This is a genomic window from Laceyella sacchari (assembly GCF_004343255.1).
Lineage (GTDB): Bacteria > Bacillota > Bacilli > Thermoactinomycetales > Thermoactinomycetaceae > Laceyella > Laceyella sacchari.
Window position 1 is genome coordinate 570,577 of sequence record NZ_SMDD01000001.1, and the last position, 115,343, is coordinate 685,919.

The following is a 115,343-nucleotide window of genomic DNA, read 5'->3' on the forward strand; positions in this document are numbered from 1 at the left end:
ACCCGCTTGGCTATCTACTTCCTCAGCGAAAATGGCGGAAGGCAGGGCGGCGCTTGCCATCAAAACGAAGGAAGCGATGAGGGAAACGCGTTTCTTCACGAAAAAATCCTCCTTTTGATTTGTGGATTTGATTGGTTGGGTAAGTGGTTCTGATGCAAAAGAACATGATTTGCGTCAGCACAATGCACCTGTTGTCATGAGTCAAGCGATGCCTGTCAGTGATCCGTCCCCCGGCGAGGAGACTCGACGCGCTAGTAGGTAGAAATTAGCAGAATATACGGAAATATATGATTCATCAGTCATTTTCAGAGGTGAGTACATGGCATGAGTCAAAACGCGGGGCGGACATAACACTTCGACGGGATGTGGTGGGAATACAAATTTCTAACACGCCTCCCTGCCGTTGGGTAGATGTTGTACTGTGGAAGGACAATTGTCATGTAAGGCAAAGATCATTATAAACCAAGGGTTGGATGAGGTGGCTGCTCGTGTAGAAATGGCACAGGCGGGAGTGCTTTTTTTTCCAGCCTCCTTTCAGTTTGTTATATTATCTTTTCGTGAACAAATTAAGTTTTCCTTCTTTAATCGATAAAAAAATAAATAAATTTATTACCGATAATAAATGGAATTATATATATTCAACTTAGAAGATGTGGAATGATATGGGAAATATTTGCATTGGCATATGCTGAAGCAATGTAAATCGGGAAAGCGGATACGTATGATAAGAATTTAAAAAGCATAACAAAATCTCTTGTGCGCGACTGGTCATTCTTGGTTATAAATGGCGCGTTCGGCGCAAAGAAAAAAGGCCTTATCAGGCCCCGCTACGATTGGTCGATGTGAAATTTCCCCATCTCTTTGCGCAATTGGGTTAAATAATCCGCCGTTTCCTGTTTTTTTGCTGGATGGTAGCGGTGGGGATGTTCGGAGATTTCACGCAAGAGTTGCTCAGCTCTGCGGTAGCTGGCTTGCAACAGCCGATAATAAGAGATTTTAGCCGGTGTGGTTGTTGTGTTCATGTTGACCACTCCTTGCGAAATGATCCGGACAATTCAAATAATATCAAATCATTGGCGATGATGGAATATGACGGTGTCCGTTTCTAAAGGCTGTTCATGAAACAGATGAAAAAAGGAGGGACTTGGATTACAGAAATTATTCTGTTGTATTATAATGGTTACATAACTGGGATTGTCTGATCAATCAAGTTGGCTTATATGAAGGCGGTGAAAAACGCTTTTTTTTAATGAGCGCCAACAAATGAGAAATCGGTGTGAGTGACACCGGGTATGTTTATCAGACATTCCTTAAAAGAAAAAGTGAGGCAATATGAAGATCGGTTATCGTACGGTGAAGACGGCTATTGGGACGGGTTTATCTTTAGCCATCGCCCAATGGCTTGGTTTGCAATTTTATAGTTCGGCTGCTGTAATTACTATCTTATGCATTAAAACGACGAAGAAAAAATCTTACCAAACCGCATGGGAGAGAGTACTCGCATGTGTGTTGGGATTGGTCTTGGCCATACTGGTCTTTGAACTGCTCGGATACCATGCTTGGGGGTTAACCATCCTGATGCTATTGTTGATCCCCCTCTGCGTCAAGCTGAAAGCAACGGACGGCATTACGACGGCGACCGTGGTCATTTTGCATCTGTATATCCTGAAAGAGGTGTCCCTCCCCATTGTTATTAACGAGGGGCTACTGATCGTTATCGGGATCGGAATGGCGGTGTTGGCCAATATGCATATGCCGAGCAGTGAAAAAAAGTTGAAAGAGATTCAACAGCAGATCGAAGCCAACTTCAAGGCCATTTTGCGCGAACTGGCCGCTTATTTGCGTGATAAGGATCAACAGTGGGACGGCAAAGAGATCACGGAAACGGCCCGGTTGTTGAAAGAAGCTAAGGCGTTGGCTCTGCGTGATATAGAAAATGTGGCTCCTTACGACTGCGCGTATTATTACCGTTACTTTGAAATGCGTGAGCGGCAGTTTGAAATTCTGGAACGGATCGCGCCCAGTGTTTCCTCATTGGATCATTGTTGCCAGGAGAGCCTTATCGTCGGCGAATTCTTGGATCGCTTGGCCGGCGCGGTTCATCCGGGCAATACCGCATCGCATTATTTGGAGGAATTGGAGCAGATCAGTCGTCGTTTTAAAGAGTCGGCTTTGCCGCAAACGCTTGAGGAATTTGAGACGCGCGCAGCGGTGTATCACTTTATCGGTGAAATGAAGCGCTATTTGAAAATTAAAAGGGACTTATGGATTAAGCAGAAGCAGAAGGAAGAGACCAAAAAGAACAAATTCAATTGGAAAAAAGAGGGATGTTTGTAATCCGTGCCGGGAGGGAAATGGGGATTCGACCGCCAAAGTGAGCCCCTATTCTTCCCGGTGTTTTATGTTTTTAAGAATAAATCATATAATACCGCACGAAATGTTTTTGGAAGATATGAAATTTACTATATAATGGGATGGGGGAGATGGGATTTCTTTAGCGTAGTAAAAGGCGCTTGGCGGGCATTTGTGCCGCGTTTTGCGGTGCGATGTTACTGGGGTGTGTCTGGCAAATCAACTTCCTTTGCCACCGCTAGGATGAAAACTTTGTAGGAAGCGGGATGATGAAATGATTATTAAACAGTTGGGAGCACAACATATTAGTAAAGCAAGCATTTTACTTACCCATTCTTTTATTAAAAATGAACCGATGGCTGCTTTCTTGCAGATTCCCGAGGATGCATTTTACCGTTATTGTTATTTAACATTGGTTAAAGCTGTGGAACAACAAATGTCTTTTGTGGCGATGGAAGGAGAGCATTTGGCTGCCGTCGTTCTTGGTCGAAAAGCGACGGTGCCTTTTCTTAATAAAGAGGAAACCAAGAAAGTGTGTCCGGAACTGGATCCGATCATTACCTTATTTGAAGAAATAGAGAAAAAAGCTGCTTCTTGTCTCGGTCCTGATACTCTTGTGTTGGAAATGGGGGCCAGTCATAGCGATTTTACTGGGCAAGGATTGGTACAACAATTGGAGAAACGCGTTGTTGAACAAGGCCAATCACAAGGGTATAACAAAGTGGCGATGATATGCACCAATGAAGCTTCCAAGCATATTTTTCGAAAGTTATTTCCGGCCACGGTGGCTGGCGGGATCAGTTATAAAGAATTTGTTTATCAAGGACAAGCTGTTTTTTCGGGAATAGAGCAAGACACAACGTGTGAATTGCTGTTTGCAAAAATTTGATGATGTTCAAAAGTGATGGGGCGAAATGAAAAGCCATCTTCCCTATACAAACCGTTTTCCCTTAGGGGGAAGCGGTTTTTGTGTGGAGTAAGCAGTGAAATGCTGAGAGAGTCAAGGGATTGCTCACTCTTCTCCCCTGGGTTCGCGCCGAGCGTGGAAATGGATCTGGATGGCTTTTTTTTCGGTTTCACTCGGGGGAATTGTGGAGATGGAGAGGGTTGTGGAATCCAGCTGTTCTTCTTCCATATCTTCTCGTTCAAAAAAATGGTTCATGAAAATCCATTCCGGCTGAATCATGCCCATTGCCACTTGCGTATAGGGAAGAAATCTTGGATGGGTTGGGATTTTTTCTTCTTTTGTCAAAGAAAACACCTCCGTATGCCTATAATCAAGTATATGCTTGTGCGAGCTTGCCCCATGTGAAAGAAAGCGTTTTTTTGCCGCATTTTTCTTATTGAGTTTGTTTCGGATTGCGAAATATAATAACTAACGTGTGCAGGTCAGAGTCGTGACGGATAAAGTGTCCAAAGGCTTCGCATCTGGTAAAGGTCATTTTTACGTTATTTGCTAGATACACTCCAATGGAATTGGCTGCAAACGTTTTTCTCATACGTCCAGTTCCTGTGGCAAGCATGGGAAAAACGTTTGCAGCCAGTTGGCGTGCGCGAAACACACGCAAGTAAATACGGACAGATGGGGGATATGGGAGGAACGATACGGATGAGATTGTGGACAAAAGATTTTATCTTGATTTGTCTGGCAAACTTTTTCTTGTTTGGCGGATTTTTTGTGTTGTTGTCAACCTTGCCGGTATATGCCGTAGATGAATTGCACGCACAGGAACAGCAAGTGGGTTTGGTAATTGGCATATTCACGATGGCTTCTGTTCTGATGCGGCCTTACGGTGGATTGCTGGTCGATCAGTTGGATAGAAAAACTATTCTGGTGTGGACGATCGGATTGTATTTGGCCTCGACGATCGGGTATTTTGCGGCCATGAGCTTTCTCTTGCTGTTGGTGATCCGCTTGTTGCACGGCGGGGCGTTTGGCATGGCTACCACTGCTTTGGGTGCGGCGGTGAATGATATCATTCCGCCAGCCAAGCGCGGAGAAGGGCTGGGTTACTTTGGAACATCCAACATGCTGGCGATGGTTGTCGGGCCGGCGTTTGGACTCTGGGTGGTTCAATCCCTGTCATATACCTGGCTCTTTCTGCTTTGCGGCTTATTTGTATTGATCAGCCTGTTGTTAATCATGCAGGTGAAGTTTCCTAAAAAAGCCAATCCCGCTCCGTCTATGCGCATCCGTCTTACGGATTGGGGAAAGATGATTGAGCGCAAAGCGTTTTCCTACTCAATGCCGATTATTGGTTTTGCCATGGTGTTTGGGGGCATTGTGTCGTTTATTTCGCTGTATGCAGCTGAATTGGGAGACAAAGATATGGCTGGCGGCTTTTATTTTTTCTATGCGCTGGCCTTGGTCATCGCCCGATTGTTGTCGGGGCGCCTGTTTGACCGTAAAGGGCCGGATTCTGTCGTGTATCCCAGCATCGCTTGTTATGTTATCGGGTTGATCTGCATGGCGATGGCGGAAGATCAGGCACTTTTTTACACAGCGGGGGCGTTTATCGGCGCTGGCTATGGAAGCATTCAGCCCTGCTTGCAGGCCATGGTTATCTCAAAGGTGACAGCGGCAAGACGCGGTGCGGCCACGGCAACGTTTTTCATCGCCGCTGACGTCGGAATTGGCGTAGGCTCTTTCTTGTTGGGGATGATCGCCGCTTGGTTAGGTTACCGAGGGATGTTTTTGTTCGCGCTGTTCTTTGTCGCCGCTTCTGCACTGTTGTATTGGAAGGCGCGGCGGGCGGAAACGGGCACTGGTCACCCGGATGTGACGCGTTTAAGCGCGTAATCGAAAAGTGAAGGAAGATGATTAAGGGATGGTTTTTGGTGCGATATGCGGCCAGGAATCATCCTTTTTTGATAATTGGCATGTGTGATTTCCCCGGAAATACCTGAGGGAAACGGCAGATGCATAAGAGTGCCTAAGTGGTTCTGTCACAAAGTCACCTGTTTCCTCGTCATATTAGTAAAACAGGGAATAAGGTGATAACATGAAAAAATATGATGTAGCCATCATAGGTGGCGGGCTCTCCGGTTTGGCGGCGTCCATTTATTTGGCCAAAGCTGGGAAAGCGGTTGCTGTATTGGAAAAATCCGATCGCCTAGGTGGGCGCGCAGGCACGGTACACAAGAACGGAGCTCTGTTTAATCTAGGTGGGCATGCGCTGTATCGCGGGGGTGAAGCTTTTTCTATTTTGCGGGAATTGGGTGTCGAGGTTCAAGGCGGGATTCCTAACGCAAAGGGTTACGCCATGTGGAAGAATGACATGTATCCCTTGCCGGACAGCGTGGGGTCGCTTCTAACTTCCAAGCTGTTAACTTTTTACGGGAAAAAAGAGTTTGTTAGCCTCATGGTTCGACTAAGCCGGATCGAGCCCCATGCCGTCGGCCGAATCAGTTTGCGAGAGTGGGCGGAGAAAACCATACAGGATCCGATGGCACGCCATATCTTTTATGCATTATGCCGAACCACAACCTTTGCGAACGATCCCGATCATCAGCTGGCTGGGGCGACCATAGAACAGTTGCAGAGAGGTTTGAAAGAGAGTGTTCTCTATGTGGACGGAGGCTGGGAGTCTATTGTCAATAGCCTGCGGGATCAAGCCGTCGTTGCCGGGGTTACATTGCTGAACCGGCAGACGGCAACACAAATCGAGCGAAGTGGCAAGATTTATCGCATTCATTTTGCGGATGGCGCCATGCTTGAAGTGCCTTATGTGATCGTCACCGTCGGTCCCGCGCAGACTTGCCGGCTCATTAAAGATGCAGAGCGCACTTCGCTCCGAAAATGGAGAGAGCAAGCCCGCCCGATTATCGCCGCCTGCCTTGATCTGGGACTTAAGCGGTTGCCCAATCCCAAGCATCATTTTGTTATCGGCATTGACCAGCCTGTCTTTTTCACGAATCATTCCGCAGCTTCCAGGTTGAGCGAAGATGGCATTACAGTGGTGCATCTTGTCAAGTATCTCGGTGCGGAGCCCGGCAACCCCAGCGAGGATGAAAGACAATTAGAGCAGGTCATGGATCTTCTTCATCCCCGGTGGAGAAAGGAAGTTGTCGCTCGGCAATTCTTGCCAAACATGACCGTTGTACATGATTCGGTTACGGTGGATAAAACATCATTTTCCGGACCGGAAGTTCCTGAAATGCGTGGCTTGTACATCGCGGGCGATGGGTGCGGACATGGAGAAATGCTGGCGGATGCGGCACTGGCCAGCGGGAAAAGGGCGGCTCTTCGCATCATTCAGGAATTTGTTATGAACCATGACGAAAGTGGGGTCAGCCTATACTGATGGACACAGAAAAACTGTACACAGAAACGAAGCCTTTGCTGATTTCGTTGGCATACCGCATGTTGGGTAGCATGATGGATGCGGAAGACATTGTACAGGAAGCGTTTATTTCCTTGAATGAAATCCCGTCAGCCCATGTGCGCAATCCAAAGTCTTATTTATGCAAAATAGTGACCCATCGTTGTATCGACTTGCTCAAATCAGCCCGCAAACAGCGTGAGGTATATGTCGGCCCATGGTTGCCGGAGCCGATCATTACAGATAGAAATTCAGATGAGCTTTCGGAACAGTATGTGCAGAAAGAGACGATTTCCACAGCCTATCTATTGCTGTTGCAGCAGCTATCGTGGACGGAGCGTGTTGTGTTTTTGTTGCGGGAGGTTTTGCAATTTGATTACGATGAAATAGCGGAGATTGTAAACAAAAGCAGTGTGAATTGCCGGCAAATCTTCAGCCGGGCCAAACGAAGCATCCATGGCGTCCCTGCAAATGGTGGGGAAATGCATGAGAAGGCGGGGGCAGTGGTTGAACAGTTTATCCAGGCGTTATCAATCGGAAATGTGAATCAATTGCTGGATTTGCTGTCGACAGATGCAACCCTGATCACCGATGGCGGGGGTAAAGTCAGAGCGGCGATCCGTCCGATCATGGGCATGGACCGCATTATTCGTTTCTTTGCTGGAACCTTGCCCAAGGTGCCAGCGGGTGCGTCACTCCAAATGCGAAACGTCAACGGGCAGCCAGGCATCGTTGCACTAGATGGTAATCAGGTTTTTTGTGTCATTTCGTTTCACATGCAAGAGGAGCGCATCAAGGCGATCTACATGGTTGTCAATCCGGATAAATTGATGGCTGTGCAAAAGGAGATACAGGGGCTGACCTGAGGTACGCTTAATCAATACCACGGGGACAAGTTCTAATCGCAGGAGCATTTGATGCGACAAGGCATTTGCGTTTTGGTTGCAACCGGACGCAAATGCCTTGTCGTTTCTCTTGCTCATGATATTAATATTTATCCCAGCGTAACCATTTGGGGTAATGGTTTTTTAAGAGACCGCCCGACACTTTTCCCCAGCCGAGTGCAAAACCGTCAACGCTGACCAAGGTCCAGCCTTTTTTCAGTGAAACTGGCAAAGCCTCCCCCTGTAGATACAGCAACAGGTTAGGATCGTCTGCGTTGAAATCGATTGTTTGCGTCACCTGATCTGGCCAAAGGGATAAGGCCAAGGCGTGGGAGGGAGCCAAATGACTCTTCTTGACTTGCCCCAAATAACGTCCTGGCCGCTCCACTTTTAATCCTTTCAAGGAAGGCAGTTCATCGGGAACAAGATACAGATGTTCGCCGTACAGGGTGAATTGACCTTGTATGTGATCGGGTTCGCGAAATGTCTCTGCGGCAAATTGTTGCCAAAGTTTTTTAGCTTGCGCATGGACGGGCGGAAATTTGCCGGGTCGTTGCTTGCTTTCCTCCGTCTCGGGGTTTTTTTCCAAGACGGCCACAAAATGTCCTTCCCCTCGCAAGTGATGCGGCCAGAGCCGAGCCGCTTTGCTCAATTCGGGGTCGGCGGTGGTGGTCCAATCGGGTCGTCCCGGCTGGTAATGCTCCGCTTGCGGCACCGGCACCAAACGGAACTCAGGATGCTTTGTCAGGAAGCGAACCAGCAACTGCTCGTTTTCTTGCGGATTGAAGGTGCAGGTAGAATAGACCAACCTTCCGCCAGGTTTTAGCATGGGGGCGGCGGCGGACACGATTTCTAACTGGAGATCGGCGCATTTCTTTGTGGCCCGCACACTCCAGCGTTCACGGGCATCTTTGTCTTTGCGAAACATCCCTTCTCCCGAACAGGGCGCATCGATTAAGATGCGGTCAAAAAAGCCGGCGAAACGATCGGTCAAACGCAACGGGTTTTCATTTAGCACAACCGCGTTAGTCACCCCGCATCGTTCGAGGTTCTCCACCAACGCCTTGATCCGTTTGCCATCGATCTCATTAGCAACGAGGAGACCTTGGCCCTGCATCTTCGCCGCGATTTGCGTTGTTTTTCCGCCGGGGGCGGCACACAGATCCAATACCGTCTCACCGGGCTGTGGCGCAAGCGCCTCTGCCGGCGACATCGCACTGGCGTCTTGAATGTAGTAGAGGCCGGCGGCATGGTAGACATGCTTGCCCGGTCGATCCTGCTCATGATCATAATAAAAGGCTTCTTTGCACCAGGGAATCGGTTTCAGATGAAAAGCGACACGTTCAGCCAATTGCGCGGGGGATAGTTTAAGCGTGTTGACGCGCAGGCTGCGTGTGGGCGCTTCTTCATATGTATGGATAAACGTTTCGTACTCCACCTGAAGCAACTCACGCATCTGCTTCAAGTAGTCTTCTGGCAGTGAAACCATGCTTGTCCTCCTCAAAACCTAGATACACGAAATTATAACATAAAATGGCGTGATTCCCTTCATGCGCGACAAGAGGGTTTGAACGAAAGGGGAGAGGGGAAAAGGGGGAGATGAATTGGGCAGACGGCGATGAGGAGGCGATGAGATGAGCATTCCGAAATTCCCCAGTGTTCCCCCGCTCAGTGCGGCTCACATCCGGGCGTTGACAGAGCTAGTCTTTCGTCCTGACCTGACCGAGCGCACCGTGCCGTGTTATGATTTGTTGTTTGTTTTTGGGGGGGCTCATCCCGAAATCTGGATAACGGCGGCACACGCCTATCAGCAAGGGATCGTCAAGCAGATTTTGATCACCGGGGGGTATAAGGAAAATGCCACGCGACACCCTACTTGGACCTATGGAAGGACGCCGGAAGCACATGTGATTCGTGACAAGTTGGTGGAGTTGGGGATTCCTGGGGAGAAGATGGTCTGGGAAGATCAATCGGTCAATTCATTGGAAAATGTTCGGTTTGGACTGCAACTGGTCGACATGAGTCGCCTTTCGACGATTTTATTTGTCAGCAAAGCGTATGCTGTGGGCAGGCAACATCGTACCTTGACGAAGCATCTGCCGGAGGGGATCACCCTTGCGGCTTACCCAGCACTCACGACCATCGGCAAGATTCCCGTAACATCTTGGGGATGGTCGCGAGTGTCGGCGCACCGAGCGGTGGTGTACGGTGAGTATTTGCGCATGGTGGCGTATGGAAAACGCGGTCATCTGACGCCGCTTGAAAAAGAGATTACGGGTTTGTGAGTCAGGCTTGAGCTACTTCCTGTTCGCGCAACCGAAGTTCTGATTGCAACTCTACGAGAAGCGAAATGTACTTCTCATTGTTGCCGATGTTTTTCCAACACTCAGATAAGTTGAGTAAGATTCGTTCTTTCAGGCGTTGGAAGGAATATTGGTTGGTGATAGTTAATGCTTCGTCATATGGTTGAATGGCTTCTTGGTGTTTCCCAGTCTCAAGATAGTAATCACCAAGAGCGACCAATGATTCGCAGAAGCGATGAGCGTCGTTGTATTTGCGGCCTTTGGCTACCGCTGTGGTCAGCTGTTCATATGATTGATCATATTTTTTCATTTTGCTGTACAGTTTCCCGAGTTGCGTATGGGTGGAGACTAACACATATTTTTTGTCCTTGAGTTTTCCTTCAAGGCGGAGGGCCAGATTGTAGCAATTTTCGGCGGTCATATAGTCATCCGCGTTTTGCAGGATATTCCCCCAAACAGTGAGCAGCTCAACTCCTTTTTCATGGGTTCCGTTTTCACGGGCGATAAATAATCCTTCTTTGGCATATTGCAACGCTTTTTCGTATTTTTTCTTTTGATTGAGCAGCGTCGCTTTCAACTCATACATATTGAGCTTTACTTCCAAGCTGTTGATATCTTGGATGGAGTCCCACAGTTCATCCAGAGTTTGCAAAGCTTCATCAATGCGATATTGTTTTTCTAGGAAAGAAACTTTGTCGATCATCAAGAAATATTTGATTTCTTGGCGGTCGGCATTTTCATTATATGCGGCCAAACCTTTGTTGGTATATTCAAGGGCTTGTTGGAGCGAGTTGTCCCGTTGATAATAAATGCGACCCAATTCCTTGTAACAGGCGGCTTTAATATTGCTGTTGGATAAGAACTGTTTAGAGTTAATATGTTGGATGGATTGTTTGAAAAACTTCTCAGCTGTTTTTAAGTTGTTTTTCTTAACGTAACACAAGCCCTTCAGATACAGAATGATATCCATATACCCGCCTTGGGTATGCTTTTGCAGAAAGCGAAGCCGCTCCAATGCGCCATCGCAATCAAGGTTGATACATGTTTCTATAAGGAAGAGCAAGTTTTCCAATTGCTTGTGTTCCCTTTGTTCGCGATGGATCAATTGAGGAATGTCTTCGATGTTAAAGCCAAGTTTTTTACAATAGTATTCGCGGTTTTGAGGTTTAACCGTCGGAATGCCTCGCTCTATACTGCTGATGGTGGCAAAAGAGATATGCTCATCCTCCAAGTCTTTTAAGCGCAGGCCTTTTTCTTTGCGTATCTTGCGCAAGGCTTCACCCAATGTTTTTAAGTCATTCACGTTCACTGTGATCACCTCTTTGCTTTAATCTTATTTTTTTGATAATGATTTGTCTAGCGTTTTTTCGTATTAAATCGCAAAGTTTATACAATTTGAAATAAATAATTAAAAAAATGCACATCTGAGTCTATTTTTGTTCTATTTTGCGGTTTTTTAAAAATTGTTTAAAAAAATGATTCGTTATTCACTCGCCGGATTTACAAAAAAACATCCGCCGTTGGGGGCGGATGCCTGGCGGGGAATCTCAGACCTGATTGTGTTCTTTTACAATCGAATCTCCTTTTTGTTCAAAGTGATCTTTGTATTCCACAAGCTCGATCTCACAACCAGGGCCGATTAAGACGTTGTTGCCGCGTACGACTTTGGCTTTTGTTTTCTCCAGGTAAATATCATCGCCTTCGATAGTGTCCGCCACCAGTTCATTGGTGTAGTGGAGGATGGACTTAAGCCATTTGACAAGGGAGAAATCCAAACTGTCTTTCTCGACACGGATCGTTTCCCCGCCGATTTCCCTCGCTTGGCATTTGCCATATAGCCGCACGTGGATTTGCCCCGCGTTAAGCAGGCCTTCGATGGTAAACCCTCCGCTAGCTTGGAACGATTCCGCAGAGCAATCCCCATTGACGGTGGCACCGCCTTTGATTTCAATTTCTTCACCGGTCAGATTGCCGTTGACAGTGGCAGACCCGATCACTTTCAGCTCTTGGCAATGCGCTTGCCCGTGAATGTGCGCTTGCCCTTTCACTTTCATTTCATTGGTGTGTACCTCGCCCTTGACTGTGGTTTCCCCCACGATGTCAAACCGTTCGGCTTTGATGTTGCCTTTAAATGTGGTTACGCCGTAAGCTTTGATGCTGTTGCAGTCCAAATCGCCGTGGATGCGTCCCTCGCCATTAATGCTTAAACGGTCGTATACGCCGCCATTGGCGCTCCCGGTGCCAGAGATGGTCAAATCACGGCGGTTTTCTTTATCCATGCGACTCGCCTCCATGCCATTTCAATTTGCATTCTTCAATGCAGGTCAACAAATTCATGGTGAATACCACGCGAACGCCTTCTTCAAAATAGATGTCTCCTGATTGAGCCAGAATAAATGAAGTGATGCCCATTTTGCGAATGCAGATCAATTGCCCGCCGGCATGCTCCACTTTCCCAAAGTGATCGTGCAACAGTTGGAGGAGTGTCTTTCCTTCCTCCAGGTTGATGTCACCTTTGGAGAGCAATTTGTCGAGAATATAGATGTGGAGAACTTCTTTAAATGTAAAGTGTTGTTGCTCAGCAAACTGTTGCGTGTACAATTTCAGAGCAATATCTGAAACAATGTTACGTTCGATTAATTCATGTCTCTCCAGTGCGGTGGTTATCGGAACGGTGGAGAACATGCCGGCAATCTCATCCAGAGAGAGATCATCTTTCAGGTTTTTGATTTTCTCTACCCGATCGAGGATTTGCTCTTTGGGAAAGAAAGTTTCTTGCCCCGTGTAAGTCGATTTGCGAATAAACCATTCTTCGGGAATGAGGTTTTTGCGCTTCCATCGGTAAAGCTGTCCATAAGAGATTCCGGTCAGCTCCAGTAGGTCCTTTTTGGAAATAAGTTCCTGCTCCGTTGCGGCACCCTCCTTTGTTGTTAGTGTAACATAACATTGTTACGTTGTGAAGTGGGTTTTGTGGAATGGGGCTTGCTTCACATTATATTCCCATACGTGGCGGGAAAATATGGGTTCAGGGCATAAAAAAAGACCCGATCGGTGGCAAATGTACACTTGCCACCAATCAGGTGCGCTAGCACATGGGAAGGCAATCATCTGTAATAGACGCCATTGTAATATACGTAGCCGACAGGATCATGTGTGAAATGGATCACGGCGTAACAGCAGTTTTCCGGTGTTTTGTAAGCCTCATCTTCAGGGATGAATTCCCCTTTGATTTGGATGGAAGAACCAACACGCAAGGGAAGGACTCCATCCGTTCCCCGCTCATCGATCCGGATGGACGCGAAGATCGTGCTAGGTACCGATACAGACCCACTGACGCGGCGGACGTTGCTGATCAGCGCGTATTGATGTTCCCCGTCGGAGTCATACCCGGGCAAAGATTGAATTGTACCGGTGATGGTCACAACTGGCCATGATTCGACGCTGACAGTTTGCTGTTCAGGCACCCCGGCTTCTGCTTGGACGGGCAGCATGACGGAAAAGACCAGTAAGAAGGCGAGAATAAGTTGACGTAAGATATTAAACATTGCCATCCCTCCTGTAGAATAAAACGGGGGCTTAACCGCGCCCCCGTTTTATTCTAGCATGTTGGATGAATAAATGTTTGAAGTGAATGATTAATTTAAATTAATTAATCATTAAATAAAAAATGAGAGATATTCATTTTAAATGTAAAAAATGTGTATTTCGCGCTGCCGTCATTTTTGTTTATTCGCTTTGCCGGCTTTGATTTGCCACCATGCGATAGCCACAAAAGGAATAGAAATAAAGATGATTAACAAGGTCCAATTTAATATGCTCATGCTAACACGGCTACCCCTTTCCGATCAGGACGACAATGATCGACCATAGTATGTTCTCTGAGAGAGAATCTATGCATCGCTTGACCCGGCGTTTTTATTGACGCCGGGTTTGTCAACTAACAAGGGTGCCGATTTCGTTTGTAAAGTGGGATAACAAGATCAATTTTTTACCACCTGCTCGGCCGCGCTTTTGCCTGCCACATAGCCGGTGCAAGATGCCGCTGTAATATTGTAACCGCCGGTGTATCCATGGATGTCCAAAATCTCGCCGCAAAAATACAAGCCGGCCATCCGTTTCGACTGCATCGTTTTGGGATCGATTTCTTTCACATGTACACCACCGCCGGTAACAAATGCTTTTTCCAAAGGCAGTGTGCCGTTTACTTCAATAATGAATTGTTTGGCCACTTGGCACAATCGATGCAATTGTTCCCGGGAAAGATTGGCGGCATTTATATCTTCGACGATCTGCGCCCGATTCATCAACACAGGAACCATGCGTTCGGGGATCAGGTGCTTCAAGACGTTTCGCACGGCTTTCTTTGGATTGGCTTTCAGTTCCGCCCACAGCTTTTCTTCCCACGGTCCCGCTTTTTGGTCGGGGAATAAGTCAATGGCCACAGGAATTGTACGTGCACCCGTTTTTTTCAACTGTTTGACGACAAACTGACTGCATCTCAGCGCGATCGGACCGGACAGGCCGAAATGGGTGAACAGCATGTCTCCACGGTGTTCGATGATTTTCTTACCTTTGGGATTGAGTACGCTAAGTGACACATTCCGCAGGGACAAGCCTTGCAGGATCCGTTGCCTAATTAGTTCTTCAGATGATGTGAGGGGAACTTCGGTGGGAAACAGTTCAGTAATCGTATGTCCGGCCGCTTCTGCCCAAGCGTAGCCATCTCCGCTGGAACCGGTGTGGGAAGCTGCCTTTCCCCCTGTTGCCACAATGACCGAGGGTGCATAAATTCTTTCCTTGTCTTGTGTTTCGACGCCAACGACCCGGCCGTTTTCATAAAGTACCCGTTTGACGGGCGTATTTACGCGGATCGTCGTTCCGACCATTTTCACTTTTTTCACCAGAGCTTGTACTACGGTTTTGGCGCTGTCCGTCACGGGAAACATCCGCCCATTGTCTTCTTCTTTCAAGGCCACGCCAAGGTCTTCAAAAAAATGCATGAGATCGCGATTGTTGAAGACGGAAAAAACGCTGTATAAAAACCGTCCGTTGCCGGGAATGTTCTGGATTAATTCGTCAATCTCTTTGATATTGGTGACATTGCACCGGCCGCCTCCCGAGATGGCCAGTTTTTTACCCAGTTTTTCGCCTTTGTCCAAGAGCAGGACGCGGGCGCCGTGCATACCGGCCGCGGCGCTGGCCATCAAGCCTGCCGGTCCACCGCCGATCACGATGACATCGTAATTCATATGCCAACTCCTTTGCATCGCCTCTAGGGGTATCTTTGCCCAACCTTATTCATTTTAGGCGAAAGCGTGGCCATTGAAAAGGGAAGCAGGCATCATCACTTAGTTCATCTCGATACGACAAGGGCAGAGCCGGTGAAAGAAAAAAGGGTGGATTTCCCGCGATATTGTTTCTATAATCGAAAGAGTTGTGAGATAACAGTGATAGCCAGGTTAGAAGGGTATGGTAATGCCATGAGACAGACAAGTTGGTTTTCCTTCGGTTTCACCACGGCGCAATGGTTTATTTTTTTGCTCGCCAATGCGTTGTCCTTGCCGATTGTTATCGGGCAAATTTATCATTTGCCGCCGGAGGAAGTCGCCGGGTTGATGCAACGTACTTTTTTTGTGATAGGACTGACATCATTTTTACAAGGCTGGTTGGGTCATCGTTTTCCTCTATCAGACGGGCCAGCCGGAATTTGGCTCGGTATTTTTGTCATCATGGGAGAGTTGGCGGCCAACACGGGTCAGCAGCCCGAAGAGGTGTTGCGTGTCATGGTTGGCGGCATGATCATCGCTGGGCTATTGATCTTGCTCTTGGCCGGGTTACGCTTAATCCCAAAGATGTTAGGGATATTTACGCCATTGGTGACGGGTTCTTTCCTTATGTTATTGGCCATTCAATTGAGCGGCGTTTTTTTACGTGGAATGATGGATATCCGAACGGCGAGCGGAACTGTTCGCTGGGATCTCGTCGGCGTGTCCTTAGTGGTGTTTGTGTTGGTCTTATCATTCACTACGTGGGGCAAAGGCTGGATGCGTAGCTATGCCGTGTTGATCGGGATTATGGTTGGCTGGGCCGGATTTACGGCCTTGGGCTATCAAAGCAATTCGGTCACCCATAGCGGTTTTTTCACCCTGCCTGAATTTATGGCTTGGGGAGGGCCTATTTTTGAACCGGGTATGGCGGTATCCGCTATCGTGGTCGCCTTGATCTTGCTGTCCAATCTGATTGCTAGCACGAACGCGATGCAGCAGGTATTGACAGGGGAAGCGAAGGTCACGCCAAGTGTGCTGACTCGGGCAGGAATCTGGTCGGGGGTGGCCACTATCTTGTCGGCGTTGTTCTCCACGGTGGGAATGGTTCCCTTGACGGTGGCGGCGGGCTTTGTAGAAATGACGGGCCAAAAGCGCAGAGGGCCTTTTTTGACCGCTTGTTTGGCATTGGCCGGGGTGGCATTAATTCCGGTGGTCATCGGATTTTTGTCCAAGTTGCCAGGGCCGATTGCTTATGCCGCTTTATTGGCATCGTTTGGCCAGATGTTCGGATTGGGATTGCACGGTGTGTTAAAAGAGCCACTTGATCCAAGGCGGACACGTATATTGGGTTTGACGTTGTCACTGGGTGCCGGGATGATGTTTTTGCCAGCTTCACTATTCCTATCCATGCCTTCCGTGTTGCAGTCATTTTTCAGCAATGGATTGTTGGTGGGAACCGTTATCTGCATTTTGTTTGAACAGCTGTGGCCGTCGAACGGGAGCAAGCGGGCCAAGAATTGACCTTGCAATCCATAGGGTGCGGGTGGACATTCTCCATTGAGGGGATGGGCACCCGCGCCTTTTTTTGTTTGCCTGCCATCAATTGTGACCATAATGGAATCTATCAGCATGGAAGGCAGGTGGTGCCGATGACCGATCAACAGCAAAAGCCTTGGTGGCAAACAGCCAAATTGACCGCTGATTTGGAAACCAATGTGCGCTGGTTGAATGAAATATTGGGGGTCAATGAGAGTTTTGATATGATTTGCCGCCGGACGGAATATGGGGGCAAAGCGTGCGCATTTTATTTTGTGGACGGGTTTGCCAAGGACGATATCCTCAATCGCATCATGGAGCAATTGGCCCGTTTGAGTCCCAGGGAATTGCGCGCCGATGCGATTGAGAAGTTGGTAAACACGGAAATCGCCTATATCGAAGTAGAGACGACGAATGAGCTGGAAAAAGCAGTGAACGCGGTGTTGTCAGGCCCTACGGTGTTGTTGGTGGAAGGGGAAGCAACCGCGATCATCATCGATGCCCGCACCTATCCGGCCCGCGGTCCAGAAGAGCCGGACATCGAGCGGGTGGTCAGGGGGGCGCGTGACGGGTTTGTAGAGACGATCATCTTCAATACGGCGTTAACACGCCGTCATCTGCGCGATCCCAGCTTGCGGATGGAATATATGCAAGTAGGGACGCGGTCACGGACCGATGTGTGCATCGCTTATGTGAAAGATATTGTCGATCCGGGGGTTGTGGAAGAAGTGCGGCGGGCCATCGGTAAAGTGAAAACAGACAGTCTGCCGATGGCGGAGAAAAGCTTGGAAGAATACCTGTTCAAGCGGTATTGGAATCCATATCCGATGGTTCGTTACACGGAACGGCCAGACGTGGCGGCGGTACACTTGTTGGAAGGGCATGTGCTGATCTATGTGGACACTTCCCCCAGTGTCATGATTACCCCTGTTACTCTGTTTCATCATGTACAACATGCGGAAGAATACCGCCAACAGCCTGTGGTCGGGGCGTTTTTGCGATGGACAAGGTTGTTGGCCTTGCTGGCCTCGCTGTTTCTTCTGCCTTTGTGGTATCTGATCGCCACCCAGCCCGACCTGTTCCCCGCCGAACTCGCGGTGATCGGGCCGTACAAAAAAGCAGCGATTCCTTTGTTTTTACAGATATTGATTGCCGATATCGGTGTAGAAGTGTTAAGGATGGCTTCGATTCACACCCCGTCACCGTTGGCTACGGCCATGGGCTTGGTTGCCGGGATTTTGTTGGGAGAGACCGCGGTGCAAGTGGGGCTATTCACTTCGGAAGTTATCTTGTATGTGGCCATTTCAGCGATTGGTACATTTGCTTCCCCCAGTTATGAATTGGGGTTAGCCAATAAGCTGTCGCGACTTTTCTTCTTGGCGATGACGGCATTATTCGGATGGGTCGGCTTTGTTGGTAGTGTGTTGTTCTGGTTTGTATGGCTGATGCGCATCGAAGTGTTGCAAACGCCTTACCTGTGGCCGTTGATTCCTTTTAATGGCAAAGCACTCTGGGATGTGCTCGTTCGGACGCCGATGCCCAACAAGACGAAGCGACCGCGCGTGCTGTCACCTCAGGATCCTGACCGTAAATGAAATAATCCTTGTGAAAAGTCACAGGGATTTTTTTATATGTATTTAAAAATGGTCAAAAATTAGATAAAATAATCTATAGTGATCATAGTGTTAATTCTTAATAATCGCACCGCAAAATTGAATGACTGTTCAGTCGAAAAGAGGAGGAGTTCTGATGGCCGATACGGAAAAAGTGTGGCTTAAACATTACCCGCCACAAGTGCCCCATCATCTGAATTACCCGGATGTTCCATTGACGCAGTTTTTGGTGGACGCCGCTCGCGACTATCCGGAGCGTGACGCGATTTTCTTTCTGGGAAAGCGGATGACATATCGCCAGGTGTTGGAAGATTCCTACCGCCTTGCACATGCGTTGAAGTCGCTGGGGATATCAAGGGGAGAGCGGATCGGCATCATGTTGCCCAACTCACCACAGGCCGTTATCGCTTATTACGCCGTACTGTTTGCAGGCGGTATCGTGGTGCAATTTAATCCGCTTTACATGAAGCGGGAGCTCGAGCACCAATTGAATGATGCAGAAGTGGAGACTCTCATTTGTTTGGATATGGTGTATCCTCGAGTCAGTGAAGTGAAAGCGCAAACAAAACTGAAACATATAATAGTTACGAGTATTTCTGACTATTTGCCGTTTCCGAAGAACTGGTTGTTCCAGCTGAAGAACCGTTTTGACAACACGCATGTGGAGATTCCGGAAGCACCTGGCGTGTTTAAATTGAAAAAGATCATGTCTCAAGCCCCGTCTAGTCCGGTGGAGGCTCCATATGACTCCGGAGACGACGTGGCGTTGTTGCAGTATACCGGAGGGACGACCGGACTTGCCAAAGGCGCGATGTTGACCCATCGCAACTTGGTAGTGAATTGCTGCCAAGCGGAGGCGTGGATGTACCAAGCGCAACGGGGGGCAGACACGATTTTGGGAGCGCTTCCCTTTTTTCATGTGTATGGGATGACCGTGGTGATGAACTTTGCGGTGCGCTTGGCGGCAACGATGATCCTTGTGCCGAAGTTTGACCGCGATTTGATCCTCAAGCTGATTACGGAACACCGCCCATCGTATTTTCCAGGGGCGCCCACGATGTATGTGGGATTGATCAACCACCCCGATATCAAAAAGTATGACTTATCTTCCATCAACGCTTGTCTGAGTGGATCGGCTCCGTTGCCAATCGAAGTGCAAGAGCAGTTTGAAGCGTTAACGGGCGGCTTGTTGATCGAGGGGTATGGCATGACCGAATCTTCTCCCGTAACCCATGCCAACTTGATTTGGGAACGAACCAAAAGCGGGACGATCGGGTTGCCGTGGCCGGACACGGAGGCGCGCATTGTGGACTTGGAAACGGGAGAAGTGCTGCCGCCGGGCCAAGCAGGGGAGTTGCAAGTGAAAGGACCCCAAGTGATGAAAGGGTATTGGAAGCGTCCGGAAGAGACGGCCAAAGTGCTGGTTGACGGGTGGTTGTGTACAGGAGATATTGCCAAGATGGATGAAGACGGATATTTTTATATCATTGACCGCAAGAAAGATATGATCATCGCCGGTGGATTTAACATCTATCCGCGCGAGGTGGAAGAAGTGCTGTTTGAGCATCCCGCGATTCAGGAAGCAGCAGTGGTCGGTGTGCCCGATCCTTACCGGGGAGAGACGGTCAAAGCGTATATTGTGTTAAAAGAAGGCATGCAATTGTCTGAAAAAGAGTTGGAAAAGTTTTGTCGGGAGCGCTTGGCCAGCTATAAAATTCCGCGACTAGTCGAATTTCGAAAAGAATTACCAAAATCGACAATCGGAAAAGTATTAAGAAGGGTATTATTAGATGAAGAAATGCAAAAAAACGAGAACGAAGGAGCGTAATAAAGAGTTGATTGGTAAAGTCGACATCAAAAGTATAAAAATACATTGACAATTGAATAATGTCATACTACACTTGAAATTGAATGAATAGTCATTCAGTGATAAGGCAGAGGGGAACATGACCATGGCTAAACGGACAGGAGAAAAGTATGAAGCGATTATTGATGCGGCTACTCGCGTGATCGCCGAATACGGCTATCATAACGCCCAGGTGTCCAAAATTGCCCGTGAAGCCAAGGTGGCGGATGGTACCATTTATCTCTACTTTGAAAATAAAGATGACGTGCTCATCTCCTTGTTCAGTGAGAAGATGGGAGCTTTTATCAGTCGGGCAGAAGAGGAACTGGCTCAAGTCGATTCAGCTGTCGACCAGTTGTACAAACTGATCTGCTTGCATTTTGAGCATCTGGAAAAAGATCACCAACTGGCGATTGTCACGCAGATTGAGCTGAGGCAATCCAATCCCGAAGTGCGCAAAGGGATTGGGGAAATTCTCAAACGGTATTTGGATGTAATCGACGGCATTGTCGAAAAAGGGATGCGAGAAGGTGTGTTTCGCCAGGATCTCGATGTGCGGATCACGCGCAGGATGATTTTCGGCACGTTGGATGAGACCGTCACATCTTGGATCATGAAGGATCACAAGTATCGGTTGATGGATCAAGTGGATGAATTGCATCGCTTATTTGTCAATGGGATGGGAAGCCAACGAAATGATGCAAACGCTTAGGAGGGAAGCCGCATGAATATCCTCGTATGTTTGAAACAAACGTTTGACACCGAAGAGCGGATCACCATTGAAAATGGCCGCATCAGCGAAGAGGGTGTGGAATTCGTCATCAACCCTTACGATGAGTATGCAGTAGAAGAAGCGATTCGCCTGAAAGAAAAACACGGTGGCGAAGTGACGGTGTTGACCATCGGGCCAGATCGCGCCGAGCAGGCGTTGCGCACGGCGATGGCGATGGGAGCTGACAAAGGCGTGATTGTCGACATCGAAGATTTGGATGACGCTGTTGATGAACACACCATCGCTAAAATTCTGCATGCGACGATCGAAGAGGAAGACTTGGAATACGATCTGATCTTGTGCGGGTCGATGGCGGTGGATGACGGCTCTTCCCAAGTGGGGCCCCGATTGGCAGAGCTATTGGAGATCCCCCATGTTTCAACGATTGTGAAGCTGGAAGTGGATGGCGACAAGGTAACAGTGGAGAAAGACGTGGAAGGGGACTTGGAAATCATTGAAACCAAGTTGCCATTGCTTGTGACGGCACAGCAAGGGTTGAACGACCCTCGTTATCCATCCCTGCCGGGCATCATGAAAGCTAAAAAGAAACCGCTTACGCGCTTGGAGTTGGATGATCTCGACTTGGATGAAGAAGACATCAAAGCAAAAACGGAGATCACCGAGATCTTCTTGCCGCCTAAGAAAGAAGCGGGCAAAGTGTTGCAAGGCGACATTCCTGATCAAGTGAAAGAACTGGTGCAATTACTACATTCGGAAGCCAAAGTGATCTAACGGCGAGGAGGAGCGAAACATGGGCAAACACGTATTGGTACTGGCTGATGTTCGTGAGGGCAAACTCCGCAATGTTAGCTTGGAAGCGCTGGCAGCGGCACGCACAGTTTCGGCGGGAGGAACAGTGACGGCAGCGGTGTTGGGGTCAGGAGCTAAAGAATTGGCCGGCACCCTTGCCGAACACGGTGCGGATAAAGTGGTTGTCGTGTTGAACAAAGAGTTGGATCAATATACGACGGATGCATACTTCCAAGCGTACAAAAAAGTGATCGAAGAAGTGAAGCCGGATGTGATCTTTACTGGTCACACGGCCGTGGGTAAAGATGTTAGCCCTCGTCTGGCTGCGCGTCTTGGATTGGGGCTCGTTTCCGACTGCACGCAGGTGGAGTTGGATGGGGACAAAATCGTTCTCACCCGTCCGATTTATGCCGGCAAAGCGTTTGTCAAAAAGGTATTTACTGAGGGGACCGTTTTTGCTACCTTGCGTCCCAACAACATTCCTGCGGGAGAACCCGACGCTTCTCGTCAAGCGGACATCGAAGAGGTGACCGTAACGTTTGCAGCAGATTCCCTGCGCACACTGATTAAAGACATGGTGAAAAAATCGACTGACGGGGTAGATCTGTCCGAAGCGCGCGTCATCGTTTCCGGCGGACGCGGTGTGAAAAGCGCAGACGGATTCAAACCGCTGCAAGAGCTGGCCAACCTCTTGGGCGGCGCAGTGGGTGCTTCACGCGGAGCTTGTGACTCAGGATACTGCGACTACGCTTTGCAAATCGGGCAAACAGGTAAGGTGGTCACCCCTGACCTGTATATCGCTTGCGGTATCTCCGGAGCGATTCAGCACTTGGCAGGCATGTCCAACTCCAAAGTGATCGTCGCCATCAACAAAGACCCTGAAGCGCCGATCTTCCAAGTAGCCGATTACGGCATTGTCGGCGATCTGTTTGAAGTTGTACCGCTGTTGACCGAAGAGCTGAAGAAGTTGCTTGCTGATCAAGCGTAAATAGAAAAGAGTTTTTGGGTGAATACGAGAAGGGCACACCGTTGTGCTCTTCTTTTCATTTCGTGAGACGAAACGCTTGGAACTTTTTTTGATGAAGTGGTATACTAGCAAAGAACCTGTTACATAGGCACATAGAAGGAGGGTTTGACCGTGGCGATTGTGGAAATTACGGATCAAACATTCGATAAAGAAGTCCAGAGTCCGGACGCTGGTGTTGTCTTGGTCGATTTTTGGGCTCCGTGGTGCGGCCCATGCCGCCAACTGGCCCCCGTTTTGGAAGAAGTTGATGCGGAGATCGGCGATCAAGTGAAAATTGTGAAAGTAAACGTGGACAACAGCCCGGAATCTGCCGGTCAATTTGGCATCATGTCGATTCCGACCCTGATGATTTTCAAAAACGGGAAAGCGGTGGACAAAGCGTTGGGTGTCCAACCGAAAGAGCAATTGGTTGCTTGGGTGAAGGAACACCTGTAGACGCAAGAGAAAAGGCCTGGCATAATGCCAAGGCCTTTTTTACATGTCTGGAGATTGGTTGGACTGTTCGTCGGCGTCTGCTGGTTTTTCCTCACCGGATTGTGCTTCCGCTGGTGCCTCTTGTTTTTGCGCTGGGAATAGAACAGGACGCAGACGTTTTTTATAGCGACCGATCAAGATCAGATAGTAGCTGACCGATGCCAGAGGAAGGATGAAGATAAAGAAGAAAATCCAGAAAATCACCAAAAAGATCATTGACATGGAGCCCAATCCGTTCAAGCCGTTATCGAAAGAGACGCCCGTGAGAAGTGCGAAGCACACCACGAGCAATAAGTACCCCACGATGATGAGCGAGCTGGTGAAAAAAGCGGCCAGCACGGTGACGAAGGATTTGCCGAAGGAGCGACTCCACAGCTTTGCTGATAGCTTGATCGACTCCCATACCGGTCTTTTTTCATGAATGATCATGATGGGGGCAAAGATGGTGATGGCGATGATGAACAAACTATAGATCACGAACGCCAAGATAGAGAGCGACAGAGTGATGCCGCTGACGTCGGATGGGTTTGCGACTGCGATAGCGGAGATTACCACGATGGCGATGATAATTGGAACCAGCAGGAGAAATGTCGTTAGCGACAACAGAGTCAAGCGTTTGATGTGGCGAAACATGTGTTGGAAATACAAGCTTAAAGATACGCGATTGTTAAACACTGCTTCAATGCTAATCCCATAAATGGCCCCTGTCGACATGGCGCCGATGATCAATTCGATTGCCAGCAGGCCCAAATAAAGAACAATGCTGAGGATGATGAGGCCGGTCCCCATTTGTGCTGCGGATTCTAACGTATCCAATTGTGTTGTCGATTCAAATGGATTGGTATTGGCCATTATGTTGGACAAACCGAGGGCTAGTGAGATCAGATAGTTTACAAGCATGGCCCCCAAGTACATAGCAAAGAGGACGATCATGCCAAGAAGTTGGATCCAGGCTAATTTAAAACCATACTTTTTAATGTATTCCATTGGTTCCTCCTGAACAGTTTGTATATTTCTAGACTAAATAATATTAAACATAAATTATATATTTGTCTATAATAAGAAGGAAAGATTCACCAAATGTTCCAGAGTGTCGGCCCAAGGCAAGATTCACCATGCCGTAAGCTCTGCAAATTGATATAATATATTAGGCCTTCTTTACCGATGGACTAAGATAGCCTGAAGGCTTAAAACGGCGACAGGGGCGGTCCTTTGCCGCTGTGGGTATGCATGGGACAAAGCACTGCCGCGCGGAAAGGAGGAGAGGGGAATGCTGAAAGAGAAATTGGCCCTGCTTCCTGATCAACCTGGGTGTTACCTGATGAAAAATCGTGATCAGGAAATCATTTATGTGGGCAAGGCCAAAAGTTTAAAAAACCGGGTTCGTTCTTATTTTACAGGAAGCCATGACGGTAAGACGCAACGATTGGTCATGGATATTTGCGATTTCGAGTATATTGTGACCGGTTCGCCGGTGGAAGCCTTGATTTTAGAGTGCAACTTGATAAAAAAGCATCGGCCGCGTTACAACGTGATGTTAAAGGATGACAAATCTTATCCATACATCCGGTTAACCAAAGAGCGGCATCCCCGCTTGGAAGTGACGCGCAAGGTGAAAAAAGACGGCTCGAAGTATTTCGGTCCGTATCCCCATGCCGGAGCCGCCCAGCAAGCTAAGAAGTTGTTGGATCGCTTATTCCCGTTGCGCAAGTGCCAGACGATCCCTAAACGGGTATGTCTGTATTACCATATGGGCCAATGCTTGGCGCCATGTGAATATGAGGTAAAAGCGGAAGCTTACGAAGATATTATACGCAAAGTGACCCGTTTTCTTAACGGGGGGTACCCTGAATTAAAGCAAGATCTGCGCAAAAAAATGGAAGAGGCAGCTGAGAATCTGGAGTTTGAACGAGCCAAAGAGATTCGCGACCTGCTGGCGGACATTGATGCGGTGATGCAAAAGCAGAATATCGTTCTCAATGACCATGTGGATCGCGATGTGTTTGGATACGCCGCGGAGAAAGGCTGGATGTGCGTACAGGTTTTTTATGTGCGGCAAGGAAAGCTGATTGAGCGTGATGTTTCCGTGTTTCCTCACTATCATGAACCGGAGGAAGATTTTTTGTCTTACGTCGCGCAATTTTACCATGAAGCGCCTACCCTCCCTAAAGAAGTAGACTTGCCGCAAGAAACGGACTGGGAAACAATTGCAAAATTGCTTTCCGGGGTGCGGGTAGCCATTCCGCAACGAGGCATGAAAAAGAACTTGGTGCAAATGGCGATGGAAAATGCCAAAATTGCTTTGCATGAACGGTTTCAGATGATGGAAAGAGATGAAGAGAAGACGTTTCAAGCGCTTAACCAATTGGGGGATGCGCTTGGCATCGGTTTGCCACGTCGGATTGAGGCGTTTGACAACTCCAATATTCAAGGGGTTGATCCCGTATCAGCGATGGTGTGCTTTATCGATGGGAAAGCAGAGAAGAAAGAATACCGCAAGTACAAAATCCGTTCTGTGCAATCGCCCAATGATGTGGAGACGATGCGGGAAGTGATTCGCCGCCGATACACGCGCGTGTTGAAGGAAGGTTTGCCGTTGCCCGACTTAATTTTGGTCGACGGAGGTAAAACGCAGATGAACGCGGCCTTGGATGTGTTGGAAAACGAACTGGGCCTCTATGTTCCGGTCGGGGGAATGGTCAAGGATGAAAAGCACCGTACCGCAAGGTTGCTTTTTGGAGACCCGCCGCAAGAAACAGGTATCAAACAAGGGAGCCAAGCGTTTTATCTGATTCAACGCATCCAGGAAGAAGTGCATCGGTTTGCAATTACGTTTCACCGGCAAACGCGTGGCAAACAATTGATCAAGTCCGAGCTGGACGATATTCCAGGCGTGGGGCCGAAACGCAAACAACAATTGTTCCGCCATTTCGGATCGATTGACAAGATGCGCGAAGCCGGCCTGGAAGAATTCCGCAAAGCCGGCATCAGTGACAAATTAGCCCAAACAATTATGGAAGCCCTGAAGCGAAAAACGCCTGTGAAGACATGAGCCCGCCCGGTCAGAGTGTCGGGCAGGGCTTTATTTATGTTCATATCTTTCAAATTTATAATCGTTCTTTTGCAATTTTTGATATAATGAGGGTACATATTTGATGCGGGAGGGTATTTATGACAGCACTTGACAAACAAATTCTTAAAATGGAGAATACCGAACCGGTAGAATTTTTGCGCCAATATACGGGAGGCCAACCTTTGTCCAAACAGTTGGTCCAGCTGGTATATGAATTGAAGAAGAAACACGCTTTTTCTAATGGCGTCATCAACGCGTTGTTCGAGTATTGCCTCATCGAAAATAATTATAAAATCGTTCGTACATATGTATTGCAATTGGCTGAGGAGCTGGATGAAGTGGGTGTGCGAAACGCGCATGAGGTATTCCGTTATTTGCGGGAGAGACCGTATCAAAAGAGGCAACCTGAGTCCAGCCCGCATGTGTCGGACGATGCTGATTACAACATGGAATATGTGGAAACCAACATTGCCCTCATCGCAAAACAATTGCATGAACTTCGCAAAGAAGTAAATATGAAGTTTAGCTTGATGAACCAACAACTGGATCAAATCGAGCGGCGTCTGTCTCAAGTTGCAGACTGGTTGAAATAAAATGGGTTTTTTTGGGATATTAATTTGGAATATTTAAACGATTGCTCGTCAGCCGGTCGCGTTTCGCCTCCTTGAAGGGGCGTTTTTTCATTGTTTTGTTGGAAAAAACAGGGTGGAAACAAGGGGAGAAACCGTGTAGAATCGGCTTAAAAGAAGTTGATTGTATTTTTGATCGTGATTGGTATGATGGTACATGAATTGAAATTAAAATCAAAAGGGGTATGAGATTGAAGGACCGGGTAAAGCGAGCGCCGGGTAGGCCAAGGCGCTCAGATTTGGAAGGTACAATGGACACTGAACAGAAGATTTTATGCGAAGCGGCGGGATTGTTTTTAAAAAGCGGATATGCTGCTGTTTCGATCAGTATGATAACGGACGCCGTGGGGATCACCAAACCGACACTGTATCATTATTTTCCTGATAAAGAGACATTGTTTGCGGCGGTGGTGTGCAAAAAACTGGAACTAGCTGGGACACATATCCAACGGGGAATCGCGAAAGGGGGAAGTGTCCGACAACGCCTCATTTTTTTGGCGACAGGATTTTTCCACCATGCCGCCATGTCGATGCAACAGCTGATGCGCGATGTGGATGAACAATTGCGTCCTGACTTGACCCAACGCGTGCATCTCACGTTGCATCGTGCCATCGTGAAGCCGTTGCAGGATCTGATTCAAGAGGGGGTGGAGCAAGGGGAAGTGCGTGCGCAGGCCGAGCAGATTCCGATACTGGTGGAATTGTGGCTGGGGATGTTGGATACGTTGGCGAAACATTGCTGCAAGGAAACGGATGTGGAGGAGATCGAACGGCTGGTGGAGATGGCAGTCACTGTGTTCATGGACGGCATTGCCAAAGAAGGGCGTCATATGCGGACAGAGGAGTGACCCGGATGATTGAGGAAGAGAAAAATAAACGATTTACGCCGCTTGTGCATGCCATGGTGACAGGTGTGTTGCGGCGTCATTTTGCGCGGATGTATGTCAACTGTTCGGAACGCATCAATGTGTCTACTCCCACCTTATATTTAGTGAATCATAGCCATTGGTGGGATCCATTGTTCGTGTTGTGGCTGAATCACGCATATCTGCGCCAAGACGCCTATGTCCTGCTGCAAGAGCGGGCGTGGCCTTTTTTTTCATTATTGAAAGATCAAGGATTTATCGAAGTCGACCCGGATGATTATCAGGAGTGGCGGTCAGCGCTGGAATCTGGAAAAGAGCTGTTGTCTTCGCGGTTTCGTTCGTTGTGGATTTTGGGCCAAGGAGAAGCCGTCCATCAAGACGCGCGCCCTATCCGCTTCATGCCGGGGCTGGGGTCGTTGCTTGAAACGGGTGGGCAGATTCAAGTTGTTCCGGTGGCGATTTACACGTCATTTACCCAAAGTCGGCCGGATGTCTATATCCGCCTAGCGGATCCATTGCTGCCGGACACATTTACCAAAGGTCATCGTCGGCAATGGGTCGCTGCCTGTGAAAAGGAGTTGGCGCTAGAGTTGGATGCTATGCGAGAAGGGGTGATTGCCAACCGGCTTACCGGTTTTGAGCTGGCTTGGCAGGGTTTCTCATCATTTCCGGAGCAGTGGAATCGCGTGCGGGACAGGCTGAAGCAGGCCGGCCAATGGTGGCGAAGATGGAAGAAAGGGCGATCACAGCAATGAAAAAAGCGATCATCATTGGTGGCGGCTTGGCCGGCTTGGTGACGGCGATCAAATTGGCCACGATGGATTTCAAGGTGTCCCTGTTTGAAAAAGAAAGCAAGGTGGGTGGATCGTGCCGCGCAATCCAATTGGGAGGAGGGTATCGATTTGATTTGGAGCCGGCGCCGATGATGATGCCATGGGTGTTTGAACGCATCTTTCGGGAAGCCGGTTCAGCGGTTGACCCTTCGCTGAGGTTCATTCCCTTGCCAGTAAACAGCCGGCACTTTTTCTACAATAAGTCGATTGTTGATTTAACTGCAGATGGCGAGGCGATGGCCGATCAACTGACGGGATTTTCACCGGAAAACCGCACTGGTTTTTTGGACTATCTGTATGCGGCACAAACCATATACGAGTGGGTGGAAGATACGCTCTTAGCCAGTCCTACAGTAAGTTGGACAGATCTGCTTCGTCCGGGAGCGGTGAAATCGACATGGAAGATGAAGCTGTTGCAGCCGCTGGATGCTTTTCATCGGCGCTTTTTCGACGACGCCCGCATGCTGGCGATGATGAACCGTTATGCAACCTATGTTGGCTCTTCCCCCTATAAGGCGCCTGCGGTGGTGGCGATGTTCGCCTACTTGGAATTGGTGCAGGGAGTATCTTACATAGAAGGCGGGAATGAGCGGTTGATTGAGGCGTTGGTGCGCTTGGCGCAGTCGCGGGGTGTGGAGTTGCACACGGGATGCGCTGTGGATGAAATCCTGTGGTCTGATCGTAAAGTGACAGGTGTAGATGCAGGCGGGGAAAAATGGGAGGCGGACATAGTGGTGTCTTGCATCGATCCCATCCAAACGAGGGTGTCGTTGTTGAAGGATGAGCAATACACGCCGGATATGAGGCAACTCAGCTGTTCGCAGGTCGTGGGTTTGCTTGGTTGCAAAGAAACGTACCCTGTGTTGCATTATCATAATTATTTTTATCCGCGCGAGATGGAGCGGTACTATATTGATTTGTTTGAACAGCGGGAATGGCCTGACGCCCCTCTGATTTATGTGGGGAACCCCTGTTTGTATGAAGCGGATCGCACCAGCTCTGGTTGCAATTTGTGTGTCACTGCGCAGGTGCCAGCCAGCTTCGGGCTGAAGCCGGGCCAATTTGAATTGTACCGCGAGCGACTTTTGTACTTGTTGGAACGGGTTTGGGGTCTGCAAGGTCTGAGTGAGCAGATCGAAGTAGAGCAGTGGTTGGGACCGCTTGATTTGCAGGAAATGACGGGGGCTTATGGTGGGGCGTTGAATGGACGTGCTTTTCATGGGTTTCGTGCGGCGATTCGCCAACCGCTCAAGGATCGCAAGCGGCAAGGGTTGTATTATGCAGGCGCTGGAACGTATCCGGGAGGGGATCAAGCGATGGCGGCGATCAGCGGGCTGCATACCGCTCATCTCATCAAGCAGGAAGAAGAGAAAAAAGAGAGCAAGCTCACCCCAAACGGGTGAGCTTGCGTCATGATTTATCCTCTTTTTTCTCTTTGGAATCATCTTTACCGGATACTGCATCGCGGAACATTTTTAAAGTTTGTCCAGTTGCGCGTCCCAATTCGGGCAATTTTTTTGGCCCGAACAAAAGCAGGGCGACAACGAGGATAACAATAAGTCCGGGTAAACCGATACTACTAAACATATTTTCACGCTCCAACAGGCTAAAATAGCCTGGTCTGTTCTTAGCCATTATATCGTTTCGCCAGAAAGATGCCAAGTAAAGCTTTTTTTGCATTATAATCAATTTATCATAACAAAAAGGAGTGGCAGGTGTGGAACTAATCCAGGTTTTCACTTCATTGGCGGAGAAAATCAATCAAGATCCAACGGGAATCAGTCATTTGAACGATGTATATCAGTTGGAAGTGACCAGTGGGACGTATCAGGTGCGGTTTGCAGATGGACAAGCGGAGTGGGCCGAAGGAAACAAATGGGAGCCGACTTGTTCGTTGCAGATCAAAGATGAGGATTTGCTGAAGCTCGTCACGGGAAAATTGGGAGCGACGACAGCAGTGATGATGGGCAAGCTGAAAGTAAAAGGCTCGATTGAAGCTGCGCTCCGTTTGCAAAAGGTTTTAAAGCATTATGCCAGCTAACGGGTGAAAGAGAAGCCTGGCTTCCATAGGGAGTCAGGCTTGTTTGCTTTCGATCCACCTTACTTGGTGCGCTTCTTCGGCTGCAGAAACCTCTAATCTTTGCATCAGCTTGCAGATCGTTGCTGCGGGAACGGCCTGTTTCCGGTCGCGATTACGGGACAACAACAGCGCAAGCGACGCGTCGATATACACGATATACACGATGCTAACATGCGCACTATAGGATGCGAATAGATCTACAAGTGGTACGCGCAAATGCCGACAAAGATTGGTGGCGTTCCAGATAAATGGTTGTTTTCGTCGTAGCCGGTATTTGGCTTCTTCTTTGGCAAGGCGAACCACTTCCCTCTGATTGGCTGTAGGGGGGATGCGGCTGCCGAATGCGATCCAAAGAAACGACTGGGAGATCCGGATGATTTCAAAGTCAGTATCGTCATATAGCAAGTCGTCGATCCGATCCAATAATTCCGCTTGGTCCGGGCAAATTCGCCCGCGCACATCAGCTTCGGTCAACATGGCAACCCAATCGAGGCGGATCTGCCAGCTGGCGCCAACCACCGCCTTCTCGGGGTCAGGCTTTTCAAAAAAACATAGTGGCAAACCGTTATGCCGGACGAGTTGCACCAACATCTCCCGCTTCCCGCCAAGCCAGTTCGGGTTGTAGTCCCGACAAATGGCGTGTGCGAGGATATTTGATCATCCGCTTCATCCCTCAAATATATTGTGATTTATATGTTTATCATAAAGAATCAGTGTGAAAATGTTTTGCGCAAATGTTTTTTTCGCCCTTGCCAATTTGGATCGAGCTGTGTTAATATCATAAAAATTAATATTTTATTTGAATTCTCGCCACTCATTGTGGAGTAGAGGCGCGGGTTTCATGAGTACTTGTCCGGAGGACGGGCCGTTGATGGACAAGGAAAGGGAAACGCCGCCGAAGTTTGCTGGAAGACCCGACAGAAAGCAGGCTGGGACTGTATCCGAACAGGAACAGGACTGTCACAAAAGTACATGGGTTGCTTTTGTGAAGCGCTAATCCGCAGTAGATGAGCGAGCTGGAGCGAAAGAAATCAAAGGCGACAGCGAGCGATTCTCTGCTGTGGCCTTTTCTGTTTTTTACAGGCCTTTCTGGGTCATGTCTGATTCATATCTGCGGTTTTTTTAGCCATCGGTTTATGGAAAACCGGTTTGTCCGCCGCTTTTAGGGGTCAGTTTGCTTTGCCAGTCAGGCCCCAGCCGACTATGCAGAATCGAGAGGAGAGTAAGCATGAGCATCGTGGTGCAAAAGTTTGGCGGTACCTCGGTAGGAAGCATTGAACGGATTCAAGCCGTGGCAGAGATCATAGCTCGTACCTATGAACAAGGGAAGCGTTGTGTGGCAGTGGTGTCGGCGATGGGAAAATCCACGGATCAATTGGTTGGGATGGCCAAAGAGATTCATCCACACCCTTCTCCCCGTGAGATGGATATGTTGCTTGCGACAGGCGAACAAGTGAGCATCGCGTTATTAACCATGGCCTTGCATCGGAAAGGATTGAAAGCTCGTTCGCTTACTGGCTGGCAAGCAGGGATTACCACCGATTGTGTCCATGGCCGGGCGATGGTTCATGATGTGTATACGGAGACGATCACTACTGCGTTGGATCAAGGGGAAATTGTGGTCGTCGCCGGGTTTCAAGGGATTTCTTCTCAACGGGAGATCACGACATTGGGAAGGGGCGGCTCAGATACGACGGCCGTTGTATTGGCGGCTGCTCTGGGAGCCGATTATTGCGAAATCTACACAGATGTTGAAGGCGTGTATACGGCAGATCCCCGCGTAATTCCGGCGGCGCAGAAGATGGATGAGATTTCATACCAAGAGATGTTGGAACTGGCTCACTTGGGGGCGGGCGTGCTTCATCCCCGTTCGGTGGAAGCCGCGTTGCGGAATAAGGTGAAATTAGTGGTGCGCTCTAGCTTTGTCAATGAATCGGGCACTTGGATTAAGGGGGAAAATGAGATGGAAACCTCGCATCATGTCAGCGGCATCGCACACGACCTGCAAGTAGCACGAATCAAGGTGTTGGGATTGCCGAATCATGAAGAAACGTTAACGCGGCTGTTTGGATTGTTGGCCGAGGCGCATATCAATGTGGACATCATCGTTCAGAGCGAACATGATCATGAACGGGTTGATGTGGCTTTCAGCGTGAATGAAGAAGAAGGCTTGGAAGCGCGGCAGGTATTGGAGGCGGCGCAAAGTGAGTTGGACTTTGCCAAGATTTTGTATGAAGGGGGATTGGCCAAGGTTTCCGCGGTGGGCGTGGGGATGATGGCTCGCCCGGGCGTAGCGGCCAAGATGTTTGCCACGTTAAGCGAAGCGGGCATTCGGGTGAAAATGGTTTCCACTTCCGAGATTAAAATTTCCTGCGTAGTGGAGCGGGAGCAGGCTCTGGAAGGGGCGCGCCGCCTACATTCGGCGTTTGGTTTGGACCGGATCGAAGTGAAGGTGTAGACAAGCGAGGCAGTCTGTCTGGGGAGGGCGGACTGCCTTTTCTATTCTGTAATTTCATCTCATATAATAGACCGGAGTAGATCAGTATCCCTATTCCGCTGAGAAAGCTAAGTGGAATTATAATAAACTGATTAATGATAAAATTATTTATTGACTGAAAATCATTGTTTAGGTGATGATTAAAATAATTGAATCGATCTATCTATTTTTGTTTTAGGGGGTGTTGGTGTTGGTCAAATATGTGATGTCCCGATTGTTACAGATGGTGTTGACACTCTGGGTGATCGCGACGGTCACATTCATGATGATGAAAGCGATTCCAGGTGATCCGTTCAGCAATGAAAAGAAACTTCCCGAAGAAGTGTTGCGTAACTTGTATGCATACTACCAATTGGATGATCCGCTGCCCGTTCAGTATATCCATTATATGAAAAATCTGGTGATGCTGGATTTGGGCCCTTCCTTCAAATATGAAACCCGCACGATTAATGAGATTGTGGCGGAAGGCTTTCCTGTCTCGGCCCAGTTGGGGGCGCAAGCGTTGTTGGTAGCGGTTGTGGCGGGTCTTGCTTTGGGTGTCTTGGCTGCACTCAGACAAAACAGGTTGCTGGACTATTTCTCCATGATGGTGGCGGTGTTAGGGATTTCTGTGCCTAGCTTTGTGTTGGCCCCGATACTGCAAAAATATTTGGGGGTCGAGTGGGAACTTTTGCCGGTGGCCACGTGGGAAGGATTTGCGTCTACTGTGATGCCGACAATCGCACTGGCAGCATTCCCTCTGGCTAGCGTGACTCGGCTGATGCGGTCGAGCATGGTTGAGGTTTTGACACAAGATTATGTGCGTACGGCCAGAGCCAAAGGGTTGCCTCCTCTGTTCGTGATCGTCCGTCACACGATCCGCAACGCGATTTTGCCTGTGGTTACTGTATTGGGGCCGCTCACGGTCGGAGTGTTGACGGGCAGTTTTGTGGTTGAGAGCATTTTTTCCATACCGGGCATTGGCAAGTATTTTGTGGAAAGCATCACCAACCGTGACTATCCTTTGATCATGGGAATCACCCTGTTCTACTCTTCGCTGTTGATTATCGTCAATTTCCTGGTTGATCTGGCTTATGGCTGGATTGATCCACGGATTCAGTTGGCCAAAGGAGGCGAGTGACATGGAACCGGTGTATCATCCCCGTTTTCAGCGTGTGAGCCGTTCAAGGCCGGCGATGGAGGCGATTCGTCGCCCCCGGGTGTCGTATTGGCGGGAGAGTTGGCGACGGTTGCGTCAAAATGCGTTAGCTATGGCGGGTCTCATTACCATTGTCTTGATCGCGATTCTTTCTATTGTCGGGCCGATGCTGTCCGAATATGAATACAATGAGCAAAACCTGCAAACGGGTCGTAATTTGCCGCCGTCGGCTGAGCATTGGTTTGGTACGGATGATTTGGGGCGAGATGTGTTTGTGCGGGTGTGCGAAGGTGGGCGCATTTCACTCGCGATCGGATTGGCGGCCGCTATGATCGACATGGGCATCGGCGTAGTTTATGGAGGCATTGCCGGGCTTCGTGGTGGCCGGATGGATGAAGTGATGATGAGGATAGTGGATGTCCTGTGGGGTCTTCCTTATCTATTGACTGTGATTTTGCTCATGGTTATTTTGCCGCCGGGATTGGGGACGATTATTCTCGCGCTCACCGTGACCGGTTGGTTGAACATGGCGCGGCTCGTGCGGGGACAAGTGCTTCAGTTGAAACAACAGGAGTATGTGCTGGCCGCGCAAGCGCTGGGGGCCTCCACTTCCCGTCTGCTGGTCAAACATCTGATACCAAACGCGATGGGGCCTATCCTGATCATGTTGACGCTGACGGTGCCGAGCGCCATTTTCGCAGAAGCGTTTTTAAGCTTTTTGGGGTTGGGAGTGCAAGCGCCTGTAGCCAGTTGGGGTACGATGATCAATGATGCGCTGGTAACGGTGTTGTCAGGGGAGTGGTGGCGCCTCTTTTTCCCGGCACTGTTCCTGTGCCTGACCATGTTGGCTTTCAATGCGTTTGGGGATGGGTTGCGCGACGCACTTGATCCGAAATTGCGTAAATAAGGAGGGAAAAAGGTGGAGAAGCTGCTTGAAGTAAACGGATTAGAAGTGTCTTTTCAGCTGGACAAAGGGGAAGTACAAGCGGTGCGAGGCGTTTCTTTTTCGCTGGCCCGCGGGGAAACGTTGGCGATTGTGGGAGAGTCGGGAAGCGGAAAGAGTGTGACAGCCTTGGCTGTGATGCGGCTGCTCCAACACCCGGGCCGGATCAAGGGCGGGGAGATCTGCTATGATGGCATTGAGTTGACGCGGATGGAAGAGAAAGGGATGTTTCGCATCCGCGGTGCGGAAATCGCGATGATATTTCAGGACCCCATGACTTCCCTCAATCCGACGATGAAAGTTGGTGAGCAAATCATCGAGGGGCTTCGCTGGCACCGGAAGATGGGAACGGATGAGGCCAAAGCGCGTGCAACCGAGATGTTGAAACGGGTAGGCATTGCGCAAGCTGAACGCAGATTGGAGCAATACCCGCATGAATTCAGCGGTGGGATGAGGCAACGGGTGATGATTGCGATGGCCTTGGCCCTCAACCCGAAGGTGCTGATTGCGGATGAGCCGACCACGGCCTTGGATGTGACGGTTCAGGCGCAAATCTTGGAATTGATGAAAATGCTGCAAGAGGAGACGGGAACTTCTATCATCCTGATTACGCACGATCTAGGCGTGGTGGCTGAAACAGCTGATCGCGTCTGTGTGATGTACGGCGGACAAGTTGTGGAAACGGGAACAGTCAATGAATGTTTCCGTCAGGCCCGTCACCCGTATACGTGGGGGTTGTTGCAGTCGATGCCGAGGTTGGATCAGCCGCGGGATCGAGAGTTGCAACCCATCCCAGGATCGCCACCTGACTTGTATAAACCGCCGCAAGGATGTCCATTTGCTGACCGCTGTCCCTACGCGATGCATGTCTGTTTTGAAGAAGCGCCTCCGGAGACCCGGCTGTCGGATACCCATCAAGTCAAGTGCTGGCTGGAAGACCCCGAAGCGCCGCCAGTGGAGAGGGATCGGCCATTTGCTTGGTAGGCGATCGCCACGCAAGAAACTCCCCCGCTTTTGCTGGAGGGAGTTTCTTGCGTTTTCCCCTGTGCGATTGACTCTGGTCCCGAATTGGCGGATGTGGTCGTCGAAAGTGGGAGATAAAGCGCATTCCGGACGGCTTAAGCCAAGAGAGGAAGGTTGACATTCCTTGACGCCCCCATCCGGATGGGAGTAAAATAAATAGCGAGTTGAAACCCCTTTCTCAACTTTTTTGTCAGCAGTTTGAGAGAGTGCTGAAACCCACTGACTCTACTGCGACTATGTCCAAGATTGGAGGCAAATGATGAGCAGAGAACGCAGTTTCTTCAACCGTCGGTTACACTCTTTGCTAGGCGTGATACCGGTGGGCTTTTTTTTGGTGGAACATTTATTTTCCAACTATGCTGCTACCAAAGGGGCACAAGCATTTGTTGAACAGGTAGAATGGCTTTGGGGAATCCCGTTCCTCACTGTTCTGGAAATCTTTTTTATTTTCTTGCCGCTCCTTTACCATGGCGTCTATGGTCTGTATATTGCTTTGCAAGCCAAAAACAATGTTGGCAACTTTAATACGTTTCGCAACTGGATGTTCACCTTGCAACGGATCACAGGTGTCGCCACCCTCATTTATGTCGTATGGCATGTATGGGAGACTCGCGTGCAAGTGGCGCTTTATGACATGACCGCTCCCCAGCTTGCCAATTTGACGCATGAAATCCTGCAAAATCCAGTCAATTTGGCGTTGTATATAATCGGGCTGGTTGCGGCTGTTTTCCACTTCTCCAATGGTATGTGGACGTTCCTCATTACTTGGGGTGTGACAGTGGGGCCGCGTGCGCAACGCGTCTCTTCCTATGTGTGGGCGGTTGTGTTTGTCCTTGTTTCTTATCTCGGCATTTCTGCGCTGTTGGCCTTCGCGCAAGCTGACTTTATGGGTCAAATGGCACAGCATTAGAAGGGAGCTTTTCTCATGAATGAAAAACTAATCGTTGTCGGTGGGGGCCTGGCTGGCTTGATGGCAACGCTCAAGGCAGCTGAGGCTGGAGCCCACGTCCAACTATTTTCCATCGTACCGGTGAAACGCTCTCACTCTGTGTGCGCACAGGGCGGCATCAACGGTGCGGTAAACACCAAAGGGGAAGGGGATTCCCCATGGGAACACTTTGACGACACCATTTATGGAGGCGACTTCCTCGCCAACCAACCACCGGTCAAAGCGATGTGTGAAGCCGCGCCCGGGATCATTTATCTGATGGACCGCATGGGGGTTCCGTTCAACCGCACGCCGGAAGGGTTGATCGACTTCCGCCGCTTCGGGGGAACGAAGCACCACCGCACCGCTTTTGCAGGTGCCACCACAGGGCAACAATTGCTTTATGCGTTGGATGAACAAGTGCGTCGCTACGAATCCGAAGGTAAAGTGTCCAAGTATGAAAACTGGGAGTTCTTGAGCATTGTCAAAGATGATGAAGGACGTTGCCGCGGGATCGTCGCGCAAAACCTGCGCAGTGGCGAAATTGTCGCTTTCCCTGCTGATGCGGTGATCTTGGCGACAGGAGGACCCGGTATCATCTTCGGTAAGTCCACCAACTCCATGATCAACACTGGAACAGCGGCGGCTGCTGTGTATCAGCAAGGGGTTTATTACGCCAACGGTGAGTTTATTCAAGTGCATCCAACTGCAATCCCTGGAGATGACAAACTCCGCCTGATGTCCGAATCGGCTCGTGGTGAAGGTGGCCGTGTCTGGACATATAAAGACGGCAAACCATGGTATTTCCTCGAAGAGATGTACCCAGCTTATGGGAACTTGGTACCACGCGATATCGCTACCCGCGCCATCTTCAAAGTGTGTGTGGACGATAAGCTTGGCATCAACGGGGAGAACATGGTTTATCTTGATTTGTCCCACAAAGATCCGAAGGAATTGGATATCAAGCTGGGTGGGATCATTGAGATCTATGAGAAATTCATGGGTGAAGATCCACGCAAAGTCCCGATGAAAATCTTCCCGGCCGTACACTATTCCATGGGTGGCCTGTGGGTCAACTATGATCAAATGACCAACATTCCCGGCTTGTTCGCTGCGGGTGAATGTGACTATCAATACCACGGTGCAAACCGCCTGGGTGCGAACTCCCTCTTGTCCTGCATTTACGGTGGTATGGTTGCTGGACCGAAAGCGATTGAATATGTGCGTGGACTGGACAAACATGTCGATTCGCTCAGCACGGACATCTTTGACAAACAGCAAAAGCTGGAAGAAGAGAAGTACGAAAACATCCTGAAGATGGACGGAAACGAAAACGCCTATGCGTTGCACAAAGAGCTGGGTGAATGGATGACGGATAACGTAACGGTGGTTCGCTACAATGACCGTCTGAAGAAAACGGATGAAAAAATCCAAGAATTGATGGAGCGGTACCAAAATATCAACATGATCGACACCAGCAAATGGAGCAACCAAGCGGCGCCGTTCACCCGCCATCTGTGGAACATGTTGCAATTGGCGCGTGTTATCACGCTTGGCGCATACCATCGTAACGAAAGCCGTGGGGCACATTACAAACCGGAGTTCCCGGATCGCAATGACGAAGATTGGTTGAAAACGACCAAAGCGAAATTCACTCCTGACGGTCCAGTGTTCGAGTATGAGCCGGTTGACACTTCTCTGATCAAACCCCGTCCGCGCCGTTACGATGTGGATAAGGGAGGGGACAAAAAATGAGCGAGCAACAATATGTACAGCTGATTGTGACACGTCAAGATGGTCCAGACAGCCAACCGTATAAAGAAGAATTTAAAATCCCTTATCGCAAAAACATGAACGTGATCTCTGCGATGATGGAGATCCAACGGAACCCCGTTAATGCGAAAGGTGAAAAAGTCGCACCGGTTCAGTGGGAATCTAACTGCTTGGAAGAAGTGTGTGGCGCCTGTTCCATGGTTATCAATGGGAAGCCACGCCAAGCGTGTACGGCGCTTGTCGACAGGTTGGAACAACCGATCCGCATTGAGCCAATGCGCACGTTCCCTGTGATTCGCGACCTGGTTGTGGATCGCAGCCGGATGTTCAACGCCCTGAAGCGGGTGAAAGCTTGGATTCCGATCGATGGCACCCATGATCTGGGACCTGGTCCGCGTATTGCTGAAAATGATCGACAATGGCGCTATGAACTGTCCAAGTGCATGACCTGTGGCGTGTGCTTGGAAGCATGTCCTAACGTAAACTCCAAATCCAACTTCGTCGGCCCGTTTGTCGTGGGACAAGTACAACTGTTCAACTCCCATCCGACTGGGGCGATGAACAAAGAAGAGAGACTGGAAGCGCTGTTGGATGACGGCGGGTTGCAAGAGTGCGGGAACTCGCAAAACTGTGTGCAAGCTTGTCCCAAAGGGATTCCGCTCACGACAGCGATTGCCAAGAGCAACCGGGATGCAACGGTTCATATGTTCAAAAAGTGGCTATCCAATTAATGCACTGACTGCCGGTTTAAAGCCGGCAGTTTTTTTGTTTGGAAACAATCATTCGATAAAAAAAACAGAACCGGCTTTTTAAGCCGGTTCTGCTTTTAAAATGCCAAAGTTTATTTTTGAGAAGAAGCGGAGGTGAAGAAGTCACCGATCGCGCTAAACAAGTCGCCTAACCATTCAAAAATGGTGTCAAAGAATCCTCGAGTTACTTCGGCATTCAAAATGTTTTTGATGTCCCCGCGCAAGTTTTCAAATTGTTGAGCGAGTTGGTCCCAATCAATGTTCAAAGAGCTGAAGTGCTGAGAGAATTGGATCAATTGGTTGATCGTTTGTTCGTTCAAATTAATATTGAAATCGTTGGAAACGTTGATGATGATATCTCTGTATTCCTCGGGAGTTTGCGGTTTTTCTTGCGCCACTTCCTGTTTCACGGCATTGATGAATTGCACGGCTTTATTTGAGTCGCCCAATTCTTGGGCAAGCTCTTGCGTGCGAACAATCTCTTCGTTGGCTACTTGCTTGGTGTTTTCATCGATTTTTTTGCCTGTGGCCGTTTCAAAAGCCTTGATGATCCCGGTTAAGCCAGCGGTACCGGATACGCGGATCGGTGCGGTTACATAAATGTCCGCATCTTTGATACCCGCGGTAATGGCTGCGTTCGCATACATACTGTCGGTGATGGTAGAGATGTTGTTGGTTTTCACCGAGATGCCTTTGCCGGATTCAGTCAAGACGATTTTGGCAGAAGACAGAGCATGACGACCGATAACATCCGCTTTCAAGTATTTCCCCAAGTACTGATATTCTTCTTGGTTAGTGACTTCAATAATTTTCGCCTGCGTTTCGTCAACGCCCATCTCTTTCAAGATGGCATCGCGTTGGGTTCCTGTCAGGTCTTTACCCAACGTCACCACAGTTTGACCGGCGATGGCATCGGCGGATGCGCTGAGCGGCAAAGCGAGCGCAACGGCCGTAAGCATAGCCAAGGCCAGCAAGCTAAATTTCTTCAAATGTTTCATTAGAAATGAAACCCCCTTATAGAAGAGAAAAGAATCGCCTCCGGCAATGGATGAAGTTGCCAAAGGTCGAAAGTCCATATCAGATTTTATTGTATCGTGTATTATCGCATCTGTGAACAGTAAAAAAGTAGGTAAATTACCAAACTGGATCAAATTGCTTCCGTACGGGTCAGGGATGATGAAATTGGGGCGGGTATTGCCGGGGATTGATTGACTTTGTTTAATAGATGATAAAAAGCCCTGTCACGTTGTCGTGATAGATGGCGTGACAGGGCGACAGTTTATTTGAAGACAGGCTCTTTTAGTTCCGCCAATTTTTCAAGGGAGGTTTTCTCCACATCGGCGTGCAAACTATTGCCATGGGCATCCATGGTAACAATCGCGGCAAAATTTTTGACTTGCAGGTGCCACATCGCTTCTGGTATACCAAACTCCATGAAGTCAACGCCATCCACATTCTCAATACATTCTGCGTAGTATTGGGCCGCTCCTCCGATTGCATTGAGATAAACAGCGCCATGCTCTTTTAACGCTGCCAAGGTTTTCGCACCCATGCCACCTTTCCCGATCACAGCCCGAATGCCGAATTTTTTAATGATGTCGCCTTGGTAAGGCTCTTCACGGATGCTGGTGGTTGGTCCGGCTGCTTTCACATTCCATTTGCCATCCGCATCTTTAAGCATGACAGGGCCGCAGTGGTAAATGACGCCGCCATTTAAATCGACAGGGGAATCATGATCCATCAGGTGCTTATGCAACGCATCCCGTCCGGTATGGATTAACCCATTGATCACTACGATATCCCCGACTTTCAATTCGCGGATCTGCTCTTCGGTGATCGGTGTGGTGAGGACGACTTGACGTCCGCCCGGTTTTTCCTCGGCTTTTTCAACAGCGGAAGCTTCTTTTGCATCAGCTGGGACTGCGTCATCAGTGTAGATCCAATCCCGGATTGCACCTGTCTCTGGATCGATAGTGACGCCTTGGCGACGGAAAGCCCAACAATTGTATGCGACGGAAACATAGAAACTGGCTGGAATCCGGTGCATGGAGCCGATCTTGCAACCCAACAGCGTTGTGTTGCCGCCAAAGCCCATGGTTCCGATGCTCAGGGTATTGGCTTTTTCCATAATGTACTCTTCCAGGCGAGCCAGATCAGGATTCGGATTGGTATCGGTTACAGAACGGAACAGCTGTTTTTTCGCCAACTCATAACCAGTTGTGCGGTCCCCTCCGATGCCGACGCCGATAAACCCGGCACTGCATCCTTGACCCTGCGCTTGATACACAGCATGCAGGATACACTTGCGGATGCCGTCCAAGTCACGACCAGCCCGGCCCAAGCCTTCCAATTCACAAGGGAGGCTGTATTGAATGTTTTTGTTTTCACATCCGCCGCCTTTTAAAATCAGGCGCACATCAATGTAATCGTTTTCCCATTGCTCAAAGTGGATCACCGGCACACCCTCACCCAGGTTGTCGCCGCTGTTTTCACCTGTGAGCGAATCGACGGAGTTGGGGCGAAGTTTCCCCAATTGGGTTGCCTCTTTTACGGCTTGGCGAATCTGTTTGGCCATTTCGATTTGGTTGGCGTCAACCGGTACTTTAATTTTAAATGTAAGCATTCCGGTATCTTGACAGATGGGAGATACGTTTTCTTCCGCCCTTTTGATATTGTCGGTGATGGTGCCAAGCGCCAGTGCCGAGCGTGTGCCGGCATCTTCACGCAACCGTGCCTGCTGGATGGCGTAGCGGACATCAGGTGGCAAGTTGGTTGATGTTTCGGTGATTAGCTTTAAAATCGAGTCTTTAAAAGATTGCATCGGTAACCCCTCTTTTATTCCACATGATTATTTGGATCGCTTCTCTTTTATATTATAACGGGTGTTGCCATTTTTCTCATCCGATCGTAATGTTGGAAGATTGCGTCAACTTAAAAAGAATAAATACCCGTTCTGTCACCTCAGAACGGGTATAAACGGTTTTAATGACTGCTGTTACATGAATAAAACACCCGATGGTTATAACGGGTTGCGTTGGGCACTTTTAATAAACACTTGTTCATTTTCGATTACTCCGCAAATGCCGCATTGCACGCGATATTCATCACCGCGGTAGTGATGGTGCAAGGGGTCGCTCTCTGACACTTGCTCAGTGATGATGCCTGAGCGGGCATCTTTTTTCACGGCAAATGGGATTTGTTCGATGATGTTAAACCGACTGCGGTTGGTACCGCATACGGGACAAAGATAAGGATACGACACCATAGACACCTCCATCCTTACCTTGCCCCAAACGATTTAGATCCATTCTTCCGCCCAGTTTTGGATTGAGTCGATCACCGGAGCGAGGGCTTCCCCTTTTTCGGTGAGGGCGTATTCAATCCGCACCGGCGTTTCGGGATAAACGGTCCGTTCAACAATCCCATGGGCTTCTAACTCTTTCAGGCGCTCTGCCAACATCCGTTCGCTCATCAATGGGATTTGTTCTCTTATATCGCGAAAACGACTTGTTTTTTCAAGCAACACACGAATGATCAAACCTGTCCATTTTTTGGCCAATATTTCAATTGCCGATTCAAATTTGGGGCAGATGCAACGATCCATTTTGTTTCACCTCTCTTCATATCTTAACAAATCTTGTGGATGCTTGGCATCTGTCTATGACATCATTTTCGATTTTTTCCTGACAGCTTGCAGGTGGTTGTAAGAGAGGGAGCATGGATCCGTTGTTAGGGCCCATGCTCGTGATGGTGCCGTATGCTAATTATTGTTGATTGTAACATGTTCTGACGGCGGTAGGGGAGGGGAATTTGGTGGGGATGATTGTTTCAGGCTCTGAAAGTGTTTGCGGATTTCCGATTTGGACCATCCGCGCTGCTGGAAATCCAATAAATAATCCAAGAGCAGAGGAGACCAAGGAAGTTTCATGACCGTTTGAGTAAATGTATGCGCGGCGATCTCTCTTGTCCGTAAAATCCCTTTTCGCTGTTTGAAAGGTCCCATCCGTTTGACCACGACTTTGGCTAGGTCAGCGTCAGTTCGTCCACACCGCGTTTCCTCTAAATGGTGGAACCACTCGTGGTACAGATGAAGCAACATGATTTCCTCTTCAGCCACGGATTCGCCCATGGCATTAAAAAATTGGTCGATCTGCTGGAGTGAGCGGCGGTAGATTTCGATCGTTTTTGGCTTTTTTCTGTATTGCGCGCGAATAAAGGGGTCATGGGGGTGCGCATCCCGAAAACGAATGCAAACGCCTTCTTTTAGCAACTGGTTCAGCAATGTCCGCAACGACAATGGGCGGCCGTGAAGGGAAGCTACGGTTTGCCCTTTCTCCATGGCTTGCTCCACATAATAGGGGAGTGCGTCGGGGGGGATGTGCTCATAATACTCATCTTGCTTCAATTCAAGTTGGAAGAGCGTTTGTGGGTCCACAGACGGCCAATGACGGTCGAGATGAATCTCTGCCAATGGCTTGCGAAACGGTTTGCCTGCATTTGTTTTCATGCTTTTTCCCCATTTCGACATGTTTATCTCACTTCTATGTCGACAAGGGCTTGACTCATTCCCAAACTGGACAAAGAATCCATGAGCTAGCTTCATGGATTCTGTTCGTTTTCCTTTTTCTGCTTGAGAGGAGTGGTTAACAATTTGAGCAACCAAGGCTTCAAATCAATCACCCGCATATGGGAAGGACAGGAGTCCGTTCCGCAGATAATCATTGGCACGAGGGAGTCCAGGTGATGCAGAGAACCGTGGCAGGCTCCGCTGTGAGTGGGCGATGCTTCACTAATCATTTCATAACCGGGCGATACCGTCACCACGATTACTCGCTCTGATGTGCCCATCACCCCGCCCAACCGGGCTAACACGTCGGGGAAGATGCCATAGGTAATTCGGTTCTTATCATCCACGCTTAAATCGAGAATAGCCAAATCGCCGATCACATCCCATGTTTGATCATACTCATCGACGAGGGAACCGCCTTCTTTAAAGCTTAGGTGGCCCTCAATTTGCCCACTTATGCAGGAAACACGGCCTTGATTATTCCAAGCGATGATGTCCAATTTGGGCTCTTGTTTGAGCGTGATGACCACTTCCGCAAGATCGAGCTGTTCGTCCAATACATAGATATAAGCCATCCGCTCATTGCAACAGATGACGAGCTGATCATCGGGACGTGGCTTTTTCTGTTTGATGGGCATGATGCGGTACGGATGCAAGCTTTTGCGCAGATCGATATATGCTTCTTTGCGGTTGGGGATGATGGGTGCTTGCCCGCTGTCTCCCATGACAATCCAGATCACGTCATCCACCGCTTCATCCCAGCTCGGAAACAGATTTAACAACGCTTGCAATTCTTCATCTGCTTTTACAATCCCCTTGATCTCCGATGTTCCTTTTTGATGCACATAGTCATCGTTGCGAGGAAAATAAGCGATGGTGAGAGTGGGCAATTGACCGGATTCCAGCAGGTGGGCAATCTCGTTGCGCGTGAAGGTGTCATGGAAGCCGAAGCGGCTTAAAGGACCCGTCGGTCTGCTGTTGTGATCAATCTTGGCCAAAGCCCCAAACGAAAAATAACGGGTGGCCATCGTTTCAATCGTTTTGGGCAGGAGGCGAAAGAGACGGCCTAGCCAGGGCGCGGTCAGCGTTTGCTCGTGGGGACCACGATGGATCAAAGCATTGATGGAAGCGGTCGGCCCCTCGAACGCTTCATGAATCGTTTTTACATCTGGGCTAAGACAGACTTGATTCAAACGTTGCAGGCTGTCTTTTAATACGGTTCGTGTACCGAACTTAAACGTTTCCTTCAAGCCAGTGCCGAAATTGACCATGCGCTGTTCTTGTGGGTCCATGTAGACTAATCCGTATATTTGATGCTGATTGGGAGGAGTGCCCGTCAGCAATGTCGAGTCAATGGAGACTGACATGCTGGGAAACGAAGTCACCACTCGGGGATGGTATTGGCCCCGCTCTTTGAGGAATCGGAGCGCGGGCGTTTTGCCCAGTTGTATGGCTTCACGCAACGGTGCATCCATCAAGGAATCAATAATCAATAAGATTACGGGTTTCACCGGCGCCTCCGCCAATGCCTCCTTGTTGGCAAAAGTCTCTTTGTTGCTGGAAGACTGAGAGCCCATGTATCCAATCAAAAGAAAAAACAAGATGATAAGTAAACCAATTAACCCTATCCAAATCATATGTTTCAACCTCTGTTTTCGCAGATTCAACCCTTAATGTGCCTTGGGACCGGTTTTTTTATGCTAAATGGAAAGGGTAAAGTGAGAGAGAAAGAGAATGGAAGTATAGAGGCTTGTCATATAGAAAGGAAGGATTTCAATGCACCCATTGCCAAAAGTACCAGAAACGGAAGTAAGAGAGCGGATTGCTCGTTTTCAGGCGAAACTGCAAGAGAATCAGATCGATGGGGCCATGATTACGCAGAATGTGGACTTATATTATTTGACCGGGTCGATGCAAAACGGCCTGCTATTTGTGCCACAGTCGGGGGAGCCCCGTTTTTATGTGAAGAAAAGCGTCGCTCGGGCCGAATTTGAGGCATCCGTTCCTGTGGAGGAAATGGGCCGGATGAAACAGCTTGGCGAGCGGTTGCGGTCAACATTCGGGAACGTGAAGCGGATCGGGATCGAGATGGATGTGTTGCCTTATGGTTTGGCAGTAAGGTACCTCGGCTTTTTCCCGGATGCCGAAGCTGTGGATGTCGCCTTTATGCTTCGACTGGTCCGGGCAGTGAAGTCAGAATACGAACTCAACCAGCTGAGAATCGCCGCTGCACATGTGCAGGAGATGGTAGCCACGTTGCCGCAACAGATACGCGTGGGGATGAGTGAGGTCGAACTGTCCGCGCAAATCGAACACGCGCTCAGATTGAAAGGAAACATTGGCATTTATCGCATGCGCGGCTATAACCAGGAACTTTGCTTGGGCATGGTCGCATCGGGAGAGGCAGCTGCTACCCCAACTTACTTCGACGGCCCAGCAGGTGGCTTAGGTATGTCCGTTGCCAGTCCACAAGGTGCAAGCCGTAAAACATTTTCGGTGGGAGAGCCCATCCTCTTTGACATCAGCACGGTGGTAGAAGGATATATCATTGACCAGACGCGCATGGCCGTAATCGGCGAATTGGACGAGGAGTTGACCCGTGCCTATGAAGTAGCTGTGTCTATCATAAGAGAAGCAGAGCGCATGGGAAAACCGGGCGTCCCCTGGCAGGACTTATACCTCAAGGCATTGGAGATGGCCGAAGCCGCTGGCCTGCAACAACATTTCATGGGCTTTGGAAACGACCAAGCCAAATTCCTCGGCCACGGCGTCGGATTGGAGTTTGACGAATTGCCTGTTTTGGCACGTGGATTTGCGCAACCCCTTGAGAAAAACATGGTCATCGCCATCGAGCCTAAATTCACCTTCCCGGGTCGGGGTGTCGTCGGTATTGAAAACACCTATGTCGTGACTGAGCAGGGATTAAAAGCCATCACCACCACTCCGGAAGACATCGTCCGGATTCCTGAGTAACCCTTATCGTATGCACAGCCCAGCCTGCTTGATGGCTGGGCTTGCTTGTTGATACTCCCATATGCGGTGAGAAGCGGTCACCAAACAAAGACGAGAGAGTGCAGGAACCAACGCCGCTTTGGCGACATAAGATGGGGAGAAAAGTGGAGCAGAGGAAAGAAATACCAAGCAAACCTGCCTAAATTCTCCGCCACCGCTCACCACGCAACCTCCCTGCTCATAGTATAACTTGACTGGTCCCTGACCCTTGTATTCCAGTGCTTGAGCAAGGAAGGGTGTCAACATTTGAGTAACCAAAAAGGCAAACCCTTATTGACCAATCGGGAGAGGGAAGTATTCGAGCTGTTAGTCCAAGACAGGACCACCAAAGAAATCGCCCAACAACTCTTCATCAGTGAGAAAACTGTCCGCAACCACATCAGCAACGTGATGCAGTGTATTTGCAAAAAAGGGGATAAGCATATGGAGTGGTTGGGGTAGAACCGGTTAGACTATCTCCTTCCATTTTCCTTCAGTTTGATTTTTTCTATCAGCATATCACTATATTCTTTACCATCCTTACTAAAATGAGCACGTCTATGACAGTTAGAACAAATTGCCGCAACATGCTCTGGCCGACATAATGAAGAAGGTGAAAATGTGATTCCAGATTATCAAACATTGATGTTACCTGTTTTGAAATATCTATCCAATGGAAAAGAGCATACAACGAAAGACCTTAGAGAAGCGATGGCAACGAAGTTTAAGATAACCACCAAAGAGAGAAAACAACTGTTGCCCAGCGGAAGACAACCTGTTTTTGATAGCCGAGTGGGTTGGGCATGTACATATCTTAAAAAAGCGAAATTAATTGAAAGTCCTAAACGTGGAATCATAAAAATTACGTATAGAGGGCGAAAGGTTTTAAATAGTCATCCAAGTGACATCAACAATCAATTTTTATTGCAGTTTGAAGAGTTCAGGGGATTTTTTGCAAAAGGAAAAGCAGATTCGGCGATTGAAAAAACACAGACCAAAGAGCTTGTTAAACCCCCGAGAGAAACATTAAGTGAGAGTTATGAACTGATTAGAAAAGAATTAGCTGAAGAGTTGTTAGAACAAGTTATGAAATGTTCTCCAGATTTTTTTGAGGATCTTGTTGTTAAGTTGTTGGTAGCGATGGGATATGGAGGATCTTTGGCAGATGCGGGCCAAAGAGTTGGAGGCACTGGTGATGGGGGAATTGATGGGATTATTAAAGAAGATAAACTTGGATTGAGCCAGATCTACATTCAAGGCAAAAGATGGGACAAGCCGGTTGGCAGTCCTGAAATTCAACAGTTTGCCGGAGCTTTGACGGCTAAAAACGCTGAAAAAGGGGTCTTTATCACTACCTCCAGATTTACTGCCAGCGCGATCAGTTTTGCAGAAAAGGTTCCGAAAAATATTGTTTTAATTGATGGGGATAATCTGGCTGAACTGATGATCGATTATAATATAGAGGTATCTGAAGAGGAGCGCTATATTGTTAAACGAATTGACAGCGACTTTTTTGAACAATGATTTTTAAGAAAAGAACAGGTGGACTGACTCAAAGGTGTGTGGAAATGACACACCTTTTTTTATTTGGTATTGACGAGAGAATCGCGGTATAATAAGATCAAATCGAAATTTAGTAATCGAATACTAAATTTGTTGTTGCAAATATCATATGAGTGGGTTTATACTATTCTCAGGTGGAGGGAACGGTGGAAAAAGGAGGCACAAAACATGGCAACACTTTTTCACTTCCAAGAACTTCTCAGACAGAGAAATATCATCGACCGTGATCAAATCACCGTTGAGTTATTGCGCATCCACCTGACTCAAAAAGCTTATGAACAAAAATACAACCACTTGCAGGGTGTAGATGAAGCGTCTCTGTATGAATTGATGAAAGAAACAACCGAAAAACGACTCGGCTATTTTCCGGGAGACCCGAGCTGGTTTTATGAACTTTTTCAGGCAGGCAAAGAGATCAACTTCATTCAGGCTCTCAAGCAAATTTTCCAAAAAGACCGGTCTGGAGTGATGGTCAGCCCTGCATATCTTGTGGATTATTTTTCGCGATCTTTGATGGCCGGGCATATTGAGACGGTATTGATTGCAGAAGCACATAAACATCTGAATGGTTTGATAGAGCTGATCGAAACCAACTTGGATAAAACCTTTGTCCTGACCGCTGAAAAAAAGTGGTTGGCAGAAGTGTTAAAGTTTCTTTTTGCACACTGCAACCATGTGGAAGTGCTTCAGGTTTCCATTTACAGCCTCTTACCATTGGATCAAGAATTCGACCTGATTATCGCCATACCCGCCTTTGGCTTTAAACCGGAAGTAAACACGGAACGGTTTATGACACGGGAATCGGAAGGGATTGCCGCTGAAAACTTGCTTGACTGGCTGAATGAATTCGGGGAGTTGCAAATGGTTGTCCCCGCAAGATTTACGTTTTCAGGTGGTTCCTTTGCGAAATTGAGATCCTGGATTCTCCAACATTTCAATATAAAGTCAATTTTTACATTGCCTGAAGGAACCCTGCGGCCGTATACGGGGATGAAAACGTACTTGCTCACGATCTCCCATCAAGCGGTGGATTCCATCCAACTGGGAAGCCTTGAGCTGAAAAAAGGCCAATTTCTTCCCCGTGTTCAAAAGGAGATTTTTCAGGAAGAGCTTGAGGAACGGGAAGACTGGCGAATCGAGCTTTTACTGGCCGATGACCAGGAAGATCTCCTTGGTGGACTGGCCGGGCCCAACCGGGAAGTGGTCAAGTTAAAAGAGATCGCCGAACTTTTTCGTGGAAAGTCGATTATGAAAAGCCATATCCAACCCGGAGAAATATCGGTTCTCAATATTTCCAATATCGAAGACGGGGAGATTATCTGGGAAGGGATGGATACAATCGATGAAGAGTACAGGAAAGTAAGGCGTTATGCATTGGAACCGGGAGATTTGGTGATCACCTGTCGGGGAACGGTTAATAAAGTGGCAGTGGTTCGGGAATTACCCAAAAAAGTGATCGCTTCTGCGAATATTATTGTAGTCCGTTTTTCGAAAGAAGTGATGAGCGAATATGTGAAAGTTTTTTTGGAAAGTCCGGTTGGCACCCAATTGGTAAAAACATTCCAGCGCGGAAGCACTGTGATGAATATTAACCCGGCCGATCTGGGCGAGATGGAGATTCCACTTCCGGATATAGAAGAACAGCGGAAGATTGTCGAAGAGTATCGGAAAGAACATCAACTCTATTTCGAAACCGTCCGCAAAGCCAAAGAACGATGGGAGAAAAAAAGACAGCAGATTTACGATCAATTATTGGACTGAGGAGGCCTTAACTGATGGCGGTATCCAACAACAACAGCGCCGAATTGGGATTTGAACAACGCCTGTGGAGCATGGCGGACAAACTGAGAAACAACATGGACGCAGCCGAATACAAACACGTGGTGTTGGGCTTGCTTTTCCTAAAGTACATATCCGATGCGTTTGAGGAAGAATACGAACGCCTATCCAACGATGAATGGGCAGACCCCGAAGATCCCGATGAATACCTTGCAAACAATATCTTCTGGGTTCCTCAAGAAGCCCGCTGGTCTCATATCAAAGCCAACGCCAAAAAACCGGAGATTGGGCAAATCATCGATAACGCGATGGTGGCTATCGAACGGGACAACAACTCGTTAAAAGGCGTGCTTCCCAAAGATTACGCCCGCCCGGAATTAGACAAAACCAAATTAGGGGAGATTATCGACTTATTCTCGTTCAAAGTAGGGGACAAAGACAGCCAGGCCCACGATGTGCTGGGACGGGTATATGAGTACTTCCTCAATAATTTTGCCAGTGCCGAAGGGAAAAACGGCGGGCAATTCTACACCCCGCGTACCGTTGTTAAGTTGTTGGTTGAATTGATTCAACCTTTTAAAGGAAGGATTTACGACCCCTGCTGCGGTTCGGGCGGAATGTTCGTCCAAAGCCAGGAGTTTATCAAAGCCCATCAAGGCAGAATTGGGGATGTGGCTGTCTACGGGCAAGAATCTAACCCGACCACCTGGCGCCTTTGCAAAATGAACCTGGCCATTCGCGGGATCGACAATAACCTGGGTGAGTACCATGCAGATACCTTCCATGATGACCTGCATAAAAACCTGAAAGCGGACTACATCTTGGCCAATCCGCCGTTTAACATCAGCGACTGGGGCGGCGAGCGCTTAACCGAGGACCACCGCTGGAAATACGGAGTTCCGCCGGCTGGAAACGCCAACTACGCTTGGATTCAGCATATTGTCTCCAAACTGGCTCCCAGCGGAACGGCTGCCTTTATCCTAGCGAACGGTTCCATGTCTACCAACCAAAGCAGCGAAGCAACCATTCGCAAAAATTTGATTGAGAATGACCTGGTCGAAGCCATTGTCACTCTTCCGGGGCAGCTCTTTTACTCTACCCAAATTCCCGTCTGCGTCTGGGTGATGACCAAAAACAAAGCGGCCAAAAACCACCGCAACCGCAAAGGGGAAATCCTCTTTATCGATGCCCGCAAACTGGGCTATATGGTGGACCGTGTCCGCAGGGAACTAAGCGATGAGGACATTCAAAAGATCGCTCGAACCTTCCATGCTTGGCGTGGGCAAGAAGAAGCGGGAGAGTATGAGGATGTCAAAGGCTTCTGTAAATCAGCCACTTTGGAAGAGGTAAGGGAGCATGAGTATATCCTTACTCCTGGTCGTTATGTTGGTATTGAAGAGACGGAAGATGATGAGGAAGCGTTTGAGGATAAGATGGCACGTTTGACCAGTGAGTTGGCGGAGCAGTTTGCCAAGTCAAGGGAATTGGAAGAGGAGATTAGAAAGAACTTGCGGGGGATTGGGTATGAAGTTTAAGGACTTTTGCACTTTTAAGGAGGGTTATGTTAATCCTTCACAAAAAATTGCAAGTTATTTTGATGGACCTATTAAATGGTTAAGAGCGACTGACTTAAATAACTCCTATGTATACAATACTTCAAGGACTTTAACAGAGGAAGGATTTAAAAGTGCAGGTAAAAGTTCTATCCTGTTTAAACCAGACACAATTGCTATAAGCAAGTCTGGTACTATTGGTAGGATTGGAATACTTAAAGATTACATGTGCGGTAATAGAGCGATCATAAATATAGAAGTAAATCAAGAAAAAATGAATCTGAGATATGTTTTTTATTGGCTATTGAATGAACAGAATTATATACAAAATTTAGCGGTAGGTAGTGTTCAGAAAAATTTATATATCTCTGTATTAGAACAACTGGAAATAGCTGATAGACCTCTACGAGAACAAAAAGCTATTGCTGACATTCTCTCAGCTTTAGATGACAAAATCGAACTTAACAACCAAATCAACAAAAATCTTGAAGAAATGGCACAAGCGATCTTTAAATCCTGGTTTATCGACTTTGAGCCGTTTCAAGATGGAGAGTTTGTTGAAAGTGAGTTAGGGTTGATTCCTAAGGGGTGGGAAGTAAGCAGTCTAGATAGTGTTGCAAACTATCTTAATGGTTTAGCTATGCAAAAATATAGACCAACAGGAGATGAGTTTTTGCCTGTTATAAAAATAAAGGAGCTTAGACAAGGATTTGCTACTTCAGAAAGTGATAAGGCTACTCCGGATTTAGACCCAAGATACATTGTGGAAAATGGAGATATATTATTTTCTTGGTCTGGAACCCTTGAAGTGAAGATTTGGAGTGGTGGAAAAGGAGCTTTAAATCAGCACTTATTTAAGGTTACCTCAGAGAAATATGATAAGTGGTTTTACTATTACTGGACTAAACATTATTTAAATAAATTTAGAAAAATTGCTGAAGACAAGGCAACTACTATGGGACACATTAAGAGAAAAGATTTAAACGAAGCTAAAGTATTAATACCAGATAAAGCGACTTATAAGCAAATAAATTGCTTAATGGAACCTATCTTTAACAAACTAACTCTATTAGATATACAAAATAAAACACTACAGAACCTCCGCGACACCCTCCTACCCAAACTCATGTCTGGTGAGATTCGCGTACCTCTGGAAAACGAAGGGAGACATCAAGATGAGCAGCTTCAACGAGTATGAGTTGGAACAAGCTTCCTTGGAATGGTTTCAAGAGTTAGCCTACGATGTGAGCTACGGCCCCGAAATTTCCCCTGAAGGCGATTATCCGGAACGGAACGAGTACAGCGATGTCATTTTGGAAGAGAGATTGCGGGATGCCCTGTCCCGCATCAACTCTCACCTTCCGCTGTCTGCGATCGACGAGGCCGTTCGCAAGATTTCGATTCCGCAAAGTCCCAATCTTCTAATCAATAACCAAGCGTTTCATCAAATGATCACCGACGGAATTGATGTCCAGGTCCAGCGGGACGACGGCAGTTTCAAAACGGAAAAAGTATGGCCAATCGACTTTAAAGATCCCCACAATAACGACTGGCTGGTGGTTAACCAGTTTACCGTCGTCGAAAACGGAGTAGAGAAGCGCCCGGATCTGGTCGTTTTCGTCAATGGAATGCCGCTCGTGGTGATCGAATTAAAAAGTGCTTCCAATGAAGAGACCGACATTACCAAGGCATACAATCAAATCCAGAATTACAAAAAAAAGATTCCATCCCTGTTTACTTACAATGCTTTCTCTGTCATCAGTGACGGAGTGAATGCACGGGCAGGCTCCCTGACGGCCGACGAAGATCGGTATATGATGTGGCGGACGATCGATGGGGAGGATGTCGCTCCGGGCGCCATTCCGCAACTGGAAGTTTTAATCAAGGGAATATTTGAAAGAAAACGTTTTCTGGATATCTTAAGGCATTTCATTTTTTTCCAAACGGACGGAGAAAATGTCTACAAGATTTTAGCCGGATATCATCAATACCATGCGACGGTGAAAGCAATTGAGAGCACGATTCGCGCAACTGATGAGCAAGGGGACCGCAAAATTGGGGTGATCTGGCATACTCAGGGGTCCGGGAAAAGTTTGTCCATGGTCTTTTATGCCGGAAAATTGGTCTCTGAGCTGGATAACCCGACCATTGTAGTGATCACTGACCGTAACGACCTCGATGATCAGCTTTTCTCCACCTTCAGCAAGTCTAAGCAGTTGTTGCGCCAAACGCCGAAACAGGCCCATTCCCGCAAAGAACTGCGCGAGCTGCTCAATGTGGAATCCGGGGGCATTATCTTTACTACCATCCACAAATTTGCCCCTGAGGAAAATGGAGATCAGATGCCGGTATTGACGGATCGCCGCAATGTAGTGGTGATCGCCGATGAGGCACATCGAAGCCAGTATGGGTTCAACGCGGAAGTGGTGGAAGGGAAAGACGAGGCGAAAATCAAGTTCGGCTTCGCCAAATATATGCGGGACGCCTTGCCGAACGCTTCGTATATCGGATTTACCGGTACGCCTGTTGAGTTGGCGGATAGAAACACGCCGGCAGTGTTTGGAGACTACATTGACATTTATGATATGACCCGCGCGGTGGAAGATGGAACCACCGTCAAGATTTACTACGAAAGCCGGATTGCCAAACTCTCCTTGCCGGAGGACGAAAAGCCGAAGATCGATGAGGAGTATGAAGAAATCACCGAGCATCAGGAACTGGATGAGAAAGAGAAGCTCAAATCCAAATGGGCCCGTTTGGAAGCATTAGTCGGAGCGGAAAAGCGGCTCAAGCAAATCGCTAAAGACATCGTGGAACACTTCGAAATCAGGCAGAATGCCATGTTTGGTAAAGCGATGATTGTCACCATGTCCAGAAAGATTGCTGTTGACCTCTATAACGAGATCGTTGCATTAAGACCGAAGTGGCACAGTGACGACCTGGATAAAGGTGTCATCAAGGTGGTGATGACCGGAAATTCGAGCGATGAGGCAAAAATGCATTCTCATCACACCACCAAACAGCAGCGCGAGCTTCTCGCTAACCGGATGAAGGATATCCATGATGAGCTCAAGATAGTCATTGTTTGCGATATGTGGCTGACCGGGTTTGATGTTCCTTGTATGCACACGATGTATATTGATAAACCGATGAAAGGGCATAACCTGATGCAAGCCATTGCCCGTGTTAACCGTGTGTTTAAAGATAAACCGGGTGGATTGGTGGTCGACTATATCGGGATCGCCGACTCTTTGAAAAAGGCTCTGCAACAGTATACCGAAAATGACCGCAAAACGGCGGGTGTGGATACGGAACTGGCAGTTGACCTCATGCATGAGAAGTATGACCTGATCCAGGATTTGCTTCACGGTCATGATTACAGCAAGTTTAAAAGCGAAAGCCCATCCGAGCGGATGCAAACCATCGTTGCCACCGTTGATTATGTATTAGGGCTCGGTGAAGAAAAGAAAAAACAATTTCTGCAACTGGTTACCGAGCTGGCAAAAGCTTATGCTTTGTGCTCAACCACTCCCGAAGCGGAAAAATTGAACTTGGAAATCGGGTTCTTTAAATCGGTAAAAACCGGGATTATCAAGATGATTCCAGCTTCGGGCAAGAAAAAAACGGCTTCCCAGTTGGATGCCGAGATCAACCAATTGGTATCCAAGTCCATTATCTCTGAAGGCGTGGTGGACATTTTGGGCGCCGTTGGCCTCAATAAACCCAACATCGCCATCTTGTCCGATGAGTTTTTGGCCGAGGTGAAAGGATTAAAACAGAAAAACCTTGCCGTAGAGCTGCTCAAACGCTTGTTAAACGGAAAAGTAAAAACCATCGCTAAACGGAATCTGGTTCAATCGAAAAAGTTCTCTGAGATGCTGGAAGAATCGATTATCAAGTATCAAAATCGGACGATTGAATCGACTCAGGTCATCATGGAATTGATTGAGCTGGCGAAAGAGATGAATAAAGCTCACAAACGGGGTGAGGAAACGGGGTTATCCGATGATGAAGTGGCCTTTTATGATGCTTTGGCCAATAATGAATCGGCAAAAGAAGTCCTGGGAGATGAAGTGTTAAAGCAGATCGCGCGCGATCTGACCGATTCGATTAAAAGAAATCTAACGGTGGACTGGAATCTGCGGGAAAGCGTCCGAGCCAAAATGAGGGTAACAGTCAAAAAATTGTTGAGAAAATACGGTTATCCGCCAGACAAAGAGAAAAGTGCAGTTGAAATTGTGATGAAACAGGCAGAATTAAGCTGTCAGAATGAGGCAGAAGAATTAGACGAAGAACTGGATTAATTCTTGTAAAGCCATGAAAAAGTGAAAGGGGGGATGCCCGAAAGTAGGATTAAGCAATATTTGTGGTTGGAAGTGCCAGTTCCAACTGCAGATCCGGAATCTGATCTGCTGAACCTGCGCCAACAGGATCAGCAGAGTCATAGATGCAGTTTTCCACCGCCAAATGGAAGACTGCATAGATGAGATCACTCCATAGGTTTTACGCGCAAAGAGCTTCGTTTGTGCAACCCCTTCAACCTATGCTTCCTTTAAATTAACCTTTCTATCATTGTAACGAACTCTTTGCGCTCCCTTCAAGTCAAGTCCAACATTTCATTCTTCGGGAGGAACAAACGATGAAAAAATGGATGATTGGATGCGGTACTCTTATGGGACTGTTCTTATTGTTGGGAGCATGTGTGGCACTCATGTCAAGTGTAGACACAGAAAAAGACAATCTTCAGGCAGATAAAAAAACAATTTCAGAAAAGGTGGACACTCCAGCAATGTCTACATCTGAACCAGCGGTGAAAGAGAATGATGAAGTGACGATGGAAGAATTCAATAAGATTAAAAACGGAATGACCTATGAAGAGGTTGTAAAAATTATCGGTTTTGAGGGAACAGAAATGAGTTCTTCTGAAATTGGCGGCATCAAAACCATTATGTACTCTTGGCAAAATGACGACGGTTCGAATATGAATGCGATGTTTCAAAACAACAAGCTGAATACAAAGGCACAATTTGGTTTGAAGTAACGGATAGAAGAGGTAGGCGGAAGTTAGAAAGCTTCTGCCTACTACAGCCCATTATCTATAAATCTGAAAGGAGCAATTTCTATGTCCATTGTTTCCATTCATAAATCTTTTACCGATGCAATTGCTCAGGTACCGCCACATGTTCAAAAATCGGCTTGGGAGATGATTCATCAGTTGACCGAACATCCGGAAGCTCATGGCCTAAATTTTGAACGAGTGAAAGGAGCGATTGACCCTAAAGTCCATTCTGTTCGTGTGAATCAAAAATACCGGGCGATTCTTGTCAAGCCGGAAAAAGAAGATGTGAATTTGTTTTTGTGGATTGGCAATCACGATCAGGCATATGCATGGGCGGAAAAGAAGAGATTTGAAGTTAACAAGGCGACAGGTCTTTTGCAGATGTGGACAAGCCCGGGAAGGAACGGTTCAAATACGGTAAAAGGAATATTTTGTGATTATACCGAAAAGCAACTGATTGCCATAGGTGTGCCGGAAGAGCTTATTCATGTGATATACAGTATTCAAACAGCCGATGAGCTGTACAAGTATGCCGATGAAATTCCGGAAGATACGTTAGAACCCCTTTTATGGATCGCTCAGGGTGAGCCGTACCAGGACGTGCTTCAGATTGTCACCGAGATCAAGGCAGAACAAAGGAAAGATCAAGAAAAATCGGATCAACCATTTCTCCAGGCTATGTTAAATACGTCAAGCCAAGTGGCAGTGATTTCTTCCGACACACAGCTCCAGGAGATTTTAAAATATCCTTTTGACCGATGGCGGTTGTTTTTGCATTCCACTCAAAAAGAATTGGTCGAGAAAGATTTTAGCGGCTCGGTAAAAGTGCTCGGAGGAGCCGGAACAGGCAAAACGGTGGTTGCTTTGCACCGGGCAAGGAAGCTGGTGAGAGATTTTTTGCTTCCGGATGAGAAACTTCTCTTTACAACCTTTAACGTTAATATGGTAGCAATCGTACAAGACCACTTAAACACCATGTGTACAGCTGAGGAGTTACAAAGAATAGATATCATTAACATCGACCGGTTGGCCAAAGAAATTGTTGAAACTTATTGTGGTGTACAAATCAATAAAATGATTGAGAGCGATCAAGACAGGGAGATCATCTGGCGGCAGGCTGGAAGCTGTTTAAACATAGACCCAAGTCAACTGCTGCTCATCAAGAGAGAATATGACCGGTTTATCCAACCCTATGGAATTGATGAAAAGGAAGAATATTTAACTCTTCTGCGCAAAGGAGGAAAGACAAAAATCAGCAAAAGGAAACGGGAAGAAATATGGAAAGTGGTTGAATATGTCCGCAGTGAGATGGAGGAAAGAGGCTGGTATGAATATCCTGATATCATTCGCATGGCCCGAAAATGGTTGGAAACGAACCCAGGCCGATTGAATTACCGTGCGGCTATTGTTGATGAAGCTCAGGACTTTACAGAAGAGTCGTTTAAATTGTTGAGGGCTTTGGTCCCTAAAAACAGAAATGACTTGTTTATTGTGGGTGATCCCCACCAACGGATTTACTCCCGATTTGTGGTTCTTTCACGTTGCGGAATCGATGTCAGGGGACAAAGATCCAGACGCTTACGCATTAACTATCGCACTACTGAACAAATTCGAAAACAAGCAATACAAGTGATTGGAGATATTCCATTTGATGACTTAGATGGAGGGCAAAATTTTGCAGATGATATTTCGCTTATGTCAGGAATGGAACCTGTATGCGTAAACTTTGCAAAGGTAAACCTTGAGAGACAATTTATTCTGAAACAGATGAAGGAATTATTAAGAGAAGGAATTTTGCCTCATGAGATTGGTCTCTTTGCGAGAACGAAAAAAATGGTTGAGAGGTATCAAAAGTTTTTGGAGGAGAATGGAATAGCTGTCTCGCTTCTTACCACAGAATCTCATTTAAACAATAAAGGGGTTAATTGCGGCACGATGCATCGAAGTAAGGGGCTTGAATTTCGCGTGGTCTTCCTGGCTGGGGTCAATGAAAAAGTCGTTCCCCTCGATGCTTTTACTAAAATTGAAGATGTTGAAGAAAGAGAAGAGAAAATCAAACAAGAAAGGTCTCTCTTGTATGTTGCAAGTACCAGAGCGCGAGAGAAATTGTTTATTACCTCATATGGGAAAATGTCGCCATTTTTAAGAAATTAAGATCTTACAGAGACAGGATTCAAAAATCGGTGTTCAATTTTTTTAAACTCATCATATTTGGCTGTCGAGAATATCGATTATTTAAATATTAATATCTGGATTACAAAGAAGGTATTTTGGATAGGAATTAATGAAACAAACGGATGGGAGGATTTGTCGCACTGTTTTATTGCGTTCTAAAAAACGTGTCGAATGAAGAGAGGATGGGTAAATAATTTAAAGATTGATCATTTTAAATCAAATGAAAGAAGGTGTATAGATAGATAAGGATATGGTTCTAGGCTTCATTGTATTAGTCGTTGTTTTAATAATCGCAATTGCCTTATTAATTGTGCCTAAATTAAAGAAAAAACAACAACCAATTGATCATGATCTCTATAGTAATCAAGATCATCAGCTTTATACGGGGGTAGTGGTTGCTCATTTACCTGCGGGTGATTTCCAGCACATCCAACTGATCCAATTTTGCGTTGATAATCATACTTACTTGAATCAACCATATGCAAGGTGATTTTTTTTAATCTGGTCATCTTTTTCCTGGATATCCTTTTGCTATTCTTCTGAGCATACAATCAGGAGGTATTTTAATGATAAAAGGGTTATATGAAGCGCATTTGCCTGTCAGTGATATCGATAGATCCATTGCGTTTTATCAAAAACTTGGTTTGGAACTAGCATATAAAGGTGAAAAGCTTGCATTTGTATGGGTTGAGAAAGGAAAGAGTTGGCTTGGTTTATGGGAAACGGATCAAGTAACTCTGCCCTATCATCCCTCTATCCGACATATTGCTTTTTATGTCAGTCTGGAAGATATAACCAAATCAAAAAAATGGCTACAAGAAAAGGGAATAGAGGTTAAAGAAGCTTTTCGTTTTTCTCCGGAACGACAACCTCTTGTACTTCCAAATAATCCACAAGCACATGCAGCCATTTATTTTCAAGACCCTGACGGCAATTTGTTGGAATTGATCTCACCTCTCAGACTTGATGTGGAAGAGGAATTTGAAATGATGGAGTTGGCCGAGTGGTATAATAAGATGAAAACAGAATAAATAATAGTGTAGGTCTGATTAAGTTACAAAGAAAAACGGATATCTGATCCATCTTTGTGAAGGCTGTGAAGAGGGGGAGTGACCTGTTGGTCCTCTCTTTTTTTGTTTTTAGATTGTAAAACGAAGTAGTAATTAGAAATAATCATGTTCTTGTTCTTCTCACCGTTGGATTGGTCTCAATAGAAGATTGCTAGACGATAGGTGGGATGTACTTTACGGTGTGAAATGCAATAAAATTATATAAAAAAGCAAAAGAGGAATGGTTATGAATATTCTAATCAAAGATCCATTGATTTTAGATTTTAAGGAAGAGAAATTCGTTACATATCGGGCTCACATCATGATCGAGAATGGAATGATCTCTGATATCACCACCGATTTGCCAGAGGAATTGTCTGGTTTTGATGAGATCATTCAGGCGTCCCAATTGGTGGCTTTGCCAGGATTGATCAATACCCACAACCATTCTCCAATGAGTTTGTTGCGATCATTCAGTGATGATTTGCGCTTGATGGAATGGCTTGATAAAAAAATGCTCCCTGCGGAGGAGAACATGACGCAAGAAGATATCTATTGGGGAGCCCTGTTGGGAATCGCCGAGATGATTAAATCAGGAACGACAGCGTATGCGGACATGTACATCCATATGGATCAAATCGCACAAGCTGTCTACGATTCAGGAATCCGTGCATCGTTGACACGGGGACTCGTGTTTTTGGAGGATGATGGAGGGCTGCGCTTAAAGGAGGGCATTGATTTAGATCAATCATGGTCGGGGAAAGGGGATGGCCGCATCACAACCATGATGGGGCCACATGCACCGTATACCTGTCCCCCGGAGAACTTGAAAGAAATCATGGAAATCGCCAAAGAATTAGGCGTGCCGATTCATATTCATTTGGCCGAGACGCATGAAGAAGTGGAGAAAATCAACAAGAAATATGGAAAAAGCCCCACCGAGTATTTGGCTGAACTGGGTTTGTTTGATGGGGAGCATCATGTTTTGTTAGCGCATGCTGTTCATTTAGATGAACAGGATATTGCATTACTGAAAAACATGAAGGGCGGGATTGCGCACAATCCCTATAGCAATATGAAGTTAGGTTGTGGCATTGCTCCGGTTTCCAAATTCATTGAACAAGGAATTTTGGTTGGCTTGGGCACAGATGGGGCGGGCAGCGCCACTTCGCTCGATTTGTTTAAAGAAATGAAGATGGCATCAGGTTTGCAGAAGTTGGAACACTTTGATCCGGCGATCATCGATGCGCATGCGATTTTGCAAATGGCGACAGTGAATGGTGCAAAAAATCTTGGGGATTGATGACCAAGTAGGGAGCATCGAGAAGGGGAAAAAAGCGGATATCATTTTGGTTAACGTCAATCAGCCTCATTTGGTACCGCATCATGATCTGGTTTCCCTGCTGGTGTATTCTGCATTCGGGCAAGACGTGGATACAACAATTTTAAATGGGAAAATCTTGATGAAACATCGCCAATTGCTGACGATTGATGAAGAGAAATTAATATACGAGGCGCAAAGACGAGCAAAGCGGATTGTGGAAGGGGTTTAATTGGGGGCCAACGGGTCCCCGTTTTTTTTTGTTTTTCGCTCTCTCCGTGGAAAGGGCCTTTAACGGTAGTGCGTTGCTTTTTCATGATCACATACTTTCGAGAACAAGACATATCAGGATTCAAGTAGAAGTTCTAGGCTCGTACAACCGTTGTTTATGCATAAAGTGAAGAGAGAGGTGATGATCGTGAAGAAAGTAACTCTGGTGCTGGGAAAAGAGACGTTTGGCAATAAGAATCCGGAGGTAGCATTTCACGAAGCGTTCGCTCCTTATTTTGTTGATGAAGTGAAGGACGGTGTGCGGGAACGATTGAGCCGTTTGCACAGAAGCACTGTGAAATATGACGGCAAAAGAGGTTTAAAGATCACGCAGTAGACATGAGTTGACTTGGTGGTGGAGGATGCCGTAGGGAGATCAAGATCGAAACGGGTCTGGATCAGAGCCTGAACGTTTTGCATGGACGCTTTCTTACATTACAAGAAGCGTGTATAAGATGGGAGGAGATCATGAGCCGAAATACATATGCAGTGTATGTCCGGGTTTCCACAGAGAAAGATGAACAGATCTCTTCTGTTGAAAACCAAATCGACATATGCCGCAACTGGCTGGAACGAAACGGATTTGTGTGGGACGAACAGTGCGTATATAAAGACCATGGAATCAGTGGTACGGTTTTTCTTGAACGGCACGCCATTCAGCTTATCTTGGAAAAGGCCAAACGCAAGGAAATCGATATGGTCATCTTTAAATCCATCAGCCGTTTGGCTCGTGATTTAAAGGATTCGTTGGAAATCAGGGAAGTGTTTATCGCTCATAATGTCCGGATTATCTCCGTCGAAGAGGGATATGATTCCTTGCAAGCAGGCAAAAATGACATGGCGTTTGAGCTTTGGTCTTTATTTTCTGCGCAGTACAGCCGCACGCTGTCGTCCAGCGTTTCCGCCGCGTTAGCCGCCAAGGTGAGACGTGGCGAGCATATCGGTAAAATCCCATATGGTTATGACCGTGTAGACGGATTTCTCCAGATCAATGAGGAAGAAGCCGATGTGGTGCGCCAAATCTATAGTTGGTACGTAAATGACGGATGGGGATTCAGAAGAATTACGCATGAATTAAACCGGCTCAACATTCCTGCCAAAGAAAAAAACAAATGGCAAGTGACCTCAGTGCAACGGCTGATTCAAAATCCCATCTATTGTGGTGACTTCATTCTGAATCAGTTTAGCAAGGTGAAAGCGGAGGGCAAGAAAAAGCAAATCCGCAATCCGAGGCAAAAGTGGATCGTTTTTAAAGACCACCATGTGCCAATCGTTTCAAGAACCATGTGGGAAAAAGCCAACTCGGATCACATCAAGGATCAAAAACACGCCATCACCCCTTGGAATGATTTGCGCGGGATCTGCAAATGCAGTGAGTGCGGGTGCAACATGGTGATTATTCAATCCAAACGGAAACTGGCCGATGGCTCGAAGAAGCAATATAATTATTTGAAGTGTTCCGCCTACCGGCGCAGCGGTGAGGAACATGGTTGTGTCAATCATTACCCCATATTTTATGAAGATGTGCGCCAGTTTCTGATTGAGCGACTGAAAGAAAAAGGGGAATCGATCACATTTAATTTCGTCAACGACATGGAGCAGAAAAAGCAACGCCAGATCAAACAGTTGCAGAAACAATTGAAGCAATTGGCGATGAAAAAGAAAGATCTTTTGAATGTGTTGTTGGAGAAGCTGATCTCCAAAGAAGAATTTGAAGAGAAAAGAAAGGAACTGGATGAACACATTTATCAACTTGAGGCCGAGATTTCCGAACTTAGTCAAAAGGAGTACCCTCATAAACAGATTTGCAATGTGCAACAAGCGTTTGAAGCGATAGACAGTGAACACAGGGATTTGCATCAGCTGTTTAAAAAGCTGTTACATGAAGTCATCATCCATCCTCATGGCAAAATCGATGTGGTGTACGCGTTTGCAGAGCCTGGTGGAAAGTAGTACTTAGGTACTGGACTATCTTCCTAGTGAAATAAATATGGAAAAATATATGTTGATATAAAACCCATAGCTTTGGATCTAAAATGCAGAAGTTTTAATTGTTATTGTATAAGTGGAGGCGACGATGGGCAAACGGAAGTGGTCTTTGGAAGCGCGAATGGTTTGGTGGATCAGTCTGTTGCTGATTTTGGTTATTAGTTTGCTTGGTGGCACTTATTATTTTTTAATGGTTGATTATATCCAAGAACAAGTGGGCAAACGGGCGCTTGGGATAGCGCTGACGGTGGCGGAAATGCCTGAAATCCGACGTGCTTTTGACGATGAAGTACCATCGCAGAGCATTCAGCCATTGGTTGAAAAAATTCGCAAACAAACCAAAGCGGAGTTTATCGTGGTGGGCAATAAAAAAGGAATTCGCTACTCTCATCCGGTTCAGGAGCGGATCGGCCAAAACATGATCGGTGGGGATAATGAGCGGGCTTTATCGCGCGGGGAATCATATGTATCAAAGTCCATTGGGAGTTTGGGGCCATCCTTGAGGGGGAAAGCCCCGATTCGGGATGACCGTGGCAGAGTGATTGGAATCGTGTCGGTGGGTATTTTGTTGAGCGATATTGATCAGATGTCGCACACTTATTTCGCAAGGATTGCTACGGTGATCATTCTGGTATTTGCGATTGCTATGATTGGCGCTATGTACTTGGCAAAGCGGTTGAAAAGATCAATCTTTGGCTTGGAGCCCGAAAAGATTTCTGAGTTGTTTCAACAACGGGATACAGTGATTGAATCAGTCAGAGAAGGGATTATCATGATCGATGGAGACGGAAATCTAACTCTGTTCAATCAGGCGGCGCTCGACATGTTGGGTTTCGTCGATTCCAAACCGGCCATTGGTTCTCCGGTCCAGACGATCCTTCCCAATACCAGACTTTTGGAAGTGTTACATACGGGAGAAGCAGAACTGGATCGGGAAATGGTCATTAATGGTAGGGAAATCGTAGTGAACCGCTTGCCCATTCGCAGCAATGGGCAGGTGGTGGGAGTTGTAGCCAGCTTTCGATTAAAATCGGAGCTGGATGAGTTAAACGAGAATCTATCACAAGTGAAGCGGTATGTCGAAGCGTTAAGAGCACAAACCCATGAATACCAAAACACTCTCTATACCATCTCTGGGTTGATTCAACTCAAGTCTTATCAAGAAGCGATTGAGTTGATTCACCATGAAAGCGAAGTTCACCAAGATCATGTGTTATGGGTGCTGGAGAAGATAGCGGATCCTTGGTTGGGTGCGATTTTAATCGGTTTCTACAACCGGGCACGCGAGCTAAAGATCGATCTCATCATTGAACGTGAAAGCAGTATGGGCAGAATTCCACCATCTATCAGCCCTTCGTCTCTTGTTTCCATCTTGGGTAATCTGATTACCAATGCGTTTGAAGCGGTGCAGAGTTTGGCAGAGGGAGAACGCAAAGTAAAGCTTTTTATCACGGATATAGGCGATTCGATCTGGATAGAAGTAGAAGATTCAGGAGCGGGAATTCGTGAGGAACATCTTGCTCGCATTTTTGACCAGGGATTTTCGACCAAGCCTTCTGCTGATGGGATGCGGCGGGGTTTTGGGTTAGCCAAAGTGAAACAATTGGCGGACGAGCTGGGCGGAGCTATTACGATCGAACAAGGAGACTGGGGTGGAGCCGTCTTTGCGGTCGCTCTTCCCAAACAGGAAAGGGAAAGGATATGAGCAAGTTGAAATCCATTGAAGTTTTAATCGTAGAAGATGATGCGCGAGTGGCTAACGTGAACCGGCGTTTTATGGAGAAAATCGAAGGCTTTCAAGTGGTGGGAATTGCGGCAAATGGGCAAGAAGCCATAGTGTGGCTGGAGGAGATGCGGCCCCAGTTGGTTTTGCTGGACGTTTATCTCCCCGATATGAAAGGAATCGAGCTCGTCTGGTATATTCGGCAGCACTGCAAAGATATCGATATTATCATGATTACCGCAGCAGAGGAGATAGAGGTTATTCAAGACGCATTGCGTGGTGGTGTATTTGATTATTTGGTAAAGCCTGTGCTCTTCGACCGCTTTAAACAGAGCATGGAGAAATACCGGTTGCATTTACAAACCTTATCCTCCCATCAAAGATTGGATCAAAAACAAGTGGATCAACTATTAGGCCATGTGCAGGAACCCATACCGGAAAGAAGCTTGTCCAAAGCGCTTCCAAAGGGGATCGATCCGGTAACCTTGGAGAAGGTGGTGCAAGTGGTGCAAGCATATTCGGAGCAGGGCTTGACAGCGGAACAGGTTGGCAAGCATTTGGGCGCCAGTCGTACCACGGCGCGGCGATATCTGGAGTATTTAGTGTCAATCAAGCGTATTCGCGCTGATCACACTTATGGAACGATTGGCAGACCGGAACGGAAGTATTTTGCTGAATGAATTTGAACAATTGGTGAACAATATGAACAAAATGTTTCTTATTTTTTTTATTCTCTTTATTTGCCTTAACTAGGCTTTTGACCCTGCTCCGTGTACAGTAGAAATATCACGCAATCCATTTTGCACAACGATGAAAGCGTTCACATGGGGAGGGGTTTCGATGAAAAAAATCTCCACCGCCTTATTTGCGGGAGTGTTGGCCCTTGGTCTTGCTGCCTGTTCACAAAAGCCCAACTTTGCGGGAAGTGGGTCTGGTTCTGGCGACTATCCAAGCAGAGCTGTCACGATGGTCGCTCCATCGGGAGCTGGAGGCGGCTGGGATCAGACGGCACGCTCCATCAGCAAGGTGTTGCAAGAAAGTAAATTGGTGAATCAATCTGTGATTGTTGAAAATCAACCGGGTGGTGGAGGCGCGGTTTTCTTGGCGGAGTATGCTACCCAAGAGGCAAAGAATGACTACAAACTGTTTGTCAATTCTCCGCCTTTGTTAATCAATCATCTGAAAAAAGAAGGGAACAGCCCATTTGGCTATACAGATGTGACACCGCTCGCCCAATTGACCAAAGATTATGGTGTCTATGTGGTTAAAGCTGATTCGCCAGTGAAAGACCTGCCCTCCATGCTGACTGAACTAAAAGCCAATCCAAAGAAATATACCTTGGCTGGAGGTTCTGCACCTGGCTCCATGGATCACCTGATCGCGATTTTACCCGCATACCAGTCGGGGATTGATGCGAAAAAACTTAAGTATGTCTCTTATGATGGCGGAGGGGAGGCCATTGCGGCCCTGTTGGGTGGCAACGTGGACATGATCGCAACGGATGCTTCCGCAGTGGGTGAATATAAGAAGGCCGGCAAAGTGCGGGTGCTTGCTGTCACTTCTCCCGAGCGGTTGGGCGGGGAATTGAAAGATGTTCCAACCCTCAAAGAACTTGGTATTCAACATGCTGAATTTACCATTTGGCGCGGAGTGTTTGGCCCAAAAGAGATGACACCGGAAGCCAAGAAGTTTTGGGATGGGAAGTTAAAAGCGTTGTCTGAACATGAAGCATGGCAAAAAGAGTTGAAAGCGAAAGGCTGGCAGAGTGAGTACAAAAATTCAGACCAATTTTCTGCTTTCCTCAAGGAGCAAGATCAACAGGTTCTTGAACTCTTAAAAGCATTGGGAATGAGCAAATAACGGATTTAAGCATGGGAAGGAGGTACGCCCCTTCCTCTGGCAAGGGGGGGTTCAAGATGAGTCGTTTGTTTGATCGATATGCAAGTGTCGTGTTTTTGCTCATTGGCATCTTTTTTATCGTAGAAAGCAGAGCGTTTTCCACCGCAGCGTATGGGAGTGGAGTGGGCCCTGATCTATTCCCGACATGTCTTGGTATCATCATGGTCTTATTAAGTATCCGGCTTTTTTACGAAACATTCAAATATCCGCCGGGCAATGTTAACAAGGCAAAACTAGATTGGAAGAGGTTTGGCATTTTGCTCATTGCGGCGATTGGCTATGCGTTAATTCTGGAATGGATCGGTTATGTGCTGGCTACCTTTCTGTTTTTGCTTATTGGCTTTCAAACCATGGAGCGGGGCAAATGGCTGAAGTCGACAGTGATTTCCGCTCTGTTTTCAGGCGGGGTTTATTATGTATATGTACATGTCCTGCAGGGAACTCTTCCCGCTTTCCCGTTGTTATAGAGGGGCGATGACTTGATGAATACGTGGGAATTTTTGTACAACGGATTTTTGGTTGCTTTGCAGCCGGTGAATCTGATCTACGCTTTGGTTGGGGTGTTGATAGGAACGGCAGTGGGAGTGTTGCCCGGAATCGGGCCGATGAGTGGGGTGGCGTTGTTGATTCCAATCACCTCCACGCTTACCGCGGGAGCAACTCCTGAAGAGGCGGCGGCAAGTGCAATCATTTTGTTGGCGGGTGTTTATTATGGAGCGATGTATGGTGGATCAACCACGTCCATTTTGTTAAACACGCCTGGGGAATCTTCATCCGTTGTCACCGTGCTTGACGGATATCAACTTGCGAAGCAAGGACGTGCAGGCTCCGCATTGTCCATTGCGGCGATTGGCTCTTTTGTCGCGGGGATTGTCTCGCTGATCGCACTTGTTTTTCTGGCTGTCCCTCTATCTGAAGTTGCCATCCGATTCGGCCCGGCTGAGTATTTCTCGTTGATGCTTTTGGGTTTGTGTGCGGTAAGCGGCCTCGCCGGCAAGTCGATGACAAAGGGACTGATTATGACCGTGGCCGGGCTCCTGCTTGCTACTATCGGCATTGACAATGTTTCGGGAGTGGCCCGGTTTACTTATGATATGCCGATCCTGTATCAGGGATTGGAATTTTTGACGGTGGCCGTGGGCTTGTTTGCTTTGGGTGAAGTGTTCAAGACGATATTGGAGAAAGAAAGCAATGATGACCAAATTGTGAAGATCGGACGAGTGACTCCCACAGCAACAGATTTGAAAGATAGCGCAGGCCCCATTGCAAGAGGCTCACTGTTGGGATTTTTTATCGGTGTGCTTCCCGGAGCTGGTGCTACCTTGGCCTCTTTTTTCTCCTATATTTTAGAGAAAAAACTGAGCAAAAACCCCGACAAATTTGGAAAAGGTGCGATTGAAGGAGTGGCTGCCCCGGAGTCGGCTAACAACGCTGCTTCTGGTGGAGCGATGATTCCCTTGTTAACCCTCGGAATCCCAGGCTCGGGAACAACGGCGATTCTGATGGGAGCCTTGATTATGTACAACGTGCAACCCGGCCCGCTATTATTTGATGAGCATCCGCAGGTGGCTTGGGGTCTTATCGCCAGTATGTTTATCGGAAACGTGATGTTGCTGGTTCTCAATATGCCGTTGGTGAAGATGTTTGCCAAGATTATTGAAACTCCGGCGAAATACTTAATTCCGATCATTATTGCGATTTCGTTCTTTGGTGTGTATGCGGTACAAGTGAATACATTTGATCTCTATTTATTGATAGGATTCGGGGTGATCGGATACTTTTTAGCGAAGCATGATTATCCGCTTGCTCCGTTGGTGCTGGGTTTGGTGCTTGGGCCGATGATTGAAAACAATTTGCGCCGCGCGCTAACCGCTTCCAACGGGGATTGGAGCGTGTTTGTCACCCATCCTCTCTCCCTGACTTTTCTTATCATCGCCGCCCTCTGGCTAATCATTCCCTTTATCATGAAACTACGAGGCAAAAATGTGGTGATAAATGAAGAGGGTTGATGGTACGGACAAGAAAGTAGCACTTCCTAGTGTGTATGGCTAGGGAGTGCTTTTGTTGCTTTAGAGGCTACGTGTGTATGATTAGATAAGGGTAAAATGAAAGAGAGAATTGTTTCAACACGATTTTTTCGGACTATTGGAGTGTTAAATGAAGATGATGAAATACAAAAGCAGAAAAACGAGTCAATGGTTATTAAAAATCAATCGCGATCCGTATGTTGAAGATCCTGATTGGGACTTGATTCAAAACTGTCTCAGCGAGATGGATGGACAACGTTTATCCATGATCCTGCTTCGTAGGAAGGCCAAAGGTGAAATCATTATTCATGGTGGAAACTTTTCAGATGGTAAAAAAATATACTACGTAAACTATTGGTATGAATTAACGGATCAACTCTTCCAGGAGGAAGAAGAAATGGGAATCGAGGAATTGTATCCATATGATATGCATTATGAGTTAGTAGATGACACAAAAACAGAAGATAAGGAATGCCAAATTACGATTTCGCAGCTTACCGTTATGCCGGAAAATGTATGTGTTTGCTGGGACCATATGATCCAAGCGGTCAAACACTTTTTTTATCATGATGGTGAGCTTCATCCCACATTAAATTGGCGGGAGTTTGAGATGTTTTAATCCTAGGTCTATTTCAAATGGCATATATCAGCAACAGTGCTGATACTAGAAAAGGTTGAACTATTGCATTTTTGTGATTTCCAAAACGCGGAATTGAGTTTATCATGGTTATAAATTCTTAGTAGTAAGTAAATTTGCAAGGGGGGAGAAGTTACCATTTGAAAATTGGTTTAATTAGTTGCACTAAAAAGAAAAGGTCATATGCTTGCTTAGCTTCAGAAATGTACAGTATTTCCCCGTTATTCAAAAAATCTTACTCCTACTGTAACGACCATTATTGCCGGGTGTACATTTTGTCAGCTAAGTATGGTTTGTTGAGGCCGGATGAAGTTATACAACCCTATGATCAAACTCTAAATGCCATGAACATGCAAGAAAAAAAAGAGTGGTCTGAACGGGTTTATCAACAATTCCTGATGGAAATGAAGAATCATTCATGGAATTGGAGCGATATCCGACTGGTAGCTTTTCATGCGGGAAAAGCGTACAGAAAGTTTTTAATTGAACGATTGGCTGAATATGTAACGGTATCTGTTCCAATGCAAGGATTGGGGATTGGTGAACAGCTCAGTTATTACAAGAAGGAAGGATATTAAGTGATTTTTACGACTGACCAAGACCGAAAACAAGCATTATTGGATCAATGGTTGACACTTTTTTTAGATGAAAACTCCTTTTTGTTGTTTGACAAGGATGGGGTAGTGAATGCAAAAGAGGCAAGTACAAAGATAAAAACTGCGACTCTCCATTGGAAAGATTTTGATCAAAGCCTTTATGTTTTGCTAATTAGATTGAAGTCGACGTTTGTCCCAGTTTATATCGGTAAAAGCAACAATCCACTGAATCGTTGGCAGAGTCATATCAAATCTTTGGTAAAGGGAAAGGGCTCATATCAGCGTTGGCGTTCGTTGCTTTTGAATGAAACAGGAACGTTTAAATATGCGACATTCTTGTTGATTGTACCGGACTATATGATAGCAAAACCCGTGATTCCCGGATTTCCGCACACGGTTGGGTCCATCGAATATCAACTTATCGGCCTTGCTTCAGATGTGCTTCCAGATTATCTGCTCAACTTGGAGGGGAACAGGCGATGATAAACTTAATGGAATGGTTAAAACAAGTGCCAGAATACCGATTCATTCCATTGTTTGAAACAAACGAAAATCTGCAAGTGGAAACACGGGTAGTGGCAAAAAGCGAGCGAATGCTGTTAAAAAGAAACCGAACCATGGAGAATGCTGTAATTGCCATCGTAGAGAGTGGAATGAACAAGGAAGAGTGGCAGGGTTTATTTTATATTATGGGAAAGGGTGAATTGGAAAATTTTTGCCTAATGTACATAGGCAAAACGGAAAAGAAGGGCACCAAAAACCCAATCAGTGAGAATATCAAAAATATCAGAACCAACAAAGGGAAATTTGCGAGGTGGGGAGACGGGAACCAATACCATATTGGGGATTTGAGTCAAGTTTTATTCAAATTCAAATCTTACCAACAACCAGCTAAAAAGTATATCAGGTGGGCTGAGGCCATGTTCCAGTCGTTTGACCCGCCAATATTGAAAGAGCAAATCAATCTGTATTTGGCTCCATGGTATTCGTATTCGAAGGGGCCTGCCGGCTTGGTCTGCTCTTTGCCAGCTGTAGAAAAGGAACTGATTTCCATTGCTTCCGTTCAATTTAGAGAAACGTTATTAAATGTAGATGGCGTTTGAGTCACACCTTAGTGCGAGATGTGTGCAGAATTGAAAAAGTGGGTTTATAAGATTTAGGCTGTGTCTGGCAAATCAAGTTGGTGGAGAAGAAGTGACGGAAAAACCTTTTCTCGAAGAGCGCTGATGCACAAGTGAAGCGAATGAGAAAATGGTTTTGGAGCCGCTGGCCTAAGGTGAAGTTTTGAGTCAGATTTGAAGGAGGAATAAGCCTTTTTGTGTGCAAATTTAAGAACCTCGCTTCCAGAGAAGAGGTCAGCAATAAAATGAAAAAAATCACATATAGGCAATATCAATTCGTTTTGCCTTCAGATCATGTTGATTCTGATTTCGTGGCGGAGTTGGCAGATTCGGTGGGCTTGGCATTTAACGCTGAAGATTACGATGACCATTGGTTCGACCGATCCAAAAGCCATCCCTATTTGATTAGGGAGTATAAAAAAGATCCTAATGTATTTTTCTTGATCATTATCCGTGAGGAATACCTGGTAATACGGTTTAAAAAGATGGATGAGGAGAGAGTGAAAGATGTGATCAACCATCTTTGGAACACTGGTTCTATTAAGAAATATGCTTCTGGCCAAAAAGGTCCTGACTTCTCCAACAAGCTTCATGATCCCAAACATGATTGGGTTCCAAAATTGGCGAAGCAGTTTCATCTCGATGGATTATAAGATTTATACGACCTCGTCCCTTTTTTTGCAAGTGGTACACATCAGCAACGTGATGCAGAAGCTTAATGTCAAAGGTCGTTCCCAAGCGGTCGTCGAGTTGGTGCGCCTGGGCGAACTAAAGATATAATCGATGGATACCCCTGCGGTGAAGTGGGGGTGTTTTTGTCTGTCCCTGGTTGCCAGTTTCAGCTGAGTATTGATACATATCATATCTCGGTATTGATTCCATTCCATTTCATGCTTGTCACTCTCGCAAGGGTAAAGACAGGGAAAACTCCGGCTATGTCTGGCTAAGCCGGAGGAGCCTGTCAATATCACACCAGTGTTATTTATATCATGTACCGCAGTACGTTCGGTAAGGCTGGGATGATTCCGGAGGCACTGTGCAATAATCAGTTTGTTCAGGTGAGTGGGCGAAGGGGTTTGAAAGAGCTTTAAGAAGCTTCTTCATCACGCTCCTGTCTCCATTAACAGAGGCTTCAAGTGCCTCTTCCACTCGATGGTTCCGAGGAATTAACGCTGGGTTGTTGTTTCGCATCAATTGGTGAGAAGCGGACTTAGGTTCTGGTTGTCGTGTCAGCCTGTTATGCCACTGTTCGCGCCATTGGGTGAATTCCTGAGATCGAAACAGGGCGGTGTCTTCTGTCTCATCAAAAGTTAACGCGCGGAAGGTGTTGGTATAGTCTGCACGGTGTTTTTGCATGAGGTTAAGGAGATCTTTGATCAAGGTAATGTCTTCTTTTTCTTCATTAAAAAGCCCCAGCTTGGCGCGCATGCCATGAAGCCAGTAATAGTGATACTGCTTGGCGAAGTCCGATACGGCCTCTTGAGCCAGTTCGACGGCTTGTGCTGGATTATCGTGTAAGATGGGCAACAACGCTTCTGCAAATCGTGCTAGATTCCATGCAGCCATGTGCGGTTGATTACCGTAAGCATAGCGACCTTGAAGATCGATCGAGCTAAATACCGTTGCCGGGTCGTATGTGTCCATGAAAGCGCATGGCCCATAATCGATGGTTTCTCCGCTGATGGTCATGTTGTCCGTGTTCATCACTCCATGAACAAATCCGACCAATTGCCACTTGGCAATCAGCGCGGCTTGGCGCTTGATCACTTCCTGAAGCAGGGACAGGTAGCGGTTTTCAACCTCGCTGATCTCTGGGAAATGGCGTTGCAACGCATAATCGGCCAAGCTTCGAAGCTCCTCAGGGGTGCGAAAATTTGACACATATTCAAAAGTGCCGACGCGAAGATGACTACTGGCTACACGGGTCAGAATGGCGCCAGGAAGTTCCGTTTCGCGGAACACGGATTCCCCGGTTGTCACTACCGCCAAACTTCGGGTGGTGGGGATGCCAAGCCCATGCATCGCTTCGCTGATGATGTATTCGCGCAACATCGGCCCCAGTGCTGCCCGACCATCCCCGCCGCGGGAGTAGGGCGTTTTGCCGGCCCCCTTGAGCTGAATATCGACCCGTACACCCGTGGGCGAGATATGTTCGCCCAGTAGCAATGCTCGCCCGTCCCCCAACATGGTGAAATGACCAAATTGATGGCCTGCGTACGCCTGAGCGAGAGGCATAGCACCTTCGGGTATTCGATTGCCGGCTAGTACCGCCACGCCGTCTTCGCTTTGGAGCGCTTTGATCTCCAATCCTAGGGAAGTTGCCAACTGTTCGTTGAAAATAACCAGTTTCGGAGAGCGCACAGGCGTCGGTTCGTGTAAGGTGAAAAAAGATTGTGGCAGGCGGGCGTAACTGTTGTCAAAGTTCCATCCTGCTGCCACCATTTCGTTTTTCGGTGTCATAGTGTCTCCTTTTTTTATTTTGTATTCACACCTATTATATCGTTCAATCAACCCTTTTTATTGTCTACTGCTGGCAAATGATTATACCTTTTTTCATCTTATAGGGATCGTGAAAATGGGAATTGGGGTAAGAAAAAAGCGGTTTAAGAGAAGTAGTTTGATGATGAATGATCAATAACCAATTCGTAAAAAGGAGAGGCATCATGCACAGAAAAAATTCCCCGCTAATCCAGGGCTCCCCCTGATTTTCTGTACTCCGGTCACACAGGAGATACGTAAGCGCTTTGAGAAGCGTCTCCGCCCGGGTTGCCCACAATCTTGCGTTGCGGCATTAATTTGGCTTCTTGGTTTTACTTCGGTACTGTGGAGATTCATTATGCTAGGACCCCTTTGTTTCAAGGAAATTGTGAACACCATTGAACTTTGTTTGCGCTGTGTTGCTGCGGTTGGGGCATAAGATCATATGTGATCCTGATGGCTTGGCACAGCAGTTGGTGCTTCCGTTGATGGATATCCTCTGCACACGCTGGTTTGAAGAACGGTGTGGCTGGAAGAGTTGTTCATCCCGATTTTGTCACTCCTCGTTGCCGGACGGGGAGATCCATTATCATCTTCCCGTACTCGATGGGTTGCTGATTGCTGTTGAAATGCCAGATGGCAAGATGTGTAAGTATGTTGTATGTCCACCTGCCACAGGATGGAATTGGCTACGGCGAATGTACAGGTGATCAAGGTATCAATATTTCCCAGGAAATCTTTACTGTTTAATAAGCTGATCAGGCCCTTGTCGTTTTCATACGACAAGGGCCTGAAATAAAAATCAGGTATCTCGCTTTTTAATGATGATTTCATCGGCTTGGTCAAGTACCGCTTTTTCGACCTTCTCTTTGATGATAGCCGGGTAAGCGGTATCTACAACAAAGGCGCCGTTTACGGTGACGCGATACATCGGCTTCGGGGTTGTATCTTTTTTGCTCAATCCCAGCGCTTTTGCGATTCCTTCGACAATGGATTGAGCCAACCCATCCAAAAATTGTGCGTCACGCAACAACTGGTTTTCTTTTTCGTTGGAGATGAACAAATTTTCAAGCAAGATCGCCGGCATGTTGGTTTCTCGGAGCACTGCAAAGTTGGCGCGTTTTTTGCCCCGATCGTTAATATTGTGTTTCGTCAAATATTCCATCACGCGATCATGCACTATTCCTTGATAACGCGCCGTCACAGAAGCCGCATTGGGGTGGATAAATGATTCAAATCCGCTTGCTGAACCACTGGCGGAGTTGTTATGGATAGATATGAACAAATCACAATTCCGTTTATTTGCGAATGCGGCTCGCTCATTCAGCTCAAGAAAGCGGTCATCCCATCTTGTCAGAGAAACCACTGCATCATCATATTGGCCAAAGTGGTTATTCATTCGCTTGGCAATGTTAAGTACAACCTCTTTTTCTTGCAGTCCGAATCCTACTGCACCAGTGTCTTTCCCTCCATGGCCGGGATCAATGATGATATATTTGCTCAGGGTCACCCTCCCCTTTCTGAAAAATGGGTTAAGCTGAAAAGTCCCGAGATGACGGCAACATCCAATGGGTGATATAGTGTGGCTAATAAGTATATATTAGATAAATCAATGACGATTTCCTATTGTTTTTTAAAAAAGAGCGGCGGCCAATTGGTTTTCCCGACGGAAGAGGTTTGAGATTGGGGGTGAAGGGAAATGGGCGTATGCATGGGAATTATTACGGAGAAAGGAGTAGTTTGATGAATGGAAAAGAATGATGTGAATCAAAAAGAACACAGGATGATTTCTCCTTCTCGATTTGCATGGTTGAAACAAGAGTTGACATGGCATGAACGAGAAGGACGGATCCAGGCGGAGCAGGTGCGTGCGATCCTGTCGGGTTATGAAGTGCGGGGCGGGCTCAATTTCATTCGAGTTCTTTTGGTTATTGGCGCATTGTTGGTTGGGGTCGGGGTGTTAAGTTTCATTGCCGGCAACTGGAGTGAGTTGCCCAGAATCGTGAAGTTCATGCTCATCTTGTGTGGCTTGGTAGGGGCTTATGTAGCGGGTTGGCGCCTGGAGCGGCCCTATCCCAAAACGGCAAAAAGTTTGTATTGTATTGGTTTGGCGATTTTTGGAGCAGGCATCTTTTTGATTGGACAAATGTTTCATTTCTCATCACATTATTCCCAGGCTTTTCTGGCGTGGGCCATCGGGGCGATCCCGCTGATCTTTTACTTGAAAGACAAATGGGTGGCTCTGTTTGCTATGGTGTTGATGGGTGTATACACGTCAGCTGCTTGGAATGAGGGGGTTGATTATCCATTATTGACATTGGTGATGGTTCCGTTGAGCTATTGGTTGAATGAACGGGTGTTGGGAAAATCGAAGCTCGTGTTGTTCTTTGCCAATGGGTTGGCGATCTATTGGGTTTGGGCGACGATGGGTTATTTCAATCTGTCTGGGGGCGTCATGTCAGCGGTTTTGTTGGTGCTTGGGGTCACGATGGCTTTGCTCCCTGGCCAGAGGTATGCGGCTGTACTAAAGTGGCAGGGAGGTATTGTTCATGGCTTGGCTGCCGTTTTTCTCACATTTCCGGAATATTGGCAAGTATGGGAACGGACCTTTGGTTTTGCGGGGTTGGGCGTGCTTGTGGCTGCCGCTTATCTGGCTCTGATTTTGTATTCGCTTAAAAAAGGAAGCCTTCCGGCTGTCATCATTACTTGTGTACTCATTTTCCGTTTTTATCTTGATCTGTCTTACGACTTTTTGCCCAAATCGCTCTATTTCTTGCTGGCGGGAGGATTGCTGATCGTTTGTGGATTTTGGATTGAAAGAAGCCGGAAGAAAAAGGAGGAGCGAGTATGAATAATAACGTAAGCCACATTTATCCAACTCGGTGGTTTTGGATTGTGCTCCTTGTTCCGGTGGGGATTTTGTTATCAATGACGGTTCAGCCGTTGCTGGCATTGTACGCAGGGGAACGGATCACATTGCAGACTGTTCCGGTTGACCCCAGGGATCTATTTTACGGTGATTATGTACAACTTCGATTTGCGATTGAAGAGGTGGACGGTTCCGTGGTCGACAAAGCACTGGTGCAAAAAATGGTGAAGAATCCAGAAGCCGACCGTTATCCTGTGTATGTTTCCCTGCGGAAGAACGGGCAAACAGCGGTTGTTGCCTATGTGTCAGAAAAGCGGCCTCGCACTTCCCTGTATCTCAAGGGCGAGTTGATGCCGATTTGGCAATGGGAAAACGGCCAACGGCGAGCCAAGTACGCTATTGATTACCAATTGGATCGCTATTATGTTGAGGAAGACAGCGGTCTGGAGTGGGAAAAGCTGGCCCGGCAAGGCAAGGTCTGGGCTGATGTGAAGGTGAAGGGAGGATATGGCGTCATGCTTGAGCTTAAGCCGGCTCAATGAACACGACGCTGAGGGACCCCAACATATCGCATGCACACAAAAGAAACCGGCGGACTAAGCCTGCCGGTTTCTTGCATCTGTGCGACATATTCATTTCACGGCGCCGGTGTAGATGTGAATGGCGTCTCGCAAAAATTCGGCCATGCCCGGCTGTTTTTCATAGTATGCTTTGAATCGTTCATCTTCCACATACATCTGAGCCAGGCCTGCATGGGCTTCCGGGGTGTATTCAGCCCAATAATGCAGTAACCATTGCTTGTGCAATTCTGCCGTTTTTTGTGCGAGGTCACTTGCCGGGTCGCCATTGGCGAAAGCTTCGGCCAGCGTGGTCAAGATTTCATCCGCCAACCGATTCGCCCTTTCAAAGTCTTCGGGGGTCATGTTTTTTAATATTTCGTTCGACCGGTTTACGACATCGTCACCATATTTGGAACGGATTTCTTCCCCGTATTTTGCTTCATTCTCCTCAATTAACTTTTGCTTAAAACCTTCAAATTTTTCTTTGTCGCTCATGATGGTTCTCCCTTCCGCCGCAGCGATGGTTTTTTCCACATTGGCAATCAGCATGTCAAGCTGCTTGCGTTTGTCGAGGAGCCGCTCATGGTGTTCTCGAAGCGCTGTTGTGCCATCGTAATCGGGGGAAGTGACGATTTTTTTAATCGTGTCCAAGTTGACACCCAATTCTTTGTAAAACAAAATCTGTTGCAAGCGGTCGACTTCTGCTGACCCATAGATGCGATATCCTGAGGAGTTGATTCTGGCCGGCTTCAGAATCCCGATCTCATCATAGTACCGCAATGTTCGTGTGCTTACCCCCGCCAACTGACTTAGCTTCTGTACCGTGTATTCCATGTGCTCACCTCCTGACACCTTCACTGTACACCTTTACGTAAACGTCAATGTCAATCATTTTTTTGAGAGTTGTGCTATACGTGAGGTGTGCCGGGTTTACTCATGACGCAGGCGGCGGATCAGCCAAAAAAAGAAAAGAAGAGCCTCTCCCCTTCTTTTCTTTTTGCACCGTTATTATTTTCATTAAATAATGGCTTATTATGAGTCCATTTTATTCTTTTCGGTCGATTTAGAAGCGTTTTTTACTAGGAATGCGCCGTACAAGCATCCAATGGAAAGGCCGATTCCAATACCAAGTGCCAAATTGTCAAGGGCTAAGCCGATGGCCATGCCCACAGAGAAGCCGGTGCCGACGCCTATGGCAAAAAATGATTGACGATGATTCATGATGTTCGCCTCCCTATGTATTGACTCATGATGAGAAGGAGTGGGGAGTGGGGAACCCGTTGTCCCTCTCTCCTGACACTTCCCATATACCCTTTTTAAGACGGATATAATCAAGTGATATGCTGTGCGCATGATATCCACGTGATGATCGTTCCTCATTTTGTGTTTGATTTTTCTTTATTTCTAACATTTTTGTGTCTGTGCAGATAGGTAAAATATAAACTATTTTTCTATACGTCCTGTTCGATTATACTGAAAAAAATGTTTTTTGGAGGAAGAAAAGATGGAGTGGAAGCACGCAAGTTTACCATATCGTATCAGTGATAACAAAGAGTTGTTGGAGCTGGACACCATTTATCACTTGTTGCAGACAAGTTATTGGGCTGCAAAACGTTCGCGGGAAACGGTGGCAAAGAGCATTGAACACTCTTTATGCTTTGGCCTTTACGGAGAGGGAGGGCAAGTCGGGTTCATGCGAGTGGTGACAGATTACGCGACCTTTTCATGGATTTGCGATGTGATTATCGATCCGCGCCACAGGGGCCAGGGGCTGGCAAAATGGATGATGCAAGTGTTGGGGGAGCACCCCGCCGTGCGTCACACGTATATGATACTGGCTACGCGCGATGCGCACGGTTTGTATGAGCAGTTTGGGTTCCAACGGCGGGAAATATTGGACAAAAGACCTGTTAACAGCTGAAGAACGAAGTTAGTCGCTTGTCAAAGGAGAGATTGCAAGTCTACCTTTTTCATTTGCGAAATGGTTGCCGTTCCACCTACCCATGTTTGGATAATGTGGTTTTTACTCACAATGCCTGCCGTTTCGAGTAAACTGGGCCTTCCCATGGCAAATCCTTGTCCGACGGTATATGCATATCGCCCATTCTGCTGATGGCGAGAAGGGGAATAAAAAGCAAGGTATGCACCGAGTGCACAAGCAGCCACGCCTGTCGCCGGATCTTCGTTGTATCCGACTTGGTTGGGAAATTGTCGGGCTTCAACATCACATTGGGCGAATTGGGGGCGCAATGTGAACGGATAAAAGCCGGTTGTCCCATATCGGTCACACAATTCCCATAGTAATGCGAAGTCAGGTTCTAATCGTTGCAATGTGTTGCCGTTGCGAAGGGGGATCATCAGCTTGGGGCGGGCGGTGGAGACTGATTGAATTGGCCCTACGCTCAGATCGAATGCTTCCTCGCTGATCCTTAAGGCTTGTGCCACTTCTGCGAGTGTCGGATTTTTCTCGCTGAACTCAGGGGGGAATTGGTTCACAGTAACCTGCAAACGTTCGTGCTTCTCTTGAGCCCGCACTTTTACCTCGCCCAGCGGAGTTTCTATCGTTCCTTGTATTTGGCCCCTCTGTTGTGACATGCACCAATAACTGACTGCTCCTACAGTGGCATGAACACACATGGACATCTCATGGTTGGGAACAAAGTATCTCAGTTTGAAAAGAGAAGTCGGACGGTCAGGAGACAAGATAAAGGCAGTTTCAACACCAAAACGAGCAGCGATCTGCTGCATTTGCTCACTTGTCAGGGATTCCCCACCCAATACCAAGGGACAGGGATTACCACTATCCGCAGTCAAGCCGAATACATTGGTTTGCACCACCGTTGCCATCTGCGTGGCTCCTTTCTGGAATTTATTTGGAAAAACAAGGTTGAGACAGATGCGCCACCCTGTAGCTGGATGATCACATGATCGATCTCTTTTTGTGGATATTGATGGCTAACATTTGTTCCAATATCACTTAAGGAGCGTGCGGTAGGTTTGTCAAAATGGTGGATCGGATCCAATCAAAACACATCTATTAAAATTATGCGATTTGTTATGAACAGACGCAAGCAATTAAAAAATAGATAAGCGATTTATTGTTGCAACCAAACAGCCTAAGAGGCTACCACACACCGTGGTAGCCTCTTTGTCAATAAGTTTGATTGCCGTAATTAAGTTCAAAATCGATTTTCATGCCTTTGGGAATCTTGATGCGCAAGGTGTAATTTCCTTTCGGTGGTTCTTTCAGTGCCTTGGACAGGAGATTGTGACGCTTGACTTCATTTGCTTTGAGCGCGACGGAGTAAGAGCGGACCGCCTTGTCCGTTTTTTTTGTTTGAGAGCGTTTGAAAGCGAGCATGTATTTGGCGATGGCTGGTTGCCAACAAGGAGGAGGCAAAAAAACATTTTCCAGTGTCGCAAATCATGTGATGTTGATGAGGAGGATTTGCCAAGCGTACGATTGCCAGTGTAAAACGACTGGTATAATGGGAGAATAAATAGCAGTGTAGAGATGGGTTTTTGTATGAAAAATATATATAGATTTTTACTATTAAACGAATTTGTGTGGAAGTGAGTTTCGATCATGTTGAGTGAATACAAAGGTAAAGTGGGGTTTTAGTGATTGGTAGGGGGTTATCCTGCTTTTTATATTGAAAATAATATTTATTTTTATTATATTCTATATGCAAAAATACAGATGAGTATGTTATTATAGAAAAGGAGTAAATTTTAGAAAGGGGTTTTAAATGTGGATGGGAAAAGAATGGGAGTTTGTTTGCTCGCTTTCTTGATGGTCACCGCATTGTGTGGAGTGATTCCGTCCAATTCTTACGCGTCTGCAGAAGAAACAATTGAAACCTCGTTTAAAATTGCAGAAAATATTAATTATTTTCCGGATGAAGTGAAAAGCAAAGTGCAAGAACTTCAGTGGCGGGTTACTGATGGCCATGCATTGGTTCATAAAGATGGAATTGCTTATGTGATTTTGTCTTTGGGAATTCGGCCGACAACCGGCTATGCGATCGAGGTTGATAGTGTTGTCCGGATCAATGACACTCGGTTGCTCATTTGGGCTAATGAAATTAAGCCGCAGCCTCATGCCGTAGTCTCTCCGCAATTGACCAGCCCCGTCCAAGTTCTGTCAATGCCTGATCCTTCCCACAAGATTAAGCATGTTTCCGTATGGATTAATTAAATAGAATAACCTTTGCCTTATTTATTCGTTGGAGGAAAGAGCATGAATAAGTGGTTGGTATCTGTAGCGTTGGTTTTAGTGAGCATATGGGGGCAAGCGTCCATGGTCAGAGCACATGAGCAGGTGGCGTCGATGCAAGCCGCAGCCGGCCAGTCGGGTGATGCCGCCTGTGAGAATGGACGGCTACAAGCGTCAGTAGTTGATGGAGGAGCATCAGTCCGCCTTGAACCACGCGTAGACGCGGAGGTGGAACTCACGTGGCCGGGGGGAACCACCCATGGTTTTAACGGGATGGTAAAGGGTGATTTGGTAAACGGGTCAAATATTTGGTACTTCTTTAACACATTGATGGGTTTCCGTTATGTCCATGCTTCTGAACTGCAAAGCATCCAATGCATGAATTATTCAAAATGAATCAGCTGATGCGCCTGTGACGGTACACCTAAAAGATCCTCGCCTTGACTAGGGTGTGTCTGGAAAATCAAATTGGTGGGAAGAAGCGGAGGAAAAACCTTTTCTTGAGGAGCGCTTCGTTACGCGTGAAGCGAATGAGTAAATGGTTTTGAAACTGCTGAACTACTCATCAGACACACCCTGAGGCGGGGCTTTTTTTGTTGCCCAATATCAGGTGTGAAAGCTGATGAAAGGGCTGGTACGGCAAATGCACGTACGCGGTTTGCATGATTTGATGTCATGGCTGATCCCCTTTATAATTAGGAAAGCGAAATAAAGGAGATAGTGCAAATGAATCTTGATCAGATGCAAGAAACGCCTACAGTGTTTCATGCGAAGAAGCAGGAAGCAGGAATGCGTGTGCTCATGGTCACTGCAGTTTCAGCTGAAAAAGAAGCAGTGTTGCGTGGGATTGGCGACACCGCAAATTTTCATGTAATGGCTGCTGGTGTTGGGCCCGTTGCAGCCGCGATCAGTACAGCGACGGCATTGGCTGCGGGCAAGTATGACCTGGTGATTGCGGCTGGCATCGCTGGGGGGTTCAAAGGAAGAGCTGAACTGGGTTCGCTTGTAGTGGCGGATGAGATCATCGCCGCCGATTTGGGAGCGCAGTCACCAGAAGGGTTTCTCAGCTTGGACGAGCTTGGCTTTGGTTCAACAAGGTTTCGGGCGGACGAAGACTGGATGAGACAAGTCGTTGAGGCTTTGCACATGGCTGGATTGCCGGTCACCACTGGTGCAGTTCTTACCGTGTCAACGGTGACGGGCACGGCAGAGACTGCCGCCGAGCTGGTTGCACGGGTGCCGAGAGCCACCGCTGAAGGGATGGAAGGATTTGGTGTGGCCGCCGCAGCGAGCCGTTGCGGTGTGCCAATTCTTGAACTGCGCGCCATCTCCAATCCTGTTGGCCCGCGCGACCGGGATGCTTGGCGAATCAGTGAAGCGTTGGAGGCGTTGACTGCCGCCAGCTCAGTACTACGGGAGGTGTTGACATGAAGATCGCTTTTTCTCCTTGTCCCAATGACACATTTGTATTTCACGCTTGGGTGCATGGGTTCGTGCCAGGCGCGCCGCAATTAGACGTCACGTATGCCGATATTGACATCACCAACGGGTTAGCCGCCGAGCCGGGCGGACCGGATGTGTTGAAAATATCGTGTGCGGCTTTGCCGTGGGTGATGTCAGAATACGTTTTGTTGCCGTGCGGGGGTGCCCTGGGAAGGGGTTGCGGGCCATTGGTGTTGACGGCTGGTGAAGAAGATGCTTGTCAGCCGGATATGTTGTCAGGACGTAGGGTGGCTGTTCCCAGTGAGCGTTCAACCGCTTATCTTTTGTTTCGGCTATGGGCGGCTCAACAGGTGCCCGGAGGCGTGGGTGAGATTGTGGTCATGCCGTTTCATGAAATTATGCCGGCAGTGCGTGACGGAGCAGTCGATGCTGGCTTGGTGATACATGAAGCCCGTTTTACTTACCCGTCTTATGGTTTGAAACAGGTGGTCGACTTGGGGCAATGGTGGGAGGAAGACACGGGCTTGCCGATTCCACTGGGGGCGATTATCGCCCGGCGCTCTCTCGACGTTGAGGCCATCGCAGGCTGGATCCGCGCGTCGGTCGCATACGGCTGGGCGCATCCCGCCGCTTCACGGGAGTATGTGTTGCGCCACGCTCAAGAGTTGGATCCGGAAGTGGCCCAAGCGCACATCAATCTATATGTAAATGAATACACGGCCAATTTGGGCGAGACCGGATATGCAGCAATCAATGCTTTGCTTGGCCGGGCCGCACAAGAAGGACTGGTGCCCAAAGTCGATCCGGCGGTACTATCATTTCCGCAAAGAGTCTGATAGAAGCGGTACCTCCATTGGCTTACAGGACGTGTTACCCACCCCCGTCAACGATACATGGCGGGGGTGTTCTTATGACTGTTTGGGGAGTCAGGAAGGAAAAAAACGACAAATTTGTTAACAGCAAACTTTCGTAGCATTTATGTAACGATTTCGAAACAACTTTTCTCGGGTATAGATTTATACTTAATTTAAATTTAAAAATTTTATAATGGTGGTGATTAAAGGGAAAAGGTGAATTAATTGTCTGTAGGATGAACATTTTCATTTTATTAAAATGTTTGATTATATGGAGGGGATTCACTATGAAAAAGCTTATCCCTTATGTATTGTGTGCCTCTCTTGTGCTGGGAACGGGAGGATGGGGGAGTCCGGCTGTTGCCGCATCGCCTACTCCTCATGTTGCGGCAACTGCGCAAAAAAACAAGTTGGTGCCGGGTGTTGTTGCCAGCAAAGGGAAACAAGCTTCTGTCATCATTGAGATGAGCGAAGCGCCAACCGTGGTGTACAGTTCTTTGTCTAAAACCAAGAAGGGGCCGCTGAAAAACGAAGGGGAATATCGCAAATACTTGGGCCAAAAACAAAAGCAGTTGATTGCAGAAATGAAAGAACGCTCTCCGGGCCTGCGGGTGAAACGTACCTATGATACGGTTTTCTCAGGTATGGCTGTCACCCTCAAAGGGGATGATTTACAAAAAGTGGCGGCTTTTCCCGGTGTGAAACGCATCCACCCTATACGTACTTACAAAGCCTTGATGTCTAAAAGCGCCCCGCTGATCGGAGCACCGGATGTTTGGAAGATGCGCGATGGCCGAAAACAGGCGGTTACCGGCAAAGGCATCAAAGTTGCTGTCATCGATTCGGGCGTGGATATGAATCACCCTGATCTGAAAAAGAATATGATTGGCGGATATGACTTTGTAGAAAATGACAAGATTCCGCAGGATGAAGTGGGGCATGGCACACATGTCGCCGGGACCATCGCGGCCAACGGAAAAATCAAAGGGGTGGCTCCCGAAGCATCCCTGTTGGCTTACCGGGTATTGGGGGCGCATGGCGGTGGAACCACGGACTGGGTTATCAGTGGGATCGAGCAAGCGGTCAAAGACCGAGCCGATGTGATGAACCTCTCTTTGGGGATGGATGTCAATGTGCCGGATGAAGCTGTCTCTCAATCCCTTGAACGGGCGGTCAAAAAAGGGATTGTGGTTGTTGTTGCCAACGGCAATGCGGGTCCCGCAACCTGGAGTGTCGGAGCACCTGCCGCATCCCCCAATATCATCTCCGTCGGGGCTTCAACGAAGATTATTCCTTCCCCGGTTGTGCAGGTAGTCGGGGACAACAAGAAAATGGAGACCAATTTAATCACTTCATCGCCCCAATTTCCATTGAAGGGAACTTATCAGCTGGTAGATGCAGGAAAAGGTAAAAAATCTGACTTCAAAAAAATCGATGCCAAAGGCAAGATCGCATTGGTTCAACGGAGCGGTGATGATGTACAGGAGGTTGCCGAAAACGCCAAACGAGCTGGAGCGATGGCTGTAATCATCTATAATCACCTCAAAGGTGACTGGTTTGCCATCCCGATGGAAACAAATGAAAATGACGAACCGGACACAAAGCGCTTTGTGCCAATCGTGACGATTTCCGGCGATTTTGGTACCCACATCAAGAATCAGCTAGCTGCTGGCAAAACAGAGATCAAGCTCAGCTCAGTCAAACGGGAAAAAATGGTCGACTTCAGTTCACGCGGACCGGCCAATGGCATCTGGGATGTTAAGCCGGATGTGACAGCACCCGGTGTCGACATTGTAAGCACCTTGCCCCGTTCCTTAGAGAAAACGGGATATGGAAAAATGAGCGGAACAAGCATGGCTACCCCGCACGTGGCTGGAGCTGCCGCATTGCTTTTGCAGAAGCATCCCGACTGGAATCCGGAACAAGTAAAATCGGCCTTGTCTAATACGGCGGTCAAGCTGAAGGATACGGAGAAGAAAGAGTATTCCCCCATTTCGCAGGGAGCTGGGCGTATTGATTTGCCCAAGGCGATCACTACACAATCCCTGGTCGTTTCAAACCGCCTCAGCTTTGGTTTGTTACAACCCAAAACTGGGGTGAAGAAGATCGATCGAACCTTACGGGTAGAAAACCTGTCTGGCAAAGCGAAACGCTATGCCGTACGAGCGGAGCTAGACAATGGCAAAAAAGGAATTCGCGTGACTGTTCCGTCCACCCTAGTAGTCGGTGCTAAATCACAGGGGCAGGTGCCGGTGACGATGAGCTTTAACACATCTTTGCCCCGCGGGATTTACACGGGAGCCGTATTTTTGAAAGATGGAAAACAAGAATTGAAGGTTCCCTTTATCGCTTTGAATGAACCGAAGGGCTATGAAGTCATCACCAGTTTGGGACAATCTGCATACATCATCTCACCCGACGGCAAAGATGAACACAAATTTACGCTCTTGACGTACTATTTGGCTGTGGTGCCATCTTCGTTGAAAATCACCGCCGAAAGCTCGGAAGGCGGGAAAAAGTATCTGCTATATCAAACCAACAATCCGGCCGCTGGCTACACGGATTGGATGTGGGATGGGAAAGACAGCAAAGGGAAGAAGTTACCTGATGGAGATTACGTGATTATCGTCGAATGTGAATACTTGGGGAAAAAAGCAGAAGCCAACTTCTTCGTCCTCATCGACACCAAAGCCCCGGTTATCACCGAATTAACAGCCGACGCTGATCAACTGTCAGGCAAAGTGAAAGAAGCTTGGCTGGAAGAGGTGAGCTGGCGTCTCGCTGGAGAGAAAGATTGGCAGATTATCGAAGATTTGAACTATGTTGAAGATGGATTATTTGAGTTCCATCATGCGTTTACAAAGGGCCAATTGAAACCCGGCAAAAATTCGGTCACCCTTCGAGTGAAAGATGCTGTGGGTCATGTGACCACCAAAAAGGTGGAAATTGCTTTGCCGCAGTGACATAGGCAGGACAAAGCCGCTGACATCCGCCAATCAGGCGGGCCGGCGGCTTTTTTCATGCTTGTTATTTTAATACAAATTCGGCGGTAACGGGATTATGGTCACTGTATTCAAATTGAAGCGAATGGCCATATACACGTTTCACTTCTACATTGGAGGAGACCAAGAAGCCGTCGATGTTGGACTGAAAGTTGATTCCCTGCTTAAAAGGGAGTGCCAACGTTCTGGATGTGGGAACACTGCCATCTGCCACCCAAGTAAACCCTTTGGGCAGAAAGTCGGGCGGGATCGTTTGCATCCACTCAGGCCAAGATTCTTTCGCTTTAAATCGTTTTGGGTCCGTGCCAGGGATCAGGTGGTTCCAGTCTCCGCCCAGAATCAAATAGTTTCCTGCTTGCACGTGGCGTTGCATAAATTCTTTCAAAAAGGCCAGTTGTTGCTTTCTGACTTTTCCGCCTTTGTCAAAGGCAGACAGATGCAGGTTAACTAGGATCAATTCTTTCCCATTTTGTAAGGGAATCCGATTTTCCATAATACACCGGTCCAAGTCAAATGGTTGCTGTGGCCAATCTTCCTTGCCATACAGGGAGAAGCGGGTGCTTTGCTTCAACTGATACTTGGATAAGGTGACCAGTCCCCCGTTGACAGAACCCATGGGGTCGAAGATGGGTATTGGCACCCATGGCACCAAATAATTTTGGGCAAACACCAATCCATAGTCCGGAAGATGTTGCCGCATGGCGGCCGGTTGGTTGATATGATAGCTTCGGGACGAGTCCACATCCACCTCTTGCAATAGATAGAACGAAGAAGCTTCTTTTTTCAAAAAGGCAAGGATCTTGTTTAAGTTTTTTGTAGTTTGCTCTTTACTGGCGGCACGGGAGCGGGTTCCTCCATCCATGAAGAAGTCTTGGTCTTTGTCCAAACCGGCGTAGCCGATGTTAAACGTGGTCACCGTGAACGGGATACCAGTAGTCAATTTCTGGCTCGCGTTATTGTTGACGGTGAGAGGCAGGATCGGTTCAGGTTCATAATCGGTCAGCGTCACATACAACAAAAACGCGCCAAAACACAGCAAGACCAGGGAACTGAATAAAGCCAATCCCCATAATGTCTTTTTTACCATTGCGAATCCTCCCATTTGTCTAGTTGCTCGATGTGGATTACATATCTTTATTCTTTTGTCAGATATGATCTCTATGCTTAAGAATACTAAATTGCAACAAGCAATTGAATTATTTGTCTGATGAAAAAACGTTTTTTGGCGCTACTAGGGCAAAACGGTGAATGATCCATGTCATTTGTGCAAGCCTATTGAATTGCGCTGGTCGTTTATCGCATAGTAAGAAGGGAAGGGAATGAATTGAACGATCATTCCGTCATATAGGAAATAATCATGATCATATTACACACCCCAAACAGAAAAAATGATGGGGGGCTTGACATGGGATTGTTTAGTGGGAATCAGCAGCAGAGGAGAAAGCAAAGTGATGCGAGCAAAATGTCCCTGTTTGCGGGGTACAGCGGGGATGATTTTGATCAAAAGTATCTTGAAATTTTAGACAGAAAGAGAAAGCGGTTGCAAGCAGAAGCGAAACGGCTTCAAGAAGCGCGCCAATCCGAAGAGGATGAATATCAGCGCAAAATTCTTGAAGCCATCCAGTTGGCCAATCGGGGAAAACGGAAACGCTGATGGGGTGGCCGGTTATTAGGCTGAGGGGGATCCTCAGCCTTTTTATATCAATACGTTTTTTTCATTCATCGGGATCAGGTTGGCTTCCATCAACCATTCAAAAACACGGATGATTTCCAACCACACATTGCGGGCTTTTTTGTGGCCAAGTACGCTGGAAGCGATGGCGCAGTCCTCCATCCATTCTTTCAATTTGGCTGGCGTGGGCGGTTCTTCGGGATATTCCTCCCGGTAAGATTGCAGCAAAATGGGTTTAATCTCATGATAATAATCGGCCAAGCACAACAGGAACTGGGTGTCACAGTCCACATCATCCTTATACAGTTTGCGCTTTATGCGCTCTTTGTCCTTGTGCCAATTCAACACAATCCGCTTTTTGGTCAGACTGCTCATAAATTGGTTCAGTCTGCTCCGAAAAGGAATGCTCAATAACTGCAATTCTTCATTTGATCTGGTCGCCACTGCCATCTCCATCCTTTCACAGCTTGTCTTGTACTAATTACCACTTTTTCTTTGATTCCCCTTCAACCTACCCATTGTATATAAAATTGGCGAGAAAGGAAAAAGGATGGAAGATGGTGTCCGGCGAGTAAGGACTTGATTTGGCATTCCCACAAGACGCAAAAAGCCGGGCTACATTACGTGTCCCGCTCTTTTGCATTGCTGACCGACACCATGCGTACCTATGCCGCCTGTTAATAGGATGAATCTGAAGCAGGGGGTGGGGTCGGCTGGTTATTTTTCTTTTTCATTCGGCGCACCAACCAAATCACCGGAACCGTAATCACTCCCAAGACAAACAAGATGGGTAAAGCAGCAGCAAGGAAAATGAGCAAGTTTTCTCCAAATGCCTTTAGTCGGGCGATGCTTAGCGAAAACGCTTCAGCCATCTGTTTGCCCAAAGATGGGTTGGATGCGGTGGGTGAGACGACCGCTTGCTCGATGGTGAGGTGGACGGTGGAAAAATTCACTTTGTTGTTTAAATAGTTTAACCGTCCTTTGATTTGTTCGATTTCTTCTTGAGTTTGATTCAATTGGGTGGAGATGCTAAGTAAATCACTTGTTTTGGTAGCCTTATTCATGAAATCAAGTAAACGGTTTTCCATCACTTGTTTCGCTTTCAGCCGCGAAGCTAGATCCACCATTTCTTCGGAGACATCATTTCCATTGATTTGAATGGAAGGAGAGGGGGCCTTTGTCAATTTGGGTATCTCCTTGATAAATGGGTCAAACTGCGCTTGTGGAATACGGTAGGTGAAGTCGCCCCGGATCGTGTGGCTCGATCTTTCCGAGCTGTTTATCATGTAACCGCCATGTTGCTCCACCAGCGCTTCCAGCTTGGTTTTTGTGTCCTTGTAATTGGGCACAGTCAAGTTGATGCGCGCGGTGTAGATCATTTTTTTGCTCATTTTTTGCGTCGATGGCAATTGGTTGGAGGTGGTGGAAGCGTTGTTGGCCGCCGTCTTGTCGAACGAGTGGTTTGCCATGCTGCCAGATGTGTGTTGGAGCGGTTGGCTGGTGTCCATCTGTATGCTATGCGAGCTGCAACCGACCAATAGGGTGAAAGCCAGGCCGAACAAGAGTGCTTGAGATCGGCGCTTACCTGAATGCATGTTTGTTTCCTCCGGTTTTTCTTTTAATGTGATTAGGTTGTTGCTCAATTGTGACGTGTCTTATTCTGAAATAGTTGCAAAATATTGTGTGACAGGTTGAAGGCAGTAACTTTATGCGATGTGAAAAGATAAGAAGGGATGGGGAGAAATGGGCGGTGTGAATCCGGCAACTTGTCCGCTGTGCGGCAAACACAACCAGTGCGGCAATCTGGCGGAGCAGCGCATCGGTGACTGTTGGTGTAGAATAGAAGCGTTTCCTGCGGGTCTGCTCGAACAGGTACCATCAGCGTACAAAAACAAGGCATGCATCTGCAAAAGTTGCCTAGACCAATATAAGCGTGGAAACTTGCCGGGATGAGCGTTAACGCACAATCGTGCTTGCGGTGCGCCTTTCATGGGCAGGGGAGGGTAGGTATAATGTACTTGCTTGCCATCCCTGGTGGGTGAACCGGAATAAATCAGAAGAATGGAAAGGAAGTAGAAGGATGGTGCGTCAAATTACGGATTGTGTTTTGCTAAACAACGGGGTGGAAATGCCTTGGTTGGGTTTGGGGGTGTATAAGGCACAAGAAGGCAAAGAAGTGGAGCAGGCGGTGGAAACGGCTCTTCAAGCAGGCTATCGCAGTGTGGATACGGCGGCTTTCTACCATAATGAAACCGGCGTGGGCCATGCGCTCAAACAATCGGGGATCGCAAGGGATAAACTGTTTGTCACCACCAAAGTGTGGAACACGGATCAAGGGTATGAAGCCACGCTGGCTGCCTTTGACCGTAGCCGCAAAAAGTTGGGCTTGGACTACCTCGATCTGTATCTTATTCATTGGCCGGTGCCGGGGATGTTCCGGGATACATGGCGGGCCTTGGAAAAGTTGTACCGGGATGGCTGGGTGCGCGCAATCGGGGTGAGCAATTTTCAAACGCATCATTTGCAGGAGTTGCTGGCTGCCTGTGAAGTGCCGCCAGCAGTCAATCAGGTGGAATTCCATCCTTTGTTGACACAGGAGGAGTTGCGCGCCTTTTGTGAGAGGGAGAAGATTCAGTTGGAAGCGTGGAGTCCGCTGATGCGGGGCAATGTTGTGAATCAGCCGGTGATTGTGGAGTTGGCCCAAAAATATGGCAAGACGCCGGCGCAATTGGTATTGCGTTGGGATTTACAGCATGGAGTGGTGACCATCCCCAAGTCTGTTACACCAAGTCGGATTGAGGGAAACGCGGACATTTTTGACTTTGAGATTTCGCCTGAGGATATGGCGCGACTGGATGGATTAAATCAAAATCACCGCTTTGGGCAACATCCCGACCATTTCAAATTTTAATGTGAAGCATGCATCCCCAGCTGTTGAATCGGCTGGGGATTCTTTTCTTTTGGTAAGTATACCCGAGGGTTCAGGATTTGGTTTTCTTCTTTTCTTCTACATCATCTTTGACCAAGTAAAAAAGGTGATCACCACACACAGAATAATTAGTGCGTTCGTGATAAATGGAGTTATGCTACTTCCCTTCTTTTCTCTGATGCTTGATCCGCAGGGATGTTTTTCCAAAAAAACATTAACAGTTTCCGTCGGCCCATCCACAAGAGCACGAGGTTCATGATGACCAACACCATTGTCCAAAGACCAGTTTAACTCTCCATATAAGAGAGAAATCAGCGCCATAACCAACGAAGCGTCATTGGGAATGATTTGCGCAATGCCCGCCATAAACGTTTCTTTACAGTGGTGCCACCTATTGCTTGATGATTCCATTCAATTTTATCTCTTTAAAGCTGAATGGCAGATGAATCAAAGCTGAACAGAGGCTAAGTTTTGCGAAGAGGTGTACCCAGGCAAGTAGTCAGTTTGGCGGGTGCGAAAAGGAAATTTTGTGTGCAGAATACAGCATCACATGCGCTTTAAAAATAAATGGTTTACGAAACAGAGCTTTCGTGAACCAATAGACATGAAAAATAGCCTTAAATAAATGGTTTATTGTGAATGGATAAAGAGTTGATTTTTTCATTTTCGGGTAAATGAAAATTCAGACCAAGCAGGGCCGAGCTGTTGGGACGGAGATGCGTTTTTACCCTGGGCCAATACTTTCCGGGTTGCTTTGTCTGCATTTTGGACATTTGGGAAGCCGCTAATGGAATTTGTTCTTGCGTGTGTGGGGTTGTACACTTTGATTGGCATGGTTTACCCGAGCCGCTGGCATCGGAAGCTGATTATCCCCTTGGGGAAGCGGCGAATAGACCTGGGTCGGAGGAAGTGGAATGCAGCCATTTTCATCCTTGCGGTCATTTAGTCGGGAATCATTGGGCCAAGCTATACCCGATTGCGTTATGAACAAGACAAAGCAATGAAAATGGAAGCGCAGCTGGAGCAGTTGGAGAAAGAGCTAGATCAAAAAGAAGAGCAAATAGAGACGCTGCGCAAACGAGTCGCTGAAATGAAGCGGGAGCCAGCGGTCGTGTCAGAGGAAAAACAAACGGAGGAGGAAACGAATCAAACCATCCTGGATGATGAGGACGATGATGATGATGTCACGCTCAAAACGCGATCAAACACCAAAAAAAGCAGGGGGGAGAGGAAAGTGATGCGGGCAAGGGGTGCTTCTGGTTCAAAATCTATGTAAACATGTTTGTAGAGCAAACAATATATCGACAGACAAATTACTAATGAAGCAAGGTTTTGCAAAAAGAGGCTTTTCCTGTTGAAAGCGACCAATGGGCCAATAAGAAAGAATCGATTCCAACTCGCAAGCCAATTCTCAGCAAGTATGCGTCTCAGGCTATATAGTAGATATCGACGATTCGGGCATCAGCGAGATTTGCTGTTGATAGCTAACACAAAACGTCCTTGGCCATGCGTTCGGGCATAGCCAAGGACGATGCAAGTGTGTGTGGCATAGCAAGGAGAAAACAGGGTCATGTTGGCAGATGGGAGCAGTCAGTTCCCGACCGCATTTATTGCGTTGCTCCCATCCGTGCAGCAGCAGGCGGGGTCCATGCTCCGGCTGGACCGAAAATTTCATGATGGATCGCGGCTGGATCAATGCCCAGTGACAGAAGTGCTTGGTAGCAATCGCGCATGAACGCCGACGGCCCGCACAAATAGAAATGACCAGTGGAAGGCAATACCGTTTTCAGCCACTCAGCGTCAATGAGCCCTTCTTTGTCATATAGCCGGTTCAACCGATCCGTGTCCGTAGGTTGAGAATAGCAGAAATAGTTTTCGATATGGGCATGGCTGTTGGCGATGCGGAGTACCTCTTCCCGCAGTGCATGTGTTTGGCTGTTGCGCGTGGCGTGAATATGGATGACTCGCTGCGTAGAGGGAGATTGGGCTAATGCTTTAAGCATGCTCAACATCGGTGTCAAGCCTACGCCGGCGCTAAGCAAGATGACAGGGGAGTCGGTTTGCTCCAGTGTAAACACACCGGCTGGTGCGCTGACGGACAGCACACTTCCTTCTTCGATTTCTTGATGGAGATAAGTTGATACTTTGCCTTTCTCTTCCCTCTTCACCGTGATGCGGTAATGTGACGCATTGGGGTCGTCAGAAAGGCTGTATTGCCGGATGTGTGTGTAGGGATCGCTTGGAATCTCTACTTTGACACTAATATATTGGCCCGGCAGGAAGGTGGGCAGCGGTTGGCCGTCTTTTGGCTCCAAATAAAAGGACGTGATGTGCTCGCTTTCGCGCACTTTTTTGGTTACGACCAAATCCCGGAATCCACGCCAGCCACCGGGTTGCTGTTCTGCTTGCTGATACAATTCTTCTTCCATTTGGATAAAGAGGTCAGCGATGACCCCGTACGTCTCTTGCCAAGCGTTCAGCATCGGTTCTGTCAGTTTGTCTTGTAACACGTCGCGCATGGCTAACAGCAAATTTTGGCCGACGATGGGATAATGCTCCGGTAGCACCCCGATGCTCCGATGTTTATGGGCAATGTGTTTCACTGTCGGCAGAATTTGTTCCAATTGTGTGATGTTCGCGGCCGCAGCATAGACAGCATTGGCCAAGGCTTGTGGTTGGTGGCCTTTATGTTGATTGGCGTGGTTGAAGATATTCAGTAATTCGGGATGTTCGTTGAACAGACGTTTGTAAAAGTTGGCGGTGATTTTGTGCCCGTATTCACGTAATAAAGGGACAGATTCTTGAATCAGTCGAATCGTTTCCTTCTGTAACATGGAAATCCCTCTCTTCTGATGTGTGCTCTCCTTTCATGGTAAAGGGATTTGCCGGGAAAGTATGTGATAGATATCACAAATCGTGTGAACAAGAGGTGAACAGCACATCCGGATCGTTTAAGAACCTGCCCAATGGCGCAAAGCATCCAGGTCCAGGATGACAAACTGATTCCGACCCATACGGAGCAACCCTTGTTTGCGAAGTTGACTCAAAAGCCGGCTGACCGTTTCACGGGTAGTGCCGATGGCGCTGGCAAAGTCCTGATGGGTGAGTGGAATGTTGATCTGGATCGCGCCATCTTGATTTTCACCGTATTTGTCCGCCAGATCCAACAAAAAGGTGACCGCACGCTGTTGTACATCATGGCCGACATACTCGTGCAATTGTTTTTGTAGATCCAATATTTTGTTACCCATCACCCGCATGACCTTGACTGCCATGGTGGGATTAGACAGCATGACCTGTTCAAACGGTGCCACCGGGATGGAGATCAGCACGGTATGATCAATGGTTTCAGCCGTTGCTGGGTAAGGGAGCTGGTTGAAGAAGCCGGTGTGGGGAAACATATCCCCCTGTTTGAGCAAACAAACAATTTGCTCATGCCCTTGGTCGTCCGTTTTGTATGTTTTCACCATGCCGCTTTGAATGATGTAAATCGCCGTTTTCGCAGCACCTTCTCTGAAGATGACTTCTTTCTTGTGGCAGTGGCGGATGTCTACGATTTCCAACAGTTTTTCCAACTCTGCTTCCGTGAGGCCCTGAAACAAGGGGATTGCTTGCAATAATTCGATGAGATGATTCATAGTTGAGTTCCTCCTGAAGTGGAATGACGCTCGTATGCTCGATTATACACCGTGAAGGTGGTCAGAAGAAGAGAATGGGGGGGAGTCTGGTTGACTTTCCGTGGCGGAGATGAGGAGTTAATTTTTGGTTATCTGCTTCAGCGAATTATGAATCGTTTCTCAATATTCGCAATCTATTCATTCCTCTTGCGTTAGGCGGTATGTTGGTTTACAAGTTTAAATAACAAAAAATTTCCCACGAGCAAGGAAAAGAGTGCGCTCGAGGAGAAACGGGGGGAGAGGCTGGTGCCGATCAAAATTCCGGATAAATTGCCGGCAATCGATATTCTCAATCAGGAAAACATCTTTGTCATGGGGGAGCGGGATGCCTTTCGTCAGGATATTCGCCCGTTGAAAATCGTCATTTTGAACATGATGCCTATCAAGATCACAACTGAAACCCAGATCCTGCGCCTTTTGGGGAATTCGCCCCTGCAAGTGGAGATTGACCTGATTCATCCGAAGACGCACACCACCCGGCATACTCCGCCGGAACATTTGGCCATGTTTTATAAGACATTTGATGAAATTCGACACCAAAAATACGATGGCATGATCATCACGGGCGCTCCTGTCGGCCATTTGGATTACGAAGAGGTCAACTATTGGGACGAGTTGCGGCAGATTATGGATTGGAAACTGCATCATGTAACATCCACTTTGCACATCTGTTGGGGAGCACATGCCGCCTTGTACCATCATTACGGCATCCCCAAACACCGACTGCAGGAAAAGTGTTTTGGTGTGTTTGAACATGTGATATGTAAACAAAATACGAAGCTGTTGCGCGGGTTTGACGATTGTTTCTATGCGCCGCATTCCCGTTTGTCCGAGGTGCGCAGAGAGGAGATCGAGAAGGTCGAGGAGTTGGAGATCTTGGCTGAATCCCCAGAAGCAGGTGTTTATATCATAATCAGCAAAGATGGACGCCAGATTTTTGTGACGGGCCACTCGGAATATGAACTGTACACATTGAAAGAAGAGTATGAACGCGACCGGGCCAAAGGGATCGAGGTGCCGCTTCCAAAACATTATTTCCCACAGGATGATCCCAACCAGCAACCGTTGCAACGTTGGCGCGCCCATGGCAATTTGTTGTTCTCAAATTGGCTCAATTATTACGTATACCAAGAAACGCCATATGATTTGAATCAAATTAAATGAGATTGCGCCCAACCCTCACTAGGGTGTGTCTGGCAAATCAATCAAGTTGGTGAGGAAGAAGCGGCGGAAAAACCTTTTCTAGATGAGCGCTTCGCCACGCGTGAAGCGAATGAGAAATGGTTTTGAAGCCGCTGGCCTATTCATCAGATACACCCTGGTAACAACAGATAAAAAATAAGGATTTTTTTGCGATAAATGAAACAAAACAGGAAGGTGTTCCGTCAAATATTGTAAAAGGGTGTACGGAGTTGGCGCCGATGAGAAAATGGAGCTTGGAATGGATTGAGATCGGTGAGCCCGTTCATTATGGTCCGTTTACGATTGATCGTTATGTGGCCGATGTGGAACTGCTGGGATGGATTATATATGAGCCGGGCAAGCCCCCGTTTTTGACAAGGGATGTGCAAGCGGCGACGGAGTATTTGATGTCCCGACATTTGGGCGAAATCGTGGATAAAGGGGAATATTGAAAACAAGCGGTCAGCCATGGCTGACCGCTTGTTTTTTCAGAGTGATGTGAGGCAAGTGGTTATTCATCGGCTAGAAGTTGTTGAATACATTCAGGTAACCATTCCATCATTGGACCGAATGCAAAATCGACATTGAGCCGCTCTGTCCATTGATGGGCGTCCCTGCCGACAGGGCCAAAGTTTAGCACTGGCACATCGAGTTGTTGCAACGCGCCCAGCGGAATATCATAGCCGCGCTCCCACAGGGGCATGTTGTTCACCAGCGGGAGCAGGGTGGACAAGGGTCTTTGCAATCCGACATAACTCAGGTCAGAAATTCCTCCGAAATAATGCTGGTGTTTCAGCGTCACTCCATGCGTCTTCTGGGCGGTGTCGATCATATGAGCAACAACTCGCTTGATCAAGGGATGGTCGCTCTTGTTTACTGCCGGATAATACGGAGGAGAGAAAAACAACACGATCATGGGAGCCATTTCTTTGCACAAAATAGCCAGTTCATCAACCAGGTTGATCGTGGTTTGGCGTTGGTCTCCCGGATCGCTTCGGCGTAATGCTTCTTGCAGGATTTGTTCCACGCGTTCCTGGCCGTGCGTGCGCGCCGCATAGGCATACAGTTGTTCATAAGTGAGCACGCTTATATCCGTTTCTGCCGGTGTGAACGTGCCATACCGCTGCGCCTGCATGAGTACGTTTTCTTTGATCTCTGCCGCCACTTCCCGGGCGAGAGAGAGTAATTGTGTGACGCGTTCATCAATGCCTTTATCATATAAGAACAGATTAAATAACGTGACTGCTCGGTGCGGGATTTGAACGGAGTAATCTTTTTTCAAATCCGTTTGCATCTGGTTGGTTGGGGGAGGTGTCACTTCCTCTCCGATTCTTTCGCAAAAGTCGGTGTTCAACTCCAGAGCGTTGGTGAGTTTGGAGGCCATGAAGTTGGCGTTTAACCCAGCAAAGGGTTCACCGACATGGGTTTCTTTGCCATAACACAGGAATCCTGGCAACACTTTGCCAATGGAGCCGGTGTAAATATAGTTTGTTTCATCGCCGGGATAGCGAGTGAACATGGGTTCGGAGTTTAGGACAGCGCGGTAAACGAGCCCATGTCGTTCAGCCAATTCCAAAAGTTTGGGAACTGCCGCCCGCATCCCAACCGAATTGATCTCCTCATCAGGCACGGTCAACAACAATACGTTGCCGTCAAAAGCTTGATGGCAAGCTTGTTCAATCATGGCCATGTGCAAGGCCAAGCCGCATTTCATATCCATGATGCCCCTGCCGAAAAGCCAATGACCGGTTTCGAGGTCGGCCCGAACCGTGTCGGGCAGGGTCTCTCGATTGTCGCGAAACAGGGAAGTGAGCGTCTTTGGATCAAACGCATGTGGTTCCCATATCCCGTAATCGATCACATCCACAACATCGAAATGACTGATCAAGATGACCGTTTTGCTCACATTGCTTGGATGTTTGACCAGCGCTGTCACAAATTCGCGTCCATCGCCGGTCGGGTGAGTTTCGATATGATCGGGGTGGGCTTGGAAATAAGCAAGGGATCGTAGTTGTTGTGTCACCAAGCGGGGGAGCATAATCTCTCCCGCACTGCCAGTGATGCTTGGAATATGGACTAGCTCGCATAGAAGATCGATTAATTGCGCCTTAGTTTCCCATTTTTTCATCATTCATCCGCTCCGTTTTCGACGATAGTTAAAAAGAATGTTTGCACATGGCCAAGCATGAAGTACTAGCTGATAATTTCAATGTATCAGGAAATATTCTCGAGGACAAATGATTGAACAGACGCCACCTCAAATGGGTGGCGTGCTATGGGTTGCGGCCACGGTTAACAGCGCGCGGCTAATTTTGATTGCCATCTCATACGTTACATGGAATCGGGTGGTTTGCAGAATGTGAGAGGGCATCGCACCGGCGGCGTTGACGATGCCCTTGATATGGATGTCCCCGACTGCGGGCAGTTGTTTGCCGACGCCTTTTCCCGGAACAAGCGCACCTTCCCCAACTTCAACCATGCCGACTTCTTTCTGTTTGCCCAAGCTGGCGTCGATGGCGATAATGAGTGGCGTTTTGGGGAGTTGTGTGATTTCCGCGACTACTTGATTCAAGCTGAAAGCATGGACTGGTTGGGCCAACGTGCCGCAGATTTGGATGTTGGGTGAAGGCGCTTCCGTTAGCAATGTGCCGACCAAGGGACCCAAGGTGTCGCCGCTGCTGCGGTCTGTTCCGATGCACAGGCATAGAAGCGGCCGATGAGAATGCGGCGCCAGCAACTCATTTAAGCGTTGAGTGAGGAGAGATACCGCATCTGGGTGATCAAAAGGGATTTGCCACTTTTCTTTCTCCATGAAAACCTCCAACAAAAACTTGATCTATCGTGCAGTCAATGGGATCAGGCTTCTAAATATCGGTAATAGTTTATCATGTTCTTCTGGGAATGGATTAATTTTTGTGGGTTATAGTATATTTTATTGTTGAAATAAGAATTTATTAGTAAGATTGAAAAGTGCGACAATTGATTTGGAGGAGGAGAACACATGGCTTTTAGCCGATGGAGAAGATGGATTTGTTGTGCGGCGGTGGTAGTGTGTACATCGGCCGTATGGCCCCAACCAGCAAAAGCGGCCGACGATTTGGACTTGGCTTATCGCTGGGCTCCTGTTCACTATCAGGATACGGATGATACTGATGCGGACGCTGATTACTTGACAGCGGTCGACTTTGACGGAGATTGGAATGCCAAAAACAATTGGGAAAACCAAGACGATGATCTGAGCCGCCTGCGGGCGACTGTATACTATTCTGTCGTGGAGACTGGCACACACTGGTATATCGTCTACAGCTTCTATCATCCACGTGATTGGGTGGATTATCCCGATTTCGGGCTGGACACACATGAAAATGATATGGAGGGAGCCATGGCGATTGTTCGGAAGGATGGAAGCGCCTATGGCAAATTGGAAGGCATGGTCACCGTCTTCCACACCAACTTCTATTCTTTCACTCCGGCAGGCAGTCCGCTTACCGATGGGGAAGAGAATATTGACGGCCAATTGCGAATGGTAAGTTATGATGGAGCGTTGCACCCGGCTACATTCCAAGAAGCGAAGGGACATGGACTAAAAGCGTGGAACGGTGGAGAATTCCCGGGTGGAGATGGTGTGATCTACTATCCGGACCGTTCAGTGGCAGAGGTGCCGGAACATGGGAATGACCGCCATGTTAAATATCGGTTGGTGAACACGTTTGAAGCCGGGGGATTGTGGGATCACCGTTCAGACAGTCAAACCTTCGCCAGCTGGGGAACGTTTGCCGGAGACAATGGCAAGGATAACGCGGCCAACGCTGCATGGGGATGGGATGACAAAGATGATTCCGTCGCTCGTGGGGCCATGGCTACCGATCCCGCCCGACTGACCGATAGTTACTTTGATGGATTGGGCCAATTTAGTACCGATTATGTGAAAAACGCATACCGATGAAGCTAGGCTTATGCATCACACCCGGGTTGATCCAGCACCCGGGTTTTTTGACTATCTCACCATTTCCCATTTATACTGTAAACCCTATGATTGGGAATATACGAAAAAAAGGGCGGAGATAAATCATGCTGTCAACAGAACGAATCACGATTCGCCGTTTGGAACGGGAAGATGCTGAAGCGCTGTTGCAGTTGCGGGTGGCCAATCGGCAGTATTTGGAGCCGTTTGAACCAAGGTTTCCCGATAGTTATTTTACGATGGCCGGACAACTGGAAGTGATTGAGCAAGATTTAGCGAAGTGGGATCAAGATCAAGGGTATGGGTTTGGCATATTTCTAAATGAGACGGGCTCATTGACAGGCAGGGTCAATTTGAGCAATGTCGTGCGCGGAGCTTGGCAAAACTGCACTTTGGGTTATTTTATCGCCGAGGAGCAACAAGGAAAAGGGTTGATGGTCGAAGCGGTGCGACTGGTACTTCGTTTCGCCTTCAATGAAGTGGATTTGCACCGGGTGCAAGCGGCGGTGATGCCGCGAAATCGGCGGTCCAGTCGAGTTCTTGAGAAAACGGGTTTCCGTTATGAGGGGTTGTCCAAACGATATCTATATATCAATCAAGTGTGGGAGGATCACCTCATCTATGCCCTGACCCGAGAGGATTGGGAACTGGGAGAAGATAAGTGATGTGTGATTCGGGCATTAAAGAATCCCTTGCCATAACCGGCAGGGGATGATTTCACTCCGTACCTTTCATTTCTGCTTTAGCAATGTGCATGCTGCTGCAAATTCCATGGCAGGGACGGATGATGAAAAATGGCTGGAGATTCCCTTTTTGACTGGGAACAGTGTAGAATAGGGGCAGGATTGTTTCCAGACAGGGAGACAATGGAATTAAGAACAAAGTGATGAGGTTGAATCGAATGAAGATCGCGCTGGCTACATTAAATGCAAAATATATCCACACCTCATTGGCCTTGCGTTATCTGAAGGCGTACAGTGAGCGGGATTTTGAGATTGAGATTGCAGAATACACCATCAAGGACCCAGTGATGAACATTGTGTCCGACCTGTATGGACGACAACCTGATGTGGTGGGGTTCTCTTGTTACATCTGGAATATAGAAGAGACGATCACCGTGATCGACATGCTGAAGAAAGTGAAGCCGGATGTAAAGATTGTACTGGGAGGGCCAGAGGTCTCCTATGACACTGATTATTGGATGAAGCGTCTGCCCCAAGTCGACTTCATTGTCGTCGGAGAGGGAGAAGCTACATTTCACCAGCTATTGACCGAATTGAGCGGTGAGCAGAAGTTCCATTTTGTATTGGGTTTGGCCTACCGTGCTGGGGATGAGGTGCGGATCAACCCCCCGCGCCCCAAATTAGACTTGAATCACTTGCCATCACCACATCGCTTCCCGGAGGATGTGGCTCACTTGCCCAATCGTGTCGTCTATTTTGAGACGAGCCGGGGGTGCCCGTTTAGTTGCCAGTTTTGCCTGTCCAGCATTGAAGTGGGTGTCCGTTATTTCGATATAGAGCGTACCAAACAAGACTTGCTTTACTTGATCAACCATGGTGCCAAGCTGATCAAATTTGTGGATCGTACGTTTAATATCAAACGGGACTATGCGATGGAAATTTTCCAGTTCCTGATTGATAACCATCAAGGCTGCGTGTTTCAATTTGAGATCACAGCGGACATCATGCGCCCGGAAGTGCTCGACTTTTTGGCGGAACATGCGCCGCCGGGCATCTTCCGGTTTGAAATCGGTGTTCAGTCAACCAACGATCCTACCAATTTGCTGGTAAAGCGGCGCCAAAATTTCACCAAACTCACCCGGACGGTAACCAAAGTGAAAGAGAGTGGCAAGATTGCTCAACACTTGGATTTGATTGCGGGGTTGCCGTTGGAGGATTACACCACATTCAAAAAGACCTTTAACGATGTGTTTGCCTTGGAGCCAGAGGAGTTGCAGCTCGGTTTCTTGAAGATGTTACGGGGGACGGGCTTGCGCCATGATGCGGAAAAATACAATTACGTCTTTATGGAGCGGGCCCCTTATGAAATTTTGGGCAATGATCACCTGCCGTTTTCGGATATTGTCCGGATCAAGCGAGTTGAGGATGTTTTGGAGAAATATTGGAATGCCCACCGCATGGATCACACCATTGGTTATTTGATCCGGCATGAATTCCCGTCGCCGTTTGATTTTTTCCAGGAATTCGGTGATTATTGGGAAGCGCGCGGCTGGCGGAAGATCGGCCATCAGTTGGAGGATTTGTTTACGCGTTTGCGGGATTTTTTGCAACAGCGCGGAACCAAGCGGATGGATGTAATCCTCGGCTTGATGAAATATGATTATTACCTGAACCACAAACAACGTCCCCGCAAGGTTTGGTGGGATTTTACCATGGACAAGGCCACGCATGCCGCCTTGTTGCGTCAGGCGGCTGAACAGCCGGGGCGCTTGTCGGACGAATTTGCCTCCATCCGCTTGAACGAACGGGACTTGCATAAGCATGCCGTAGTGGAGATATTGCCTTTTGATTTGGATGCTTATCTCGCCACTGGCCGCGTGTTGGAGCAACGAACCGCTTTGTTTGCGGTATATCGGCCAAAAGGCGGGGAGCCAGTGCGTTGCTACACGATGAAATTGGATGAAGGCGCGGAATGATTGGCTTAGCTCCCTACAGCAGTTTCTAATACAATTAACATCAACAACAAAGCCCCTCTAAACGGAAAAGAGGGGCTTTGTTGTTGAGCGCGGTGTTCATGTTTATCCGGCAACGCATGTAGGAAACCTGATAGTATAGCGCGGCGCAGATGTGGCTGTATTCATACAAGGTGTCAGAGAAATGACTGCGGAAATGTGTACGATGTGACATGTCGATGGTGCCGTGCCGGTGGTATACTCATGGATGGATTTGATAACAAATGGATTGGAAAAAGTGGTGGATATGGTTAAACTGCGTGTGATTAATTTCGTGAACATCTTTCTGTCGTCCGTGTTGATCGCTTTCGCTTGGAATATGTTTTTGCTGCCACACAAGATTCTGAGTAGCGGCGTTGCCGGCATTGCGATGATGTTGGCGCTAATTACGCCAATCAATACGGGGATTATCAACTACGCCCTCAATCTTCCGCTGATGGTGCTTGGATTTTGCAAGTTGGGCAAGCGGTTTATGTTTTACACGATTTTTTCGGTAACTGTCACATCAATTGCCTTATTGTTGATTCCCATCAAGCCGATTTCGTCAGACCCTATTTTGTCTTCGGTTTTCGGCGGCGTGCTGGCCGGGATCGGCACGGGTTTGATTTTTAAATCTTCCGGTTCGACTGGTGGATTCGACATTATCATCTTTATGTTGACGCGAAAAAAAGAGCTTCCGGCGGGAATGCTCATGTTTGCGTTAAATGCGATTGTCATCTTTGTGGCTGGCTTTGTATTTGATTGGGATAGTGCATTGTACACGATGCTGTCTATTTTCGTTTCCGGCAAAGTTATTGATGCGATTCATACCAAACACCTTAAATTAACCTTGATGATCATCACTGATAACGGTGAAAAGGTTAGAGAACACCTTATTTCTAAATTGGTTCGAGGCATTACGATCATGGATGGTGAAGGCGCTTATACACGTGAACGGCGGAAAGTGTTGTTCATGATCATTTCCCGCTACGAACTGGCGGGTGTGAAGCGCTTGATCAAAGAAATCGATCCCAAAGCATTTGTCAACGTTATGGAGACCGTTGAAGTGATGGGATATTTTCGCAGAGACGGATAGCGTGAGACAACCCCTTCAGTCCCGTTCCCAGGGCATCAAAGGGGTTTTTTCTTTGCCGTCAGCCGACGCGGCAGAGATATTTGCAACTTGCAAAAAAAGGAATATGCCAACTGCGGGGCGAAAAATGGTGAATGGTGAAGATTGATCGGACAATTTTGTCAAAGGAGGGCGACCCGTGGAGGCAGTTTACACACAAAGCAGTCGGCAAGCAAAAGGGTTTTCATCCTTTGGTCTTCATATGATCAGAAAAGGATTCTTTTGCTTTTTCTTGTGGCTGGTTTTGAGTCTGATGATTATCGCATATCCGGGACACTCCATTCACTGGAGTGTCATCATCCTGTCCTATTTTTTCTTTACCTATGGCGTGATATTTCCACTTACGTTTTGGATCGACTACTTGATTCTGTTAAAGCTAAGTCCCAATAGAGCCATCCTGTCCTTGGCGACGCATCTGGTGGTGTCCCTTTTTTATTTGGTGGTTTTGTACCAAGGGGATTTCTTGCTGAAAATGTTATTTTTGGTCGGATTCATGGGATATTGGTATGCCGATTACCGCTTCAGGATTCCTTTCTCCCAATGGATTCAAGAACGGACGGAGGACTGGGATCGGCGGGTGACGAAAGCGATCACCGTCTTGGGGGCGGTCGGAATGGGGGCTGTGTTCCTGTTCACCCAGCCTTTTTTTGTGTTGACTCTCATCGCCCATGATGATGTGATCAAGGAAGTGGATTCCCCGGACGGCAGGTATCGCTTGACCATCGCCGTCAATCATGCTTCCAGCCTCACGACCAAGTGTTTGGCCAGGGTGAAAGTATCGAGCAATGAGAATCCCTTTCTCCCTTCAAAAGAAATATATATTAAAGAAAATGAATGCTGGCCGGATGGAACCTGGCTGAATAACCGTACGGTTCGAATCGAAGGGAGAAGACTCGATATATTCACCGATCAGGTGAGGGGAAGAAAAGAAGAGGCAGATGTGGTACCGGATCGGCGTTAGAGTGCGTTTGAGGCATTCTATCCGGTGCCTCTAAAACCGTTATTCGGCGCGTTGCCGCTTTTTTTTTTGCACGTGTGCCCAAGCGATGATCTGCCTGCCAGGATACAAAAACGGCCGGGTGGGAGATATTATTGATAACGGACAGCGTGACGAAAGGATGAAGGCGATGCTTGAGCGGCCTGATGAAACGAAACGCCGCAAAGCGGAACATATCGATATTGTGCTAAAGCGAGATGTGACGGGCAAAACGATCACCACCGGCTTTGAAGAGTATCGTTTTCGGCACCAAGCCTTGCCGGAGATCGATTTCGACACGGTTTCTTTGGCGACATCTTTTTTGGGCAAACAGGTGAAAGCGCCCTTGCTCATTAGCTCCATGACTGGAGGTACAAAGGAGACAGGAGAAATCAACCGCCGGTTGGCGCAGGCGGCTCAAGCTCGGGGATGGGTGTTAGGGCTGGGCTCGATGAGGGTTGCTTTGGAGAGTGCGGAAGCGTTGGAGACGTTTCAAGTGCGTCAATTCGCCCCGGACATTCCGATTCTGGCCAATATCGGCGCCGTGCAATTGAACAAAGGATTGCAAGTGGACGATTGCCGTCGCTTGGTTGACCTCATTAAGGCGGATGGATTGGTGTTGCATCTAAACCCTTTGCAAGAAGTATTTCAGCCGGAAGGGGACACCCAATTCAGCGGACTGTTGCAAAAGATTGAACACCTGTGCCGGAAGTTGGAGTTTCCGGTCGGCGTGAAAGAAGTGGGGTGGGGCATTCACGGTTCATTAGCCAAAGCGTTAGTTGAGCGGGGAATAGCGTTTATCGATGTGGCCGGCGCTGGTGGCACGTCGTGGAGCCAAGTGGAAAAATATCGATCGTATAACCCGGTCCGCTTTGCCGCAGCGGATGCTTTTCGCGAATGGGGGCTTCCCACAGCGCAGTGTGTCATCGATGTGCGCTACCACGTCCCCGACGTTCCGGTTATTGCTAGCGGAGGGCTTCATCATGGTGTAGACGCGGCCAAAGCCATTGCGTTGGGGGCTGATTTGGCTGGATTTGGACGAACGTTGTTGAAATCGGCCGCAGACATGGATTTGGATGCGCTGATGCAGCGATTGGAACAGATTGAATTGGAAATGCGCATTTGCATGTTCGCCTCAGGCATCCGTGCTGTCACGGAATTGAAACACACGGAAAAATTGGAGAAAGTCAATGGTTGAATCCATGGCCGGACGAGAGGGAGGTTTTTGCGTTGCTAAAAGGATGCCGCTCTGAGACGAGCGGCATGAGATTATGGTGTTTTCCATCCGTGGGGATGGATGAGATAGGCGGTTCCATTGGAATGCTTTAGGAAAGCGCTTTCAAACTCCTTTCGTCCATAGGTGAAGCGTACCTGGTCATCGGCGGGACCGGCAGGATCGTTGACGAGCACATTGCCATCACGATCGAAGCCACGGATGACCAAAAGATGGCCATTGGAACGGGAGATGGGGGCGCCTGGCAACTCACCTGGTCCAAAAGCGATGCTGGCAATTACGGGGATACCCGCTCGAATCCAAGGTTCTACCTCGCTTAAGCTTCTGAAGCGGACTACTTTGGCATCTAAGCCCTGGGATGCAGCATATGCCGTGTTGTACGGCCAGTTGCCCGCTCCGTCATATACATAATCCCACACCTTGCTGACGACATGGGGAACGGGTTGGTCCCATTCCGTATGGCCGGTCACCCTTGCCCAATAGGCCATAACCATGGACGTGGAAGTGGGGGAGCACCACACTTCGCCGCCATCTGGGAAGACCATCTGTGAGCGTGTCGGCACATCCAAGGCTTTGTTTATCCCGCGGCTGGGGAATGTGCCAGGTTCGTCTTGTCCATTGGAGAAGGCCACCCCATAAGCGCGCAAGCTTGGCGTCTTTGCAGGGTCTGTTGTAAACAGCTTGATCCGCGTCTGATAAGCTGTGGCCGAGCTTTTTAAAATCAGTGTGTCTGTGGCGACGCGACCGTGATCATCCCCTTGTCCCGAAACGGAATGGCGCTTAAAAGGCTGATCGTGTTCAAGCCAGACGCCCATGGAATACCACTTTGTCCAGTAACCATTCACCTTGGCGCGAAGTTCGACCTCAATCCAAGTGTTGACCGGGGTGTTGGCTTGCCAAGAGACAATGGCTTCATTGAAACGGTGATGGGAAATTGGAGAAAGCCATTGACCGTAGTAATAAGTGCCTTGATTGTATCGCCCGGTTGAATCGGTACCTTGTCGAAGCCGGTTTGCATCCAGTAGCAATCGACCGCCTTTGGTGCGAGTGCCGCTGAAAGAGCCGAAGATGAAGCGGGTTGTCTCCACATACTTTTTGTTGCTTGAAGCGGCGTGGGCGTTGGCTGAATGGGGGACAAAAAGTAAACTGAGCACCATCGTCGCAACAACACAAACGATCCACGTGCGCATGGCAAAAACCCCTTCCTTCAGCGAGATGTGTGGTGATGCGATATTATTGTATAATAAATTAATTGTTAATTGAATCTATTATGAAAATATAATCTATTTATGATTCTTTCTTTTTCTTAGGAAGGGTTTTGCTGGAAAGAGGGTTTGATCCCTGGAGGCGCGGTGAGTAGGACGAGTTCCTCCAGGGATCGACGGTTACTTTGTGCGTAAGAACTCTGGCAATTCGAAACAAGTGCGCAAGATCGCGTCGTTTACATACTTGGTCTTTTTGTCGAATGGTTTTTCCGGCAATGCCTGATGTTTTTTTGAACCAAGTGTGAAACTCCAAAATCCGCCGGGATAGGTTGGTACAGTTGCCGTGTAAATTTTGTGGATGGGGAACAATTGTTTGATGTGTTTCACGGTTTGTTCCATGATTTCGCGGTGGAAGAGTGGAGATTGGCTTTGGCATACCATTAATCCGTCTTCTTTTAATGCATCGTGGATGTTCCGATAAAAATCATATTCAAACAATTGTTTGGCCGGTCCGATGGGATCGGAAGAGTCGACGATGATCACATCGTAATGGTTTTTCATTTCTTTCACATGCACCATGCCGTCGGCATAAATGAAATGAACCCGCGGATCAGCCAAATTACCGGAGACGGCGGGAAGATGCTCTTTGCATACTTTGACCACCATTTCATCGATTTCCACCATATCGATGTGTTTGACCCCGTCGTACTTGGCTGCTTCCCGGGCTGCACCGCAGTCGCCACCGCCGATGATGAGGACGCGCTCGGGATTGGGATGGATCGACAATGGAATGTGTGTAATCATTTCGTTATAGATGTGTCCGTCCAAAGAAGTGGTTTGTACGACCCCATCCAACACCAGCATACGGCCAAAATCATAGGAATCCAAAATCATGACATGTTGGAATTCTGATTGGGAAGAGAAGATCACGTCTTTGATGCGGTAACTGATTTTCATGTTTTCCCGCTCATCTTCCACGAGCCACAGATCTTGATTGATGCGCTGCAAGAATTTTGGCATATCATTCATGTGGATACAACCTCCTTGGGTGATGCAAGGTTACAAAAAGACATTTTAGCAGATGTGATGCCTTTTTTGCAGGGGAGATTGAGAAAGCACTGTCAAAAGGAGTGAAGAGAGAGTGATATTGCTATTTGTATACGGCAGTTTGCGGCGCGGGATGCGAAATGCTTCCCTTTTGCGCAAGGCACGCTTGATCGCGGAAAAAGCTTGGATAAGCGGCACGCTGTATGACACCGGCTACGGATATCCGGGATTGGTCACAGGTAGCAAACGCGTATGGGGAGAAGTGTACCAAGTCTCCAATCAAGAGTTGAGATGGATTGATCAGTTGGAGGATTATCACGGAACCGGCCATCCCGATAATCTGTATGAGCGGATCACTGTGACAGTGAGGTCGCCGGATAGGCAATATACCGCATACACTTACGTCTATGTTGATGCGGATGGGTTGAAAGAAAGGGGGATGGTAATTCCAGAAGGGGATTGGGTTAAGTATGTGAGAAGCCGATATTAGTCTGGAAGGATCGTTTCGCTTTTGCACATTGAACCGTATCCCGGTGCGAAAAACTGTTCGCATTTGTCACGCGCCCATTTTTTTAATATACTTTTTGTCAATGGAACCTATTTAGTGTCATTGTTGAACGGCCGCGAATCGATGAGTGGATGTCAGCGATGAAAGCGAAAGAGCCGATGGGCCGAGGGGCAGATTCAAACCTGCCTCCACTCACAACTAACATTTATGTCAACACCCTTGACGTGGGGCTTTAAAGGAGTGCTTTATGAATAAACATCAACCCTTGTCACCAGAAACGGTAAACGAGATTGAGCGGCTCTTACGCGAGATCAGCGTGATTGTGAAGCGAAAAGGCAGAGACATTTTAAATCATTTTCCGATCACCCCGCCGCAATTTAACGCGCTGTTGTGGCTGTATGAAGACGGCGACATGACCATCGGCGAATTGAGCCAGAAGATGTTTTTGGCATGCAGCACAATGACCGATCTGATTGATCGCATGGAGAAAAACGGGGTGGTCGAGCGTGTGAGGGATGAACGGGATCGGCGCGTCGTTCGGATCCATCTGTTGGAAAAAGGTAGAGAAATTATCGATGAAGTGATGAAAACGCGACGCCAATATCTTTCCGAGATTTTGTCCCATCTGTCCGACGAAGAGGCATTGCATATGAAAAAGTATCTGTCTGTATTGCATGAAGAGATGAAAAAGTCTTAAATCCATTCCCTCTTGTGCCAAAGAGGGAGATTTTTTTTGATGCGATGCCCGTTTTCCCACGCTCTTGTAAGGCGGGGCGTTCATTGAAAAAGGCTTTTGACATAACCGATATACTGTTTATTGCAAAAAGAACAGTGTAGCGATGATTGGGGATGAATGTGAACATGACAGTTTCAGCAACGGAGCGTGCCATTGGTATTCTGGATTCGGGAGTTGGGGGCTTGACGGTCGCCAGAGAGGTGATGAGACAACTTCCTCGCGAGACAATCTATTATGTGGGGGATACCGCGCGTTGCCCATATGGACCGCGCAGTACAGAAGAAGTACGACGTTATACCCTGGAAATCGTCGAGTTTTTGATGAGCCAGCCGCTAAAAGCGATCCTCATCGCTTGTAACACGGCAACGGCCGCAGCCCTGCAATCAGTGAGAGAAAGAGTGTCTGTTCCCGTGCTGGGAGTGATTGAGCCAGGGGCGCGTGCTGCGATCAAAGTGACCCAAAACCATGTGGTGGGAGTGATCGGAACGCAAGGAACGATTGAAAGCGGGGCGTATGAGCAAGCCCTCCGCCGCATCCATCCCCACTTGACAGTGCACAGCTTGGCCTGTCCAGCTTTTGTCCCGTTGGTGGAGAGTGGATATCGGCGTACGGAGCTGGCTGATCGGATTGTGCATGACACCTTGCAACCGCTGCATAAAACAGGGCTGGACACGTTAATTTTGGGGTGCACCCATTATCCGTTGTTGGCTGACGCGGTGCAGAAGGCGATGGGGCCGGATGTTAATATCATCAGTTCGGCAGAAGAAACTGCGGTTGAACTAAGCACCATCTTGCAACATCAGGGGTTATTGACCATGATGAAAGCACCGCGCCATCGTTTCTTCACTACCGGAGAAGCTGAACCGTTTGCCCGGATCGCCGAAGATTGGTTTGGCTACCCGATTGAAGTGGAGCAGATCACGCTGAGTGAGTCCGATGCGGCTGGCATGAAAACGCAAACCTGGTGATTTTTCAGCCTGACGCCTGCCATTCGCGCAAATATTTACGAAAAGAGAGTGCTAAAATCCCTCCAAGACCGTATACATGTTACTACCATGACTTGTCCTGGAGGGATATGCAATGTCGAATTCACTGATAAAAAGGTCGTTCGCATGGCTGATTCTGCCGTTGATGCTCACTGGCTGTACTTGGGGGGACAAACCCGCTTCCCAAGCGATCGATCCTCCGCCGACCAACGCCAAGCTGGATGCTGAACCGGTCGCCGTCAAGCGGGCTGAGGTGAAAAAAGGGCGGGGGACCGAGCTTTATTTCTTGACGGATGCCGGCTATGTCGTACCCTATACAGTGGAGGTGCCGGCTACCAAGGAAGTGGCTAAAGCGGCGATGCGTCTGATGGTGAAAGGCGAAGCCGGTGAACAAATGCTGCCTGCGGGGTTTGAGCCGATATTGCCGAAAAACACCAAGATCAAGGCCCTAAACATTGAAGATGGCACGGCGACAGTCGATTTTTCGAAAGAATTTCTCAATTATCCCGCCGACCTGGAAGAAAAGGTATTGAGTGCGGTCACTTGGACATTGACCGGTTTCCCAAAAGTGAAAGAAGTCAACATCTGGGTAGAGGGAAAACCGCTGGCTGAGATGCCGAAGAAAAAAACGCCCGCTCTCCGTCTCACCCGTAACCGTGGCATCAACCTGGAAAGGGCTGAAGGGATTGACATCTCGAACAGCATGCCCGTGACACTTTATTTCTTGGGGCAAACACCAGACAATGAGGTGTATTATGTCCCCGTCACCCGGATGGTTAATCGGACGGAAAATGTGGCCCAGGCAACCCTTTCTGAATTAATCAAGGGTCCAAGTCAACAATCCTCCCTCTCCAGCGCCATCGATCAAACATTGCAAGTGAACAAGGTGAGTGTCAACAAGAACATGGTTGTCGCTGATGTGGGTGAACAGTTGTTGCAATACAGCGCGGATCATCGCGCCTCCAAAGACGCCGTCGGTGCGCTGGTTCTGTCCCTGACGGAGAACACAGGGTTAAAGCAAGTGAAGTTGACTGTCAACGGCAAACAAAATGTGAGCGTCTCCGGGAGCGCAGGGGATTTGACCAAGCCGGTCATGCGGCCGGAAAAAATCAATCCGCAATCGATGTAAAAAAACATAGGAACCAGAGAGATTTACACAGGAATGATCACAACGTCATTCCTTTTTTGTTTTCACATTCGGAAATTGAACATCGGGTATGCTATACTTAAGGGACTTCACACAGGAGGGGACATCATTGAGAGTAGATGGACGTGCACTTGATGAGCTAAGAAAAGTAGAGATGGAGCGTCACTACATCAAACACGCGGAAGGCTCTGTCTACATATCTGTTGGGGATACGCGCGTACTGTGCACTGCTACAGTTGAAGATCGCGTGCCTCCGTTTTTGCGCAACTCCGGCAAGGGTTGGATCACCGCTGAATATTCTATGTTGCCCCGCGCGACCCAAACCCGGACGATCCGTGAGGCCAGTAAAGGAAAACTGGGTGGCCGCACCATGGAAATCCAGCGCTTGATCGGCCGGGCTTTGCGCTCCGTAGTCGATTTGAACGCGTTGGGTGAACGGACGCTGTGGATTGATTGTGATGTTATTCAAGCGGATGGCGGAACCAGAACAGCATCGATTACCGGCGCGTTCATAGCCATGGTTGACGCATTGGTTCCCCTTGTTAAAAACGGCACACTCCCTGTGTTACCGATCAAGGATTTCTTGGCGGCCACCAGTGTGGGAATCATCGATGGGCAGCCATGCCTTGATCTTTGTTATGAAGAAGATTCCAGTGCGATTGTCGACATGAACATTGTTATGACTGGTGAAGGCAAATATGTGGAAGTGCAAGGTACGGGAGAGGAAGCCCCATTTTCGCCCGAAGAGTTGAACCAGCTTTTGACATTGGCAAAAAAAGGGACAGATGAATTGATTGCGTTGCAAAGCGAGCTGTTGGGAGAAGACGCGCAGTTGATCGGGGCTCAAAAAACAAGCAAATCCTAGCGGTTTGATTGTTTCTCAAAAGGTTCGCAAACCGCGGTGGGGCCAATCGGCGTGGCATAGGTAAGAGAAGGAAAGTTAGGCACATGCGATTGGTTCCACCATGGTGGTGCGGAGAGAGGTCGCTTCCGGCCATGCATTCGGCAAGGGTGAGTCCATGAACATGGGGCATGGGCTTTTTCTTGATAAAAATAAAGAAGAAAGGGTGGCGCCGAGTGAAAAAACGATGGCCGTTTCCCTATATCATCATCGCAACTAAAAACAAAGGTAAGTTGAAACAATTTGCTGACCTTTTTCAAGATCATCTCCATCTCAGGGTAAAAGGATTGGATGAGTTTCCGCAATTACCGGAAATCGTGGAAGATCGGGACACTTTTGAGGGAAACGCCCTTAAAAAAGCGGAAACCATTGCTGCTGCCCTGCAGGCGCCTGTCATTTCCGATGATTCTGGGTTGGTTGTCCCCGCTTTGCATGGTGCACCTGGTATTTACTCTGCCCGATACGCCGGGGAAGGTGCGACAGATGAAGCCAACAACGAGAAATTGCTGGCGGAGATGAGCGAGGTGCCTGATGAGCAACGACAGGGCAAGTATGTTTGCGCCATGGCGCTGGCTGTTCCGGGTGAGGAGAGCCAAGTGGTGCGCGGGGAGTGTCACGGTGTCATCACGCGTCAACCTCGCGGGCAGGAGGGGTTTGGCTATGATCCGCTGTTTTATGTTCCGGAAGAAGGGAAGACGATGGCTGAGCTTCCCAAGGAACGCAAATACCGGATCAGCCACCGCGCCAAAGCGACGGAAAAACTGATCCAGCTATTGAAGGCTCAATATGATTTTGACGGTGAGGAGTGAGCTTGATGAGAGTGCTAATCATAAGCGATTCTCACGGCGAAGCGAAGCTGTTAAACGAAATCGTCAAGCGGGTCAAAGCCGATCATGTGATTCACTGCGGGGATTTCTGTACGGATGAAGCGGAGTTGCCCAAAGTGCCGCTCACCGTGGTGCGTGGGAATTGCGATTGGGAGCAGGTTCCCCAAGAACAAATCTGGGAAGGTGAAGGAGTGCGTTTTTTCATCACCCACGGTCATAAATACCAAGTGAAAACGACGCCATTGCCCATGCGCTACCGGACGGAAGAGGTGGGAGCGCAGATTGGCTGTTTTGGACATTCCCACTTTCCATTTTGTGAAAAAGTGGGCGAGGTGTTGCTGATCAATCCGGGAAGCATTTCTTACCCTCGAGGGTTTCCACATGCCACCTACGCCGTGTTGGAGAAAACCGACAAAAAGCTGGCAGTGACCTATTATAAAACGGACGGGACGTTGATTACCGCACGCGGCTATGAGGAATCTTGGGCATAAATGAAGCAGAGCCGGGCTTTGCAGGAACCATGGCCTGGCTTTGCGCATAAATTGGAATGGAAAAAGAAAAATTAGCAAAAAAAAAGTCTTGACGAAGTGTTCTTAGATGAGTTAATATAATTTTGTCGCTGATGCGATATCATTGATATTCAACATGTCCCAGTAGCTCAGCTGGATAGAGCAGCGGCCTTCTAAGCCGTCGGTCGGGAGTTCGAATCTTCCCTGGGACGCCAAATCAGTTTACCGAATACACTTACCTTAGCCGTGTGTTGCATGTTGCTAAGGTAAGTGTATTTTTTATGTCGAGAAAAGCTGGCGAGTAACCAGACGGAATGATCGTAAACAGATGGACGGATTCGTTTGCCACAAGTGAATATGATTAATGAAGTAGTCAGTTCAAAACTCTGTATTTAAATGACGAATGAGTTAAAATAATTTTATTTAAAGTACGTTTTAAAATAAATCATGGGGCTATTCTCGTGAGAACTGAGCAAGTTAATATTCGACCAATGGAAGAGCAAGATAAAGAGAGATCGAAAAGCTATGGAAGATGCACAAAAACAAGCATCTTTAGAAGCTGTCAATAACCCTGAATCTAACATTTTTGTTGCCGAAGACTCAAACGGTTTGTTTTTG

109 protein-coding genes, 1 tRNA gene, 2 pseudogenes and 1 riboswitch are annotated in these 115,343 nt (G+C 47.7%); of the genes and pseudogenes, 79 read left to right on the plus strand and 33 right to left on the minus strand.

Going from position 1 to position 115,343, the window contains the following annotated elements; translation table 11 throughout:
* Positions 1 to 827: 827 nt before the first annotated feature.
* The gene (locus tag EDC32_RS02720; RefSeq protein ID WP_022735890.1) at positions 828 to 1,022 is read right to left on the minus strand and encodes a hypothetical protein; all 195 of its coding nucleotides are present in this window, start codon (positions 1,020 to 1,022) and stop codon (positions 828 to 830) included.
* Between the two features lie 310 nt (positions 1,023 to 1,332).
* Between EDC32_RS02720 and EDC32_RS02725 the strand changes: the two genes are divergently transcribed.
* Both EDC32_RS02725 and EDC32_RS02730 read left to right on the plus strand, forming a co-directional pair.
* Positions 1,333 to 2,337 (plus strand): aromatic acid exporter family protein, encoded by a 1,005-nt coding sequence (locus tag EDC32_RS02725; RefSeq protein ID WP_132219910.1) that lies wholly within the window; start codon positions 1,333 to 1,335, stop codon positions 2,335 to 2,337.
* A 289-nt stretch (positions 2,338 to 2,626) separates the two neighbouring features.
* Complete coding sequence (locus tag EDC32_RS02730) at positions 2,627 to 3,241, plus strand: hypothetical protein (protein WP_132219911.1); 615 nt, start codon at positions 2,627 to 2,629, stop codon at positions 3,239 to 3,241.
* A gap of 123 nt (positions 3,242 to 3,364) precedes the next feature.
* On the opposite strand, the gene EDC32_RS02735 is transcribed toward EDC32_RS02730, so the two are convergent.
* Complete coding sequence (locus EDC32_RS02735) at positions 3,365 to 3,604, minus strand: hypothetical protein (protein WP_132219912.1); 240 nt, start codon at positions 3,602 to 3,604, stop codon at positions 3,365 to 3,367.
* A 357-nt stretch (positions 3,605 to 3,961) separates the two neighbouring features.
* Here EDC32_RS02735 and EDC32_RS02740 point away from each other — a divergent pair, with 357 nt between their 5' ends.
* The 3 genes from EDC32_RS02740 (at position 3,962) to EDC32_RS02750 (ending at position 7,540) form a co-directional block, all read left to right on the plus strand.
* Complete coding sequence (locus EDC32_RS02740) at positions 3,962 to 5,152, plus strand: MFS transporter (RefSeq protein WP_158283203.1); 1,191 nt, start codon at positions 3,962 to 3,964, stop codon at positions 5,150 to 5,152.
* 202 nt (positions 5,153 to 5,354) lie between these two features.
* The gene (locus EDC32_RS02745; RefSeq protein WP_132219914.1) at positions 5,355 to 6,656 is read left to right on the plus strand and encodes a phytoene desaturase family protein; all 1,302 of its coding nucleotides are present in this window, start codon (positions 5,355 to 5,357) and stop codon (positions 6,654 to 6,656) included.
* On the plus strand, positions 6,656 to 7,540 hold the full coding sequence (locus EDC32_RS02750) for an RNA polymerase sigma-70 factor (RefSeq protein WP_132219915.1): 885 nt from the start codon (positions 6,656 to 6,658) through the stop codon (positions 7,538 to 7,540). Before EDC32_RS02745 ends, EDC32_RS02750 begins: the two co-directional genes overlap by 1 nt.
* A gap of 121 nt (positions 7,541 to 7,661) precedes the next feature.
* Here EDC32_RS02750 and EDC32_RS02755 read toward each other — a convergent pair whose 3' ends face one another.
* Positions 7,662 to 9,047, minus strand: a complete 1,386-nt coding sequence (locus tag EDC32_RS02755; RefSeq protein ID WP_132219916.1) for an RsmF rRNA methyltransferase first C-terminal domain-containing protein — start codon at positions 9,045 to 9,047, stop codon at positions 7,662 to 7,664.
* Between the two features lie 145 nt (positions 9,048 to 9,192).
* On the opposite strand from EDC32_RS02755, the gene EDC32_RS02760 reads away from it, so the two are divergent.
* A complete protein-coding gene (locus EDC32_RS02760; protein WP_132219917.1) occupies positions 9,193 to 9,843 on the plus strand; it encodes a YdcF family protein in 651 nt (216 codons plus the stop codon).
* Position 9,844: 1 nt separating this feature from the next.
* On the opposite strand, the gene EDC32_RS02765 is transcribed toward EDC32_RS02760, so the two are convergent.
* The 5 genes from EDC32_RS02765 to EDC32_RS02785 all read right to left on the minus strand — a co-directional run bounded on the left by EDC32_RS02765 (position 9,845) and on the right by EDC32_RS02785 (position 15,110).
* Positions 9,845 to 11,170 (minus strand): helix-turn-helix domain-containing protein, encoded by a 1,326-nt coding sequence (locus EDC32_RS02765; RefSeq protein WP_132219918.1) that lies wholly within the window; start codon positions 11,168 to 11,170, stop codon positions 9,845 to 9,847.
* Positions 11,171 to 11,408: 238 nt separating this feature from the next.
* Positions 11,409 to 12,140, minus strand: a complete 732-nt coding sequence (locus tag EDC32_RS02770) for a bactofilin family protein (RefSeq protein WP_132219919.1) — start codon at positions 12,138 to 12,140, stop codon at positions 11,409 to 11,411.
* Positions 12,133 to 12,756, minus strand: a complete 624-nt coding sequence (locus tag EDC32_RS02775; protein WP_132219920.1) for a YhbD family protein — start codon at positions 12,754 to 12,756, stop codon at positions 12,133 to 12,135. The genes EDC32_RS02770 and EDC32_RS02775 overlap by 8 nt, the downstream gene beginning before the upstream one ends.
* A 209-nt stretch (positions 12,757 to 12,965) precedes the next feature.
* Positions 12,966 to 13,406, minus strand: coding sequence for a hypothetical protein (locus tag EDC32_RS02780; RefSeq protein WP_132219921.1), 441 nt, complete (start codon positions 13,404 to 13,406; stop codon positions 12,966 to 12,968).
* Positions 13,407 to 13,841: 435 nt separating this feature from the next.
* Positions 13,842 to 15,110 carry a BaiN/RdsA family NAD(P)/FAD-dependent oxidoreductase gene (locus EDC32_RS02785; protein WP_132219922.1) on the minus strand — a complete coding sequence of 423 codons (1,269 nt, stop codon included), beginning with the start codon at positions 15,108 to 15,110 and terminating at the stop codon, positions 13,842 to 13,844.
* 231 nt (positions 15,111 to 15,341) lie between these two features.
* Here EDC32_RS02785 and EDC32_RS02790 point away from each other — a divergent pair, with 231 nt between their 5' ends.
* From EDC32_RS02790 to trxA, 7 genes are all read left to right on the plus strand, one after another.
* Complete coding sequence (locus tag EDC32_RS02790) at positions 15,342 to 16,649, plus strand: purine/pyrimidine permease (protein ID WP_132219923.1); 1,308 nt, start codon at positions 15,342 to 15,344, stop codon at positions 16,647 to 16,649.
* 128 nt (positions 16,650 to 16,777) lie between these two features.
* On the plus strand, positions 16,778 to 18,259 hold the full coding sequence (locus EDC32_RS02795) for a spore germination protein (protein ID WP_132219924.1): 1,482 nt from the start codon (positions 16,778 to 16,780) through the stop codon (positions 18,257 to 18,259).
* A gap of 154 nt (positions 18,260 to 18,413) precedes the next feature.
* On the plus strand, positions 18,414 to 20,105 hold the full coding sequence (locus EDC32_RS02800; protein ID WP_132219925.1) for an AMP-binding protein: 1,692 nt from the start codon (positions 18,414 to 18,416) through the stop codon (positions 20,103 to 20,105).
* 124 nt (positions 20,106 to 20,229) lie between these two features.
* On the plus strand, positions 20,230 to 20,835 hold the full coding sequence (locus EDC32_RS02805; RefSeq protein WP_022735908.1) for a fatty acid metabolism transcriptional regulator FadR: 606 nt from the start codon (positions 20,230 to 20,232) through the stop codon (positions 20,833 to 20,835).
* A gap of 12 nt (positions 20,836 to 20,847) precedes the next feature.
* Positions 20,848 to 21,627, plus strand: coding sequence for an electron transfer flavoprotein subunit beta/FixA family protein (locus EDC32_RS02810; RefSeq protein ID WP_022735909.1), 780 nt, complete (start codon positions 20,848 to 20,850; stop codon positions 21,625 to 21,627).
* Between the two features lie 19 nt (positions 21,628 to 21,646).
* Positions 21,647 to 22,633, plus strand: coding sequence for an electron transfer flavoprotein subunit alpha/FixB family protein (locus tag EDC32_RS02815; RefSeq protein WP_132219926.1), 987 nt, complete (start codon positions 21,647 to 21,649; stop codon positions 22,631 to 22,633).
* Between the two features lie 150 nt (positions 22,634 to 22,783).
* Positions 22,784 to 23,107: a thioredoxin gene (gene trxA, locus EDC32_RS02820; protein ID WP_132219927.1), complete on the plus strand. Its 324-nt coding sequence runs from the start codon at positions 22,784 to 22,786 to the stop codon at positions 23,105 to 23,107.
* A gap of 39 nt (positions 23,108 to 23,146) precedes the next feature.
* Here trxA and EDC32_RS02825 read toward each other — a convergent pair whose 3' ends face one another.
* The gene (locus EDC32_RS02825) at positions 23,147 to 24,133 is read right to left on the minus strand and encodes a hypothetical protein (protein ID WP_132219928.1); all 987 of its coding nucleotides are present in this window, start codon (positions 24,131 to 24,133) and stop codon (positions 23,147 to 23,149) included.
* A 283-nt stretch (positions 24,134 to 24,416) separates the two neighbouring features.
* On the opposite strand from EDC32_RS02825, the gene uvrC reads away from it, so the two are divergent.
* The 5 genes from uvrC (at position 24,417) to EDC32_RS02850 (ending at position 29,950) form a co-directional block, all read left to right on the plus strand.
* Positions 24,417 to 26,198, plus strand: coding sequence for an excinuclease ABC subunit UvrC (gene uvrC, locus EDC32_RS02830; protein WP_132219929.1), 1,782 nt, complete (start codon positions 24,417 to 24,419; stop codon positions 26,196 to 26,198).
* A 119-nt stretch (positions 26,199 to 26,317) separates the two neighbouring features.
* Entirely contained in the window at positions 26,318 to 26,812 is a 495-nt protein-coding gene (locus EDC32_RS02835; RefSeq protein WP_132219930.1) for a DnaD domain protein, read from the plus strand.
* 287 nt (positions 26,813 to 27,099) lie between these two features.
* Positions 27,100 to 27,696, plus strand: coding sequence for a TetR/AcrR family transcriptional regulator (locus EDC32_RS02840; protein WP_158283204.1), 597 nt, complete (start codon positions 27,100 to 27,102; stop codon positions 27,694 to 27,696).
* A gap of 5 nt (positions 27,697 to 27,701) precedes the next feature.
* Positions 27,702 to 28,469, plus strand: a complete 768-nt coding sequence (locus EDC32_RS02845) for a lysophospholipid acyltransferase family protein (RefSeq protein ID WP_132219932.1) — start codon at positions 27,702 to 27,704, stop codon at positions 28,467 to 28,469.
* The gene (locus tag EDC32_RS02850) at positions 28,430 to 29,950 is read left to right on the plus strand and encodes a phytoene desaturase family protein (protein ID WP_132219933.1); all 1,521 of its coding nucleotides are present in this window, start codon (positions 28,430 to 28,432) and stop codon (positions 29,948 to 29,950) included. The genes EDC32_RS02845 and EDC32_RS02850 overlap by 40 nt, the downstream gene beginning before the upstream one ends.
* A 7-nt stretch (positions 29,951 to 29,957) precedes the next feature.
* Here EDC32_RS02850 and EDC32_RS02855 read toward each other — a convergent pair whose 3' ends face one another.
* The gene (locus tag EDC32_RS02855) at positions 29,958 to 30,182 is read right to left on the minus strand and encodes a twin-arginine translocase TatA/TatE family subunit (protein ID WP_281275207.1); all 225 of its coding nucleotides are present in this window, start codon (positions 30,180 to 30,182) and stop codon (positions 29,958 to 29,960) included.
* Positions 30,183 to 30,264: 82 nt separating this feature from the next.
* On the opposite strand from EDC32_RS02855, the gene EDC32_RS02860 reads away from it, so the two are divergent.
* Positions 30,265 to 30,588 carry an SCP2 sterol-binding domain-containing protein gene (locus EDC32_RS02860; RefSeq protein WP_158283205.1) on the plus strand — a complete coding sequence of 108 codons (324 nt, stop codon included), beginning with the start codon at positions 30,265 to 30,267 and terminating at the stop codon, positions 30,586 to 30,588.
* A 33-nt stretch (positions 30,589 to 30,621) separates the two neighbouring features.
* Here EDC32_RS02860 and EDC32_RS02865 read toward each other — a convergent pair whose 3' ends face one another.
* Complete coding sequence (locus EDC32_RS02865; protein WP_158283206.1) at positions 30,622 to 31,212, minus strand: AAA family ATPase; 591 nt, start codon at positions 31,210 to 31,212, stop codon at positions 30,622 to 30,624.
* A gap of 232 nt (positions 31,213 to 31,444) precedes the next feature.
* Positions 31,445 to 31,631: riboswitch (Lysine riboswitch) on the plus strand.
* 224 nt (positions 31,632 to 31,855) lie between these two features.
* Here EDC32_RS02865 and EDC32_RS02870 point away from each other — a divergent pair.
* The 7 genes from EDC32_RS02870 to sdhB all read left to right on the plus strand — a co-directional run bounded on the left by EDC32_RS02870 (position 31,856) and on the right by sdhB (position 39,660).
* A complete protein-coding gene (locus EDC32_RS02870) occupies positions 31,856 to 33,085 on the plus strand; it encodes an aspartate kinase (protein WP_132219936.1) in 1,230 nt (409 codons plus the stop codon).
* 229 nt (positions 33,086 to 33,314) lie between these two features.
* The gene (locus tag EDC32_RS02875; RefSeq protein ID WP_158283207.1) at positions 33,315 to 34,244 is read left to right on the plus strand and encodes an ABC transporter permease; all 930 of its coding nucleotides are present in this window, start codon (positions 33,315 to 33,317) and stop codon (positions 34,242 to 34,244) included.
* A gap of 1 nt (position 34,245) precedes the next feature.
* Positions 34,246 to 35,169: an ABC transporter permease gene (locus EDC32_RS02880; RefSeq protein ID WP_132219937.1), complete on the plus strand. Its 924-nt coding sequence runs from the start codon at positions 34,246 to 34,248 to the stop codon at positions 35,167 to 35,169.
* Between the two features lie 12 nt (positions 35,170 to 35,181).
* Positions 35,182 to 36,189 (plus strand): ABC transporter ATP-binding protein, encoded by a 1,008-nt coding sequence (locus EDC32_RS02885; RefSeq protein WP_132219938.1) that lies wholly within the window; start codon positions 35,182 to 35,184, stop codon positions 36,187 to 36,189.
* Between the two features lie 298 nt (positions 36,190 to 36,487).
* On the plus strand, positions 36,488 to 37,138 hold the full coding sequence (locus EDC32_RS02890) for a succinate dehydrogenase cytochrome b558 subunit (RefSeq protein WP_281275208.1): 651 nt from the start codon (positions 36,488 to 36,490) through the stop codon (positions 37,136 to 37,138).
* Between the two features lie 15 nt (positions 37,139 to 37,153).
* Positions 37,154 to 38,911, plus strand: a complete 1,758-nt coding sequence (gene sdhA / locus EDC32_RS02895; RefSeq protein ID WP_132219940.1) for a succinate dehydrogenase flavoprotein subunit — start codon at positions 37,154 to 37,156, stop codon at positions 38,909 to 38,911.
* Complete coding sequence (gene sdhB / locus EDC32_RS02900; RefSeq protein WP_132219941.1) at positions 38,908 to 39,660, plus strand: succinate dehydrogenase iron-sulfur subunit; 753 nt, start codon at positions 38,908 to 38,910, stop codon at positions 39,658 to 39,660. Before sdhA ends, sdhB begins: the two co-directional genes overlap by 4 nt.
* Positions 39,661 to 39,770: 110 nt before the next feature.
* On the opposite strand, the gene EDC32_RS02905 is transcribed toward sdhB, so the two are convergent.
* The 6 genes from EDC32_RS02905 to EDC32_RS02930 all read right to left on the minus strand — a co-directional run bounded on the left by EDC32_RS02905 (position 39,771) and on the right by EDC32_RS02930 (position 45,882).
* Positions 39,771 to 40,676 carry a DUF1002 domain-containing protein gene (locus EDC32_RS02905; RefSeq protein ID WP_132219942.1) on the minus strand — a complete coding sequence of 302 codons (906 nt, stop codon included), beginning with the start codon at positions 40,674 to 40,676 and terminating at the stop codon, positions 39,771 to 39,773.
* A gap of 281 nt (positions 40,677 to 40,957) precedes the next feature.
* Positions 40,958 to 42,499 carry a fumarate hydratase gene (locus EDC32_RS02910; RefSeq protein ID WP_132219943.1) on the minus strand — a complete coding sequence of 514 codons (1,542 nt, stop codon included), beginning with the start codon at positions 42,497 to 42,499 and terminating at the stop codon, positions 40,958 to 40,960.
* 198 nt (positions 42,500 to 42,697) lie between these two features.
* Entirely contained in the window at positions 42,698 to 42,943 is a 246-nt protein-coding gene (locus EDC32_RS02915) for a DNA alkylation repair protein (protein ID WP_310795333.1), read from the minus strand.
* A gap of 33 nt (positions 42,944 to 42,976) precedes the next feature.
* Positions 42,977 to 43,282, minus strand: a complete 306-nt coding sequence (locus EDC32_RS02920; RefSeq protein ID WP_102991951.1) for a winged helix-turn-helix transcriptional regulator — start codon at positions 43,280 to 43,282, stop codon at positions 42,977 to 42,979.
* A 156-nt stretch (positions 43,283 to 43,438) separates the two neighbouring features.
* On the minus strand, positions 43,439 to 44,185 hold the full coding sequence (locus EDC32_RS02925) for a hypothetical protein (protein ID WP_132219945.1): 747 nt from the start codon (positions 44,183 to 44,185) through the stop codon (positions 43,439 to 43,441).
* Between the two features lie 92 nt (positions 44,186 to 44,277).
* The gene (locus EDC32_RS02930; protein WP_132219946.1) at positions 44,278 to 45,882 is read right to left on the minus strand and encodes an alkaline phosphatase family protein; all 1,605 of its coding nucleotides are present in this window, start codon (positions 45,880 to 45,882) and stop codon (positions 44,278 to 44,280) included.
* Positions 45,883 to 46,021: 139 nt separating this feature from the next.
* Here EDC32_RS02930 and EDC32_RS02935 point away from each other — a divergent pair, with 139 nt between their 5' ends.
* From EDC32_RS02935 to EDC32_RS03050, 24 genes and pseudogenes are all read left to right on the plus strand, one after another.
* Positions 46,022 to 47,218, plus strand: a complete 1,197-nt coding sequence (locus tag EDC32_RS02935) for a M24 family metallopeptidase (RefSeq protein WP_132219947.1) — start codon at positions 46,022 to 46,024, stop codon at positions 47,216 to 47,218.
* A gap of 285 nt (positions 47,219 to 47,503) precedes the next feature.
* On the plus strand, positions 47,504 to 47,698 hold the full coding sequence (locus tag EDC32_RS02940; RefSeq protein ID WP_132219948.1) for a helix-turn-helix domain-containing protein: 195 nt from the start codon (positions 47,504 to 47,506) through the stop codon (positions 47,696 to 47,698).
* Positions 47,699 to 47,857: 159 nt separating this feature from the next.
* Positions 47,858 to 48,760, plus strand: coding sequence for a restriction endonuclease (locus EDC32_RS02945; protein WP_246026827.1), 903 nt, complete (start codon positions 47,858 to 47,860; stop codon positions 48,758 to 48,760).
* 207 nt (positions 48,761 to 48,967) lie between these two features.
* A complete protein-coding gene (locus tag EDC32_RS16580) occupies positions 48,968 to 50,560 on the plus strand; it encodes a restriction endonuclease subunit S (protein ID WP_132219949.1) in 1,593 nt (530 codons plus the stop codon).
* Between the two features lie 14 nt (positions 50,561 to 50,574).
* Positions 50,575 to 52,113 carry a class I SAM-dependent DNA methyltransferase gene (locus EDC32_RS02955; protein ID WP_132219950.1) on the plus strand — a complete coding sequence of 513 codons (1,539 nt, stop codon included), beginning with the start codon at positions 50,575 to 50,577 and terminating at the stop codon, positions 52,111 to 52,113.
* On the plus strand, positions 52,103 to 53,329 hold the full coding sequence (locus EDC32_RS02960) for a restriction endonuclease subunit S (RefSeq protein ID WP_132219951.1): 1,227 nt from the start codon (positions 52,103 to 52,105) through the stop codon (positions 53,327 to 53,329). Before EDC32_RS02955 ends, EDC32_RS02960 begins: the two co-directional genes overlap by 11 nt.
* Positions 53,307 to 56,435, plus strand: a complete 3,129-nt coding sequence (locus EDC32_RS02965; RefSeq protein WP_132219952.1) for a type I restriction endonuclease subunit R — start codon at positions 53,307 to 53,309, stop codon at positions 56,433 to 56,435. The genes EDC32_RS02960 and EDC32_RS02965 overlap by 23 nt, the downstream gene beginning before the upstream one ends.
* Before the next feature lie 335 nt (positions 56,436 to 56,770).
* Positions 56,771 to 57,172, plus strand: coding sequence for a DUF3862 domain-containing protein (locus EDC32_RS16585; protein ID WP_132219953.1), 402 nt, complete (start codon positions 56,771 to 56,773; stop codon positions 57,170 to 57,172).
* A gap of 81 nt (positions 57,173 to 57,253) precedes the next feature.
* Positions 57,254 to 59,344, plus strand: coding sequence for a UvrD-helicase domain-containing protein (locus EDC32_RS02975; protein WP_132219954.1), 2,091 nt, complete (start codon positions 57,254 to 57,256; stop codon positions 59,342 to 59,344).
* A gap of 587 nt (positions 59,345 to 59,931) precedes the next feature.
* Complete coding sequence (locus EDC32_RS02980; RefSeq protein ID WP_132219955.1) at positions 59,932 to 60,396, plus strand: VOC family protein; 465 nt, start codon at positions 59,932 to 59,934, stop codon at positions 60,394 to 60,396.
* A 265-nt stretch (positions 60,397 to 60,661) separates the two neighbouring features.
* Positions 60,662 to 61,967, plus strand: a pseudogene (locus EDC32_RS02985) (amidohydrolase).
* Between the two features lie 186 nt (positions 61,968 to 62,153).
* The gene (locus EDC32_RS02990; RefSeq protein WP_132219956.1) at positions 62,154 to 62,342 is read left to right on the plus strand and encodes a hypothetical protein; all 189 of its coding nucleotides are present in this window, start codon (positions 62,154 to 62,156) and stop codon (positions 62,340 to 62,342) included.
* Positions 62,343 to 62,473: 131 nt separating this feature from the next.
* Complete coding sequence (locus tag EDC32_RS02995; RefSeq protein WP_132219957.1) at positions 62,474 to 63,958, plus strand: recombinase family protein; 1,485 nt, start codon at positions 62,474 to 62,476, stop codon at positions 63,956 to 63,958.
* A 124-nt stretch (positions 63,959 to 64,082) separates the two neighbouring features.
* Positions 64,083 to 65,699, plus strand: coding sequence for an ATP-binding protein (locus EDC32_RS03000; protein WP_132219958.1), 1,617 nt, complete (start codon positions 64,083 to 64,085; stop codon positions 65,697 to 65,699).
* The gene (locus EDC32_RS03005) at positions 65,696 to 66,397 is read left to right on the plus strand and encodes a response regulator (RefSeq protein ID WP_132219959.1); all 702 of its coding nucleotides are present in this window, start codon (positions 65,696 to 65,698) and stop codon (positions 66,395 to 66,397) included. The genes EDC32_RS03000 and EDC32_RS03005 overlap by 4 nt, the downstream gene beginning before the upstream one ends.
* Before the next feature lie 130 nt (positions 66,398 to 66,527).
* The gene (locus EDC32_RS03010) at positions 66,528 to 67,577 is read left to right on the plus strand and encodes a Bug family tripartite tricarboxylate transporter substrate binding protein (RefSeq protein WP_375163179.1); all 1,050 of its coding nucleotides are present in this window, start codon (positions 66,528 to 66,530) and stop codon (positions 67,575 to 67,577) included.
* Between the two features lie 56 nt (positions 67,578 to 67,633).
* Positions 67,634 to 68,083 (plus strand): tripartite tricarboxylate transporter TctB family protein, encoded by a 450-nt coding sequence (locus EDC32_RS03015; RefSeq protein ID WP_132219961.1) that lies wholly within the window; start codon positions 67,634 to 67,636, stop codon positions 68,081 to 68,083.
* Between the two features lie 15 nt (positions 68,084 to 68,098).
* A complete protein-coding gene (locus tag EDC32_RS03020) occupies positions 68,099 to 69,625 on the plus strand; it encodes a tripartite tricarboxylate transporter permease (protein WP_132219962.1) in 1,527 nt (508 codons plus the stop codon).
* A gap of 148 nt (positions 69,626 to 69,773) precedes the next feature.
* Positions 69,774 to 70,262: a hypothetical protein gene (locus tag EDC32_RS03025; RefSeq protein ID WP_132219963.1), complete on the plus strand. Its 489-nt coding sequence runs from the start codon at positions 69,774 to 69,776 to the stop codon at positions 70,260 to 70,262.
* A 158-nt stretch (positions 70,263 to 70,420) separates the two neighbouring features.
* The gene (locus EDC32_RS03030; protein ID WP_132219964.1) at positions 70,421 to 70,858 is read left to right on the plus strand and encodes a DUF6884 domain-containing protein; all 438 of its coding nucleotides are present in this window, start codon (positions 70,421 to 70,423) and stop codon (positions 70,856 to 70,858) included.
* A complete protein-coding gene (locus tag EDC32_RS03035) occupies positions 70,859 to 71,359 on the plus strand; it encodes a GIY-YIG nuclease family protein (RefSeq protein ID WP_132219965.1) in 501 nt (166 codons plus the stop codon).
* Complete coding sequence (locus EDC32_RS16220; protein ID WP_158283208.1) at positions 71,356 to 71,979, plus strand: hypothetical protein; 624 nt, start codon at positions 71,356 to 71,358, stop codon at positions 71,977 to 71,979. The genes EDC32_RS03035 and EDC32_RS16220 overlap by 4 nt, the downstream gene beginning before the upstream one ends.
* Before the next feature lie 215 nt (positions 71,980 to 72,194).
* Complete coding sequence (locus tag EDC32_RS03045) at positions 72,195 to 72,650, plus strand: hypothetical protein (protein WP_132219966.1); 456 nt, start codon at positions 72,195 to 72,197, stop codon at positions 72,648 to 72,650.
* 37 nt (positions 72,651 to 72,687) lie between these two features.
* Positions 72,688 to 72,777, plus strand: a pseudogene (locus EDC32_RS03050) (LuxR C-terminal-related transcriptional regulator); the annotation flags it as partial.
* Between the two features lie 207 nt (positions 72,778 to 72,984).
* Here EDC32_RS03050 and EDC32_RS03055 read toward each other — a convergent pair.
* Positions 72,985 to 74,457 carry a protein adenylyltransferase SelO gene (locus tag EDC32_RS03055; RefSeq protein ID WP_132219967.1) on the minus strand — a complete coding sequence of 491 codons (1,473 nt, stop codon included), beginning with the start codon at positions 74,455 to 74,457 and terminating at the stop codon, positions 72,985 to 72,987.
* Positions 74,458 to 74,873: 416 nt separating this feature from the next.
* Between EDC32_RS03055 and EDC32_RS03060 the strand changes: the two genes are divergently transcribed.
* The gene (locus tag EDC32_RS03060; protein WP_132219968.1) at positions 74,874 to 75,185 is read left to right on the plus strand and encodes a hypothetical protein; all 312 of its coding nucleotides are present in this window, start codon (positions 74,874 to 74,876) and stop codon (positions 75,183 to 75,185) included.
* A 92-nt stretch (positions 75,186 to 75,277) separates the two neighbouring features.
* On the opposite strand, the gene EDC32_RS03065 is transcribed toward EDC32_RS03060, so the two are convergent.
* Complete coding sequence (locus tag EDC32_RS03065) at positions 75,278 to 75,985, minus strand: N-acetylmuramoyl-L-alanine amidase family protein (protein ID WP_158283209.1); 708 nt, start codon at positions 75,983 to 75,985, stop codon at positions 75,278 to 75,280.
* Positions 75,986 to 76,222: 237 nt separating this feature from the next.
* Between EDC32_RS03065 and EDC32_RS03070 the strand changes: the two genes are divergently transcribed.
* Positions 76,223 to 77,326 (plus strand): DUF2157 domain-containing protein, encoded by a 1,104-nt coding sequence (locus tag EDC32_RS03070; RefSeq protein ID WP_132219970.1) that lies wholly within the window; start codon positions 76,223 to 76,225, stop codon positions 77,324 to 77,326.
* Entirely contained in the window at positions 77,323 to 77,886 is a 564-nt protein-coding gene (locus EDC32_RS03075; RefSeq protein ID WP_132219971.1) for a GDYXXLXY domain-containing protein, read from the plus strand. Before EDC32_RS03070 ends, EDC32_RS03075 begins: the two co-directional genes overlap by 4 nt.
* Before the next feature lie 90 nt (positions 77,887 to 77,976).
* On the opposite strand, the gene EDC32_RS03080 is transcribed toward EDC32_RS03075, so the two are convergent.
* Both EDC32_RS03080 and EDC32_RS03085 read right to left on the minus strand, forming a co-directional pair.
* Complete coding sequence (locus EDC32_RS03080) at positions 77,977 to 78,738, minus strand: MerR family transcriptional regulator (RefSeq protein WP_132219972.1); 762 nt, start codon at positions 78,736 to 78,738, stop codon at positions 77,977 to 77,979.
* Positions 78,739 to 78,936: 198 nt separating this feature from the next.
* Positions 78,937 to 79,125, minus strand: a complete 189-nt coding sequence (locus tag EDC32_RS03085) for a glycine zipper domain-containing protein (RefSeq protein ID WP_132219973.1) — start codon at positions 79,123 to 79,125, stop codon at positions 78,937 to 78,939.
* 283 nt (positions 79,126 to 79,408) lie between these two features.
* Between EDC32_RS03085 and EDC32_RS03090 the strand changes: the two genes are divergently transcribed.
* Positions 79,409 to 79,825, plus strand: coding sequence for a GNAT family N-acetyltransferase (locus EDC32_RS03090; protein ID WP_132219974.1), 417 nt, complete (start codon positions 79,409 to 79,411; stop codon positions 79,823 to 79,825).
* 20 nt (positions 79,826 to 79,845) lie between these two features.
* Here the strand turns inward: EDC32_RS03090 and EDC32_RS03095 are convergent, their stop codons facing one another.
* Together EDC32_RS03095 and EDC32_RS03100 are read right to left on the minus strand one after the other, a co-directional pair.
* A complete protein-coding gene (locus EDC32_RS03095; RefSeq protein ID WP_132219975.1) occupies positions 79,846 to 80,751 on the minus strand; it encodes a PhzF family phenazine biosynthesis protein in 906 nt (301 codons plus the stop codon).
* A gap of 304 nt (positions 80,752 to 81,055) precedes the next feature.
* The gene (locus EDC32_RS03100) at positions 81,056 to 81,304 is read right to left on the minus strand and encodes a hypothetical protein (protein ID WP_132219976.1); all 249 of its coding nucleotides are present in this window, start codon (positions 81,302 to 81,304) and stop codon (positions 81,056 to 81,058) included.
* A 351-nt stretch (positions 81,305 to 81,655) separates the two neighbouring features.
* Between EDC32_RS03100 and EDC32_RS03105 the strand changes: the two genes are divergently transcribed.
* From EDC32_RS03105 to EDC32_RS03125, 5 genes are all read left to right on the plus strand, one after another.
* Positions 81,656 to 82,102, plus strand: coding sequence for a protease complex subunit PrcB family protein (locus EDC32_RS03105; RefSeq protein WP_132219977.1), 447 nt, complete (start codon positions 81,656 to 81,658; stop codon positions 82,100 to 82,102).
* A gap of 42 nt (positions 82,103 to 82,144) precedes the next feature.
* Positions 82,145 to 82,516, plus strand: a complete 372-nt coding sequence (locus tag EDC32_RS03110; RefSeq protein WP_132219978.1) for a hypothetical protein — start codon at positions 82,145 to 82,147, stop codon at positions 82,514 to 82,516.
* A gap of 345 nt (positions 82,517 to 82,861) precedes the next feature.
* Positions 82,862 to 83,551 carry a futalosine hydrolase gene (locus tag EDC32_RS03115; protein WP_132220915.1) on the plus strand — a complete coding sequence of 230 codons (690 nt, stop codon included), beginning with the start codon at positions 82,862 to 82,864 and terminating at the stop codon, positions 83,549 to 83,551.
* Positions 83,548 to 84,399, plus strand: a complete 852-nt coding sequence (locus tag EDC32_RS03120) for a 1,4-dihydroxy-6-naphtoate synthase (RefSeq protein ID WP_022735974.1) — start codon at positions 83,548 to 83,550, stop codon at positions 84,397 to 84,399. Before EDC32_RS03115 ends, EDC32_RS03120 begins: the two co-directional genes overlap by 4 nt.
* A 305-nt stretch (positions 84,400 to 84,704) precedes the next feature.
* Positions 84,705 to 87,380, plus strand: coding sequence for a S8 family serine peptidase (locus EDC32_RS03125; protein ID WP_158283210.1), 2,676 nt, complete (start codon positions 84,705 to 84,707; stop codon positions 87,378 to 87,380).
* A 64-nt stretch (positions 87,381 to 87,444) separates the two neighbouring features.
* On the opposite strand, the gene EDC32_RS03130 is transcribed toward EDC32_RS03125, so the two are convergent.
* Positions 87,445 to 88,506 carry an endonuclease/exonuclease/phosphatase family protein gene (locus EDC32_RS03130; RefSeq protein WP_132219980.1) on the minus strand — a complete coding sequence of 354 codons (1,062 nt, stop codon included), beginning with the start codon at positions 88,504 to 88,506 and terminating at the stop codon, positions 87,445 to 87,447.
* Between the two features lie 318 nt (positions 88,507 to 88,824).
* Between EDC32_RS03130 and EDC32_RS03135 the strand changes: the two genes are divergently transcribed.
* Positions 88,825 to 89,073, plus strand: coding sequence for a hypothetical protein (locus tag EDC32_RS03135; RefSeq protein WP_029071755.1), 249 nt, complete (start codon positions 88,825 to 88,827; stop codon positions 89,071 to 89,073).
* 42 nt (positions 89,074 to 89,115) lie between these two features.
* On the opposite strand, the gene EDC32_RS03140 is transcribed toward EDC32_RS03135, so the two are convergent.
* Together EDC32_RS03140 and EDC32_RS03145 are read right to left on the minus strand one after the other, a co-directional pair.
* Complete coding sequence (locus EDC32_RS03140) at positions 89,116 to 89,535, minus strand: hypothetical protein (protein WP_132219981.1); 420 nt, start codon at positions 89,533 to 89,535, stop codon at positions 89,116 to 89,118.
* 233 nt (positions 89,536 to 89,768) lie between these two features.
* Positions 89,769 to 90,686: a DUF4349 domain-containing protein gene (locus EDC32_RS03145; RefSeq protein ID WP_132219982.1), complete on the minus strand. Its 918-nt coding sequence runs from the start codon at positions 90,684 to 90,686 to the stop codon at positions 89,769 to 89,771.
* Positions 90,687 to 90,834: 148 nt separating this feature from the next.
* Between EDC32_RS03145 and EDC32_RS03150 the strand changes: the two genes are divergently transcribed.
* Both EDC32_RS03150 and EDC32_RS03155 read left to right on the plus strand, forming a co-directional pair.
* Entirely contained in the window at positions 90,835 to 91,044 is a 210-nt protein-coding gene (locus EDC32_RS03150) for a cysteine-rich CWC family protein (RefSeq protein WP_132219983.1), read from the plus strand.
* 127 nt (positions 91,045 to 91,171) lie between these two features.
* Positions 91,172 to 92,002: an aldo/keto reductase gene (locus tag EDC32_RS03155; protein WP_211341884.1), complete on the plus strand. Its 831-nt coding sequence runs from the start codon at positions 91,172 to 91,174 to the stop codon at positions 92,000 to 92,002.
* A 96-nt stretch (positions 92,003 to 92,098) separates the two neighbouring features.
* Here EDC32_RS03155 and EDC32_RS03160 read toward each other — a convergent pair whose 3' ends face one another.
* Complete coding sequence (locus EDC32_RS03160) at positions 92,099 to 92,431, minus strand: hypothetical protein (RefSeq protein ID WP_132219984.1); 333 nt, start codon at positions 92,429 to 92,431, stop codon at positions 92,099 to 92,101.
* Between the two features lie 565 nt (positions 92,432 to 92,996).
* On the opposite strand from EDC32_RS03160, the gene EDC32_RS03165 reads away from it, so the two are divergent.
* On the plus strand, positions 92,997 to 93,296 hold the full coding sequence (locus EDC32_RS03165) for a hypothetical protein (RefSeq protein WP_132219985.1): 300 nt from the start codon (positions 92,997 to 92,999) through the stop codon (positions 93,294 to 93,296).
* Positions 93,297 to 93,627: 331 nt separating this feature from the next.
* Here EDC32_RS03165 and hmpA read toward each other — a convergent pair whose 3' ends face one another.
* Positions 93,628 to 94,854, minus strand: coding sequence for an NO-inducible flavohemoprotein (hmpA, locus tag EDC32_RS03170; RefSeq protein ID WP_132219986.1), 1,227 nt, complete (start codon positions 94,852 to 94,854; stop codon positions 93,628 to 93,630).
* A 117-nt stretch (positions 94,855 to 94,971) separates the two neighbouring features.
* Positions 94,972 to 95,658: a Crp/Fnr family transcriptional regulator gene (locus EDC32_RS03175; protein ID WP_132219987.1), complete on the minus strand. Its 687-nt coding sequence runs from the start codon at positions 95,656 to 95,658 to the stop codon at positions 94,972 to 94,974.
* A 285-nt stretch (positions 95,659 to 95,943) separates the two neighbouring features.
* On the opposite strand from EDC32_RS03175, the gene metA reads away from it, so the two are divergent.
* On the plus strand, positions 95,944 to 96,861 hold the full coding sequence (gene metA / locus EDC32_RS03180; protein WP_132219988.1) for a homoserine O-acetyltransferase MetA: 918 nt from the start codon (positions 95,944 to 95,946) through the stop codon (positions 96,859 to 96,861).
* Positions 96,862 to 97,118: 257 nt separating this feature from the next.
* The gene (locus tag EDC32_RS03185) at positions 97,119 to 97,331 is read left to right on the plus strand and encodes a hypothetical protein (protein ID WP_132219989.1); all 213 of its coding nucleotides are present in this window, start codon (positions 97,119 to 97,121) and stop codon (positions 97,329 to 97,331) included.
* A gap of 59 nt (positions 97,332 to 97,390) precedes the next feature.
* Here EDC32_RS03185 and EDC32_RS03190 read toward each other — a convergent pair whose 3' ends face one another.
* Entirely contained in the window at positions 97,391 to 99,007 is a 1,617-nt protein-coding gene (locus EDC32_RS03190) for a M20/M25/M40 family metallo-hydrolase (protein ID WP_132219990.1), read from the minus strand.
* A gap of 129 nt (positions 99,008 to 99,136) precedes the next feature.
* Positions 99,137 to 99,691 (minus strand): spore protease YyaC, encoded by a 555-nt coding sequence (yyaC, locus tag EDC32_RS03195; RefSeq protein ID WP_132219991.1) that lies wholly within the window; start codon positions 99,689 to 99,691, stop codon positions 99,137 to 99,139.
* A gap of 189 nt (positions 99,692 to 99,880) precedes the next feature.
* Between yyaC and EDC32_RS03200 the strand changes: the two genes are divergently transcribed.
* The 6 genes from EDC32_RS03200 to fni all read left to right on the plus strand — a co-directional run bounded on the left by EDC32_RS03200 (position 99,881) and on the right by fni (position 106,823).
* Positions 99,881 to 100,825, plus strand: coding sequence for a hypothetical protein (locus EDC32_RS03200; protein ID WP_246026828.1), 945 nt, complete (start codon positions 99,881 to 99,883; stop codon positions 100,823 to 100,825).
* Between the two features lie 125 nt (positions 100,826 to 100,950).
* Positions 100,951 to 101,508, plus strand: coding sequence for a GNAT family N-acetyltransferase (locus EDC32_RS03205; RefSeq protein WP_132219992.1), 558 nt, complete (start codon positions 100,951 to 100,953; stop codon positions 101,506 to 101,508).
* Between the two features lie 236 nt (positions 101,509 to 101,744).
* On the plus strand, positions 101,745 to 103,502 hold the full coding sequence (locus tag EDC32_RS03210) for a B12-binding domain-containing radical SAM protein (RefSeq protein ID WP_132219993.1): 1,758 nt from the start codon (positions 101,745 to 101,747) through the stop codon (positions 103,500 to 103,502).
* A 298-nt stretch (positions 103,503 to 103,800) separates the two neighbouring features.
* Complete coding sequence (locus EDC32_RS03215; protein WP_211341900.1) at positions 103,801 to 104,613, plus strand: YitT family protein; 813 nt, start codon at positions 103,801 to 103,803, stop codon at positions 104,611 to 104,613.
* A 175-nt stretch (positions 104,614 to 104,788) separates the two neighbouring features.
* Positions 104,789 to 105,610, plus strand: a complete 822-nt coding sequence (locus EDC32_RS03220) for a DUF5412 family protein (protein ID WP_132219994.1) — start codon at positions 104,789 to 104,791, stop codon at positions 105,608 to 105,610.
* 85 nt (positions 105,611 to 105,695) lie between these two features.
* A complete protein-coding gene (gene fni / locus EDC32_RS03225) occupies positions 105,696 to 106,823 on the plus strand; it encodes a type 2 isopentenyl-diphosphate Delta-isomerase (RefSeq protein ID WP_425460153.1) in 1,128 nt (375 codons plus the stop codon).
* A 71-nt stretch (positions 106,824 to 106,894) separates the two neighbouring features.
* Here fni and EDC32_RS03230 read toward each other — a convergent pair whose 3' ends face one another.
* Complete coding sequence (locus EDC32_RS03230) at positions 106,895 to 108,049, minus strand: peptidase C39 family protein (protein WP_132219996.1); 1,155 nt, start codon at positions 108,047 to 108,049, stop codon at positions 106,895 to 106,897.
* Between the two features lie 195 nt (positions 108,050 to 108,244).
* On the minus strand, positions 108,245 to 109,093 hold the full coding sequence (speE, locus tag EDC32_RS03235; protein WP_132219997.1) for a polyamine aminopropyltransferase: 849 nt from the start codon (positions 109,091 to 109,093) through the stop codon (positions 108,245 to 108,247).
* 112 nt (positions 109,094 to 109,205) lie between these two features.
* On the opposite strand from speE, the gene EDC32_RS03240 reads away from it, so the two are divergent.
* The 8 genes from EDC32_RS03240 to EDC32_RS03275 all read left to right on the plus strand — a co-directional run bounded on the left by EDC32_RS03240 (position 109,206) and on the right by EDC32_RS03275 (position 114,940).
* Entirely contained in the window at positions 109,206 to 109,601 is a 396-nt protein-coding gene (locus EDC32_RS03240; protein WP_132219998.1) for a gamma-glutamylcyclotransferase family protein, read from the plus strand.
* A gap of 265 nt (positions 109,602 to 109,866) precedes the next feature.
* The gene (locus EDC32_RS03245; RefSeq protein WP_022735998.1) at positions 109,867 to 110,316 is read left to right on the plus strand and encodes a MarR family winged helix-turn-helix transcriptional regulator; all 450 of its coding nucleotides are present in this window, start codon (positions 109,867 to 109,869) and stop codon (positions 110,314 to 110,316) included.
* 164 nt (positions 110,317 to 110,480) lie between these two features.
* Positions 110,481 to 111,323: a glutamate racemase gene (gene racE / locus EDC32_RS03250; protein ID WP_132219999.1), complete on the plus strand. Its 843-nt coding sequence runs from the start codon at positions 110,481 to 110,483 to the stop codon at positions 111,321 to 111,323.
* 112 nt (positions 111,324 to 111,435) lie between these two features.
* Positions 111,436 to 112,470: a GerMN domain-containing protein gene (locus EDC32_RS03255; RefSeq protein WP_132220000.1), complete on the plus strand. Its 1,035-nt coding sequence runs from the start codon at positions 111,436 to 111,438 to the stop codon at positions 112,468 to 112,470.
* Positions 112,471 to 112,597: 127 nt separating this feature from the next.
* Positions 112,598 to 113,353, plus strand: coding sequence for a ribonuclease PH (rph, locus tag EDC32_RS03260; RefSeq protein ID WP_132220001.1), 756 nt, complete (start codon positions 112,598 to 112,600; stop codon positions 113,351 to 113,353).
* A gap of 212 nt (positions 113,354 to 113,565) precedes the next feature.
* Positions 113,566 to 114,198, plus strand: coding sequence for an XTP/dITP diphosphatase (locus EDC32_RS03265; RefSeq protein WP_246026829.1), 633 nt, complete (start codon positions 113,566 to 113,568; stop codon positions 114,196 to 114,198).
* 5 nt (positions 114,199 to 114,203) lie between these two features.
* On the plus strand, positions 114,204 to 114,707 hold the full coding sequence (locus tag EDC32_RS03270) for a metallophosphoesterase family protein (RefSeq protein ID WP_022736003.1): 504 nt from the start codon (positions 114,204 to 114,206) through the stop codon (positions 114,705 to 114,707).
* A 156-nt stretch (positions 114,708 to 114,863) separates the two neighbouring features.
* Positions 114,864 to 114,940, plus strand: a tRNA-Arg gene (locus tag EDC32_RS03275).
* The last annotated feature ends 403 nt before the right edge of the window (positions 114,941 to 115,343 follow it).

What these genes read in the sequence shown, in the direction of transcription:
- EDC32_RS03095 (WP_132219975.1), bottom strand. Translation starts at nt 80,751, where the DNA reads ATGGCAACGGTGGTGCAAACCAATGTATTCGGCTTGACTGCGGATAGT.
- EDC32_RS03000 (WP_132219958.1), top strand. Translation starts at nt 64,083, where the DNA reads ATGGGCAAACGGAAGTGGTCTTTGGAAGCGCGAATGGTTTGGTGGATC.
- EDC32_RS03160 (WP_132219984.1), bottom strand. Translation starts at nt 92,431, where the DNA reads ATGGAATCATCAAGCAATAGGTGGCACCACTGTAAAGAAACGTTTATG.
- EDC32_RS03055 (WP_132219967.1), bottom strand. Translation starts at nt 74,457, where the DNA reads ATGACACCGAAAAACGAAATGGTGGCAGCAGGATGGAACTTTGACAAC.
- EDC32_RS03120 (WP_022735974.1), top strand. Translation starts at nt 83,548, where the DNA reads ATGAAGATCGCTTTTTCTCCTTGTCCCAATGACACATTTGTATTTCAC.
- EDC32_RS02915 (WP_310795333.1), bottom strand. Translation starts at nt 42,943, where the DNA reads ATGGTGTCGTATCCTTATCTTTGTCCCGTATGCGGTACCAACCGCAGT.
- sdhA (WP_132219940.1), top strand. Translation starts at nt 37,154, where the DNA reads ATGAATGAAAAACTAATCGTTGTCGGTGGGGGCCTGGCTGGCTTGATG.
- EDC32_RS02740 (WP_158283203.1), top strand. Translation starts at nt 3,962, where the DNA reads ATGAGATTGTGGACAAAAGATTTTATCTTGATTTGTCTGGCAAACTTT.
- EDC32_RS03210 (WP_132219993.1), top strand. Translation starts at nt 101,745, where the DNA reads ATGAAGATCGCGCTGGCTACATTAAATGCAAAATATATCCACACCTCA.
- EDC32_RS02845 (WP_132219932.1), top strand. Translation starts at nt 27,702, where the DNA reads ATGATTGAGGAAGAGAAAAATAAACGATTTACGCCGCTTGTGCATGCC.
- uvrC (WP_132219929.1), top strand. Translation starts at nt 24,417, where the DNA reads ATGCTGAAAGAGAAATTGGCCCTGCTTCCTGATCAACCTGGGTGTTAC.
- EDC32_RS02925 (WP_132219945.1), bottom strand. Translation starts at nt 44,185, where the DNA reads ATGAAAACAAATGCAGGCAAACCGTTTCGCAAGCCATTGGCAGAGATT.
- EDC32_RS02965 (WP_132219952.1), top strand. Translation starts at nt 53,307, where the DNA reads ATGAGCAGCTTCAACGAGTATGAGTTGGAACAAGCTTCCTTGGAATGG.
- EDC32_RS02780 (WP_132219921.1), bottom strand. Translation starts at nt 13,406, where the DNA reads ATGTTTAATATCTTACGTCAACTTATTCTCGCCTTCTTACTGGTCTTT.
- EDC32_RS03185 (WP_132219989.1), top strand. Translation starts at nt 97,119, where the DNA reads ATGAGAAAATGGAGCTTGGAATGGATTGAGATCGGTGAGCCCGTTCAT.
- EDC32_RS16220 (WP_158283208.1), top strand. Translation starts at nt 71,356, where the DNA reads ATGATAAACTTAATGGAATGGTTAAAACAAGTGCCAGAATACCGATTC.
- EDC32_RS02920 (WP_102991951.1), bottom strand. Translation starts at nt 43,282, where the DNA reads ATGGATCGTTGCATCTGCCCCAAATTTGAATCGGCAATTGAAATATTG.
- EDC32_RS02750 (WP_132219915.1), top strand. Translation starts at nt 6,656, where the DNA reads ATGGACACAGAAAAACTGTACACAGAAACGAAGCCTTTGCTGATTTCG.
- EDC32_RS02960 (WP_132219951.1), top strand. Translation starts at nt 52,103, where the DNA reads ATGAAGTTTAAGGACTTTTGCACTTTTAAGGAGGGTTATGTTAATCCT.
- EDC32_RS03025 (WP_132219963.1), top strand. Translation starts at nt 69,774, where the DNA reads ATGAAGATGATGAAATACAAAAGCAGAAAAACGAGTCAATGGTTATTA.
- EDC32_RS02795 (WP_132219924.1), top strand. Translation starts at nt 16,778, where the DNA reads ATGACCGATCAACAGCAAAAGCCTTGGTGGCAAACAGCCAAATTGACC.
- EDC32_RS03245 (WP_022735998.1), top strand. Translation starts at nt 109,867, where the DNA reads ATGAATAAACATCAACCCTTGTCACCAGAAACGGTAAACGAGATTGAG.
- EDC32_RS02805 (WP_022735908.1), top strand. Translation starts at nt 20,230, where the DNA reads ATGGCTAAACGGACAGGAGAAAAGTATGAAGCGATTATTGATGCGGCT.
- EDC32_RS03010 (WP_375163179.1), top strand. Translation starts at nt 66,528, where the DNA reads ATGAAAGCGTTCACATGGGGAGGGGTTTCGATGAAAAAAATCTCCACC.
- EDC32_RS03155 (WP_211341884.1), top strand. Translation starts at nt 91,172, where the DNA reads ATGGTGCGTCAAATTACGGATTGTGTTTTGCTAAACAACGGGGTGGAA.
- EDC32_RS02905 (WP_132219942.1), bottom strand. Translation starts at nt 40,676, where the DNA reads ATGAAACATTTGAAGAAATTTAGCTTGCTGGCCTTGGCTATGCTTACG.
- EDC32_RS03115 (WP_132220915.1), top strand. Translation starts at nt 82,862, where the DNA reads ATGCAAGAAACGCCTACAGTGTTTCATGCGAAGAAGCAGGAAGCAGGA.
- EDC32_RS02850 (WP_132219933.1), top strand. Translation starts at nt 28,430, where the DNA reads ATGGTGGCGAAGATGGAAGAAAGGGCGATCACAGCAATGAAAAAAGCG.
- EDC32_RS03110 (WP_132219978.1), top strand. Translation starts at nt 82,145, where the DNA reads ATGAATAAGTGGTTGGTATCTGTAGCGTTGGTTTTAGTGAGCATATGG.
- EDC32_RS03005 (WP_132219959.1), top strand. Translation starts at nt 65,696, where the DNA reads ATGAGCAAGTTGAAATCCATTGAAGTTTTAATCGTAGAAGATGATGCG.
- EDC32_RS03190 (WP_132219990.1), bottom strand. Translation starts at nt 99,007, where the DNA reads ATGAAAAAATGGGAAACTAAGGCGCAATTAATCGATCTTCTATGCGAG.
- EDC32_RS03255 (WP_132220000.1), top strand. Translation starts at nt 111,436, where the DNA reads ATGTCGAATTCACTGATAAAAAGGTCGTTCGCATGGCTGATTCTGCCG.
- EDC32_RS03135 (WP_029071755.1), top strand. Translation starts at nt 88,825, where the DNA reads ATGGGATTGTTTAGTGGGAATCAGCAGCAGAGGAGAAAGCAAAGTGAT.
- EDC32_RS03230 (WP_132219996.1), bottom strand. Translation starts at nt 108,049, where the DNA reads ATGCGCACGTGGATCGTTTGTGTTGTTGCGACGATGGTGCTCAGTTTA.
- EDC32_RS03015 (WP_132219961.1), top strand. Translation starts at nt 67,634, where the DNA reads ATGAGTCGTTTGTTTGATCGATATGCAAGTGTCGTGTTTTTGCTCATT.
- EDC32_RS02855 (WP_281275207.1), bottom strand. Translation starts at nt 30,182, where the DNA reads ATGGCTAAGAACAGACCAGGCTATTTTAGCCTGTTGGAGCGTGAAAAT.
- EDC32_RS02955 (WP_132219950.1), top strand. Translation starts at nt 50,575, where the DNA reads ATGGCGGTATCCAACAACAACAGCGCCGAATTGGGATTTGAACAACGC.
- EDC32_RS02910 (WP_132219943.1), bottom strand. Translation starts at nt 42,499, where the DNA reads ATGCAATCTTTTAAAGACTCGATTTTAAAGCTAATCACCGAAACATCA.
- EDC32_RS02720 (WP_022735890.1), bottom strand. Translation starts at nt 1,022, where the DNA reads ATGAACACAACAACCACACCGGCTAAAATCTCTTATTATCGGCTGTTG.
- EDC32_RS02890 (WP_281275208.1), top strand. Translation starts at nt 36,488, where the DNA reads ATGAGCAGAGAACGCAGTTTCTTCAACCGTCGGTTACACTCTTTGCTA.
- EDC32_RS02790 (WP_132219923.1), top strand. Translation starts at nt 15,342, where the DNA reads ATGAGACAGACAAGTTGGTTTTCCTTCGGTTTCACCACGGCGCAATGG.
- EDC32_RS02930 (WP_132219946.1), bottom strand. Translation starts at nt 45,882, where the DNA reads ATGATTTGGATAGGGTTAATTGGTTTACTTATCATCTTGTTTTTTCTT.
- EDC32_RS03090 (WP_132219974.1), top strand. Translation starts at nt 79,409, where the DNA reads ATGGAGTGGAAGCACGCAAGTTTACCATATCGTATCAGTGATAACAAA.
- EDC32_RS02760 (WP_132219917.1), top strand. Translation starts at nt 9,193, where the DNA reads ATGAGCATTCCGAAATTCCCCAGTGTTCCCCCGCTCAGTGCGGCTCAC.
- EDC32_RS03200 (WP_246026828.1), top strand. Translation starts at nt 99,881, where the DNA reads ATGGCTTTTAGCCGATGGAGAAGATGGATTTGTTGTGCGGCGGTGGTA.
- sdhB (WP_132219941.1), top strand. Translation starts at nt 38,908, where the DNA reads ATGAGCGAGCAACAATATGTACAGCTGATTGTGACACGTCAAGATGGT.
- racE (WP_132219999.1), top strand. Translation starts at nt 110,481, where the DNA reads ATGACAGTTTCAGCAACGGAGCGTGCCATTGGTATTCTGGATTCGGGA.
- EDC32_RS02975 (WP_132219954.1), top strand. Translation starts at nt 57,254, where the DNA reads ATGTCCATTGTTTCCATTCATAAATCTTTTACCGATGCAATTGCTCAG.
- EDC32_RS02980 (WP_132219955.1), top strand. Translation starts at nt 59,932, where the DNA reads ATGATAAAAGGGTTATATGAAGCGCATTTGCCTGTCAGTGATATCGAT.
- EDC32_RS02825 (WP_132219928.1), bottom strand. Translation starts at nt 24,133, where the DNA reads ATGGAATACATTAAAAAGTATGGTTTTAAATTAGCCTGGATCCAACTT.
- fni (WP_425460153.1), top strand. Translation starts at nt 105,696, where the DNA reads ATGATCTGCCTGCCAGGATACAAAAACGGCCGGGTGGGAGATATTATT.
- EDC32_RS03150 (WP_132219983.1), top strand. Translation starts at nt 90,835, where the DNA reads ATGGGCGGTGTGAATCCGGCAACTTGTCCGCTGTGCGGCAAACACAAC.
- EDC32_RS02730 (WP_132219911.1), top strand. Translation starts at nt 2,627, where the DNA reads ATGATTATTAAACAGTTGGGAGCACAACATATTAGTAAAGCAAGCATT.
- EDC32_RS16580 (WP_132219949.1), top strand. Translation starts at nt 48,968, where the DNA reads ATGGCAACACTTTTTCACTTCCAAGAACTTCTCAGACAGAGAAATATC.
- EDC32_RS02755 (WP_132219916.1), bottom strand. Translation starts at nt 9,047, where the DNA reads ATGGTTTCACTGCCAGAAGACTACTTGAAGCAGATGCGTGAGTTGCTT.
- EDC32_RS03125 (WP_158283210.1), top strand. Translation starts at nt 84,705, where the DNA reads ATGAAAAAGCTTATCCCTTATGTATTGTGTGCCTCTCTTGTGCTGGGA.
- EDC32_RS03145 (WP_132219982.1), bottom strand. Translation starts at nt 90,686, where the DNA reads ATGCATTCAGGTAAGCGCCGATCTCAAGCACTCTTGTTCGGCCTGGCT.
- hmpA (WP_132219986.1), bottom strand. Translation starts at nt 94,854, where the DNA reads ATGTTACAGAAGGAAACGATTCGACTGATTCAAGAATCTGTCCCTTTA.
- EDC32_RS02835 (WP_132219930.1), top strand. Translation starts at nt 26,318, where the DNA reads ATGACAGCACTTGACAAACAAATTCTTAAAATGGAGAATACCGAACCG.
- EDC32_RS03085 (WP_132219973.1), bottom strand. Translation starts at nt 79,125, where the DNA reads ATGAATCATCGTCAATCATTTTTTGCCATAGGCGTCGGCACCGGCTTC.
- speE (WP_132219997.1), bottom strand. Translation starts at nt 109,093, where the DNA reads ATGAATGATATGCCAAAATTCTTGCAGCGCATCAATCAAGATCTGTGG.
- EDC32_RS02785 (WP_132219922.1), bottom strand. Translation starts at nt 15,110, where the DNA reads ATGAATTACGATGTCATCGTGATCGGCGGTGGACCGGCAGGCTTGATG.
- EDC32_RS16585 (WP_132219953.1), top strand. Translation starts at nt 56,771, where the DNA reads ATGAAAAAATGGATGATTGGATGCGGTACTCTTATGGGACTGTTCTTA.
- EDC32_RS02800 (WP_132219925.1), top strand. Translation starts at nt 18,414, where the DNA reads ATGGCCGATACGGAAAAAGTGTGGCTTAAACATTACCCGCCACAAGTG.
- EDC32_RS03205 (WP_132219992.1), top strand. Translation starts at nt 100,951, where the DNA reads ATGCTGTCAACAGAACGAATCACGATTCGCCGTTTGGAACGGGAAGAT.
- EDC32_RS02840 (WP_158283204.1), top strand. Translation starts at nt 27,100, where the DNA reads ATGGACACTGAACAGAAGATTTTATGCGAAGCGGCGGGATTGTTTTTA.
- EDC32_RS02935 (WP_132219947.1), top strand. Translation starts at nt 46,022, where the DNA reads ATGCACCCATTGCCAAAAGTACCAGAAACGGAAGTAAGAGAGCGGATT.
- EDC32_RS02810 (WP_022735909.1), top strand. Translation starts at nt 20,848, where the DNA reads ATGAATATCCTCGTATGTTTGAAACAAACGTTTGACACCGAAGAGCGG.
- EDC32_RS02880 (WP_132219937.1), top strand. Translation starts at nt 34,246, where the DNA reads ATGGAACCGGTGTATCATCCCCGTTTTCAGCGTGTGAGCCGTTCAAGG.
- EDC32_RS02995 (WP_132219957.1), top strand. Translation starts at nt 62,474, where the DNA reads ATGAGCCGAAATACATATGCAGTGTATGTCCGGGTTTCCACAGAGAAA.
- EDC32_RS03080 (WP_132219972.1), bottom strand. Translation starts at nt 78,738, where the DNA reads ATGGAATACACGGTACAGAAGCTAAGTCAGTTGGCGGGGGTAAGCACA.
- EDC32_RS03175 (WP_132219987.1), bottom strand. Translation starts at nt 95,658, where the DNA reads ATGAATCATCTCATCGAATTATTGCAAGCAATCCCCTTGTTTCAGGGC.
- EDC32_RS02745 (WP_132219914.1), top strand. Translation starts at nt 5,355, where the DNA reads ATGAAAAAATATGATGTAGCCATCATAGGTGGCGGGCTCTCCGGTTTG.
- EDC32_RS03075 (WP_132219971.1), top strand. Translation starts at nt 77,323, where the DNA reads ATGAATAATAACGTAAGCCACATTTATCCAACTCGGTGGTTTTGGATT.
- EDC32_RS03270 (WP_022736003.1), top strand. Translation starts at nt 114,204, where the DNA reads ATGAGAGTGCTAATCATAAGCGATTCTCACGGCGAAGCGAAGCTGTTA.
- yyaC (WP_132219991.1), bottom strand. Translation starts at nt 99,691, where the DNA reads ATGGAGAAAGAAAAGTGGCAAATCCCTTTTGATCACCCAGATGCGGTA.
- EDC32_RS03130 (WP_132219980.1), bottom strand. Translation starts at nt 88,506, where the DNA reads ATGGTAAAAAAGACATTATGGGGATTGGCTTTATTCAGTTCCCTGGTC.
- EDC32_RS03020 (WP_132219962.1), top strand. Translation starts at nt 68,099, where the DNA reads ATGAATACGTGGGAATTTTTGTACAACGGATTTTTGGTTGCTTTGCAG.
- EDC32_RS03070 (WP_132219970.1), top strand. Translation starts at nt 76,223, where the DNA reads ATGGAAAAGAATGATGTGAATCAAAAAGAACACAGGATGATTTCTCCT.
- EDC32_RS02815 (WP_132219926.1), top strand. Translation starts at nt 21,647, where the DNA reads ATGGGCAAACACGTATTGGTACTGGCTGATGTTCGTGAGGGCAAACTC.
- EDC32_RS02725 (WP_132219910.1), top strand. Translation starts at nt 1,333, where the DNA reads ATGAAGATCGGTTATCGTACGGTGAAGACGGCTATTGGGACGGGTTTA.
- EDC32_RS02770 (WP_132219919.1), bottom strand. Translation starts at nt 12,140, where the DNA reads ATGGATAAAGAAAACCGCCGTGATTTGACCATCTCTGGCACCGGGAGC.
- EDC32_RS02870 (WP_132219936.1), top strand. Translation starts at nt 31,856, where the DNA reads ATGAGCATCGTGGTGCAAAAGTTTGGCGGTACCTCGGTAGGAAGCATT.